Source organism: Halalkalibacter oceani (assembly GCF_023715705.1).
Taxonomy (GTDB): domain Bacteria; phylum Bacillota; class Bacilli; order Bacillales; family Bacillaceae_D; genus Halalkalibacter; species Halalkalibacter oceani_A.
The window spans coordinates 1-115,343 of sequence record NZ_JAMBOS010000005.1 but is presented as its reverse complement, the minus strand read 5'-3'; the positions used below and the strand labels follow the sequence as shown (position 1 = coordinate 115,343).

The window sequence follows — 115,343 nt, the reverse complement described above, 5'->3', positions numbered from 1 at the left end:
CTCACGCCGTTCTTGATGGTGAGGTTGGACAAGATCTTCTTGCTCAATTAGAAGGTATCGATCTTAAAGGTCTGGCTTGGTGGGAAAACGGCTTCCGTAACGTAACGAATAACACTCGTCCTGTTGAAAAGCCGGAAGATTTACAAGGATTAAAGCTTCGTACAATGGAAAATGACATTCACATGGCTGCTTTCCGTGAGCTTGGAGCAGATCCGACACCAATGGCCTTCACTGAGCTTTTCACAGCGATGCAGCAAGGTGTGGTAGATGGGAACGAAAATCCGATCCCGGTTATTTACAGCTCTCGTTTCTACGAAGTACAAAATTATTTAACGATGACTCGTCATTTCTACAACCCGTCGATCTTACTTACGTCGAATAGCTTCTTTAACAATCTTGAGCCTGAACTTCAAACAGCTTTAGAAGAAGCAGCGGTAGAAGCTGGAATCTTCGAGCGTGAAGTCGTTCAACGTATGGATGAAGAATACCTTAATGAGCTAGAAGAACAAGGTATGGAAGTCATCCGTGAGATTGATATGGAACCATTTATCGAAGCAGTTCAACCAGTTTATGACCAATACAGTGAAGTGTTTGGTCAAGAGTTAATTGATTCAATCAGAAATCAGTAATTTGTAACAATGTTGAGGGTGGCTCATGAAAGAAGGCTTCTGAATTTGGTGCTTCCGCTCGGAATATGCCATGATCGGACCGGCTTTTAAGAGTCACCCTCCTCCTCATAGGAAGGGAGAACAAAAATGCTCACGTTAATCAAAAACATCGACCGTCTAAACAAAGTTATCTTTTATCTCATTGGAATCATGTTGATTGTGATGTCAGCTACGATTGCTTATCAGGTATTCTCACGCTTTGCTCTTGGTGCATCGTTGTCATGGTCAGAGGAACTCGCCCGGTATTTAATGGCTTGGGTTGTCTTTATGGGTGCTGCCCTCGCAATCCGAAAAGGTGAATTAATCGGAGTAGAGGCAATTGTCGATCTTTCATCTGACAGCATTAAAAAAGTGTTGAAATTGCTCGTATGCATCGTTTGTGTCGCGTTCAGCATTTTTTTAATTGTTAAAGGAATTGAAATGGTTCAAGTGGTAGAAAATCAACGTTCTCCCGCTATGCGCATTCCGATGACATATGTCTATGCTTCCATACCGGTAAGTGGGGTTCTAATGGCGCTAAACTCCATCGTAGTAGCTATCGAGTTATTTAGAAAGGATGGAGAAAAATGATTTGGATTTTACTTGTTACGCTTGTTATCCTTTTTCTAATCAGTACCCCGATCGCGATTGCGCTCGGTTCAGCGACGGCGCTTGCTGTTATCTGGACGGGTGAAATGCCTGTCTTGGCCATCGTCCAGCGGATGTTCAACTCGGTTGATATGTTTCCGCTCATGGCGATTCCATTCTTTATTTTAGCGGGAAGCCTCATGGAAACAGGAGGGATTTCCAGACGTCTCATTAATTTTGCCAGTGCACTCGTCGGAGAAATGAAAGGCGGTCTTGCCGCTGTGGCGGTTGTGACTTCGATGTTCTTCGCCGCTATTTCCGGTTCCAGCCCGGCGACAGTTGCTGCGATTGGTTCAATTTTGATCCCGGCAATGGTGGCGCGTGGCTATCACCGTGATTTTGCGGCCGCCGTTCAAGCGACATCAGGTGGACTGGGGGTCATTATTCCGCCAAGTATCCCGATTATTCTTTACGGTGTAACAGCCGAGGTTTCTGTCGGTGACCTTTTCATTGCCGGAATCTTACCTGGACTTCTCGTGTCCTTTTCATTATTATTGCTGGTTTATTTTATTTCTCGTATAAAAGGCTACAAAGGCACGGAATCAAGCACGCCGAAGCAAAAGCTGGTAGCTTTTAAGGAAGCCGCACTTGCCTTGTTAATGCCGGTCATTATTCTGGGCGGTATTTACGGCGGGATCTTTACACCGACCGAAGCCGCGGTTGTTGCTGTCGTCTATGCCTTTATCGTCGGAAAATTCGTTTACCGTGAAATTACGTGGAAGAGCGTGATGGGAATCTTTTCGCGTTCTGCGGTTACAACCTCGATTATCATGATTATTATCGCCAATGCCGGGGTATTCGGCTGGTTGCTCACCCGCGAACGGGTGCCGCAAATGGTCGCAGAATCATTCTTGAATTACACAGAAAGCCCGATTATTTTCTTACTGCTAATTAACCTGTTGCTTTTATTTGTCGGAATGATTTTCGAAACATCAGCGGCGATTATTATTCTTGCGCCAATTTTAGCGCCGATTGCCGTTATGGTTGGAATTGATCCAGTGCATTTCGGAATTATTATGGTCGTGAACCTGGCGATTGGGATGGTAACTCCACCGGTTGGGGTCAACTTGTTCGTTGCTGCGCCGATAGCCGGCACCTCGTTGGAAAAGATATCACGGGCGGTGCTGCCATTTATTGCGCTGTTGATTATTAACGTGTTGATGATCAGCTTTATTCCGAAAATTTCTACAGTCTTGCTTGATATCTTTAAATAGTTCAAGATGAAAGAAAAGAATGGAGTGAAAGCGAATGAGTTTACCTAAAATCGTCAAGATTAAACAGCATTTTACCGGACCTGCCGTTGCCAACATTGATGATAAAGTGGCGGAGGAGTTTGAGAAGTCGGAAATTGCTGAACGTGTAAAGCCGGGTATGAGCATTGCCATTACCGCTGGAAGCCGGGGGATCGCCAATATCGCGAAGATTATCCGCGCTGCTGCCAATGAAGTGAAAAAGCTTGGCGGTCATCCCTTTATCGTGCCGTCAATGGGTAGTCACGGTGGAGCGACGGCTGAAGGACAAATTGAAGTGCTGGAAAGCCTTGGTGTAACGGAAGAATATTGTGGTGCTGAAATCCGCTCTTCAATGGAAGTAGAGGAAATTGGCGAGACAGAAGCCGGCATTAAAGTGTACATGGACAAAATTGCCTATGAGTCTGACGGGGTGATCCTCGTTAACCGGATTAAGGCGCACACTGATTTCTCGGCAAACATTGAAAGTGGTTTGATGAAGGTCGCTTCAATTGGGCTTGGTAATCATAAGCAGGCTCAAGCGATCCACACGCTTGGTGTTGCCGGGATCCGTGATCATATGCCGCTCGTCGCCGAAGAGATTTTCAAAAGTGGCAAGATCCTGATGGGGATCGGCATCGTTGAAAATGCTTTTGAGGATACGGCTGAAATTGAAGTGATTCCGGTGGAGAAGATCAAGGAGCGTGAACAAGCGCTGTTGGAATTTTCGAAATCGCTGATGCCGAAGCTTCCGGTTGATAACATTGATATTCTTTTTGTTGATGAAATCGGTAAAAACTATAGTGGAACCGGAATGGATACAAATGTGATCGGTCGCCTTCGCATTTTACATACGAAGGAACCGGAAACGCCGCAGATTGATTATATTATCGTGTCCGATTTAAGCGAGGCTTCTCATGGGAACGCGCTCGGAATCGGTCTCGCTGACCTGACGACAAAGCGTTTCTTCGACAAGATTGATTACCAGAAGATGAATGAGAATGTTATTACGAGTACGTTTTTGAAGCGGGCGAGCGTGCCGATTGTCCTCGGAAGCGATCGCGCGGCAATTGAAACGGCCCTGCGCGGAAGCTGGGGCAAAAAAGCGGAAGAAATCCGTTTTATGAGAATTCCGAACACCCTCCATCTTGAAGAGCTGTATGTTTCAGAATCATTATTGCCTGAAATCGAGAAGCTTGATAATGTAGAAGTAATCGGGCAATTGACGGAGATGGAATTCGATGGAGAAGGGTATTTTAACGGATTTTAATTGAGTGATTTCGGGCTTACCATGTCGACCGGCAGGAGAGTTCATAAGAAAGTCTACCTTTCGGGTAGATTCGAGGAAGGGCGTCAGCTTCGCGCGTTACGCGGATGGCTGAAAAAAAGCTCGTTTTTAGCCATCCTTAAAAGATGTAACGGCTTCGCACGCCGCTTCTAAGAAAAGCCGCTACGCGGTTTTCTTAAACCAAATCATGAGGAGGACGAACAAATGAATACACAAACAGACAAGGTGGTTACGTACGGGAACCTGGTAGATGGTCAATGGATCGAAGGAACTGAGACATTTACGGTCGAAAACAAATACACTCATGAGCCTTATGCAGAAATTGCGAAGGCTGATAAAGAGCTAGTCGAAAAAGCTGTCGCGAACGCGAAAGAAACTTTTAAATCAGTTAAACTTCCTGCCACAAAGCGCTATGAAATTCTGATGAAAGCGGCACAGCTTTTCGGTGAGCGTAAAGAGGAGATCGCGCTTGCGATTACGAGAGAAGTCGGAAAGACGATTAAGGATGCACGCGGTGAAGTGGAGCGCGGAATCGCGACATTTATCGCATCTGCTGAGGAAGCAAAGCGTATCACCGGCCAAGGTATGCCAATTCACGGACAGCCTGGAAACGAAGAGAAAATGGCGTTTTCTATCCGTGTTCCTGTTGGCGTTGTATGTGCAATCACCCCATTTAATTTCCCTTTTAATTTAACTGCCCACAAAGTTGCTCCGGCGATTGCGGCCGGAAATACGGTTGTGTTGAAGCCTGCTGAAAAAACGCCGGTCTCCGCAATCAAGATGGCAGAAATCCTCCTGGAAGCCGGTTTGCCAAAAGGCTTCTTAAATGTCGTGAATGGCTTCGGTCACGAGGTAGGTCCACTTTTACTGGAAGACGAGCGCATCGCGATGTACACGTTCACAGGCAGTCCGACTGTCGGAAAAATGATTAAGAGTCAGACAGGGATTCGTAAGGTGACTCTTGAATTAGGAAATAACTCCCCGAATATTATTCATCATGATGTTGCTGATCTTGACCGGGCTGTCGAGCTTTGTGTATCACGAGGATATGTAAACTCCGGGCAAGCTTGTATTTCCGTTCAGCGTGTGTATGTTCACCGGGATATTTACGAAGAAGTGCTGGAAAAAGCGAAAAAAGTCGCAGAAGCATTTGTCGTTGGTAATCCAGAGGATGAAGCAACGAACATTGGACCGATGATCAGCATCAATGAAGCGGAGCGTGCTGAGAAATGGGTGCAGGAAGCAGCTGAGCACGGAGCGCGCATCATCACGGGCGGTAAGCGCGACGGAGCATTATTCCAGCCAACTGTATTGACCGACGTAAAAGAAGAAATGAAGGTCATGTGTGAAGAAGTGTTTGCTCCGATTGTAAGTATCATTCCTTATGATGACATTTATAAAACATTCGCGGCGGCGAACGACTCAAAATTCGGTTTGCAAGCCGGTTTCTTTACTTCAAATCTGGAGCTGGCAATGAAGGCTGCTCAAGAGCTTGAATTCGGCGGTGTCAACATCAATGATGTTTCGACTTTCCGCGTTGATATCCTGCCGTATGGCGGTGTGAAGGACAGCGGTGTCGGCAAAGAGGGTCCACGCAGCGCAGTGGAAGAAATGACCGATGAGAAGTTAATCACCATCCAGCTTTAAAACAAGATAGATTGGAGCTGTCGTTTCCTTCCTGTTCCGAAGGAGGGAAGATACCCTTCGGAGCAGGATTACATAACAGCTTCTTGGCATGGATATACAAACAAACTTGAAGGGATGAGCGAGAATGAGAAACACGTGGGAGTATTTTTCAACTGAAAATATTATTTTTGGAAATGGGGCCATTACGCGACTTGATGGCGCATTAAAGCGATTAAAGGCCAAAAATGTTTTTGTTATCACTGACAGAGGAGTTGCCCAGGCCGGCATTTTGGCTAAAGTAACTGAGCAGTTGGATTTGCATGGCTACCAGACGGTCGTTTATGATAAAGCAATTCCAGAGCCACCGATTGACAGTGTTGTCGAAGCTTATGAGTTTGCGAAGTCGCAAATGAAGACAGATGTCATCATTGGACTTGGCGGAGGAAGCAGTATCGACCTAGCGAAGGTAGTTGCCCTGTTAATGGAATACGGCGGCCACCCAACGGATTATTTCGGTGGTGAAAACCTCGTCCCTGGACCGATTGCCCCGTTAATCGCCATCCCGACAACAGCCGGTACCGGTTCAGAAGTAACATCTGTAGCGGTTGTTACCGATACAGAGAACGACATTAAAGTAGGGATTTCCGATAACTTCCTTCGTCCGGCAGTCGCATTGCTTGATCCGGAATTAACGGTCGGATTGCCTCCTTATGTAACGGCATGTTCAGGAATTGACGCGCTTTCTCACGCTGTCGAAGCGTATACAGCGAAAGATTTCCGTTATATTCAATCAAAAGAAAAGCTTCTGTTCCAGGGTGCTCTACCAATTACAGACGCGCTTGCACTGCATGCGATCGAGCTTATTGCCGGTAACCTGGCAGTTGCGGTGCAACAGGGAAGTAATTTGGAAGCGCGCGGTAATATGCTGCTTGGAAGCCTGCTCGCCGGTTTAGCATTCTCAAACGCCGGAACAGCTTTGGCGCACGCGCTTGCGTACCCGATCGGCGGTAAGGCGAAATCGCCACATGGTGAACTGACAGGCCTGCTTCTGCCATATGTAATGAAGTATAATACAGCTACAGAGCAAGATAAAATGGTCAAAATTGCGCAGGCGTTCGGTATCGAACAAGGCTCAAAAACAACAAGGGAATATGCAGAAGCTGCCTCAGAAGCGGTTCTTCAGCTTCTGAAAGATATTAACCTTCCGACGAAGCTGTCCGAGATCGGCGTAAAAGAAGAAGATCTTGAAAGCATTGCTGAAAAAGCATTGCCAATCGAGCGTTTAGTTCGTAACAACCCGCGTGTTCCGAATCAAGCAAGCCTGGTTGAATTGTTAAAGCAAGCTTATTAATAGAGATGAAGGTGGAATGGACATGAGTGAAAAACCAAGAATTGCCATTACGATGGGGGATGGAGCGGGTGTCGGCCCTGAAATCATCATGCGATCTTTAGCCGATCAATCGATCTATGAGAGCTGCGCTCCATTCGTCGTAGGAGATGCGAAGATTCTCAAACGGGCGAATGAGATCGTCAATACGAACCTGACTGTGCGTTCGATTCAATCAGTCGAAGAGGCAGCATTTGAATATGGAACGGTGGATTGCATCGATTTAGATTTGCTCCCTGCCGATCTGCCATTTGGTGAAATTTCTGCCGTTGCCGGCGACGGTTCTTTCCGTTTCCTGGAAAAGGCGATTGCGCTCGCTAACAATGGAGAGATTGAAGGAATTTGTACCGCTCCTTTAAATAAGGAGGCTCTTCATAAAGGGGGGCATATTTTCCCGGGCCATACGGAGATTTTGGCGGAGCTCACCGGAACGAAGGACTTTGCGATGATGCTTTCCTCGCCAACGTTGCGAGTGATTCATGTCACGACACATGTCGGGCTGCTCGATGCAGTGAAGCTGATCAATCCAGAACGGACATATAAAGTGATTAAGCTTGCTGATGAAACATTGAAGCGTGCCGGAATTAAAGCACCGAAGATCGCGGTCTGCGGAATTAACCCTCACGCCGGTGAAAACGGACTTTTCGGCTACGGAGAAGAGGAAGAAAAGATTGTTCCGGCAGTGACAAAAGCGCAGGAGGAAGGAATCGACGTTGTCGGTCCACTTCCGGCTGATACTTTGTTCTTCCGCGCGAACCGCGGCGACTTTGATATTGTTGTGGCGATGTATCATGATCAAGGTCACGGTCCGATCAAAGTGCTTGGCTTAGAAGCTGGCGTCAACATTACAGTCGGTCTGCCGATCATTCGGACGAGTGTCGATCACGGAACTGCCTTTGATATTGCCGGAAAAGGAATTGCGAGCGAACAAAGCTTGATTGAAGCAATGCGTCAAGCGATTGATTTAGCACCGAAACGCGGGTAAGGGACGAAGGAGGAACTGGAGCTGTGAAGATTGTATTTACGAGAAAGATTCCGACTGAATTAGTAGAGCCTTTAAAAGAAAAATACGATATTTTTATGTGGGATCGGGAAAATGAACCGATGCCTCACGAGCGCTTGCTGCAGGAGATGAAGGATGCTGATGCGGTGTTTACAAACGTTGCCGATCGTATCGATAAACAGCTTATTGAGCAGTCATCTTCGCTTAAAGTAATTAGCACAATGGCGGTCGGGTATGACAATATTGATGTGGAAGCAGCGACGGCGCGTGGCATCGCGGTCGGGCACACTCCCGGTGTGTTGACGGAAGCGACGGCGGATTTAACCTTTACCCTGCTGGTTGCGACGAGCCGTCGTGTTGTGGAAGGCATGGATTTGATCCGGCGCAATGAATGGCAGAGCTGGGGACCGTTTTTGTTAACGGGCCAAAGCCTTTACAAAGCGACAATCGGAATCATTGGCATGGGGAGAATCGGACAAGGTGTGGCAAGGCGCGCCAAAGGGTTCGAGATGAATATTCTTTACCATAACCGCTCGCGCAAGCCGGAGGCCGAAGCAGAGCTGGGCGCTGTGTATTGCTCACTTGAGGAGCTGTTGCAGCAGGCCGATTATGTCGTATTGCTGGCTCCGTCGACTCCGGAAACGAAAAACATGATTTCACATGAGCAATTTGAGATGATGAAGGAGACGGCTGTTTTTATTAATACGTCACGCGGGACGAATGTTGATGAAGAAGCATTGTATCAGGCGTTAAAAGAAGAAAAAATCTTTGCCGCCGGCCTTGATGTTTTTGAAACTGAACCGATTTCAAACGATCATCCTTTGCTGACCCTTAACAATGTGATTGCCCTTCCTCATATTGGAAGCGCCAATGTCGAAACAAGAATGAAAATGGCCACCTTGGCGATTGAAAATATTGAAAAAGGCTTAGCTGGGGAGCGGCTGACTCATATTGTTAATGCTGAGATCTATGGAAAAGGTAAATAAGCAATCTTTCAATTCCCGTTCTATCCCGTACTTATGTTAAAATAAAAATAACGTATGATAGGAGCCTCTTTGACATAAAGAGGCTCTTGCCTATACAAACATAAGAGAGTCAAAAAAGGAGAGTGTAGGATAGATGGAACAAACCCATTCAACAGCAGAAAAGCTTGCGCATCTCGATGATATTTTACGTTCCATGGAGCGCGTGCTGGTGGCCTTTTCCGGAGGCGTTGACAGTACGTTTTTACTGGCGCGGGCCAAGGAAGTATTAGGGGATCAAGTTATTGCTGTTACAGCGGCTTCAGAAACGTTCCCGACACGTGAGTTTAATGAAGCGATTGCCCTGGCGCAAGAGATGGGCGTTAAATATATGGAAACCCAGGTAAGTGAACTGGCAAACGAGAACTTTGTGAAAAATGAACCGGATCGCTGCTTCCATTGCAAGGATGGCTTGTATCAGCATTTAAATGAGCTGGCGCAAAGGGAAGGGTATCCATTTATTCTCGACGGTGCAAACCGTGATGATGTCGGTGACTATCGTCCAGGGATGAAGGCGGCCCGCTCACAGGGTGTTCGAAGCCCGTTGCTTGAAGCCGGGTTGACAAAGCAGGAGATTAGAGATCTTTCCAAGGAAATGAACCTGCGAACATGGAATAAACCATCATTCGCCTGCCTATCTTCGCGCATTCCTTACGGCAAACGAATTACTCAGGAAGCGATTGATCAGCTTGATCTGGCGGAGGACTTTTTATTAAAGCTTGGTTTTTACCAGGTGCGCGTCCGTCATCATGAGAAGCTGGCGAGAATTGAAGTAATGCCGAATGAGCTGCAAAAAGTGATTGATTATCATGAAACGATTCATAAGCGTTTTAAAGAGATCGGCTTTCAATATGTAACGCTTGACCTACAAGGGTATCGTACCGGAAGCATGAATGAAGTACTGGCAGCCGGTAGTAAGGAGCAGAATGCATGAGCAATGAAATCAAGGAATGGCTGAAAAAGGTCGAGGCTGGAGAGCTTCGGGCAGAGGAGGCCTATGAACAAATAAAAGGCTATGAGGATATTGACGGCTTTGCCAAGATCGATGTTCAACGTGTAAAGCGTAAAGGCTTTCCCGAGGTGATTTACGGGGAAGGAAAAACAGCGGAGCAAATTCAGGCGATTTTCGCCCGTTTAATGACACATCATGAAACCGTTTTAGCGACGAGAATCTCACAGGATAAGGCTGAGCAGCTAGTGCCACAGCTGCAATATGTCACCTATGATGAATGTTCACGGACATTGCTCTATGACGAGCGCAAAAGCTTTGACGCCTATGGCAAAGTCGGAGTGCTGTGCGCCGGGACGAGTGACCTCCCTGTCGCCGAGGAAGCGGCGATTACGGCGCAGGCAATGGGGCTTGAAGTCGAACGCTTTTATGATATTGGGGTAGCCGGCATTCACCGTCTGTTTGATCAGCTTGAACAAATTCGTACTTGTGATGTATTAATTGTCGTTGCCGGAATGGAAGGAGCGCTGGTCAGTGTAGTCGGCGGACTTGTCCAACAGCCGATTTTGGCTGTGCCGACAAGCATAGGCTACGGAGCGAGCTTTAATGGCGTCGCCGCCCTTCTGACAATGCTTAATTCCTGCGCGTCAGGCGTCTCAGTTGTGAACATCGATAATGGATTTGGTGCCGCTTATCAGGCAGCGCTCATTTCAAGAATAACAAAAGAATAGGAGGTTAAGCAGATGAAAACGTTATACATTGATTGCAGCCTGTCCGGCATAAGCGGGGATATGACGATGGGAGCGTTAATCGATCTTGGCGCCGATGTGGCCGAGATTGAAGCAAAGCTGTCGAGCCTGCCGATTGAGCCGTTTACGTTAAAGGCTGAGGGCGTCATCAAAAAAGGAATCTACGCCCAGCAATTTAAAGTAGTGGAAAAGGAAGACGAGCGCGCGACAAATCATCGCCACTTCTCGACGATAAAAAAAATGATCGAAGAATGTGAAGCGCTTTCTGACAATGTCAAGCAGCTGAGCCTGCAAATTTTTCAGCCAATTGCCGAGGCGGAAGCAAAGATTCACCATTCTTCTTTAGAAAAGGTTCACTTTCATGAAGTCGGTGCCGTTGACTCCATTGTTGATATTGTCGGAACGGCACTCGCGCTGGAACAGCTTGGGATTGAAAAAATTGTCGCCGCTCCTGTCGTGGTCGGCTCGGGTACGATCCATATTGATCATGGCGTATATCCAATTCCAGCTCCGGCCACATTGGAAATGCTGACGGAGATCCCGGTCGAAAGCACGACGATCCGCGGTGAACTGACGACACCGACAGGCGCGGGAATCCTAAAAGGGATTGTCTCGGAATTTGGACCGATGCCGAGCATGACCGTGGAAAAGATCGGCTATGGAGCGGGTGAGAAGGATTTCCCGCACCATCCTAATGTCCTTCGTGCCGTGTTAGGTCAATCGCGCTGATAGCGGGGTAACTCCTTCCAAACAGCCTGGAAGACATGCTTGAGTGGAATCGCCGCTTCTTCTGCCAGACGCTTGCAATCGTCATACTCCGGCGCGGCCTGAACGACCTGACCGTTATGGAGGCCTTCCTTGATCGTCACAGCGCCCCAGGGAGTCTCAATCTGACGAAAGCGCCGTTCAAGCCGGTGAACGTGGAGCGGGTAATAGCGGACGCCGAGCGTTGTCGTTTCGGCGAAAATAAGCGTCTTTAGCTCGTCCAGCTTATTCTCGGCACAAAGAAGCTGCAGCATCACACCGGGCCGGTTTTTTTTCATATAGATCGGGATGTAAAAGACATCGTTCGCTCCTTTTTCGAGCAGTTTATCAAGTAAATGGCCAAGCCATTCGGGCGACATATCATCAAGATTAACTTCAAGCTTGATCATATGCTGATCGATATGTTCATCTTTATGGGAAAAGTCTAAGCGCAATGTGTCACATTCCTTTCGTAGCGTTCATCTTTTTGCCCTTAGTATAGCATGAGCCTGGGCCAGAAAGGCTGATTTTCACCTTTCTGACCCAGGCTTTTCATCTTAGTCCTTTTCTCTACTGCTGATAAGGAAATTGGTTGCTATATCCAGAAAACTGTTGGTACTCCTGAGACAGCTTTTGCTGGTCGGCTGCTTCAAGCGCATAGAACCCTTTACGGAACATCGTAGTATAGAGCTGGCGCTGGCAGTCCTGGGTTTCCTGGAAAATGCCTGCAATATCCTGATACAGCTGTTGATGGCTGGCTTCATTTAAAAAAATGCCGTAGCCGGAAGTCATATATTTCTCAGTCGACAGTTGGTCGTTGAGAAAGTCGCGCTCTGACATTTGCGGGGTTTTTGGAACTTGCATTTCCGGATTTTGAATCTTTTGCTGTTGATTCATGGAATAGCCTCCTCACGAATAGTGAAAAATTATTGAAGCGATGCAGCTTGCTGATTTGTCGCCTGCAGATGGTTCAAGATCTTTGTGTAATGACGCTGGTGCATTTGACCTGCTTGATCAAGGACCTGCTTAATTTCCTGGTCCTGACATTGTTCAGCAAAGAAGTGGGCTTTTTTCATCGCAAGTAAGTTCCAAGACAGCATATCTGTAAGATAGAGCTGATCCTTCGTTGAAATAACAGCCGGTGGCTCAGGCATAATCGGTTGCTGCTGATTGGCTTGAAATTGATTCATTTGCTGCTGTTGCATGAGAATCCCCCTTTGTTGTAACCTGCTGATAAAAGTACGATTTTTTACTTTTTTCAGCAGTTTTTCTTGTTGTCAAAGACATATCCGTTGGACGGATACATGTTATAGTGTGAAAAAAACGAGTGACATTTATCCAGTCAGTACGAGGAGTAAGTTCCAGTTATTAGCGAGGAAACAGGAGATTACATTTTTTTCAGAATCTTCCTTGCAAAACAGGCAGCATTCCGGTATCCTAAACTAAACTGAATGAGCATTCATTCAATCCGATCTAGCCTGCTCAAAAGGAGGATATGATGATGCGTCGTATTCGTAAAGCTGCAGTGATCGGCTCTGGTGTTATGGGCTCGGGAATTGCCGCCCATTTAGCCAACATTGGAATTCCGTCGATTCTGCTCGATATTGTTCCAGAAGAACTGACACCAATGGAGAAGAAGCATGGCGCCACACTTGCTGATCAAAGCGTGCGTAATCGCTACAGCCTTGAAGCAATCAACAAACTGCAAGGACAAAAACCGGCCCCTCTTGTCAGTAAACAACGTCTATCCTACATCGAACCAGGGAACCTCGAAGATGATTTGCATAAGCTGAAAACCGTTGACTGGATTATCGAAGCCGTCGTCGAAAATATTGATGTTAAAAAAGAGATCATGCGGATGATCGAGCCGGTGCGGAAGCAAGATGCCATTGTTACCTCGAATACATCCGGAATTTCAATTGAGGAAATAGCAGCCGGCTGTTCTGACGAGTTTTCTGCCCATTTTCTTGGTGCTCATTTTTTCAATCCCCCCAGATACTTACCTTTACTAGAACTCATTCCAACATCACGCACAAATGACGAAATCACGACTTTTATGAAAGCGTTTGCTGAAACGACACTCGGAAAAGGGGTTGTGTTATGTAAAGATACGCCCAATTTTATCGCTAACCGGATCGGGACATTTTCACTGCTCAGCACCGTCAACGAGATGCTTGCCAATGGATATTCGATTGGGGAAGTCGATTCGGTTACCGGACCTCTGCTTGGCCGGCCGAAAAGCGCGACCTTTCGCACGCTTGATGTTGTCGGCCTCGATACGTTTTTGCATGTGGCGCAAAACGTTACAAAGGTCGCCAGCGGCAGAGAACGCGAAGTTATGACACCGCCCGCTTTTATCCGGGAGATGGTTGACAAGGGCTGGATCGGCGCTAAGGCTGGGCAAGGCTTTTACAAAAAACAGGACGGCATTCTTGAAATTAACCCTCATACGCTTGAATACGAACGACGAAAGAAACTGCAGGCTCCGTCTGTTGAGCAGGCAAAGAAAGCAAAAAACGCACGGGAAAAGGTAAAGATGATGGCGGCTGCCGAGGATCGCGCCGGACGGCTCGTCTGGGCCATTCTCAAGCCTTTGCTGTTATTTTCGGCGGAAAAGGTTGATGAAATCGCCAATGAGATTCAATCAATTGATCAGGCGATGAAATGGGGGTTCGGCTGGGAGCTGGGTCCTTTTGAGATTTGGGATGCCCTCGGTGTTGCCGAAACTGTGACGCGGATGGAGAAGGAAGGCGAAACGGTACCCGATTGGATCAAGGAGATGCTCGATAAAGGTTTTGATCGTTTTTATCATGAGGACAGCTTTTACAATCAGGGACAGTATGAGCTACCGGCTGTATCAGAAAAAATCATTCATCTGCCAAAAGCGGATAAGCTGATTATGAAAAATGCCGGAGCGTCGCTTCATGATATTGGCGACGGGGTCGCCTTGCTGGAATTTCACTCTGAGACCAATTCAATCGGGCTTGATGCCATTCAGATGATCCGCAAGTCGATTGTCGAGGTGGAACAGAACTATCAGGGGCTTGTGATCGGCAATTACGGCAAAAACTTTTGTGTTGGCGCGAATTTGATGCTGCTGCTGATGGAAGCACAGGATGACAACTATCCGGAAATTGATTATGTCGTCCGGCAATTTCAGCAGGCATCCGCGGCGATTCGCTATGCCGCTGTTCCAGTTGTGACGGCGCCGTACGGGATGACGCTTGGCGGTGGTGCTGAAATATGCCTTCCGTCAGCGAGCATTCAAGCCGCATTGGAAACGTATATCGGCTTAGTCGAAGTCGGTGTCGGCCTGATTCCGGGAGGCGGTGGAAATAAGGAGCTGTATCTTCGTCAGCTGGAACGGCTCCCAACAGGAGTGAAGCTCGATCTGCAGCCAATCGCCAATGCTGTTTTTGAAACGGTCGCGATGGCGAAAGTATCCACCTCGGCCGAGGAAGCAAGAGAGATCGGGTTTTTCAGCGAACGTGATGATTGGGTTGCCAACCAGGCCTTCATCATTGCCGAAGCGAAGCGGCAGGCCATTCATCTGGCTGAAAAAGGCTACCGCCCTCCGCAAAAGCGGCCGATCCCCGTCGTCGGGGAAACCGGCTACGCGACGATGCTGCTCGGTGCCAAAGCGCTGAAAACCGGCGGGAGAATTTCTGAGCATGATGTAAAAATTGCCGATAAGCTCGCCTTTGTCATCGCCGGAGGACGGGTGGCAAAAGGCGCGTATGTCGATGAACAATATTTGCTTGACCTTGAACGCGAGGCTTTCCTAAGCCTGATCGGAGAACCGAAGACACAGCAGCGGATGCAGCATATGCTACTGAAAAGAAAACCGCTTCGCAATTAAAGGAGAAAGGAAGGATGGCATATGAAAGAGGCAGTTATTGTTGCCGGTGCACGGACGCCGGTCGGAAAAGCAAAGCGCGGGAGCCTTGCCGCTGTACGGCCCGATGACTTAGGCGCCTTAACCGTCGAGGAGACGTTAAAGCGGGCAAATCATTTCGATGCCGCTGACATTGATGATCTGATCATCGGCTGTGCGATGCCTGAGGCCGAGCAGGGGATGAATGTCGCGCGCACGATCGCGATGCTGGCCGGAATGCCGCATCACGTGCCGGCGATCACCGTGAATCGTTATTGCTCATCCGGCCTGCAAAGCATTGCGTTTGCGGCGGAAAAAATTATGCTCGGTCAGGCGAATGCGATCATCGCGGGAGGAGTCGAGTCGATGAGCATGATTCCGATGGGCGGTCATGTGATTGCCGCCAACCCCCGTCTGATCAGCGAACAGCCTGAGTATTATATGACAATGGGACATACGGCGGAGGAAGTCGCGCGCCGCTTTGGTGTTTCGCGCGAGGATCAGGATGCGTTTGCTGCTGAAAGTCATAAACGCGCCGGCGCTGCCCAGGAAGCGGGGCGGTTTAACGAGGAAATCATCGCCGTTGAGGGTGTTAAACGAGCCGTTGATCAGGAGCAGCTCGTCGAGGAACCGTTTACCTTTGCGGTTGATGAAGGGGTAAGGCGGGAGACGACTGTTGAGGTGCTCAAGCAGCTCAAACCGGTATTTCATCCAAAAGGGACTGTAACAGCCGGCAATGCTTCGCAAATGAGTGATGGAGCGGCGGCGGTCCTGGTGATGGAGAAAAATCAGGCCGTTGCCAGAGGGCTGAGTCCTGTCGTAAAGTTTCGTTCCTTTGCCGTGGCGGGCGTTGCCCCGGAAATCATGGGCATTGGCCCGGTAGAGGCAATTCCGAAGGCGGTAAGAATGGCCGGTTTGCAGCTGGAGGACATTGGGCTGTTCGAGTTGAACGAGGCGTTTGCCGCTCAGGCACTTCAAGTCATTCGCGAGCTGAAGCTTGATGAAGAAAAGGTCAATGTCAACGGCGGGGCGATTGCTCTCGGCCATCCGCTCGGTTGTACGGGAACAAAGCTGACGCTGACGTTAATGCATGAGATGAAGCGGCGCGGGCAGCAGTTTGGTGTTGTGACGATGTGTATTGGCGGCGGGATGGGAGCAGCCGGCGTATTTGAATTAATCGGCTAACTGGTAGCGAAAAAAGGAGGAGAAAACGATGGGGCAAACGTCGGATCGGACCGTGAAAGGCGGCAGCTTTTTAATTGAGGATGCGGCAGCAGATAGTTTCACTCCGGAGGATTTCACTGATGAACAAAAAATGATCGCCAAGCTGACGGCTGATTTTACCGTCAATGAAGTCGTACCGCTGCTCGATAAGATTGAGCAGCATGAATTCTCGCATACCATTCAGCTCCTGAAACAGGCAGGCGAGCTTGGCCTGCTCGGCGCTGACATTCCTGAGGAATATGGCGGCCTCGGGCTTGATAAAATCAGCTCGACCTTGATCGCCGAAAAACTGGCGCGTGGAGGCTCCTTTGCCTTAAGCCATGGCGCGCATGTCGGCATCGGCTCTTTGCCGATTGTCTTTTTCGGAAATGAACAGCAAAAGAAAAAGTATCTCCCTTCCTTGGCGACAGGAGAACGGATTGCCGCTTACGCATTAACTGAACCGAGCTCGGGATCGGATGCGCTCAGTGCGAAAACGACGGCGATGTTGAATGAAGCGGGGACACATTATGTAGTAAACGGGGAAAAGCAATGGATTACCAATTCAGCTTTTGCGGATCTTTTTATCGTTTATGCGCAAATCGATGGCAAGGCATTCTCCGCCTTTATCGTTGAGCGGGATTTCGAAGGGGTGAAGACAGGGGTAGAAGAGAAGAAGATGGGCATTAAAGGCTCTTCGACTCGGACTGTTATTTTGGAAAATGCCCAGGTGCCGAAGGAGAATTTGCTTGGAGAAGCGGGGAAAGGTCATCTGATCGCCTTCAACATTTTGAACATTGGACGATTTAAGCTTGGAGTCGGCTGTGTAGGCAGCGCCAAACGGGCGATTGAGCTGGCGGCAGGCTATGCAAACGAGCGAAAGCAATTCAACACGCCGATCGGCCGATTTCGCTTAATTCAGGAGAAGCTGGCGGAAATGGCGGTCGCGACATACGCGACAGAAAGCGCGGTCTATCGGACCGGGGGATTAATCGAGCAACGCTTCGGCAGCTTAACAGAGGAGGAGCAGAAAAGCGGGCGCGCTGTCGCAGGGGCGATCGCCGAATATGCGATTGAGTGCTCACTGAATAAAATTGCCGGCTCTGAGCTGCTTGATTTTGTTGTCGATGAGGCGGTGCAAATCCATGGCGGCTATGGGTATATGGCGGAATATGAAGTGGAACGGATGTATCGCGATTCACGAATTAACCGGATTTTTGAAGGGACGAATGAAATCAACCGGCTGCTCGTCCCCGGCACATTGCTGCGCAAAGCGATGAAAGGCGAGCTTCCCCTTTTGGAAAAAGCGGGAGCGCTGCAAGAGGAGCTTGTTCAGCTGCTTCCGGCCGAGGTCGGGTCAGGGCCGCTCGAACAGGAAAAGCAGCTGCTTTCAATGGCGAAGAAGATCTTTCTTTTTGTTGCGGGCCTGGGCGTTCAAACATACGGCGAAGCATTGCAGCAGGAGCAGGAGCTGCTTGCCAATGTCGCCGATATTGTCAATGATATTTATCAGATGGAGTCAGCTATTTTACGGACGGAAAAGGCACGAAGCGGGGCGAACGACAAAGGGGACCGGAAGCTGATCATGACGCAAATCTTCTGCCAGGAAGCGTTTCAGCGGATTGAGGGGCATGCGAAGGAATCTCTGATCATGATCGAGGAGGGCGATCAGCGGCGGATGCTGCTCGGTATTTTGCGCAAGCTAACACGGCACGAAGAGATTGATGTTGTAAAGAAAAAGCGTTTAATTGCCGCAGCGGTTCTCGAGGAGGGCGGATATATAAGCTAAGAGGCTTGAAAATAGAGTGAGACAGTCCTATTGGAAATGGCTGCTCTGCAAGGGGCCGGGACATAGCTAATGTGTTCACTACACTCTTCCTTTGGTCTCGGCTCGTTATGCAGGTGAAATCCCCTCTCTTCATAAGAGAGTGGCGTCGTCACTCATTGCGTTGGGGGTGGTCAAAAGGTGACAAAGGCCTTTATCCACTCCATTTCATTTTTTAAGCGGGCTTTAAAGTATGAAAGATCAGGAAAGTGGGACAATGTAGATGTAGCGAAAAGGAGTTGTCATAAGATTGAAAGAAAATGATAGGCAAAATCATTGTGCAAAAAAAGCAGATCGGCAATAATGAAAGCAGGCGTATCGAAAGGAGGGGTATGATGACGATTAGCTTCTACCACTATCCAAAATGTGGTACTTGCCGAAAAGCCAAAAAGTGGCTGGACGAGCATGGGATTGCCGTGAAAGACATACATATTGTCGATCATCCACCGACAAAAGATGAACTGGAAACAATGTGGAAGAAGAGTGGATTGGAATTAAAAAAGTTCTTTAACACAAGCGGACAAAAGTATCGCGAATTAGGTTTAAAGGACAAGCTTGCGGGAATGTCAGAGGATGAGGCGCTGGAACTTCTGGCCTCTGACGGGATGCTGATCAAGCGTCCGCTCACAACCGACGGAGAGAACGTAACCGTTGGATTCAAGGAAGAGCAATTTGAACAGGTTTGGCAATAATTCATTTTGTTTTATTGAAAAAGTAGGTATAATTAGAAAAAACAGTGGATCATGATGGAGGGATTTTTTTATGAGTAATTTACCGAACGAGTTAAAGTATTCCGAAGAGCATGAGTGGGTAAAAGTTGAAGGAGATAAAGTCCGTATCGGGATTACGGACTTCGCTCAGTCTGAGCTTGGTGACATCGTATTTGTCGAGCTTCCGGAAGTTGGAGACGAAATTGAAGCGGACGAGCCATTCGGCAGCGTTGAATCTGTCAAAACGGTGTCCGAGCTTTATGCTCCGGTAAGCGGCAAGGTTGTTGAGGTGAATGAAGAGCTTGATGATTCTCCTGAATTTGTCAATGAATCACCTTATGAAAAGGCGTGGATGATCGTTGTCGAGCCAAGCGATTCTTCAGAAATTGACAAGCTGATGTCAGCGGAGCAATACAAGGAAATGATTTCCGAGGACTAAAAGCGAGTTGTGCGGAGCTGGGATAAGCAGGTTGATGTTACCTGATGTCCCAGCTCTTTTTTCTTGTGCAGCGGCATCGAAAAATGAGGAAAGGGAATCATAACAGTAACTTCTGATAAGGAGGTTATGAACATGGGATTTGTCCGGGTCGATGTAACAGGGCAGGTAAAGGGAAAGTATGAAGCTGGAACGCTGAATCTTTACATTGGTGACACACAGATTGGAAAAGTGTTGGAGACAAGCCAAGGACTGGAACATGACATGTTCCGGGGCTATGAATTTGAGCAGGATAAAATTTATCGCTACGAGCAAGAAAACCCCGACCAGATTACTTCCTATGTCGACAACTGCGAAGAAGGCTGGTGTTAAAGGGTTGTATCAAAAGATCGCTTTACTTTTGACACAGCCCCAAGCAGTAAGCGAAGTCTGCGCAGAACGAAGCCACTGCCATGTTTTTTATCTGCAGTACGGCATCGCTATCCACTAAGGTATTTCCACCTGCCTGACTGGCGCCTACCATGATCTCTCCCTCTCTTAAATAGTTCCATTTTTCAGATAATATCTTCCATATCTTCCTTTTACATTGGAAAAAGCAAAAAGATTGACAAGTATTTTTTCTCCGTGCTATTATTTCATCATGCTAAAAGGAAGTATAATTTAGCTCTTATCGAGAGCGGTGGAGGGACTGGCCCTGTGAAACCCGGCAACCATACCAATGGTGCTAAATCCTGCAAAGCGGAATGCTTTGAAAGATGAGAGAGAGGCTCGTATTCACAACCTTTCTGTTCATTTGCTGATGCACAGGAGGGTTTTTCTTATGAGGAACGTTCTGCCATCCAGGAAACAAGTACTGTGCAAAAAGGAAGTTAAGTGATCGGAAAGGTGTGATTTGATGATTACGTTGCGCGATATTTATAAAGTTTTTCAGACGAAGGATGGTCCGGTCCGTGCGGTGGACGGGATTGATTTACAAATTAATGAAGGCGAGATATTTGGCGTCATCGGCTATAGCGGCGCCGGGAAAAGTACCTTGATCAGAATGGTCAATATGCTTGAGCGGCCGACTCAAGGGGAAGTGACAGTAGCCGGGCGAAATCTCTCACAGATGAGTAAGAAGGATTTACGGAAAGCGAGACAGGAAATCGGGATGATTTTTCAGCATTTTAATTTGCTCTGGTCTCGCACCGTGCGGGAAAACATCGCATTCCCGCTTGAAATCGCCGGAGTAAAAAAGCCGGAACGTGATCAGCGCGTTGATGAATTAATTAAACTTGTCGGGCTGGCTGGCAGAGAAGAAAGCTATCCTTCCCAGCTTAGTGGCGGTCAGAAGCAGCGGGTCGGGATCGCCAGGGCACTGGCCAATAATCCGAAGGTTCTTCTCTGTGATGAAGCGACATCCGCTTTAGATCCGAAAACAACTGATGCGATTCTCGATTTACTCGTTGACATTAATGAAAAGCTTGGATTGACGATTATTTTAATTACACATGAAATGCATGTTATCCGCAAAATCTGTCATCAGGTCGCCGTAATGGAGGCCGGCAAGGTGGTTGAGCAAGGACCAGTGCGTGACGTGTTTAGGAAGCCGAAAGAGGAAATGACAAAGGAATTTGTCAAACAAATAACCGAGCCGGAAGAAACAGCCGAAGCGATTTCGCATATGCTGGCGGATTCTCCTGAAGGGAAAGTTGTCCAGCTTACCTTTGTCGGTGAAGAAACGGAGCGCCCGCTTATTAGCCAGTTGATCCGTCAATTTGATATCGAGGTCAATATTGTTCAAGGGAAAATAACAAAAATCCAGGCGGGTTCATATGGAACTCTGTTTATTGCTCTTGACGGGAAACCCGAGCAAATTGAGGCGGCAATTGCCTTTATCAGCAGTAAGCAGGTTGAGGTGGAGGTGATATCGCATGTTGAATGAAGTGAAATGGGACGGGTTGTGGAACGCGACTGTTGAAACGGTTTATATGACCGGCATCTCAGTAGTGGCGACCTTCTTTCTCGGTATTATTCTCGGGTTGACTTTGTATTTAACAAGCAAAGGGAATCTGTGGGAAAACAGGTTCATCAATCAGCTGTTCAGCTTGTTTGTTAACGTTTTTCGCTCTATTCCATTCATTATATTGATTATTTTACTGATCCCGTTTACGCGTGCCCTGGTCGGTTCGATGCTTGGGGCAAACGCTGCCCTGCCGGCTTTAATCATTGGAGCGGCTCCTTTTTACGCACGGATGGTGGAAATTGCCCTGCGCGAAATCGATAAGGGAGTCATTGAAGCCTCGAAGGCAATGGGGGCTGGGAATTGGACGATTATCCGCAAGGTCCTGATCCCGGAAGCGATGCCGGCGTTAATCTCCGGTATTACTGTGACGGCGATCGCGCTCGTCAGTTATACGGCGATGGCCGGTGTGATCGGCGCCGGAGGGCTTGGACATTTTGCCTATTTGGAAGGGTTCCAGCGATCGAACAGTCAGATTACATTCGTGGCAACAATAGTCATCGTGATCATTGTCTTTATTATTCAATGGATCGGCGACTATTTTACCAATAAAACAGACAAACGATAACGAAGGGGGAAACAAAGATGAAAAAGTTTTTACACTTGATTGGAGCAGCAACATTGGCATTTTCCTTGGCAGCGTGCGGCAGCACCGATGAGGAAGCACCTGATACGGGAGCAGATGAGGCGGGCGAGCCTCAGGAGGAAGCTGTTACATTAAGCGTTGGGGCATCAGCCGTGCCGCATGCTGAAATTCTTGAAGCGGCGAAGCCGTTATTAGCAGAGGAAGGAATTGATCTTGAGATTGTGACCTTCCAGGACTATATTTTGCCAAACCACGCATTGCGTGACGGAGATATTGATGCAAACTATTTCCAGACACCGGGTTATTTAGACATGCAAATCGAAGAAAATGATTATGATTTTGTTAGTATCGGAGAGGTACACGCTGAACCGATCGGAATTTATTCGCAGGAGTACAGCAGCCTTGAGGAGCTTCCGGAAGGTGCGAACATTATTATGAGTGATTCAATTAGCGACCATGGCCGTATTTTGCCGATTTTTGAACGTGCCGGCTTAATTGAGCTTGATGTAGCGGAAGGTGAACTTGCTACAGTCGATAATATTGTCTTCAATCCGAAAAATCTTCGTTTCGGTGACACTCAGGTTGAAGCAAGAATGCTTGCTCCATCGTTTGAAAGCGGCGAAGGGGATGCCGTGGCAATTAATACGAATTATGCGCTGGAAGGCGGCATCGACATTGAACAGTACGGAATTGCTTTCGAAGGAGAAGATGTCCTTCAGCCGAACTTAATTGTTGTCCGGGCTGAGGATGAACAGCGTCCAGAAGTGCTGAAGCTCCTGGAGGTTCTACAATCCGAGGAAATCGCCCAGTTTATTTTAGAAACGTATAACGGGGCTGTTATTCCGGTTTCTCAATAACGTTAAATAAGAAGAAAGTGGGAGTGTGTCAAAAAAGGTGTTTCCTTTTTGTCACACTCCTTTCTTTGCTATACTACATTTCTAATTCTATGGGAATTTAATATGAGCGTTTATGCTTTAACGATCTGCATCAATCCGTCCCATCGCCGCGAATATTTAATGGCAATATACAAATAATAATGCCATTACAAAAGGAGGCTGAAAAGGATGGAGCAGCAACAGGAGAACAGTCCAATCGAAATGGCGCTACAGGATTATAAAGAAGGAATCGGTTTTTTTACCGAAAAAATGCCGCAAATCGCCAAGAAATACAATGCTTTCACTGAGGCCTGTTTTGCCAAGGGGAAGCTTTCCCAAAAGGAAAAACAGCTGATCGCGCTCGGCATCAGTATTTTTTCTCAGGATGAGTACTGCATTATTTACCATACAAAAGGCTGTCTCGATCAAGGCTGTGAAGAGGAAGAAATTCTTGAGGCTGTTGGCGTGACGGCTGCCTTTGGCGGAGGAGCGGCCTTAAGCCAGGCGGTGACGCTCGTGCAGGAGACGATTCGCGATCTTTCCGGGAAGGACAAGCAGGTTCAGTAAGCTAAAAAGAATTAAACCGCCTAAACTAAGATAGTAAGAGAAAACTGAGCGTGCGCAGGCTGCTCAGTTTTTTACATGAAGACTTATCTGTTTTTTGCCCACTATCTTAGTTGCAAAATGATGTCGGGGAATGTAAGGTAGAATCATTCACTTACCTTGAACTTATAATGGATTTGTTATAAGATTAGAATGAGAATAGATTGAGAATAAAACAAAAAAGATTCATCCTATCTTGAAGATAGATGAAGGAAAATACATTGGAGGTTATTGGTATGTCTGCACCATTTTTGAAGATTGAAGATTTACATGTAGCTGTTGAAGGCACTGAAATTTTGAAGGGGTTCAACCTTGAAATAAAAGGTGGAGAAATCCACGCAATTATGGGACCTAACGGAACCGGTAAATCAACATTGGCGTCGGCGATTATGGGTCATCCGAAGTATGAGATTACTTCCGGGTCTATTACCATGGACGGCGAGGATGTACTTGAAATGGAAGTTGATGAGCGGGCAAAGGCTGGTTTGTTTTTAGCGATGCAATACCCAAGTGAAATTAGTGGAATTACAAACGCGGACTTTTTACGCTCTGCGATCAATTCAAAGCGTGAAGAAGGCGACGAAATTTCGTTGATGAAATTTATCCGTCAGCTTGACGAGAAGATGGGTCTTCTTGAAATTGATGAATCATTCTCGCATCGTTATTTGAATGAAGGCTTCTCAGGCGGTGAGAAGAAGCGTAATGAAATTCTTCAGCTCTTAATGCTTGAGCCGAAAATTGCCATTCTTGATGAGATTGATTCAGGTTTGGATATCGATGCTCTTAAAGTCGTTTCTCAAGGCGTTAACGCGATGCGCGGTTCAGAATTCGGCTGTCTTATTATTACTCACTATCAACGCCTCCTTAACTATATTACACCTGATAAAGTACACGTTATGATGCAGGGACGCATTGTCAAGTCCGGCGGATCAGAGCTTGCGACACGCCTTGAAGCTGAAGGATATGACTGGATTAAAGAAGAGCTTGGCATTGAAGATGAACGTGTCAATCAGGAAGCGTAAGGATTCTTAAGTTTTAAAAGAAAACAGCAGAAACAATAGTAAAGGGTGGTATGTATGACAGTCGAGACGAACACTTTGTTCGCAAAGGAGCGGATTCAAGCATTCTCGGATGAACGCAAAGAGCCGGAGTGGTTCCGCGCGATCCGGTTAAACGGCTTGGAGCAGATGGAAACTGCGGAGCTGCCAAAGCCGGACAAAACAAAAATTGATAAATGGAATTTTACTCAACCGAATACAGAAGTAGCAAAAAAAGCGAGGCTGGACGCTGTTGAAACGTTGGCACCGGAGATCCAGCTGTTGATTGGTGAAAAGCATTCAGGAGACAATCTCCTTGTTCAACAGGATGCGGAAACCGTGTATCAGCAGTTGTCGGGTGATTTACAGGCGAAGGGCGTCATCTTTACTGACTTCCGGACAGCTCTTGCTGAGCATGGCGATAAAGTGAAGCCGTACTTCGGTGAAGCTGTGAAGGTTAACGAGAACCGTCTGCTTGCTGAGCATGCTGCTTTAGTGAACGGAGGCGTTTTCCTTTATGTGCCGCGCAACGTTCAGGTGGAAGTACCTCTACAGGCAGTATTCACTATTGATACGGTAGAAACAGGGCTCTACAATCATGTCATTGTCGTAGCCGAGGAAAACAGCTCCGTAACTTATGTGGAAAACTACACGTCTTTGACGGACGGTACAGGTTCGGCGAACCTTGTGGCAGAAGTATATGCCGCTGCCGGCGCGAAGATCGCATTCGGAGCCGTCGATACGCTTTCGTCCGGGGTGACAACATATGTTGTACGTCGTGCTCATGTTGAACGTGATGCCCGGGTGGATTGGGCGCTTGGTCAAATGAATGATGGTGACACAGTATCGGAAAATACAACGCATCTGATTGGCGACGGTTCGTGGGCAGATACAAAAACCGTTTCTATCGGACGCGGAACACAGAAGCAAAATTTCACGACGACAATTTTTCACCATGGTAAGCATTCAGAGGGTCACATCCTTAAGCATGGTGTCTTGAACGGCGAAGCGACGTCTATCTTTAATGGTATTTCAAAAATTGAGCACGGTGCGACTAAGTCGAACGGTGTACAGACAGAGCGGGTGCTGATGCTCAGTGAAAAAGCGCGCGGAGACGCCAATCCAATCTTATTGATTGACGAGGATGACGTAACTGCTGGACATGCTGCTTCAGTTGGGCAAGTGGATCCACTGCAGATGTTCTATCTAATGAGTCGCGGAATTTCTCGGAAGGAAGCCGAGCGTCTCGTCATTCACGGGTTCCTGGCCCCTGTCGTGAACCAGCTTCCAATTGAATCTGTGAAGGAGAGTTTGCGCGAGGCTATCGAAAGGAAAGTGCGCTAATGAATGAAAAAGAGATTAAGCAGCATTTCCCCATTTTAGATCAGCAGGTCAACGGAAATCAGCTTGTCTATTTAGATAGTGCCGCTACTTCACAGAAGCCGACAGCCGTGATTGAGGCGATTGATGATTATTATCGCCGCTATAATTCGAATGTTCACCGTGGTGTGCATACGCTCGGAACATTGGCGACGGATGGCTATGAAGGAGCACGTGATAAGGTGCGGGCGTTTATCGGCGCCAAGCAAAGAGAAGAGATCGTGTTCACCCGCGGTACGACAACGGCATTGAATCTCGTCGCCTCGAGTTATGCCCGTGACAACCTGACAGCCGGAGATGAGATTGTGATTACGCCGATGGAGCATCACAGTAACATTATCCCGTGGCAGCAGGTGGCACGCTTAACTGGAGCGACGTTAAAGTATATTCCGCTTCAGCCGGATGGGACAATTGATCTGGCTGATGTTGAGGAAACGATCACTGATAAGACGAAGATTGTCTCTGTCATGCAGGTTTCCAACGTGCTCGGAACGATCAATCCGGTTAAAGAGATCGGTGAGATTGCTCACCGTGCCGGGGCGATTATGGTCGTTGACGGCGCGCAGAGCACACCGCATATGAAAGTCGATGTTCAAGAGCTTAATTGCGATTTCTTTGCTTTTTCCGCTCATAAAATGTGCGGTCCGACCGGGATCGGCGTTCTATACGGAAAAAAAGAGCTGCTTGAAAAGATGGAGCCAATTGAATTTGGCGGCGAAATGATTGATTTTGTCGGCTTACAGGAGTCTACATGGAAAGAGCTGCCGTGGAAATTTGAAGGTGGAACCCCGATTATTGCCGGGGCGATCGGCCTCGGAGCAGCGATCGATTTTCTGGAGCAAATCGGCCGTGACGAAATCGAGAAGCATGAGACAGAGCTGGCAGACTATGCAATGGAAAAGCTTGCAGAGGTGGAAGGGATCACGATTTACGGCCCGCACCACCCGAAAAAGCGGGCGGGTCTTGTCACATTCAACGTTAGTGACGTGCATCCGCACGATGTCGCCACCGTATTGGATAGCCAAGGAATCGCAGTCAGAGCCGGCCATCATTGTGCGCAGCCATTGATGAAATGGCTTGACGTAACGGCAACGGCGCGGGCGAGCTTCTATTTGTATAATACAAAAGAGGATGTCGACGCGCTTGTGGCGGGCTTAGTAAAAACAAAGGAGTACTTTGGTGATGTCTTCTAATAACCTTGATACACTGTACAGACAGGTCATCATGGATCATTACAAAAATCCACGTAACCGCGGTGAATTTGAAGGTGAGACACTGACTGTGAACATGAATAACCCGACATGCGGGGATCGGATTCAGTTGCAAATGAAAGTGGAGGATGGAAAAATAGCGGGAGCCAAGTTTGTTGGGGAAGGCTGCTCCATTAGTCTTGCTTCTGCGTCGATGATGACGCAGGCTGTAAAGGGACTTGAGCCGGAAGAGGCATTGGAGATGTCCGCCATCTTTTCAGATATGATGCTTGGAAAGGATTATGATGAAGATCGTTTTGATTTAGGCGATATTGAAGCGCTGCAAGGAGTAGCGAAGTTTCCAGCCCGGATTAAATGTGCGACTTTGGCTTGGAAAGCGATGGAAAAAGGGCTTCATGATCATCATGATTCGTAGGTTTTGGTTAAGATAATTATAAGGAGGGTTTCAAATGGCGAAGAAAATGCCTGAAATCGGGGAATATCAATATGGGTTCTCAGACCGTGACGTATCGATTTTCCGTTCGAAGCGCGGCTTAACACGTGAAATCGTGGAAGAAATTTCACGGATGAAGGAAGAACCGCAGTGGATGCTTGATTTCCGCTTAAAATCATTAGAATTGTTTTACAGCATGCCGATGCCGCAATGGGGCGGAGATTTATCGGAATTAAACTTTGATGATATCACATACTATGTAAAGCCATCAGAGAAGTCCGAGAAATCATGGGATGAAGTGCCGGAAGAAATTAAAAATACGTTCGATAAGCTTGGTATCCCAGAAGCGGAGCAAAAGTATTTAGCCGGTGTTTCTGCGCAATATGAATCAGAAGTTGTTTATCACAACATGAAGGAAGAATTGTCTGAACAAGGTATTCTGTTTACCGATACAGATACCGCTCTTAAAGAGCATGAGGAAATTTTCAGAGAGCACTTCGGTAAAACGATTCCGCCATCCGACAACAAGTTTGCCGCATTGAATTCAGCGGTTTGGTCCGGCGGTTCATTCATTTACGTGCCAAAAGGAGTCAAGTCGGATACGCCATTACAAGCGTATTTCCGGATTAACTCAGAAAACATGGGTCAATTTGAGCGGACGTTGATTATCGCTGACGAAGAAAGCTCTGTCCACTATGTGGAAGGCTGTACGGCACCGGTTTATTCAACGAATTCCTTACACAGTGCAGTCGTTGAAATCATCGTTAAGAAAAATGCCTATTGCCGTTATACGACAATCCAAAACTGGGCGCCAAACATCTACAACCTCGTGACAAAGCGTGCCGTTGCAGATGCCGGAGCGACAATGGAGTGGGTTGACGGTAACATCGGCTCGAAGCTGACAATGAAGTATCCTGCTGTTATTATGCGCGGTGAAGGAGCGAAAGGAACAGTGCTTTCGATCGCGATTGCCGGTAAAGGTCAGCATCAGGATGCTGGTGCGAAGGTGAGTCACCTTGCTCCAAATTGTTCTTCAACGATTGTATCGAAGTCGATTTCTAAGCATGGCGGGAAAGTAACCTACCGTGGAATATGCCACTTCGGCCGCCGTTCGGAAGGATCGAAGTCAAAGATTGAATGTGATACGTTGATTATGGATAACGAATCAACATCAGATACAATTCCATACAACGAAATTTTAAATAACAACATCACCCTGGAGCACGAAGCAACCGTTTCGAAAGTATCGGAAGACCAATTGTTCTACTTGATGAGCCGCGGTATCTCTGAGCAGGAAGCAACAGAAATGATCGTCATGGGCTTCATCGAGCCGTTCACAAAAGAACTTCCAATGGAATACGCGGTCGAAATGAACCGTTTGATCAAGTTCGAAATGGAAGGTTCTATTGGATAATGAAGATTAACCCTTGTTTATCAAGGGTTTTTCTTTTTTTGCGCATGCAGCTTTAACATGATTTTATGATGTATAAGCAGTAAATTTTGTAAATGCATCTGTTGTAGTGTGACAAGGCAGGGGAAATCCTTGCTTTTTATGTTGTATTAAAAACATATATTGGATAAAAATAAGATTTGTCTCTATGATGAGACAAATTTAATCAGTGTGAATATTTTTATTATTTAAAATAACTATTATTGAACTAGCGAGCAGATTAGTAGAAATAGAATTGTTTGTGTCTGGCCATTCATAAACAATTATTCGAACTCTTCCTGGTAGCTTATTTTAAAGAACTTAACCTCAACCTTGTAGCTTTTCTCTAAAAAAGTAATAAAACTATAATAAAGAGGCTATCGAGAAAGTTTCGAAAGCCTTCTTGTCTTAATCAAAGTGGCAAATATTCCTTTTCATATACAGTTTTTACTTGTAATAAAACGTTGGGTGCGTGCTGTTTAAATTTGAACTCAGTTGGCTTTCCTTTTGAGATATATAATCCAGCTTCATTTGAAGATCTCTCCAAACCGGCGAACAACCGGCTTGCCCCTACACTAGGATGGGGACCAAATAGACGGATGAACGGCCGTATAATCAGTGGCAAACCTCCATTTCTGCCCTTTCGCATTGTATTGTTATTGCCTGGATCGATACTGATCATGTTCACCCCCTCTCGCTTTAGCTCTGGTGCCAATGCATGTGTCCACAAAGTGATTGCCAACTTCGACGATGCATAGGGGCCAATCAGTTTATGAAATTTTGGTGGGTTCGCCAGTTCTTCCGGTACGAAAATTCTTTTAAAATGAAACGCGTCCGAACTAGTTTGGATCACGATAGCAGGATTTCCCTTTTTTAAGAGATCAAGCAGTTCCATCGTAATGATGAAGGGAACAACTGTCTGAATTTCATAATGCAGCTCACGTCCTTGTGGTGAAAAGCTTAGATTCGGGAAACTGCCCCCAGCATTATTGAATAGCGCATCAAGCTTTGTCTCTTTCTCCTTTATTTGCATCAAAGCAGATTTGAGTTGCGTAAAATCAGATAAATCGGCATGATAAATTCGGATATCTCCTTGACGGATTTTTTGTTGGAACTCTGGATCTTCCTTTGGAAATTCCGAGCGAATTAAAGCAACTACCATCCAACCGTTCTCAATTAATTTTTTTGTAAGCTCCAGTCCTATTCCGCTGTTCGCTCCCGTAACTAGTGCTGTTTTTCTTTCTGACTTTAACACTTTAGTTTACCTCCTATTAGTAAATGACTGTAGTATAAAACATGGAGCTAACTTCAGGTCAATAATAAATAATCAGCTTGACCTGGAGTTGACTTCATATTTTATAATTTACCTATAAAAAGGAGGAAGTTGTATGTATACCATCAAACAGGCTAGCACTCTTACCAAGTTGAGTATTGATACAATCAGATACTATGAAAAAGCTGGATTGCTACCAAAGATTAAACGGCTTCCAAATGGACATCGGGTTTTTTCACAATGCGATATTCAAAGGTTGCAACTGATTGTCTGTATGAAAAAGGCAAGTCTTAGTTTAGAAGAAGTGAAATTATATCTTGATATTGCTGAAACAAGTAAGATGACTTCTGAAATGAAAGCAGGTATGCTCTAACATAAGGAAAAAGTAAAAAGTCAGATGGATCAATTGCAGACTGTGTTAGATTTTATCGATGAAAAATTAGCTGAAGGAACATGGCTAAAGAAGAAAACCTAAAAAAGATTAAACCAACAATCGAAAAAGATAAAATAAGTTGTTGAACATCAATTCCCCTGGCCACAAACAATGTGACACTTGCATAGGCATGCGGATCAAACCCGTTCATGTGTCGTGGGAGCTGTTATGCCTTTACTTATTAATAAACTGAAACTTGATCCTGCATTAGCTTCGGGTCCTTTTGTTACGGCGATTGGTGATATACTCAGCTTATCGATTTACTTTACAATCGCTACCTCTCTTTTGGAGTATTTATAAGTGAAGGATAAACTTCTTACTGCTTTATTCAGCCTTGAATTTGGTATACTTTAGGTAGAAAATTGGGAAAATGATGAGGGAAAGAAACTTTGAAGGGAGCGAGCGCATTTATGGTTGGAGTAGAAATTGATATGGTCGTAAAGGATAGCATAAAGGCATTGGAGTTATATGAAAAGATATTTGAGATTGAGCGGGTGGAGGTTTCCAATTTTCCCCGTGGTGAAAATGAGGCCGTATTTACGTTGTATGGCGTTCGCTTTCATCTGTTAGATGAAAACCCGGAGTTCCATTTGATCGCCCCAACGGCTGAGGATCCAAAAACGAGCTGGATTAATGTATCAGTACCGGATATTAAAGGGACGTATGACAAGGCGATGGAATTAGGCTGCACGGAGGTGCAACCGGTGACAGAGCTTCCTGATCACGGCGTATCAAATGCCATCTTTATGGATACCTATGGCTACATATGGATGCTGCACCAAATACATAAAGAGGTTAGTCACGAAGAACGTCTAAAGCTTTGGGAAGAAAAAAAGAAGAACCAGTAGATGTGATGAACGTTTCTCATCGGTTTAATCCTCACTAGAGATCGCAGGTACACGTTTCTTTCGGTCTGGATTTCTCTAGGACAGTACAAAGCGGTCTATAAGAAGCGGGCAGGATCCTTCCTGGCCGCTTTTTTCGGACGTATCAACAGTTTCGAGCCTGAAACGTTGACAAACTGGGAGACAGTATGTAAAATAAATAAATTGTCTTACAAATTAAAAAGAATACAAAGGAGGGGACATAGTGGGGACAAACAAAGAAGTCGATATTAAATCATTGAATAAAAAATCTCTTTCAAAGCAGGTCATTGATGAAATTATTGGCCTTTTGATGACGGGTCAGCTGAGGCCGGGTGATCGGATTCCTTCAGAGCTTGAATTGATGGAAATTTGTAATGTGAGCCGGCCTGTGATTCGCGAAGCGTTAACGTCATTGGAAGTATTGGGGATTGTCAATCGAAAAACGAGACAAGGTACTTTCTTTTCTGACCGAATTGGCAGTAAACCGTTTGCGATGATGCTGGCGCTTTCTGCCTGGGACATCCCATCCATCATTGAGACAAGAGTAGCGTTGGAGCTTGGGTTGGTGACATTAGCGGCGGAAAAGATTACGGAAGAAGAGCTTGCTAAATTAGAAGAAACGATAGAAGAGATGAAGAAGCTGCCGACGGAGGATTCATCGGAGCTGGATATGATCTTCCATAAGGTCATCGCCCACAGTGCCAATAATCCTTTATTTGAGGGGATGATTGATCCGTTGCAAACCTTTCATCAAAAAGTGCTGGAACAAATCCCGTTGGAAGCCCGGAATTTGGAGCAAACGTTGCAATATCATATCGATATTTTTGATGCGTTAAAAAAGCACGATCCGGTTGAAGCCTATATCAGCATGTACCGCCATCTTGATTTTGTCAGAAAAAAGGCGTTAAGGGGTATGCAGCAAAAAGAAAGCAGCGAATAAACCGGACAAAGCAAACTGGTAGATGCAGCAATGGGCTTCCTGCAGAATGTTGGGGTAAGACATTCCTAACAGGCTAAAAAATCGCGGCGGTACCGCTCATTGCGAGGGGCCGGGCAAAAGGTAAAACACTTTTGTCCCGGCCCTTTTTTGGGTTTGATTCGATTGGCAGCATATTCTTACTGATTTATAAAATTTTGTATTGATTTATAATTTTATTTGTCTTACAATTATATTATCAAACAAAGGCTTTATTCTAATGTTTTTTTTGATTTTAAATGTAAGCGTATTCTTTTTAGGAATAATGGAGGGATTTCTAATGATGAAAGTATCAGTAACGACGACAAGCTTTGAGCTGAGTGACGGCGATTTAAGACAGCTGTGTCAATTGGGAGTGGATTGTATCGATTTTGGCAAAGGGTCCTCATTTCCTGGCGTGAAGGAGCAGGGTTACCCGGATTTGGATGCCGTTTTAAAAATGAAAAAAAGAGTGCGCTCGTTTGGGCTTGATGTCAATCGTGTGACGTTGCCTGATTTATCGGAGACATTTATGAAAAATGAAGAAGGAAGCGAAAAGGAGCTTGAGAACTCGGTCAATGCAGTCAAGGTATTTGGCGAAGCAGGGATTAAAATCGTCAGACAGCGGTTTGCCGGCGATACATTCAACTATATGACAAAAAGCTATCAAGCGCGGCAAAGAGGAGGAGCGATTGCTCGAGGAGAAAGCCTCGGATTTCAAAAGGAACCATATGAAACGCCGACGCTTGAACAACACGAGCAATGGTGGAGCCGGTTCCGTGACGCTTATGCCAAGCTTGTACCGACGTGTGAGGATTATGATGTGAAATTGGCGATGCATCCGTCCGATTCCCCTAATCATGATACCCCGTTTGGCGGATTGGGTTACCGGCGGATTATTGATGAATTTCCGAGTAAACATGTTGGCTACGTTTATTGTGTCGGAACAAGAGCCGAGGAGGGAGGAAGCCCGCTTGTCCTTAATGAAATCAATCAATACGGACGAAAGGATCGGATCTTTCTTGTCCATTTCCGCAATGTAAGAGGGTCGTTGCCGACGGCAGGCGCCTTTGAAGAAGCTCTGCTTGATGATGGTGATATGAACATGTTCAAAATATTGCTTGAGCTTAGAAAGGTCGGCTACAATGGCTGTTTAAATCCGGATCATGTACCGATGATGGAAGGGGACCGCCCTGACCTTGACGGTAACTGGGCGCATTCTAACATCGGCTGGAGCTACGGAAGCGTAGGATTTGCTTATTCGATCGGCTACATTAAAGCCCTTCTTGCCGCATTGGTAGAATTTGAAGGGTAGACGCATTCAGAAACAAGAGGGGGGATTTGATGAGTAAGCAATATAGAGACATTTACGCCAGTGTTTTTCTGCTTCTAGTCTCAATTGTGATGTTTATTGCTTCCTACTATATTCAGCAGATGACGGTGACGGCCATTGGTGCAGATTTTGCCCCGAAGCTCGTCGCGGGCGGCATCTTTGTTCTTAGTCTTATTCTTCTCGCCACTTCGGTACGAAAAGCAAAACAGCCGGCAGAAGCAGTTGAAGGGCCGGAAGAGGAAGAAGAGGCCGGCGAACAGGGTCCTGTCAAGCCCTTATCAGTTGCCGTCACCGCCCTGCTGTTAATCGGCTATATCGCCTTGATGCCTGTCTTCGGCTTTCTGATCATGACAGCTGTTTATCTCTTTTTCCAAATGTATGTGCTTGCTGAAAAAGCCCAGAGAAAAGTGACGTTGTTTATTATCATTTCGGTTGTTTCCTCGGGGACGATTTACTATTGCTTTAAATCAATTTTTTACTTAAGGCTGCCTTCAGGCATTTTAGGATAAGGAGGTGTTGGAATGTTTGAGCTGTTTATGGACGGGGTTGCCGCAGTGATGAGTGTTAAGACCATTTTATTTATCGTGATCGGAGTAATGGTCGGGCTTGTATTTGGCTCGATTCCAGGCCTGACCGCGACGATGGCAATTGCGATCACCCTGCCGATGACATTTGGCATGAGCGCGATGGACGGGATGGCGATTTTAATGGGTCTTTATATCGGAGGGGTTTCCGGCGGACTTGTCCCAGCAATTCTGTTGAAGCTGCCCGGGACGCCATCTTCCATCGCCACGACGTTCGATGGTTATCCGATGGCCCAAAAGGGTGAAGCGGGAAAAGCTTTTGGTTACGCTATTTTATTTTCTTTCTTAGGTGGGTTGCTTAGTATTTTTATCTTAATGCTGCTGGCTCCCCCATTGGCCAATATTGCGTTGAAGTTCGGTCCATTTGAGTATTTTGCGATTACAGTTTTTGCATTAACGATGATTTCAAGTTTAGCAGGAGACTCGTTAGTAAAAGGACTGCTGGCCGGGCTGGTCGGTATTGCGCTAGCAATGGTCGGGTCGGCGCCAATTGATGCCTTTCCCCGTTTTACTTTTGGATACAGCGCATTAGATGCTGGCTTTAATTTATTACCGGTGCTAATTGGACTTTTTGCGGTTGCTGAAATCATTAAAGCTTCTGAAAGAAAGATTGGTAAAGGCCAGTCGGTCCGCTATAAGATGAAAGGGTTTGGCTTTTCGCTAAAGGAGTTTTTTAGTCAGGGGTGGAACGGATTTCGTTCAAGCCTGATCGGGGTCGGGATTGGTATCCTTCCGGGAATTGGAGGAGGAACCGCGAATATTATTGCGTATGTGACGGCCAAAAACCGCTCGAAAACTCCGCAGGAATTTGGCAAGGGCACGCCATCCGGTGTTGTCGCTTCTGAATCTGCTAATAATGCCGCTGTTGGCGGAGCATTGGTACCGTTAATCTCACTCGGTATACCCGGGGATACGGTTACGGCCCTTCTTCTTGGTGGACTGGTTATTCACGGTTTAACACCAGGGCCGCTGCTCTTTCAAAATAACGGGGATGTCGTATACGGCATCTTTATTGCCTTGATTATTGCCAATATTGCGATGATCGCCCTGCTCTATTTTGGAATGAGAGTGTTCACAAAGGTTTTGAGCATTCCGAAGTATATCTTAATGCCGCTTATTCTTGTCTTATGTGTCGTTGGTGCCATCGGTGTTAACAACAGAATGTTTGATGCTGGTGCTCTGTTATTTTTCGGCTTCTTAGGCTATCTGATGCTGAAGTTCAAGTTTCCTGTTGCGCCGGTTATATTAGGATTCATCTTAGGTCCGCTCGTGGAAACCAATTTACGAAGAGGTCTTATGCATACTCAAGGTGATTTTCTACCATTTTTAACGCAGCCTATCGCAGCCGTGTTTCTGGGACTGACCGTGGTTTCTATTTTATTAAAGGTGCGCGCTACAATTAAAAAGAAAAAAGAGACATTCTCTGGAGGAATTAACAGTGGAATGTAGGATTACCGTTTTTAACAGGGATTTTCCTGGTTAGATAAATATACATTAATGGAGGGGTAAAGATGAAAAGAATGAGAAAATCACTAAGCACATTGTTTTTGCTGCTGCTGTTGGCGATCGTCGCCGCGGGATGTTCAAGCGATGAAGGAGCCGGTGGGGGCGGCGAGGAGCCGAATGAAGCAGAAAATGCCGAAACGACAGAAGGCGATGGAGGAGGGGAAGGAAGCGCCGCCGATTACCCGCAGGAGCCAATTACGATAGTCGTGCCTGCCGGAGCTGGAGGAGATACAGATTTAAATGCAAGAACGCTTGGGAAATATTTGGAGGAAGAACTGGGACAGCCGGTTGTAATCTCGAACGTTGGCGGAGCTGGAGGGACAGTTGGTGCCAGGGAAGTACTGGAGGCGGACCCGGATGGCTATACGGGCTTGTTCTTTCACAATTCATTGCTGTTAAACAAAATTCTCGGTCTGGTCGATTTCAGTTATGATGACTTTAAGTTGGCCGGAATCGCGATCCTGGATCATGGGAACACCTTTATGGTCAATGGGGAATCGCAGTTTGAGGATTTGCAGGATATGATTGAGTATGCGAGAGAAAATCCCGGACAGGTATCAATTGCGACAGAGGTTGGCGGTTTTACTCATTTGCAGCTGTTGGCGCTCGAACAGGACCAAGGGATTGAACTGAATATTGTAGATGTTGGCGGTGCCGCTGATAAAGTGGCCGCGCTTCTGGGCGGACATGTCGATATCGTCCCGACATCATTAGGGCTTGTAAATGAATATGTGGAATCAGGAGATATGAGAACGCTCGGCATCATGGCGAGTGAACGCGTTGATTTAATGCCTGATGTCCCGACTTTTCTTGAACAAGGAGTAGAGAGCAGCTTTGAGAAGTTCTTCTTCTTTGGGTTTCCTAGAGAAACACCTGATGAAGTGGTAAGTGCTTTCTCCAGTGCGCTGGAAGCAGTGATTAACAATGAAGCATATGTTGAAGAAGCAAGCGGATATTTAGTGACTCCAACTTATATGGGGCCTGAAGAAGCAAATAAGTACATTGAGGAAACGGAAGCTTATTATGCGGAACTTTATGAAAGCCAGGAGCAATAAGCGGGGAACATAGTTACCTTTTGCCTAGTGGCAGGGCTGTCTCACAAAGATCAAGGCGATCTTATGAGGCAGCCTCTTCTATAAACGTTAAAGAAAGAAGAGGATCGGATGCGTATCGTTAAAATTGAGACGTTTCGCACTAAAGAGCACCCGCGGGAGCTTTTAGTTCGAATCCATACTGATGAAGGAGTTACTGGTTTAGGAGAAACGAACGCGAAGCCGGCTCCGGTTGAAGAGATGATTCATACGATCTTTGCCGATCATCTGTTAGGAAAAAATCCTTTGAAAAAGTTTGACAATATATTTTAATTGTCTTACAATTAAAATATAAACAATTTGTAAGACAATTAAACAATTATTCTATGAAGGGATGGAAGAGTAATGACAAATGCAGGAAAAGTACCGACGGGAATTCTTGGCTTCCCGACAGCGCCACTTACTAAGGAGGGCACTATTGATGCAAAAGCCCTGGCGGAAAACATTGATTTTTTGATTAATGAGGGTCTTTCTTCTATTTTTATTGCGTGCGGGTCTGGTGAATTCCATGCTATCAGCAGAGCCGAGTATCAAAAAATGGTCGAAACAGCGCTGGAAACAGCCAATAAAAGAGTACCTGTGTATACCGGCGTCGGCGGCAATATCACAGATGCCGTGGAACTGGTTAAGCTTTCTGAGGAGCTCGGCGCGGACGGATATTTGATTTTGCCTCCTTATTTAATTAATGGAGAACAGGAAGGGCTTTATCACTATTACAAAACAATTGTCGAATCTAGTAATCTCAATGCGATCTTATATAACCGCGATAATGCCATTATTCAATTAGAGACGTTACAGCGTTTAGTTGACGAGTTTCCGCAAATTGTCGGTTTAAAAGACGGCTACGGAAATATGGAGCTAAATCTGGAGCTGGTTCAGACGATTGGCGACCGGCTTGAATGGTTAAACGGGATGCCTTTTGCTGAAATCACAATGCCAGCCTATGCGGCAATCGGTTTCAATTCATATTCTTCGGCGATGTCAAATTACATGCCGCATATTTCGAGGCTGTATTACGACGCGTTATTGGAAGGGAATCATAAGCTAGTTAGAGAAATATATGTTGACGTTTTGCTGCCGATCAATCGAATTCGAAAGGCGCGTAACGGGTATGCGGTTTCGTTAATTAAAGCAGGTATGGAAATTCAAGGATTTCCGGTTGCCAATGCCGTCCGCCCTCCTTGTATTGCCGTCGAGAAGGAACATTATGAAGAACTTAAAGCGATCATCGCTGACACGCTGGAAAAATACCCCGCTCCACATAAGGAGCATAGCAAATAGGAAAAAGAGTGGAGGGAGAATTCGTTGCTAACTGAACCGACCATCAATGGAAGCAAAATGAAAACACCGATTGTGAAAGAAGTAAAGGTGATTCCGGTCGCGGGTCATGATAGTATGCTGCTTAATCTGAGCGGAGCGCACAGCCCTTTTTTCACACGGAATATTGTCATTTTAACGGACAATGCCGGGAATGTCGGAGTGGGAGAAGTGCCCGGAGGAGAAGGGATTCGTCAAACGCTTGAAGATGCTGTCTCACTTGTCGTTGGTCAGCCGATCGGCGAATATCAACAGATTCTTAACAACGTGCGGCAGCAATTTGCGAGTCGTGATCAGGCGGGTCGCGGCTTGCAAACATTTGATTTACGGATTACGGTTCATGCAGTGACCGCTCTTGAGGCCGCTTTATTGGATCTTGTCGGCCAGTATCTTGGCGTACCTGTCTGCTCCTTGCTGGGCGAGGGGAAGCAGCGTGATCATGTCGAGATGCTCGGGTATCTGTTTTATATTGGTGACCGCCGGCAAACCGAGCTTGCATACCGGAGTGAAGCGGATGGCGAGGATACCTGGTTACAATTGCGCAACGAGAAAGCGCTTACTCCTGAGGCAATTGTCCGTTTAGCAGAAGCAGCCTATGAACGGTACGGGTTTAGTGACTTCAAGCTAAAGGGCGGCGTCCTGGGCGGAGAAGAGGAAATCGAAGCGGTCACCGCTCTCGCTGAACGGTTTCCTGAAGCAAGAATAACATTGGATCCAAACGGAGCCTGGTCATTAGAGGAAGCAATTAAGCTTTGCCGGGATATGCATGATGTACTGGCCTATTCCGAGGACCCATGTGGAGCGGAAAACGGCTACTCCGCACGCGAAATCATGGCGGAATTCCGCCGGGCGACAGGATTGAAAACAGCAACCAATATGGTTGCTACTGACTGGCGGCAAATGGGGCATTCCATTCTGCTGCAATCAGTTGATATTCCTCTGGCGGATCCTCACTTTTGGACGATGCGCGGTTCCGTCCGTGTTGCGCAAATGTGTCATGACTGGGGCCTGACCTGGGGATCGCATTCGAATAACCATTTTGACATCTCACTGGCAATGTTTACTCATGTCGCTGCGGCGGCGCCTGGGACGATAACAGCGATTGATACCCATTGGATCTGGCAGGATGGTCAGCGATTAACAAAGGAGCCTTACCGAATTACGAACGGGATGATAGAGGTTCCAGACAAGCCGGGTTTGGGCATTGAGCTGGATATGGAACGGATCGAGAGCGCTCACCGGCTTTATCTTCAAGAGGGGACCGAAGGGCGTAATGATGCGGCTGCGATGCAATACCTTATTCCCGGCTGGAAGTTTGATCCTAAGCGACCGTGTCTCATCAGATGAGCCGATAAATGAGGCAGAAACAAGAAATATTGAAGACAAAGGGGAAGAGCGGTTCCGGCATGTTGCAATTAATAGGCGGCATGTGATCTTCACCAGAGCTTAAGCCGGAGATGTGCCGAAGGACATCCAATCCTGGGGCACCCTCTCCTTCACTACACCGCGAAAAACATGCCAGGGCTTTATTTACCGTTCTTTCAATCTCATTGAAAAAGGAGAGTTTCGTATGACGACACAGGCGAAAAGAAACGATGTTCCTCTCTATATCAAAGTACATGAACATGACAATGTCGCAATTATTGTCAATGCCGGCGGGCTAAAGGAAGGGGCCGGTTTTTCCTGTGGCTTGGAGCTGATCGAATTTATCCCCCAGGGACATAAGGTCGCATTAAGAGATTTAGAGCAGGATCAGCCGATTATTCGTTATGGAGAAACGATCGGTTACGCGAAAACGGTGATCAAAAAAGGGAGCTGGGTCAAAGAATCGCTGATCAGCATGCCTACCCCGCCGGAGCTCGATCAACTTCCTTTAGCCGGGCAGACTATTGAGCCTTTTCCTCCTTTAGAAGGGTATACATTCGAGGGCTACCGCAATCAGGATGGAACTGTCGGGATTAAGAACGTCCTCGGCATTACGACAAGTGTCCAATGTGTCACTGGAGTATTAGACTATGCTGTAAAAAAAATAAAGCAGGAATTGCTGCCGAAGTACCCAAATGTTCATGACGTGGTCGCGCTTAATCATAACTACGGCTGCGGCGTGGCGATTCAAGCTCCGGACGCCGTCATTCCAATCCGGACGATTCAAAATATCGCGACACATCCGAATTTCGGGGGAGAGGTAATGGTCGTCGGCTTAGGCTGTGAAAAGCTGCAGCCGGACCGCCTGGCTGATCAGGATGATATTCTTTCTCTTCAAGATCAACAAGGTTTTACGGCGATGGTGGCGACAATTATCGAGATGGCCGAGGAGCGCCTGGAGAGATTGAACAAGAGAGAGCGTGAAACCTTCCCTGCCTCAGAGCTCGTCGTTGGTCTTCAGTGCGGAGGGAGCGACGCCTTTTCGGGAGTGACGGCAAACCCGGCAATTGGATATGCTGCTGATTTGCTTGTTCGTGCCGGAGCGACGGTGATGTTCTCCGAGGTGACGGAGGTTCGCGATGCCGTTCACCTGTTGACGCCGCGCGCTGTTAACGAAGAGGTGGGGCGCTCTCTAATAAAGGAAATGAAATGGTATGATCACTATTTGCAAAAAGGCGAGGCCGATCGCAGCGCCAACCCGTCACCGGGAAATAAAAAAGGGGGACTGGCAAATGTGGTTGAGAAATCCCTTGGTTCAGTGGCCAAATCAGGCACAAGCCCGATAGCAGGCGTTGTACCGCCGGGGGAAAAGGCCACACAAAAAGGCCTGTTGTTTGCGGCAACGCCGGCAAGTGATTTCGTCTGTGGAACGTTGCAATTGGCGGCCGGAATGCACCTCCAAGTATTTGCTACGGGAAGAGGAACACCGTATGGCCTGGCGATGGCTCCTGTAGTCAAGGTTTCGACGAGAAATGCCTTACTGGAGCAGTGGAATGATTTAATTGATATTAATGCCGGGACGATTGCAACTGGCGAAGCGACGATTGAAGAGGTTGGCTGGGAATTGTTTCATTTTATTCTCGACGTCGCGAGTGGACGCAAACAAACATGGGCCGATCGCTGGGGAATCAGCAATGAATTGAGTTTATTTAATCCTGCTCCAATTACATGAGCATTGTTTTTGCTCGCATTCAGGCTGGCAGGAACGAAGGTCTGGCTTTTTAGAAAGGAGATGAGAGCTGCATGCGCAGCTATCTCATTTTATCAATGTGCTGCTTGTTTCTGGTTCAATATTTTGCCGGCATCACATGGCTGGGCTATGTCATTGTAGCATTGGCCTTTTTGTCTTTTTGCGCAAGTGTGGCAAATGCCGGCGGCTTTCCAAGAGTGATCGGCCTGGTTATGATGGGAACCGGGGGTGCGGTGGAAGTGAGCAAAGGGACAGGGCTGGAAGGAATCAGTGAAGGGATTTTGCTGATCCTTCCGCTGCTTTGTTTAGTGACGCTTGCCCCTTTGCTATCGATCCCTTTGAAGGCAGGAGGCTATTTTGAATCAGTGGACTCTTTGTTGAAAAAATTACTGCACCACCCGAAACAACTGTTTGCCGGCATTACCTCGATACTGTTTATTCTCAGTCCGATCCTGAGCTTGGGGTCTGTCCGGATTGTCAGTGAATTTCTTTCCGAGTTGAAATTGCCGGCGCGCGTGTCAGCTAAAAGCTATCTGGTTGGGTTCTCGACGGCTGTACTTTGGTCGCCATATTTCGCCTCTGTTTCCCTCGTTCTCTATTATCTCGGTATGCCGGTAGGCTCCTATATCCTGTATGGAATTGGTTTATCCTGTCTTTCTTTGTTTATCGGCAATATCTTGTTTATGATTTGGGAAAAAAAGCATCCGCTTGCTGAGGCGGCTATTCCGGAAAGACCGTTGGAATTCAAGCACCGAAGACAGTTGCTGCTCCTCACCATTTTTGTCCTCCTTTTACTCACTGCGTCCTTACTCCTTGAGTATGTGACGAAATGGTCAATGATCGTGATCGTCAGTTTAATTTCGGTCTTTCTCCCCCTTCTGTGGGGGCTTGTCACAAACAGCTGGAAAAACTCATTCCGTTCCTGCGCAGCTTTCGGGATCAATCCGTACCGTCGATGAGCAATGAAATTATGCTGTTTACAAGTGCCAGGCTGCTGGCTCACGCGATTCAAGGAACCAGTTTTGCCAACAAAATAAGCGGTTTTTTGACGGTCATCGCCGGTCGGTCATTTTTACTTTTTGCGATCGCGGTGCTGGTCATTGTCCTCGCTGTGACGTATATCGGGATTCATCAAATTGCGGTGATTGCCGCACTGGCGATGCAATTGCAGGCTGATGAACTCGGTACAAGCAACCTTGCCCTGGCATTATTGCTGTTGTTGGCCTGGTCCATTTCTACAGCGCTCAGCCCGTTTTCGGGATTGAACCTTATGGTCAGCCGTTTAATCGGCATCTCAGGTGTGGAAACGGGGCTGCGGGCAAATGGCTTACATTTATCGATCTTTGCTCTTCTTGGTGTTGGAATTATTTTACTGATCCATTAAAATCATAACTGGTTTATTTATCTCCCGGATAACGGCACTACTGAAAAAGTGTCCGTGTCCGGGATTTTCTTTGTTTTTGCGAGCGTTCATTTTGTCCTCCGTAAAAGCTTTTCATGATTTATCAGGCACTAGCGGTGATATGGCGGGTCAGGGCCCATTAGAACGACGATGGCAAATAAGCTGGAGTTGAAGGGTGAGGAACGGACTGAATTCCGTTATAATAGAGTGAACGTTGTTTAACGGGTTATCTTTACGCAGATCAGGGAAAAGGAACGATACATTGTATTTGCTGGACAAAGGAGAGGATCAGATGATCTACATCGGAGTAACGGGCTGGACCGATCATGATTCCCTTTATGACGGCAGAGGAAAGGGACTGGATGCCTATGCCGGTCATTTTCCGATAGTTGAACTGGACTCATCATTTTATGCCGTACAGCCGCGCCGCAACATTGAGAAGTGGCTGAAGGAAACACCGAAAAGCTTTCAGTTTATTGTCAAAGCCTATCAGGGGATGACGGGCCATCAGCGGGGCATTCAGCCGTATGAAACAAAGGAGGAGATGTTTGAAGCGTTCCGCCTGTCGGTTCGCCCGGTTGCTGATGCAAACAAGCTCGGAATGGTTCTTTGTCAGTTTCCGCCATGGTTTGATTGCAAAAAGGAAAATGTCCAATGGCTGCGCTATGTGAAGCAGGAGCTGCAGGAATTTCCTCTGGCGCTTGAGTTTCGCCACCAATCGTGGTTTTCAGCGGGAATGAAGGAGAGAACGTTAGCCTTTATGCAGGAGGAGGGCTGGATTCACAGCATCTGTGACGAGCCCCAGGCCGGAGCCGGGTCAATCCCGACGGTGCTGGAGGCGACGCATCCGGAAAAAACGCTGATCCGCTTGCACGGCAGAAATATTCACGGCTGGAACGATCCCGGTAATGGCCGTTGGCGTGAGGTCCGCTATTTATATCGTTACAATGAAGCCGAGCTTTTGGAATGGAAAGAACATATTATGAAACTGGACGAACAAACAAAAGATATATACGTTCTATTTAATAATAACTCCGGGGGGGATGCCGCTGATAACGCCAAGCAAATGATTAATCTGCTTGGAATTGACTACGAGGATCTTGCCCCGCGGCAGCTTAATCTCTTCTTTGATGAAGGGCAAACATAAGAAAGTTTCGGGTAGAAGGGGGGCAGCGAGCGAGTGGCTGTAAAACGTCTTACGCTATTTCATACAAATGATATCCACAGCTGCTTTGATCACTGGGCACAGGTGGTCGCCCATATTAAAAATCAGCGGGATGAGAACACGCTTTATTTTGATTTAGGCGATCATGCCGATCGGAGCAACCCAGTGACAGAAGCCTCGATTGGTCAAGGAAATACGCGCCTGCTGAATGAAGCGCAAGTTGATTATGTCACGATTGGCAACAACGAAGGGATCACCTTTGCGAAGGAGCAGCTGGAGCACCTTTATGACGATGCTGCGTTTCCGGTTGTGTTAGCTAATCTGTTTGAGCAAAACGGCCGGCGGCCTGACTGGGTAAGACCGACGGCTTTACATAGATTGGATAACGGGCTGACGGTCGGACTGATTGGCGTGACGGCTCCATTTACAAAGTTTTATCAGCAGTTGGGCTGGAGAATTGCTCCGCCGAAGCCTGTGCTAAAAGAGCAGCTCGTCGCGCTGAGGCAAGAAGCGGATATCGTCATTTTGCTTTCTCATCTCGGCTTGTTTCGCGATGAGGAGATTGCGGCTGAATTTGAAGAGATTGATGTGATCATCGGCGCCCATACTCATCATGTGCTGCCGGCAGGTAAACGGGTCGTCGGCACATTGATCGCCCAGGCCGGCAAGTTTGGGGCGTATCTCGGCCAAGTTCAAATTGAATACGATACGGAAAGCCAGCAGGTAGTAGAAAGCGAAGCGACGTTAGTAGACATCAGCAAGAGCCCGGAGGATGAGCGGACGAAGACGCTGTTAGCTGATATGAAGGCCGAAACGGAGCGGCTGTTAGCGGAACAAGTTGCTGTTTTGCCGGAAAGGTTGCCTGTTGACTGGCAGGCAAGAACGAAGGGGACTCAGTTTCTTTGTGATGCGTTGACAGAGTGGTGTGGGCAAAAGCTCGGGATGATGCACGCCGGGGTGCTGCTTGAAGCGCTGGAAGCGGGAACGATAACGAAAGCGGATGTTCACCGTGTTTGCCCGCATCCGATTAACCCGTGTGTCGTGGAATTGACCGGCCGTCAGCTCGAGGAAACAGTGAAACGGGCATACTCGCAGGAATTGCGCTATCTCGAGCTGAAAGGATTTGGCTTTCGCGGCAAGGTGCTTGGCCGGATGGTTTTTACGGGCATTGAAGTAGACGGGACGGCTGAGACCGTTCACAGCATCACTGTTCTCGGGGAGAAGCTCCATGCTGATCACGTTTATTCGATTGCCACACTTGATATGTATACGTTCGGTCATTTGCTCCCGGCAATGGCGGATTCGACGTCGAAGCGTTATTTTATGCCTGAATTTTTACGTGATATTCTGGCGTGGAAGCTAAATCAACTGTGGGGAGACGTTTAAAACCGCTCACCTTTTTCGGCCATGGTCATATACTGCTTATATAATGACAATGACCAGATGGGGAGTGGGACAGTTGATTGAAATGAACCCAATTCAAATTGAGGAGCAAACTTTTATCGCTGTGACCCTGAAGCTGCCGAAAACGAATTTCATGGCAGTCATGAATGATACAGGCTATATAATGTGCGGAGCATTGGACGTCGCCTTGTTAAATGAAAAGCTGAAAGAACGTAAAATCGTGGCTGCCCGTGCAGTTGGAGTGAGAACAATCGAGCAGCTGCTTGATGCTCCATTGGAATCAGTGACGCTCGCCGCCGAGGAGCTTGGAATTACGCCGGGAATGCGCGGCAAGGATGCTCTTTTGCGGATGAAGGGATAAAGCAGGCAGGCTTGCCTTCAACCCTTTTCGTGACTCGAAGAAGAGTAATGGCTCCGCGTGTTGCGCGCCTTGCTTCGAGAAACTCACTCGTAGCAAGGCTTTCAAAATCAGGCAACGGCTACGCTCATTACGAAAAAGCTGCTAAAAAAAAATGAAAATCGTACTTTTTCAGCAGCTTCTTTGAAGGCAGCTCTTTAAAAAAATGGATTGAGTGGGAGCGCTGGGTGTGATGCAGGCTTCAATCATGTAAACGAAAGAAGAGACAAGCCTATAGAGTGGTAACCGCTCCGCAGCTGTTTCAAAGAAAAGACGCCTGACGTTTTTCTTTATAAAGCCGGTGACTGATTTAAGGCCAAGTGAGCGGGCTGTAATAGATTGATGAATAGAAGGGACAGAGTAAAATGAAACAATATTTAGAGCTGTGTAACTATGTGCTGGAGCATGGCGTGCGCAAGGAAGATCGGACAGGCACCGGCACGATTAGTGTGTTCGGTTATCAAATGCGGATGAATCTCCAGGACGGCTTTCCGTTATTGACGACAAAACGTGTTCCGTTTCGCTTAGTGGCGACCGAGCTGATCTGGTTTTTGAAAGGAGATACGAATCTCCGCTATCTGCTTGAGCAAAATAACCATATTTGGGATGAGTGGGGCTTTCAAAAGTGGGTGGAATCAAAAGACTATACCGGGCCGGATATGACGAACTTTGGCCTGAGAAGCCAGAACGATTCCGAGTTTGAACAGCTGTATAAGCAGCAGCTGGCGATTTATCAGCAGCGTGTGTTGGAGGACGACCGCTTTGCTAAACAGTTCGGTGATTTGGGAAATGTGTACGGCAAGCAGTGGAGGAGCTGGGAAGGCGCAGATGGTCAGGTGTATGACCAGATTCAATATATTATTGATGAAATAAAGCGCAATCCCGATTCAAGGCGTCTGCTATGTAACGCGTGGAGCGCTTCGGAATTGAAGAATCAACAGCTGCCCCCTTGTCATTATGCTTTCCAATTTTATGTTCATGACGGGAAGCTCAGCTGCATGTTTCATATGCGATCAAACGATGTGTTTCTCGGACTACCATTTAATATCGCTTCCTACGCCCTGTTAACCCATTTGATCGCTCATGAATGCAATCTTGAAGTGGGGGAACTGATTTATACCGGGGCCGATGTTCATATTTACGCCAATCACATTGAACAGGTTCAAACAATGCTGGGACGGGAGCCGAGAGCTTTGCCAACCTTGAAGCTGAACCCTGATCTGAAAAGTATTTTTGATGTTGAATGGGAGGATCTTGAACTGATTGGCTATGATCCGCATCCGGCGATTAAAGCGCATGTTGCGGTATAGGCGATGTCAAAGTTGCAATGTCTCAAAAGGGTAAAAACAACCTTTTTGTGGCATTGCTTTTTTTATTGTGAAGCAGCTTTTTATTTCTGATGTTAACGAATTGTAAAAAATTTACGCTGTCTTAATATCTGAAAATTAAGTCTGTTTTGTTTTTATTTGATCTTATCAGCCTTTTTCAATTTTGTTGTTTTCCTTTACAAGAGGTTAAAACAGTCTGACTTTATGATTTTTTTACAAATCTCATAAGTGGGCTTTATAGTACGTTGAAATTTTTCCTGTAGTGTAGGGGATGTATAAGAAAGCGAGGCGACCACAGATGATCGATTTACATATGCACAGCACGCATTCAGATGGGGAGCTTTCTCCGGAAAAGCTCGTTGAAGAGGCTGCCTCTCTTGGTGTTTCCGTGCTTTCTATTACAGATCATGACGAAGTGTCCGCCTATTTCAAGGCTGAAAGAACAGCTGAGAAGCTGGGGATTGATCTGATCCCGGGGATAGAGTTCAACACGGACGGTGACCAGGGAGAGCTTCACATTTTAGGGTACGGCTTTGATCCCGCGTACCAGCGGATGGCTGATTATGTATCGTGGAGACAGGGCGAGAGAATGAAGTGGAGCAAAGCGATTGTTCAAGTATTACAGAAGCTTGGCTACCGGATTGATTGGGAGAATTGCCGGGAAAGAGCGGGAAACGCTGTTATCGTTCGTACTCATATCGCCGATGAGTTAGTGGCGCGCGGTTATTTCACCAAGTCTGGACAAGCTTATCAAGCTTTGCTGACCAAAGGGGCTCCTGCCTTTATCGAGCGAGAAGGGCTGACGGCGGCCGAAGCGATCGCGCTTATTCATGAAGCTGGGGGAAAAGCTTTTTTAGCCCATCCTGGAATTTATCGGTGGGAATGGTCGCTGGCGGCGCTGGTGGAGCAGGGGCTTGATGGCATCGAAGTTTATTATTCGCAGCATGATGAGGCAGCGACCGTCTATTGGAATGACATGGCCGATCACTACAGGCTGTTTAAAAGCTGCGGCAGTGATTTTCACGGATATAGCTCCAGAAGCCCATTTCCTCCTGGGTCGGTTGCCTGTCAAAAGGAAGAACTGATGCCTTGGCTTGAAAAGGTGAAAACAAAGGAGGGAGTACGTTGAAGCTGTTGGCCTCATCGACGCTACTATGGGGAAAGGACATTGAGGAAATTGGCGCGGTCGTTTACAACCATAACCTGCGCGGGCTTGAGCTGTGGGCCGAGCAAGTCTGGTTCAGTCAGATGCGGGTCAGAGATATTCGCCGCGTTGCCAGGCGGTTTGACCTGGAGATCACCTTTCATGCGGCAAGCTGGGATTTAAATATTTGTTCGTTAAATGAAGGAATCCGGCGCCAGTCAGTTGAGGAAATTGTCCGCTCGTTCGCGCTTGCCGCTTCGATCGAAGCGACGAATGTCACCGTCCATCCAGGGAGAAGAACGTTGACGGAGGAATGGACAGCGTGGCATGAGGAGGCGCTTCAGAAAAGCCTCGATTATTTAGAAGAGGCCGCCAAAACATATGGCGTCACGCTTTCGCTGGAATTAATGGAGGAAATCAAAAAGGAGTTTGTCACGAGCCCGCTGCAAATCAATCGTTTAGTTGATGGCCGGTCATCCGCTGTACAAACGACGTTTGATGCGGCGCATATTGCACCCGGGAAGGATATACTCGCTACGTTCGCCGAGATGTCGCGAATTAATAAAATTCATCTTAGCGATTCAACAAAAGCGAACTATCATGTCGCCCTCGGGGAAGGGGAACTGTTGCTCGAACGCTTTATCGGACATCTCCAGAGCGGGACATATCCCGTCGTTTTGGAAGGCTATGATACGAGCACGGAAGCGATTCTTCTACAAAAGCATTTGCGTTATTTGAACGCATGTGCACAACCGACTGCAAAGGAGATGAAAAGTTGAAATTTCTTGTCACAAATGATGATGGTATTTTTGCGCCGGGAGTAGAGGCTTTGGTTGAAGTGCTCCAGCATTTCGGCGATATCTATGTCGTATGTCCAGATCAGGAACGAAGCGCGATCAGCCATTCGATAACATTGCGTCAGCCGCTGAAAGCGACGACGGTCACCCTTTTTGGAGCAGGGGTGAAAGCCTGGGCCGTAAACGGAACACCGGCCGATTGTGTCAAACTCGGAGTGGAAGTGCTGGTAAAGGAAAAGCCGGATTTGGTCATATCCGGGATTAATATCGGCCCGAACCTGGGCAGGGATGTCTATTATTCCGGCACGATGGCTGCGGCGGCGGAAGCTTCCCTGTTGCAAATTCCGGCGATCGCCGTTTCGCTCGACAGGCTGCAAACAAAAGATACGAGCTTTCAAATGCCGAAACGGCTGCTCTACGAGGTGATCGAACCTTTGCTTTCCAACCGGATTCCGCCGGGCGTCTTCGTTAATGTTAACCTTCCATATTTGGAAAAACACGCCTGCTCCGGCATTAAGGTCGTCCCGTTGGATTTGTCGGTCAGCCGTTATAAATATGTCGGCTTAAATGACCCGTATGGCCAGGTGTATTACTGGCTGAAAGATCATATCGGTCAGCTTACTGAATTTGAAGAGGAAGGCGATTTTGCGAAATTAAAAGCAGGCTATGTCACCGTTACCCCATTAGAAGGCAAAGTTAGTCAAAAAAAGCATGTGCGCAGATTTGAAAAATGGTTCTCGAATCATAAACTACACTTTTCTAAGGAGGAAACATTCTCATGAAACGCTTTATTTATTCAGTCGCAGCTTTTTCAATCCTAGTGCTTGGAGCGTGTGGAGGGGCGGATACGCCGGAGACAACAGAAGACCTATCTACTGAAGAAACGCAGGCTGCCACTGAGGCAGAGGGCGCCATCTCAGGGACATTGGAGTTTTATACGTCTCAGCCGGACAGCGATGCCACAGCGCTTGTCGCAGCATTTAATGAGGCCTATCCTGAAGTCGAAGTAAACGTCTTTCGCTCAGGAACGGAAGAGGTGATGAGTAAAATCGCCGCAGAAAGTCAGGCGGGAGATATTCAGGCGGATGTCCTTCTTGTCGCTGATGCCGTCACATTTGAAACATTGAAGGAGCAGGATCTGCTTTTAGCGTATCAATCACCGGAAGCCGAGTTTATTCCGGCTGATTTGCTTGATCCCGATGGAATGTATGCGGGGACAAAGGTAATGGCGACGGTGCTGGCGGCGAACACAGCCAATGACGGCGAGCTGCCGGCTTCATGGAGCGTGCTGACGGAAGAGGAAGCAAAAGGGCAGGCGATTATGCCAAGTCCGCTTTATTCAGGAGCAGCAGCCTATAATGTTGGCGTGTTGAGCCGGCAGGATCAATTCGGCTGGTCGTTTTTTGAAGGACTTCACGAAAATGAAATGACGGTCGTGCAAGGAAACGGCGCCGTCCTGCAAGCTGTCGCCAGCGGCGAAAAATCATATGGCGTCGTCGTTGACTTCATGGTTGCCCGCGCCAAGGCGGAAGGGTCTCCGGTTGATCTTGTTTATCCGGAAGAAGGTGTGCCGGTTATTACAGAACCGATTGGCATTATGAGCAACACTGAAAATGAAGAGGCGGCGAAAGCCTTTGTCGATTTCGTTCTGTCAGAAGAAGGACAACTTGTCGCTGCTGAACTTGGCTATACGCCGATCCGTGAAGGAGTGGACGCTCCGGAAGGATTGAAGCCGATTAGTGAGATGAACGTCATTTCCCATGATATTCGTGAACTGCTTGAAACACGTGAAGCAGACAAGCAAGCGTTTATCGACATATTCGGCGAGTAAGACGAGAGAGGTGTACTATGGCTGAACAACATGTGCAAGGAAGATGGTCTGTTCGATCTTCCTTCTTTTTTCCTTTGGATATCCGCAAAACCATTTGGTTGATTGTCTGCCTTAGTCTTATTTTCTTCCTGTTTGTCTGGCCGGTGTTCCGTCTGGTCGCTCTGAGCTTTGTGACGGATGGAAGCGCCTTTGCCAACTATTCAACGATCTTTCAGGAAGCGAGAACGTGGAAAATAGTATCGAATACCGGCCTGGTCGTCGCGGGATCAACGATCATCGCGCTAGTGATGGGAGTCGCTTCCGCCTGGCTTGTCGCCTACAGCGACATTCGCGCGAAAAAGTGGCTGCACGTCCTTGTCCTGCTCCCGTTTATCATTCCTTCGTACATCATCACGCTTTCCTGGACGCAGTTCTTAAGCAGCAACAGCCTGGCGGCGCGCCTGCTGGCGTTATTGCCCGGACAGCTTGAGCCGTTGAATCTGTACAGCCATACAGGCATCATTCTTGTTCTCGGATTGTCGCATTATCCCCTTGTTTTCCTATTGACGATGAGCGTGTTAAAACGGATTCCCCGCGAGCTGGAATGGGCGGTGCGTTCATCCGGAGGAAACAGCTGGACCGTTTTTCGCAAAGTGACGTTTCCGCTTGCGCTGCCCGGTGTGGCCAGCGGCGGACTGCTTGCCTTTCTCGCCAATTTGGACAACTTCGGAATCCCGGCATTTCTCGGAATTCCGGCGAATATTACCGTCTTGAGCACAGCAATTTATCAGGAAATCGCCGGCTTCGGCCCGAGCGCCTTTTCCCGGGCGGCGACGTTTTCAGTTCTGTTGGGAATCATCGCCCTAGTAGCGACGGCCGGTCAATGGCTGCTGCTGCGCAAAGCGAAAACAGGGGAGAACAGTGAAATTGACGATAAGCCCCGCTTTTCGTTGGGGGCCTGGCGACTGGTAGTGGAGGTGCTGCTGTGGGGCTTTCTCCTGTTGATTAGTATCGTTCCGCTTTTTTCGATGTTCGGATCGTCGCTGATCCGCGCGTACGGGCTGCCGTTTTCATTCGAAAATCTAACCTTGCAGCATTATCAGTTTGTCCTGTTTGATCATGAAAAAGTGCGCGGGGCGTTGCTGAACAGTGTTAAGCTTGCTGTTAGTACAGGCGTGATTTGTTTAGTCATTGGCACGGCGATTGCTTATTACCGCTTGCGGAAAAGAAATGTCGTCAGCAAAATTGTCGAATTGGCGGTCGGCTTACCATACGCATTACCGGGCATGGTCCTTGCTTTAGCGATGATTCTGGCATGGATGCAGCCAATTCCGGGCTGGAATCCGGGGATTTACGGCAGTATCTGGATTTTGTTCATTGCTTACGTAACGCGTTTTATGATTCTTCAGGTAAGAGGCAGTATGACGGCGATGTCGCAAATTGCACCGGCGATGGAGGAAGCGGCTCATATGGCCGGAGCCGGAACGTTTGTGAAATGGCGCTCGATCATGCTTCCGCTGCTTCTGCCGGGATTGTTGAGCGGAGCTTTTCTGGTCGTGCTGACGACGCTGACCGAACTGACTGTATCAGCTCTTTTATGGTCGAGCGGCTCTGAAACGATTGGACTGATGATCTTCAATTTTGAGCAGGCGGGCTATACGACACATTCAACGGCGTTTTCAAGCTTAATTGTCGTGATGATGCTGGTCGTAACCGGCTTGCTCGCGGGAATGCAAAAGCTTTACGAAAAAAGGGTGAGAAAAGCATGAGTACAATCTTGGCAAATGTATCGAAAAAATTTGGTGATGTCTCCGCCTTGTCGCCAATTGATTTGGCCATTGAAGAGGGGAAATTTATTGCGATCTTAGGTCCATCCGGCTGCGGGAAAACAACGCTGCTGCGCCTGTTGGCTGGATTTGAAGCGCCGACGACAGGTGAAATAAGAATGAATGGGCAGCAGGTCGCCCATCCAGCGCGGGTGACTCCGCCGGAAAAGCGCAACATCGGGATGGTTTTTCAATCGTTTGCCCTTTGGCCGCATTTAAAGGTTAAAGAGCAGATCCAGTTTCCTTTAAAGCATCACCGGTTCACTCCCGCGCATTTGAAGAAACGAGCGAGGGAACGAGTCGAGGAAATGCTCGAGATTGTCGGCTTGCAGGAGTATGGAGAGCGGATGCCTAATGAGCTGTCAGGCGGGCAGAAGCAGCGGGTGGCGATCGCTCGTGCTTTGGCGCCGCAGCCGGCCCTGCTGTTGATGGATGAGCCGTTGAGCAGCCTTGATGCCGAGCTGCGCATGGATTTGCGTCAGGAGATTCAAACGATTCACCGGTTAGTGAAAACGTCAATCGTCTATGTGACTCATGACCAGGCCGAAGCCTTGGCGATGGCCGACGAAATTGTCGTGATGCGCGCCGGCCGGATTGAACAGGTTGGTACACCGGAACAAATCTATACCCAGCCCGCTACTCCGTTTGTGGCGACTTTTGTCGGAAAAGCGAATTTGATTAAAGGAAGCTGGTATGGCGATCAATTCAAGCCGTTCGGTGACGAGGCGGTCATCTGGCAGTCAAGTACGATTTCTCCGCAGATTCGGAAGCAGGGGTACTTTCCGGTACGGCCGGAGCAATTTGCGCTTGATAAGACAGGCTCCGGGATAACAGGCATTGTTCGGAATGTGATGTTTCAAGGCAAAGAATTTCATTATTCAGTCGAGCTGAATGGTGAACTGATCACGGTTCATACCGACCAGTTGCAGCGCTATTCGCCCGGTGATGAGGTCGTTGTTAAGCTGAACCAGGCCGTCTCATTGGAGAAGCATGTCAGCCTCGTTTAAGCGAGGGACTTCTACTCATTTTCCAGCCAATATGATACGATATGTGAAAATGAAGGAGTGGTAACGATGCTGTCTTATATTGTTGCGATGGATCAGAACCGGGCGATCGGAAAAGAAAATCAGCTGCCGTGGCATTTACCGGCTGATTTGCAATACTTTAAGCGAGTAACGACCGGCCACCCGATTGTTATGGGGAGGAAAACGTACCAATCGATTGGCCGGCCATTGCCAAAGCGCCGGAATGTAGTGATGACGCGTGACCGCGGCTTTGTGGCGGAAGGGTGCGAAGTCGTTCATGAACGTGAGCAGGTGATGGCGCTCAGCCGGGAGAGAGAGGAGTTTTTTGTGATTGGCGGAAGTGAGCTCTTCCAGCTTTTTTGGCATGATGTTGACCGGCTGTATGTCACGCTTATTCATGAGACTTTTGCGGCCGATACATTTTTTCCTCCGATTGATGAAGAGGAGTGGCGTCTGATCTCCTCGGTTGCCGGACAGCGTGATGAAAAAAATCGCTACGACCATGATTTTCTTGTTTATGAGCGGATGAGTAAGCGGTAAACTGAAAAAGAATCTTATCAAACTCTCTTTGCTTCGTGCATATACTTGTCAGCAAAGGGGGTTTTTTAGCATGAGAGCACCCAAAAGAAGCAGACCCCAATCTAGAAAAGGTCCGCTCCCGTTTCGCTATGTATTACTGCTTTCATTTATTATTTTTGTTCTTTTAACTGTACTAGGGTTGTGGGTTATTGAAAAAGGAATTCGACCAACGCTTGTACATATAGCGACGACGGAAGCGCGGGTGATTGCGACAAAAGCGATTAATGACGCTGTCAATAAAAAGATCAGCACCGATCTGAATCAGGAAGAGTTATTTATTATTCAGTACGATGCTGATGGAATGGTGACAAGTGTCCAGCCGAATACTCAAATTTATAATCGTGTTGTGTCAGAGGCGACAGGCAGGGTGCAACGGCACTTGAAGGCAATTGAGCGCGGAGAAGCCTTTGATATTTCATTTGATGAGGGGGAGAGTAAGGACGATCTTTTAAGTTCAGCCGAAGGTGGGATTATTTATAGCATTCCATTGGGGCAGGCGACAAATAATGCATTGCTTGCTCAGTTAGGGCCACAAGTTCCAGTGCGGTTTTCAGCTATTGGTGACGTAAAAACGGATTTGAACTTGCAGGTGGAAAATATCGGTATTAACAATACGAAAATTACCCTTGCGTTTGATATGATCGTTGATGCAAAGATTGTCATTCCTTTTGCGACAAATACCGAAGCGGTGAAAACAACGATTCCGATTGGCGTCATGACAACGTCAGGGAAAGTGCCGGATGTGTATTCAGAAGGTGGAATGATTATTCCGTCTGATACACCGACATCGGGCAGCGGTCAATAGTCTTGTCAACCTTTGGGGCAATATGTTAATATGTTAAATTGGTTGTATATGATATGTGACTGACATCGTATATTCTTGCGGTTTGCTAACCATGATAAGAATAGAAGATTCTCCGGCAGGGAAGGCAGACGTACTGGATGTCGTTGCCGGAGAGGAGACAGCATTTGATGTCCTTTTATCGTTGGAAAGAAAGCTGATGTAATGGAAAATTACACTTGCATGTTAAACAGCAGGAGTGGGTGACCATTGCTGCTTTTTTTGTGGAAAAAAGAAGTGGAGGTAGATGTGAGATGGAAGTAACGGTATGGTCCCTCGTGCCGCCCGTTCTGGCTCTTGTTATGGTCATTCTGACCAGGCGAGTGCTACTCTCTTTAGGAATGGGAATTGTGGTCGGTGCGTTAATGCTGCACCAATTTAATCCGATGCAAGCGCTCACGAACATTTATGCGATTGTGATGGGGATTATTTTTGATTATGGCGAGGTGGAGCCGCTGACGATCGTCGGGATTACCCAGGCTGTTTTCCAAAGCGGCTTTGAACTGAACACATGGGAGTTTTTTATTATTTTGTTTTTGCTGCTGCTCGGCATGATGGCGGCGCTGGTTACACGGTCCGGAGGAAGCAGAGCCTTTGGGGAATGGGCGATGAAGCATGTAAAGACAAGAATGGGCGCGCAAGTATTGACGGTCTTTTTAGGCATTTTAATTTTTATTGATGACTATTTTAACAGCTTGACCGTTGGAAATGTGAGTCGCCCATTGACGGATCGGCATCGAATTTCCAGGGCCAAGCTGGCTTACCTCGTCGATTCGACCGCTGCGCCGATGTGTGTCATTGCGCCAATTTCGAGCTGGGGAGCTTATATTATTACAATTATCGCCGGGATTCTGGCAACTCATGGGGTGACGGAGTATGAGGCGCTCCAGGCTTTTCTTATCATGATTCCGATGAATATTTATGCGTGGATCGCGATATGCCTGGTGATTGCCGTTGCCTGGTTTAATTTAAATATTGGTTCGATGCGGACCCATGAGGAACGGGCGTTGAAAACGGGGGAACTGGTCGATCCGACAGCCGGCCCGATACCGGGAGCACAGGATGAAATTACAGCAAACGAGAAGGGGACGGTTGGTGATTTGATCTGGCCGATCGTCGGCCTCGTCGCGGCGACGGTTTTCTTCATGGTGATGACAGGCGTCCAGGCAACAGAGGGAGCTTTGACGATACTGGCTGTATTTGAAAATACAGATGTGGCCGCTTCGCTTGTTTATGGTGGTCTTGTCGGACTACTTATTGCGTTGCTCTTAAATATGAGAAATCCAAGTGGAGGGACAAGCCTGGCAAAGGCCCTGCTGCTTGGCATCCAGTCGATGCTGCCGGCGATTTACATTCTATTCTTCGCCTGGACGATTATTTCGATTATTGATGATTTAGGCACAGGCCAATATTTGGCTTCGATTGTCGATGGGACGATCTCACCTGTATTTTTGCCGCTCTTGTTATTCCTAATAGCAGGATTTGCCGCTTTTTCAACCGGAACATCGTGGGGAACGTTCAGTCTGTTATTGCCGATTGCCGGAGAAATGGTGGCTGTCATCGACATCACCATGATGCTGCCGATGCTAGCGGCCGTATTGGCGGGAGCTATTTTCGGTGACCATTGTTCGCCGATATCGGATACGACCATTTTGTCGTCGACCGGAGCTGGAAGCCATCATATCGACCATGTGATGACCCAGCTGCCTTATGCGCTCATTGCCGCTGCGATTTCGTTATTGGCTTATTTCGTGCTCGGCCTGACAGGCAGCGTATGGCTTTGTACGGCAACAGCAGCATTGCTCCTTATCATTAGTATCGTCATCCTGAGTAAAATGTCACAAGGGGTGGCTAAAGGCTAATTTGAAAGGCTGAAGGAATCTGGGGAGAAGGCGCTTTTCCTCCAGATTCCTTTTATTTTGTAGAAGAAAGAAAAAATTTCAGACCGTAGACAAAATGCCTTTGCGAAGGAACGCTCAAAGGCATTTTACGTGAATTCGTTTATCGTCTGTTGGAGATACGGAATGGGTGAGCATAGTTCTTTCCGAATGTGGAAAAGGGAAGGGGCTAGCTATCCTCGAATCCAAGCCTTTAATAACCAGCGATACGCCAGCTCAAAGCGGATGGGATGGGAGGCCGACTCCTGCAGGAGGAAAGGGCTGGTGGAAATCCACCGGCGGAGCCGGTTAGTTCCACGCCCGCCTGCGGAAAGCGTGCCCCCATCCCGGGAGCGGATTCAAAGCAACTTATCACCGCAACTTTCTTTACCTGCAATCAGCCAGTCGACAGGCTGATATGTCTATATTTCGTCATTTCCCTGAAAAAATTTTGACAAATTTCGCAAGAATTATTATAATGGAATAACTAATTGTCTGAATATTGTCGAAGTGAGTTAGGGGATATCTACTGTTAATGCGCTTCTTTACAGCAAAGTAGCAAAGTGTTAAAGAAAGCAAATAATTTTCAAATAATTTTGACAAAAAGTATTCAAGCACTTATACTAATGTTGTAATTTTTTGAATATTTATGGAAAGAAAGACGAAAAAAATGTGAAAGGAGAATGAACAATGAATGCAAGAGAGCAGTGGGGAACACGTGCCGGGTTCATTTTAGCCGCGATTGGATCGGCTGTCGGACTAGGTAACATTTGGCGGTTCCCATATGTAGCGTATGAGAATGGAGGGGGGGCTTTTTTCTTACCGTATTTATTTGCACTTCTTACTGCCGGTATTCCGCTCTTAATTATGGAATTTACGCTCGGCCATAAATATCGTGGCTCCGCTCCGTTGTCGTATGCGCGTTTTACTAAAAAAGCTGAATGGATCGGCTGGTGGCAGGTCGCGATTTCCTTTGTCATCGCAACGTATTATGCGGTTATTATTGCTTGGGCGATCTCGTATACGTTTTTCGCGTTTAATCAAAGCTGGGGAGAGGACACGGGCGGCTTCCTGATGGGCGAATATTTACAGCGCGTTGATATCGTTTCGGGAGGAGCGCCTGGGGATTTCGGCTCGCTTGTTCCGGGAGTACTTATTCCGCTCATTGTCGTCTGGATTATTACCCTCGGTGTGTTATTTAAAGGGGTTAAGCGCGGGATTGAAGTCGCGAACCGGATTTTCATTCCGTTGCTGGTGGCGATGTTCTTATTAATCGTTATTCGTGCGGTCACGCTTGAAGGGGCCCTTGACGGCCTAAACGCATTCTTCAGACCGGACTGGGCGGAAATTATGTCGCCGGGAGTCTGGGTGGCTGCTTATGGCCAAATTTTCTTTAGTTTGTCAATTGCGTTTGCGATTATGATTACTTATTCAAGTTATTTGCCGAAGAAAGCCGATATTAACAACAATGCCTTTATTACGGGCTTCAGTAATTCAAGCTTTGAGCTATTAGCAGGGATCGGGGTTTTTGCCGCGCTCGGCTTTATGGCAAGTGCCTCTGGTACAACAGTTGCTGATGTGGCGGATGCCGGTATCGGACTTGCGTTTGTCGTCTTTCCGGAGATCATTAATACGTTCCCGGGGTTTAACGGGTTCTTCGGTGTTCTCTTCTTCGGGTCACTCGTCTTGGCGGGCTTATCCTCGCTTATTTCAATCGTCGAAACGTTTATTTCCGGTCTTCAGGATAAGTTCCAGATTTCTCGGGCGAAAGCGGTCGCTTTCGGTGGCGGTCTCTCTGCTTTAATTTCTTTACTGTATGCGACACAGGGAGGTCTGTTCTTCTTAGATGCGGCGGACTACTTTATTAATCAGTTCGGCGTCGCCCTGGCCGGTCTCGTCTCTGTCATTGCCGTAGCATGGTTTGTGAAAGGCTTGCCGACATTACAAAATCATGCCAATGGCGTTTCCGATTTCCGCACAGGGGCGTGGTGGAAAGTATGTCTTGGTGTCATTACCCCGATTGTATTAGGGTATATGTTTATTCAAAACACGGTTATCAACCTGACATCGAATTATGAAGATTACCCGACTTCATTCCTGCTTGTTTCCGGCTGGGGCGTTGCGCTCGGAGCGATTATTGTCGGCTTTATTTTAGCGGCGTTTAAATGGAAAAAATCAGCTCTTGAGCTTCCGGCAGAGCAATCTGAAAAAGGGGTGGATCAATAATGAGCGGAAGTGCAATCGTGATGATGATTATCGGGATGGTTGTCATATGGGGCGGATTGGGTCTAAGCATTGCCAACGCCGTCAAAGTAGCGAAAGAGAAAAAACAATAAAAGCTTTAGGCGAAAGGTTGATTTTCACCTTTTGCCCAGCCTGTCGACAAAGTCTCGCAAAGCAAGACGGTCGACAGGCTTTTTGGGTATAAAGGATTTGTCACGATCCAGAGCTTCGAATCCGCTCCCGCGGAAAGCGAAGACTATTTCAGGAGCGGCGGATTCCCCTCTTTTCATTTGTTCGGATAGTCAGATAGAAAATACGTTTGACCAAGCAGCGTTATGTCTACGGTCTGGGATGACTCGACGAGCGAGTCATCCTCTTTTTAATTTTCGGTAATCCTGTCTTTCCCATGCCTTTAAATAAGGGTACGGGTCAAACGACCATTCGGTATAGCCGTTATCGCGGTACATGCCGTAATGGAGATGCGGCGGGAATTTCCCTTGAGTTCCGGGCTTTCCATAGCCGGAGCTTCCGCAATAGCCAATCACATCGCCGGGAGAGACGATGCTGCCGACCTCGACCCCTTTTTCAAAACCGCTTAAATGAGCGAAGTAATGATAAATATTATCTAAGTCACGGATTCCGATGCGCCAGCCTCCGTATTTATTCCAGCCTAAAATTTCAACTCGGCCATAAGCCGTCGCCCGAATTGGCACATTGTAGCCGGCAAAAATGTCGGTTCCCTCGTGAATCCGTCTACCTCCCCAGCCCCGCTTATCTCCCCATGTGTTGCGGTAGCTGTAAGTGGAACGGATCGGCATTGGGAAGGAGTGATCATCAAGGTCTAGTGTTTCAAAATGCTTGTACACGCGGGAATGACCATCAATGATGTTGACAGATTGCTCGCGCTGATACTTTTCCCATAAGGCGATGCGGAAGTCTTCCTCGGCAAAACCGTATTGCTCAAGGAAGTGAGCGAGTGTATATAACACATCCTCGTCATTTGTCCGCTCCGCCCGTCCATCGCCGTCCCCATCAAGCCCGACCCCGCCGAACAGCTGAATGGAGAGTGGGTTCGTATCCGCTGGATCAGGATTGAGCGGTCCTGCCCATTCTTCTTCTGTATAAAATATCGAGATGACCCCTTCCTCGCGCGGCCGGTTTTTCAAGGTCCGGCGCAGCCCGCGTTCAAACGTATCGACCGCGGCCAAATAATGCCAGGGAATGCTCGTCAGCGCTTCTGCCTTCTGATACAGCTCCATTCTTTTCTCATATTTTTGTTCAACTGTTAATTCATCCTTCGTCTCGGCTGAAACAGGAGAAGAAAGCATGAGACAAGAGACAATCAGGGATAATAAGACAAACTGCTTCATGCTGGTGTCTGCTCCTTTCCTGGAATAAGTATAACGATCAGATTTTTTCTGTCACCTTGTAGTGTGAGGTAAATAGGAGAAAAAGATTGATGTGAATCACTGGAAATTGAAGCGGCTGTTTGGTCATTTTGTTTGAATCATGATAAAGTAGAGAAAGAATACAAGCAATGCTGGATGGAGTGAACGAAATGGCAAAAAAAGAAGAACATCTTCGCAAGCCGGATTGGCTTAAAATTAAACTAAATACAAATGAATCGTATACAGGCTTGAAAAAAATGATGCGAGAGAAAAATTTACATACAGTCTGTGAAGAAGCGCGTTGCCCGAACATTCATGAATGCTGGGCTGTCCGCAAAACAGCCACTTTCATGATTTTAGGCGATGTATGTACGAGAGCCTGCCGCTTTTGCGCGGTGAAAACGGGCTTGCCAAATGAGCTTGATTTGCAGGAACCGGAACGCGTTGCCGATTCCGTGGAGACAATGGGCTTGAAGCATGTCGTCATCACAGCGGTCGCCAGAGACGATTTAAAGGATGGCGGGGCCGGGGTTTTCGCCGAAACAGTCCGGGCGATCCGGAGACGTAATCCTTTCTGTACTATTGAAGTACTCCCATCCGATATGCTTGGGGGCTATGAGAATTTAAAAACATTGATGGATGCCCGCCCTAATATCATGAACCATAATATTGAGACGGTGAAACGGCTGACTCCAAGAGTGAGGGCACGTGCGACATATGAACGCTCTTTAGAATTTCTGCGCCGGGCGAAAGAAATGCATCCTGACATTCCGACTAAGTCAAGCCTCATGATCGGTTTGGGGGAAACGAAGGAAGAAATTATTGAAACGATGGATGATCTAAGAGCGGTTGATGTGGACATTATGACAATTGGTCAATACCTTCAGCCGACAAAGAAACATTTGAAGGTGCAAAAGTATTATCATCCGGATGAGTTTGCCGAGCTGAAGGAAATCGCCTTAAGCAAAGGCTTCAGTCATTGTGAAGCAGGACCACTCGTACGTTCATCCTACCATGCGGATGAGCAGGTAAATGAAGCACAGGTCCGCGCGGAAGCGGTCAAGGCAGCGCAAAAAGAAGACGTGGCAAGTCAATAAGAATAATGGTAGAGACTGAGCTAAAGGGAAAATCAACCTTTTTGCTCAGCCTCTTTTCATTTTATTACTGTGAACGGTTGTCGTGGTTTAGGAGACGCTGTTGCTTTTGCTCCATTATTTCAAGGTTTTCATCATCCTGCTCATCATAGGCTCCCTGCGGCGATTGCTTCATTTCCTCAATCGTTTCGCGTAAAGTTTCGGCGTCAGGCAGCGCAGCGGTTCGATTTTGAAAGCGCTCAATCTCTTGGAAGTGTTCATGATTGTCTGAAATAAAGACGTCATAATAGCGTGGTACGACGGATACCGCGCTCCGCTTGACTTGATCCGCCACATATTCACGATTGTCATCATCCTGAAGATTATAAGTGACAAGCACATATTTATCGGTGACCAAGGTCGCCGCTTCATCAACGGCTTGATTTGTCAGGACGATGCGGGTGACAGCATCGGCCAGTTGATTGCGATCAAACGTCGGAATGACGTGCTGTGCCGAGTTATGTGTTTGCACCTGCTGGCGCTGAAAGCGCGTATAGCCATACTGCGTCTCGTCTGGTGTCTGATGCCGGTTTTGATTCAAAGCAAACGGGCCGTTCGCCTGCTGGTTGGACTGGATCATTTGTCCGGTTTGGCCCTGTTGGTCGGTTTGGCAGCCTGACATGAGCATCAAGCCGGCCAGTCCGCATAGATACAATGATTTTTTTATCATCTTCCCACCTCCTTTACCTTCAGATTGACCAGAAGTGAATCATTTTAGAGCTAGTAAATGATGGAGAAGGAGAAGCTGTTGGGAAGTAAAACATGTGTTATAATAAGGCGAAGCTAAAAGAACGAGGTGAGCCCAATGGTTCGCATTCACGGGATGCAATATGAAGTGATGGAAGATGTAAAAAATGGCTGGGACGAAGAGGCGTTTAAAGCACGCTTTAGTGAGGTGCTGAATAAATATGATTATATCGTCGGCGATTGGGGGTATAATCAGCTGAGGTTGCGCGGCTTCTTTGAGGACAGGCATAAGAAGTCTACTTATGATACAAAAATAAGCACGCTGCCCGATTATTTGTACGAGTACTGTAACTTCGGCTGCGCGTATTTCGTCCTTAAACGGATCAAGGAAAAATAGAAAGAGGACATCTCAAAGGCTGTATTTCCCTTTGAGATGTCCTCTTTAAGCAATGAGCGGAACCGCCACGGGTCTGTTAAAGTTGCGGCCTTTTTATACGACTTCTCGAAGAAAGTCGCGCAGCTCTTCAGCTTCTTCCGCAGACAGGCGGTAGGCATGCTCCAGATAGCCTTCTTCGTCCAAATCATCCTGTCCGATGATCGCAAAGCGGTTGGACTGTACATCAAGCACTAATTGCTTTCCATAATAGCGTGACGAAGAAATAATCGCTAAATCAAAACGCTGATGATCGCCCATAAAGCTGACAAATCTTGTTTTCGTATCTTCGGTCTCATCATACAGATAAAAACGTTCAGCCATGCGAGGCAGCTCCTTTCGAGGTGCTTATTTATTCATGGAAAGATGAGGCTTATGGTCAAGGTGATGGTGGGTTTTAATGTAGCGGACGGTTCTCGTCTTCGCTCGCATTACAATCGAATCTGTTTCCGCCAGATCGCCGCCAAGAAAACGAACCCCCTCGACAAGCTCGCCGGAAGAGACACCGGTTGCCGCAAAAATCGCATCATCGCCGCGCACCATGTCGTTCAGGGTCAGCACTTTTAACGGATCTTCAAGACCCATCTTTTTACAGCGGGCAAGCTCCTCGTCATTCATTGGGACAAGACGGGCCTGCATATCACCGCCGAGCGCTTTGATCGCCGCTGCTGAAATAACTCCTTCGGGCGCTCCGCCCGTACCGACGAAAAGGTCAACTCCGGTTTGTGGCAATGCTGTTGCAATCGCCGCGCCGACATCACCGTCGCCAAACAATTTCACGCGGGCGCCCTTTTCTCTAACACGCTCAATCAACTGCTGGTGGCGTTCCCGTTCCTGAATAATGACCGTGACATCCTGGACGCGCTTCCGTGTCATCTTCGCGACGATATCGATCGTTTTTTCAATCGGGTCATCGAGTCTGATTAATCCAGCCGCTTCCGGACCGACGGCGATCTTTTCCATGTACATATCCGGTGCGTGAAGCAGGGTATCTTTATCGGCGACGGCGATTACGGCCATCGCATTTGGATGTCCTTTGGCAACGATGTTCGTGCCTTCAAGCGGATCGACGGCAATATCGACTTCAGGTCCATGTCCGCTTCCGACTTCTTCTCCTATGTAAAGCATTGGAGCTTCATCTAATTCTCCTTCTCCAATGACAACTGTCCCTTTGCAGTTAACAGAGTCAAACATGGTTCTCATTGCTGTTGTGGCAGCATCATCTGCTTCATTTTTCTTACCGCGTCCCATCCACTGCGAAGAAGCAAGCGCTGCTGCTTCCGTAACGCGGACGATTTCCAATGCAAGTTCTCGATCCATTTGAATGTCCCCCAATGTTGTATACTATCGCTGTACTCTGTAAAATGAACTAAGGTACATCCTTTATCATAGCAAAAGCCAGGCCGAGAAGAAACCATTCTCGTGCAATTAAGGTCACACTTTTTAATTGATGACCCTTGAATATGACATACTAATGAAAGGTGGAAACGTGAGTGTATTTTGTTGATCGCGAAAAGATTGAACGGACCCTTGCTTATATGGAAACAATATCTGAAAGCTATGTACCACCGATGATGCCGCAAAATGAGCTGGAACGATTAGCGCTTGAGCGGGTAGCCTCAGTTCTGATTGAAGCTATTATCGATGTCGGCAACAGCATGATTGACGGTTTTATTATGAGAGACCCGGGAGGTTATACGGACATCATTGATATTCTTGAGGATGAAAAGGTGATTGGAGCTGAGCAAGCAGCCTCGTTAAAAGAACTGATTCAGCTGCGGAAACAGCTCGTGCAGGAGTACGTCTCTGTCAATATTGCCGAAGTAATCGAGGTCATGACGAAAAGCCAGGCGGCGCTTCGTGATTTTCCGAAGGATGTCCGGCGCTATTTAATCGAAGAGCTCGGACCTGTCTCTGCGTTTTTGCCTGATAAGCAGACAGAGTCGTAAATTTTACAATCATGTGATCATCGCCTACAATAGAAGCTGAGCCCCTTTTGCTTTGGATAAAGGAAGGATTGGTCTTCTAGACTGTAAATAACAAAGGTGGTGGTTGTCTTGGGGAAAGAGACGAGCTCACGTCAAATCATCTTAACGATGTTAAAACGAAACCAAGAACAAACCGTAGCAGACTTAGCCGCTGAATTAGGTGTAACCGAAATGGCGGTGCGAAGACATCTGCAAGGACTGGAAAAGGAAGGTTTGATCCAGGCCCGCATTGAACGGCAGGCGATGGGTAGACCAACTAATAAATATTCGTTGACAAAAGCAGGAGATGAATGCTTTCCACGGAATTACGGTGAGCTTTCGCTCGGCATTTTGCAGGATCTTGAGAAGATAAGCGGAGTGGAAATGATCGACCAATTGTTTGAGCAGCGTCGGCACCGGCTTGAGCAGCAGTATGGTCCGGAAATATCCGGCTCGTTTGCTGAACGGGTGGCTGCGTTGGCGCGAATTCAGACTGAAAATGGCTATATGGTGGACTATCAGGAGCTCGAGGATGGCTCTTATGAATTCAAGGAATACAATTGCCCGATTGCCAAAGTAGCGAAAGAATACCCGGTTGCCTGCAAATGTGAACATCAATTGTTTCAGAAACTGCTTGGAACGGAGCATGTTGAACAAAAAACATGCATTGCCAAAGGCAAGACGAGCTGTTGCACGTATAAGCTGAAGGAACGCTCGTGAAAATCGGCAGGCGTTGCCGTACAAAATAAACGGCACATTGATTCAAGTCTGGGAAAGAAGGTCGAAGCGAACCTTTTGCCCCAGGCTCTATTTCTGTTAAAGGGGAGAAGGGTATGAAACATTATAAAGGCTATTTAATTGATCTCGACGGCACGATTTACCGCGGCAGGGAAGCGATTCCGGAAGCGGTCTCCTTTGTAAAGGAGTTGGAGAAACAGCAGCTGCCTTATTTATTTGTTACGAACAATTCGACAAAGCGTCCTGAGCAGGTGGCAGAGCTTCTGCGAACAATGGACGTTCCGGCAACGACGGAGCATGTGTTTACGACGAGCATGGCAACAGCGAGCTATCTTTCCGAACTGAAGCCGGAGGCGAGAATCTATATGATCGGTGAAGAGGGCTTACGCTCTGCTTTGAAGGAGGAAGGGCATCTTCTTGTGGACGAGGAGCCTGACTATGTCGTGATTGGCCTTGACCGTAACATTACATACGAAAAATTAGCAAAGGCCGCCCTGCACGTCCGCGGCGGTGCGACGTTGATTGCGACAAACGGTGATCTTGCCTTACCGACGGAACGGGGGCTGGTGCCGGGGAATGGTTCGCTTGTATCCGTCGTCTCTCTGTCAACAGGGGTGAATCCGATTTTTATCGGCAAGCCGGAAGCGATCATCATCGAGCAGGCTTTAGAAGTCCTGGGTACGAGCAAGGCTGAAACAGTGATGGTCGGCGATAATTATCATACTGATATTCTCGCCGGCATTCGGGCCGGTATGGATACGCTGCTCGTTTACACCGGAGTGTCGACGAAAGAAGAAATTGCCCAAGTGAAAGAAAAACCGACAACCGCCATCGGCTCTCTCGCTGAATGGACGATTAAGTAAACGCTTTTGGAAGGACCCGGGGCAAAAGGTGAAAGCTTGCTGTTCACCCTTTTGCATGGCGCGGCTTCTGGCCGTTTTACCGCTCTTTTACACGCCCCGGTCTGACTGGGTTTTCTGTTATTCCGTGTTTTCCGCGCGGTGGGCGAGCCGGCTTGAAGCGGCGGCGGCAATCGCGCCGACAATATCGTCGAGAAAGGTGTGGCACTCACCGCTGGATTTATCATTCAGCCGTTCCAGAATACCGGGCTTTTGCTTGTCGATATAGCCATAATTGGTGAAGCCGATTGAGCCGTATACATTGACGATTGATAAGGCGATAATTTCATCGACGCCATATAGACCTTCGTCTCTATCAATAATTCCCTGCAAAGGCTGTTCCAGCATGCCTTTTTCAGCTAGGACATCCAACTGAATCCCGGTAATAATCGCATTTTGCACCTCGCGTTTACTCACAACGCGATCAACATTTTCTAAACAATCAGCGAGCTGAAGATCAGGATGGTATTTGACCTGTAAAAAGTAAACAAGCTCCGCGATTTCCTCTAATGTCACACCACGCTCCTGCATCCAGGAGCGTGCTTTTTTTTCCACTGCATCCATATTCGATTTGCTCATTTCTTTCCCTCCAACATGGTAGATAGTTACAGTGTACGGGACAACTGGTGATTTTATACTTCCGATGGAAAATAGCTGTAAAGCTGTTCCCTTTATACGTATTGGAAAAAGCGTTAATTGGGAAGGGCGGACTAACGCAAAATTTCTCCTGAAGAAAAAAATCCTAAATGACAATGAAAATCTTTATCATTTATATTGACAATATTTTGTTTTTGTTTATAATTTTACACAAATGATGATAATGATAATTGTTTTCAATTGGAGGAGTTGTTAGTGAGAGACATAGGACTATCTAGACTGAGGCTTGCTCTCTTTTTTCTGCTGCTTATCCCGCTGGCAGCCTGTACGACAAGCGGGGAAACGGCGGCGTTACCGGTATCGGAGGATAGCGGGGAAGGGGAAACGGTGACCGATTTCGCCGGCCGGGAAGTGAGGCTTGGGCAGACGCCGGACCTGCTCGTTTCTCTTGTGCAGGCAGATGCTGAAATCGTCCATGCGCTTGGCGGAGAAATCGTCGGCAGGCCGACCGTGCAAAACCAGCAAGTTTCGGAGGGATTACAAGGAGCGGAAGAGATAGGTACCGCCCATGATATCGATTTTGAAAAAGTTGTCAGTCTTCAGCCGGATCTGGTGATCGGTCATGCTGAACTGAACCTTAAGGATGTCGATATGTTTGCCTCGCTCGGAATTCCGGTCGTACTGACGAGCGGCAACAGCTATGACGATGTTTTAAAGTCGATCGAACTGTACGGTCAACTGCTCGACAAGGAGGAACAGGCGGGTGAGCTGCTTGCTTCGCTTGATGTCGGACAGCTTGAACTGGCACCGCTTGCTGAGGAGGTGAAGGCTCTCATTATTTTTGGCAGTGCGGATACGATGATGGCAGCCTTACCTTCTTCGCTCTCCGGAGATTTGCTCGCTATGGCCGGAGGGCTCAATATTGCCGAAGGGCTGCCGCAAATTGAACATTATCCGCAATATGCGCAGCTCAGCATGGAGCGCGTCCTTGAAGCAGACCCGGACATTATTTACTTTATTGCCCATGGCGATGTGGAGGCTGTCAAGGCGCAATTTGAAGCGGAAGTAAAAAGTAATTCTTCATGGCAGCATTTGCAGGCTGTGGAGCAGGAGCGTCTCGTCATCCTTCCGCCGGAGCTCTTCAGCTCCAATCCCGGTCCGCGTATCGGAGAAGCGCTGCAATTTATCCATGAAAGCTTAACGGCGGTCGCGGAGAAGGGGAGATAGTATGAACGATACTGCTCGCAGAAAGGTTCAGTTATGAAGGAAGCAAAGGAAATAATGGAGTTCGACGATTCAGTATTAAAAGCGGCAGAGGATGATCAGCGGACAAAGCGGCGCTGGCTGACATTGGTGATTGTCGCTGCTCTTTGTGTCGGTGCCGTCCTGTACAGCTTAATGACCGGCTCGGTCACGATACGGGTGTCGGAGGTCTGGACCGCTTTGCTTTCGCCTGCCGATTCACTGCAGCGGCAAATTGTCTGGGATTTGCGTCTGCCGCGTATTGTGACGGGCTTGCTCGTCGGCGCCTGTCTGGCGATCGCCGGCGCGTTGCTCCAAGGGGTAATGAGAAATCCGCTCGCCGATCCGGGGATTATCGGGGTTTCCGCCGGAGCCGGCTTAATGGCGGTGACGATGATGCTCGTCCTGCCGCACTATCTTTCCCTGTTGCCGTTCGGCGCCTTTCTCGGGGCGCTGGCCGCGACGTTTCTCATTTATTTCATCGCCTGGGAAAATGGCGTCTCTCCGTTAAGAATGATTCTTGCCGGTGTGGCGATCAACTCCTTGCTCGGGGCGCTGATGTCGGCGGTGATGATTCTTTACAGCGACAATGTTCAAGCGGTGCTGCCATGGCTTGTCGGCGGTTTAAGCGGAAGAGGCTGGTCCCATGTCGCAATTATCCTGCCATATGCGCTAATCGGCATGATCTTGTCGGTTTTCGCTGTCAAGCATGCCAATTTGCTCCTGCTTGGCGATGAAGTGGCGAAGCTATTAGGATCACAGGTAGAAAGGAGTCGGCTGTTTCTTATTTTGCTGGCGACTTTTCTGGCAGGGGCGGGAGTGAGTGTCGCCGGCTTAATCGGGTTTGTCGGGCTGGTCGTTCCTCACATGATGCGGATGATTGTCGGGAACGATTATCGCTTCTTGCTGCCGACCTCGGCGCTCGGTGGCGCCTGTCTCGTCGTGCTCGCTGATACGGCAGCACGAAGCTGGTTCGATCCTATTGAACTGCCGGTCGGCATTTTACTTGCGGCGTTGGGCGCTCCGTTCTTCTTGTATTTGCTGAGAGGAGGAATGAAAGGATGGAGGATGTCTTAACAGCGGATCAGCTAAGCTTCGGGTTTTCTGATTCGTATTACATAAAGGAGCTGTCGCTGCGCTTTAAAAAGCGGGAAGTGGTCAGCATTATCGGTCCGAACGGCTCCGGGAAATCAACGGTCCTTCGGTTGTTAACCAGGCTGCTTAAGCCGGCCCATGGGGCTGTTTACCTGGAAGGGAAGCCCCTTCATACACTTTCTAGTAAGAATATTGCCAAAAAACTGACGATGCTGCCGCAAATTTATGATCATCGCTCGGAAATGACGGTGCGCGATTTAGTGAAATTCGGCCGTCAGCCGCATTTGAAATGGTATGAGGATTATCACCAAAGCCATGACACATATATTGATTGGGCGCTGGAGGCTACCAGACTGACCGCGCTTCAGCACCGTCCGCTTTCCTCCTTGTCCGGCGGGGAGCGACAGCGCGCCTGGATTGCGATGGCGCTCGCCCAGAAAACACCGATCCTGTTTCTCGATGAACCGACCACCTTTTTAGATATGTACTTTCAATTTGAAATTTTGGAGCTTGTCAAAAGCTTAAACGAGCGCTACGGACTGACGATTGTCATGGTGCTGCATGACGTTAATCAGGCGATTCGCTACAGCGACCGTTTAATCGTGATGAAAGCAGGGGAGATCATCCTTGAAGGAACGCCGGAGGAGATGCTGACGGCTGAGATGTTTAAAGCGGTTTATGGGGTTGACGTATTGATTAAAGAAGACGAAGAAATGGGTCTGTTTGTCGTGCCGAAAGGAATTTAGGGGGAGCGTATGAAGAAGCTGGCCGGGATATATCAACGTATTGGTATCAGTCTTTGTGTAACGGTAAGCGGATTTTCTCTGTTTCACGTAACGGATGTTTATGTGGAGGGGAAGCAGAACGAGGTAACGCTGGAAGAAGCGCGACAGCTTTATGAATCGGCGCCGGTACTCCCAGCGGCTGCTCAATCTGAACAAAAGCAGGTTGAGGAGCCACGTTTTGAAAAGCTGCGGCGCTTGAATGAAGATATCATCGGCTGGATTCAGATTGACGGGACACCGGTCGACTATCCCCTTCTTCAGCCAGCCGACAATGAAACGTATTTGTCATTGGACTATAAAGGGGAGAAGCAGCGGGCAGGAAGCATTTTCGTTGATTATCGCAACGCAGCGCCATTGCAGGAGCGCCATACGATTATTTACGGCCATCATATGCGCGATGGCTCGATGTTTGCCGGCTTGCAAAAGTTTGTCGGGCCTGACTTTCTGAAACGACATAAAATGTTTACGATTGAGACGCTGACAGACAGCTATCAGATCGAGATCTTCGCTGTGTACCGGACGACGACCGATTTTTATTATTTAGAGACTGATTTTCACAGCGATGAAGCATTCCTGTCTTTCATCGAAGAGATCAAGGCGCGCTCTTTGCATCAAGCTGAAGTTGACATAACTGCTGACGATAAAATCGTCACCTTGTCCACATGCGATTATGTCGCCGATCCAGCGGACGGGCGTCTTGTCATTCACGGCAAAGTACGGGCTAATTAAACCTTATGTCAGAAATAAGAACGATTATACACATTCTCCCTTTTAGGCACATAGACTAAAAAAGGGAAATGTGCTTTTGGAGCGGTAAGGAGGAGAGCCAATGTTTGAGCGGAATGTGTATGACGTATACGGACTCTACTGTGAAGAAAGGTTTCATGTCGGCATGTACGATGCCTTTGAGGCTGGCGGACAATCCTATATTTTATTGCCGAAAGAAGAGTCGATGCTCAGAGAAGAAGAAATGATTGCTTTTACTGATTATATGAAATCAATCGGAGATACGACGATCCTTACTCCGTTGCCGACGTTGCGGGGACAGAGAGCGGGTCTGATTGATGGCCAGCTCGTTTATCTGTGTGCGTTGCCGCCGTTGCTGGAGGAAAGTCAGATGAGGGTGCGCAGCGAGGCCGATCAAGGAGCGCATTTGGCCGCGATTCACTATTACGGCCGGCAGATGCCCTACGAAGCACGGCAGTACGAGTTTTTCGGTCAATGGCATAAGCTGTGGGAAACGAGGCTTGATCAATTAGAGGGCTGGTATCAGCAGCTTCTGTATCAAGGACCTCAATCGTATGTGGATGAAGCTTTTTTATTTTCTTTTCCTTATTATATGGGACTGACAGAAAATGCAATTCAATTTGTTGTCGATGCGATGCTCGACGATCCGAGCAAAGAACAAGAACGGCCGACGATTTGCCATCGGCGCTACACCGACCATACATGGCTCGTCCTTTCAGAACATGGAGCGATTGTCAAACGGCCGACCGAGTTTGTGTATGATCACCCGTGCCGTGATCTCGCTGAATGGATTCGGGATCAGCGGCGTGACCAGCGTTCTTTCTCGTGGAATCAAATTGAGAGCTTCCTGACGACCTATGAGCAATATGAGACATTAAGTTCGTATTCGTGGCGGCTTCTATATGCGCGCCTCGTTTTTCCATTGCATTATTTTGAAGCTGTCGAAGACTATTATAGCAGTCAGATTCGCGAAGAGCAGATCAGTGCGGGGCAGCATCTCTTTCAATTGCTTGATACGGAAGGGGAAAACGAGAAATTCCTTAAAGAATTCGCGGCGTTCATCTTGCCGGCAAAAGCCGGTGGACAGCTGCCGGTCATCGAATGGCTCGCCCAATGAACTGTCCCATTGGAAGCTGGAGTCAAAAGCAACAAAACGGATAACGCGCAGTGCTTCTTACAAAAGACGCTGGGCGTTTTTTAGTGGAGGAAAGCGCAGGAAAACGGGACGGCTTTCGTTCTGCACAGCTGCGCCCCTGTTTTTGAAAACAGGAGAGCCGCTTCGCCCGTTGCGTGCGTTTTTTTATAGGGATTTGTGTATTATGAAAAAAACAGAAAATTCCTCTTGTGCTATTAAGAGAACAGGTCTATAATGTCCTTTATAGATAAACATATGTTCACTTTAGGTATACATGGTGGAAAAGGAGTGGAGAGCATGTCAGCGGAGGTTCGAGTTGGTTTACTAGGTCTGGGGACAGTAGGTACGGGTGTTGTATCAATCATTAGCCGTCATCAGGAGGAGTTGCGTCATCAAGTTGGCTGTCCTGTCACGGTAACCAAAGTATTAGTTCGTGATAAACAGAAGCATCGCCCCGTTGATTTTGAGGGAGCGGTCATAACTGATGAGATAAATGATGTAGTAACAGATCCGGAAATTGATATTATTATTGAAGTAATGGGTGGAGTGGAATCCACTAGAGAGCACTTATTGACAGCGTTGAAAAACGGGAAGCATGTTGTAACGGCAAACAAGGATTTAATGGCTCTTTATGGCTCTGAATTGTTGAAAGTGGCCGCGGAAAACGGCTGTGATCTTTATTATGAAGCAAGCGTTGCAGGAGGAATTCCGATCATCCGCAGCTTGTGCGAGGGTCTGGCTGCCGATCGTATTACGAAGATGATGGGAATTGTCAATGGAACAACGAATTACATTTTGACGAAAATGGTCCAGGAAGGCAGCTCTTACGATGATGTGCTTAAGCAGGCCCAGGAGCTTGGATTTGCTGAAAGCGACCCGACCGCGGACGTCGAAGGTCTCGATGCGGCCCGCAAGATGGCGATTTTGGCATCATTAGGATTCTCAATGCCGGTCGGCTTGGATGATGTATCGGTACGCGGCATTTCCTCTGTTACCAAGTCTGATCTTGAATATTGTGATCAGCTCGGCTATACGATGAAGCTGATCGGCTTAGCGAAACGGGACGACGGCCGTGTCGAGGTCAGCGTCGAACCAACGTTATTGCCAAAGACGCATCCACTTGCCTCTGTTCATAATGAGTACAATGCGGTTTATGTGTACGGTGAGGCCGTCGGTGAAACGATGTTCTACGGTCCGGGCGCCGGTTCATTGCCGACAGCCACGGCTGTTGTGTCCGATCTTGTGACCGTGATGAAAAATATGCGGCTCGGCGTCAGCGGGCGAACGGTTCAGGGTCCGCTGCACGAACGTGTGTTAAAGCAGGATAATGAGATCGAATCGAAATATTTCCTGCGTCTCCGGGTGCTTGATCAGGCCGGCACTTTCCAGGCAGTTACGAGCCTGTTTGCCAGCCATGAAGTAAGCTTTGAAAAGCTGCTGCAGCTCCCGATTGAAGGGGAAGAAGTGGCGGAAGTGATTGTCATTACCCACCATACAAGCAAGCAAAACTATGAAGCGCTTTACAAAAAATTATCCGAGCTGGATGTCATTGAGTCGATTGAAAGCTGTTACCGTGTCGAAGGAGGACATTAAGATGAGTAGTTGGAAAGGGTTAATACAGGAATATAAGGAATTGCTGCCGGTTACAGAGGAGACACCTCTATTGACACTGCGTGAAGGAAACACACCGCTTGTTCCGCTCGAGCATTTATCAAAGGAGTGGGGTGTGAACGTGTATGTGAAGTATGAAGGAGCAAATCCAACTGGTTCCTTTAAAGACCGTGGTATGGTAATGGCTGTTGCCAAAGCGAAGGAAGAGGGAAGCAAGGCGATTATTTGCGCATCAACGGGGAACACATCCGCCGCTGCTGCTGCTTATGGCGCGCGGGCCGGTCTGCGTTGTATCGTCGTTATTCCGGAAGGGAAAATCGCGCTCGGCAAGCTGGCTCAGGCTGTTATGTACGGTGCGGAGGTTCTGGAAGTGAAAGGGAACTTTGATAATGCGCTCGATATTGTCCGTGAGATCAGCAAGCAGGAGCCGATTACGCTTGTTAACTCTGTCAATCCGTACCGGATTGAAGGGCAGAAGACCGCTGCATTTGAAATCTGCGACGCATTGGGCCAAGCTCCCGATGTGCTGGCGATCCCTGTAGGGAATGCCGGTAATATTACAGCCTACTGGAAAGGGTTTAAAGAATATAACGAGAAAAAAGGAACCGGCCTTCCACAAATGCGTGGGTTTGAAGCAGAAGGAGCAGCGGCGATTGTTCGTGATGAGGTGATCGACGAGCCTGAAACGATTGCGACGGCGATCCGTATCGGGAATCCGGCGAGCTGGAAGCAGGCGGTAGCCGCGGCTGAAGAATCAAATGGAAAAATTGATTTTGTAACAGATGAAGAAATTCTTGAAGCCTATCAGCTCTTAGCCAAACGTGAAGGTGTGTTCGCCGAGCCGGCTTCCGCTGCTTCGATTGCCGGCTTGAAAAAGCAGATTGAATCGGGAGAAATTAAAAAAGGCTCGAAGGTTGTTTGTGTCTTAACAGGAAACGGATTGAAGGACCCGAATACAGCAATGGGGACGGTAGATGTCAAGCCGGCTGTTCTTCCTAATGATAAGGAGGCATTCCTTGCTCATATTAAAGGAGGGGTCCGGTCATGAGTTCCAGCGGTGAACCGTTTATGATTAAGGTTCCCGGCAGCTCAGCCAATCTAGGACCAGGCTTTGACTCCGTCGGTCTCGCCGTCAACCGTTATTTGACACTAACTGTCAAGCCGGCGGATCAGTGGCATTTTCAATCAGCTTCCGACGAACTCAAGGATGTACCAGTCGGAGCTGACAATTTGATTTGTCAGGTGGCGCTGCACGTCGCTGCTAAGCTTGGTAAAGAGCTTCCGCCATGTGAGGTTGTCATGGAAAGCGATATTCCGCTGGCCCGGGGGCTGGGCAGCAGTGCAGCGGCGATTGTCGCCGGAATTGAATTGGCGAACCAGCTGTTGGGCGAACCGTTAACAGCTGAAGAGAAAGTGCGCTTTGCCTCCCTGTGGGAAGGGCATCCGGACAATGTCGCCGCCTCTGTTTATGGTGGACTGGTAATTGGAACCCATACGGAAGAAAAGACAGAGGTGCTGTTTGGCGGAGTTCCGGAGCTTGATCTGATCCTGCTTGTCCCAAGCGAAGAGCTAAAGACAAAAAAGGCAAGGGGCGTACTTCCGGATACATTATCTTATCAACAGGCGGTGCGTGGAAGCTCCGTAGCTAACGTACTTGTTGCCGCCATGCTTCAGGGGGACTGGGAAAAAGCGGGAGCGATGATGACAGAGGATGTTTTTCACCATCCTTACCGTAAGGAGCTTGTGCCCCATCTCGAAGAAGTGATGACAGTTGCGGTTAAGGAAACAGAAGCCTACGGCGCGGCTTTAAGTGGGGCCGGGCCGACGATGCTCTGTATCGCCCCTTACCAGCGCGGTCAAGGCGTACAGGACGTTCTCCAGCGCCGCTTTCCGGACTTTCAGGTTGAACTGCTGAAGCCGGCGAGCGAGGGGATTACCGTACAAAAGAATGTTGAGAAAGAAACAATCATTCGCTGAATAAAGGAAAGCATGGGTGGGCAAACCAATGAAAAAGGGGGTCCGCCCATGCTTGATTTATACGAGCTCGAAGAAGGTCAGAGCGTCTACATTATTTACCGTGATCCACAGACGCCGGCCGTTTCGTCTATTCAGCAAGCAACAGTCACACGAGATCCTGGCGGAACAGAACAGCTTGCGTTGTTTTTGTTTGACGATTACCATCTGCTTGAAGAGGATCACGCGATTTTTACCTCTTATGAAGAAGCGGAAACGATATACGACCAGTTTATTTTTTAGAGGCTGTGTCAAAGAGTTTTACTCTTTGACACAGCCTCTAAGCAGCGCGCGAAGCCATTGCCTCCCCGAACAAAAAAAAAGAAACGTCCGCTTTGCAGCCGGACGTTTTTTTCAGTTTTAAAAAACTTGTTCAATCTCAACGACGCCAGGTACTTCTTCAAGAAGAGCGCGCTCAATACCTGCTTTCAACGTAATTGTGGAACTTGGGCAAGATCCGCACGCACCAAGAAGCCTTACACGGACGATCCCATCTTCTACTTCAACGAGCTCAACATCCCCGCCATCACGTAGTAAGAAAGGACGAAGCTTATCTAATACTTCACTGACTTGTTCATACATTTCAGTACTTGTTGCTGACATATTAAACAACTCCTTTCTATTGTTTATTATAAGGGTGTTGAGAAAAAAAATCCATCATTCTGCTTTATTTTTCGCTGTTAATCATTATATCCTATGACAGAAAAAAGCGGTTGTGCGGTTTTCTTAAAAGATAACATTTAAGAGGAGGCGATACACACTTTTCTGAAAACAGCCAGTTTTTTCAGATACCAGGTTGCTTCTAAGGAAAAGTTCAAGAGTATGACATGCAAACAAATGGAAAGGATCCTCTTTTATAACAGTTGCGTAATGAAAAGCAAAGGGCTATGCTAAAAAAAGGAATGGACTTTATAACTAATGGAATGAAATGAGGAGAAATATGGATAATCAAGCATTGACGCTAACAGTGTTTGGGGCGGAAGAGAAGTGTGCCAGCTGTGTCCATCTGCCGAGTGCAAAGGAAACATTTGAATGGCTCGAAGCGGCGATTTCACGCAAGTTCCCCGACATCCCTTTTACAGCAGTTTATGTAGATATTGAAACATCGGCGATGAACGCCTGGCAGAAAAAAATGGCGGAGGCGATTCAGGACGAGGAGTATTTTTATCCGCTCGTGACCGTGAACGAGCATATCGTCGCTGAAGGCAACCCAAATTTAAAGCTCGTTTTCGCGGAAATTGAAAAATGGAAAAAGAGTTAATCCTAAAAGGGCAGGTTCCTTTTGGGATTAACTCTTTCCTTTCGTTGCGCGGACTTCCGTTTATGATCCGGAGTGATACTTGTACATCCAGAGGACGCCGCTTTTTAATACGCGAGGAACGCGGCCAAGCAGGGTGCGCTCTCCCATTAAGCCGAAGCCGTGCTTCTTCCCAAGCGACCCAAGCACGCCTTTTAATTTGATTTTAGGCAGCTCTTCCGGCAGTGGCTCACCTTTCCACTGCTTCTTAAGAATTGTTACGATTTGCTCCGCCTGACCTTCAGCAAGCTGAGCGCTTGGTGCATGTGGAAGACTTGCGCAGTCCCCGACGACGAAAACATTTTCGTCACTAGGCAGAAAATGCTGCGGCGTCAGCTTGATGCGTCCCTGGTTATCCTTTTCGACGTCCAGGTTGCGAACGACTTCCACCGGTTGAACTCCGGCCGTCCAAATAATCGCGTCACAGGCAATTCGCTCGTCATGATTATAGAGGGCGTCTTCTTCAACCTTCGTAATGTTTGATTTATTAATAACATCGACACCGTGGTCAATGAACCAGTTTTGAACATAGGTGCTCAGCTTGCGCGGAAACATCGATAAAATAATTTCGCCACGGTCAAAGAGCTTTATTGTGAGGTCAGGGCGGCTTTCCCGCAGCTCACTTGCCAATTCGACGCCGCTTAATCCGGCTCCGACGATCGAGACGACTCCGTTCGGGCGCACATTATTGAGCGTTTCATATGTTTTTCTTGTCGCTCCCATCGTCTGGATGCTATGTGTATACTCTTGCGCCCCGGGAACATTATGATATTTATCCTCACAGCCTAAGCCAATAATCAGCGTATCATAAGATAATTCTTCCTCATGATCGAGTTCGACTGTTTTGTCGCTCAAATTAATATTTGTGATCGTTCCGTATTTAACGTTTAATCTCGGGTCTTCAGGAAACTCAACACGCAAATGATGATCAGCGGCTGTACCTGCTGCCAGTGCATAATATTCCGTTTTCAAACAGTGATAAGGTAAGCGATCGACGAGGGTCACTTCCACATCCTCAGGTAACTCGTTAGGGAGCAGGCGCTGCAGAACACGCATTCCTCCATAACCACCGCCTAAAATCAAAAGTTTTTTCATAAATGAATGACTCCTTTTTTCAATGATTGCATCTAAACTGGCTTCGACCAAAGTCATCACATTTGCAAGCAGCCGTTTCTTAGATGGTTCAGTTGCGAAGGTGTGGATGCCATGAGAAATCAAACTGTGAATAATATGGCTCCAGGTGTCGATGGGGACAGACAGCGCAATTTCGCCTTGCGCTTTTGCCGTTTGAAGCAGTTCCTCCCAATGGGAAAAGAGTAAGGACTCTTCCTTAAGAACATGATTCCACATTTCAATTGTTAACGCAGGATACTGATCGTAATCATCCAAAATATACTGTAAATAGGAGCGTAAGCGAACAGATAAAGGTCTGTTCCTCAGGTGAGGCTGTCTCACATAAGGGATTACCGAGTGGAGCCGTTCGGTAGCCAGTGACTGCATAATGGAATCCTTTGTCGGGAAGTAGTTAAAGAACGTCCCTTTTGCTACTTTTGCGGCATTGGTAATCTCCTGCACAGTCGTGCGAGAATAGCCCTTCTCCTGAAATAATGCCAACGCAGCCGTCTCAATCCTTTTTTTCGTCTGTTCTTTTTTCGCTCGTTCGGTCATAAAAAGTAGCTCCTTAATAAAAATGACCTTGGTCAGTTCCGATTATAACGAGGAATGTCTAAAACCACAACAATTTTGTGAATTTTTTTTGGAGGAACGCGACGATTGACTTCTCCCGGACACGCGGGTAGCATAAAGGGGAGAGTAACGAGGTGAAACGATGAGACCAATTATCGAATTTTGTTTAAGTAACTTAGCCAGTGGCACACAAAAGGTAATGGAAGAACTTGAAAAAGATCCCAATCTGGATATTATCGAGTACGGCTGTTTAAGCAATTGCGGAAATTGTGCCTTTGAACCATTTGCTCTCGTCAATGGAGAGTATGTATCTGGTGAAACAAACGAGGAATTGCTGGAAAATATATATACGTTTTTGGAAGAAAATCCAATGTTTTAAGGAATGAAACAGAAGGGGGGTTCCAGCGGTATGGATGTCATCCCGTTTAGCCATACGTGGCCATATGAGCGGCAATTCGACGATATTTATTTTCAGTCCTGTCCATTTTGTGGACAAGAGAATGTCCTGCTCAATATGAAAAAAACTGAATTGAATCAGGCGCTGGAAGGAATTAAAACCTCTGTCAACCTTCCTTGCTGCCGTGGCAGATTAACAATCCTTGAAGCAGATCAGGATTATTTCTGGACAAATAAGCCGTTACGGAAGGATGAAAGATAAGTGCAGTTCACGAAGATGCATGGTTTGGGGAATAGCTATATTTATGTCGATATGTTTAAGGAACAATTAAACGAGGAAGACCTGCCGGAGCTCGCGGTTCAAGTAGCGGACCAGCATAAGGGAATCGGCTCGGACGGCTTAATTTTAGTTTGTCCATCAGAACAAGCTCCTGTTAAAATGCGGATCTTCAATAATGACGGCTCAGAAGCGAAAAACTGTGGCAACGGGCTGCGCTGTGTCGCCAAATTTGCCTATGAGCATGGCTATGTCAAGGAGAAAACGTTCCAGATTGAAACGTTGGCGGGCTTTGTCGAAGCGACTGTAGAATTGAGCGGAGAACAGGTCGAGCGCGTCACTGTCGATATGGGGGAGCCGATTTTAGCAAGAGAGGCGATCCCGATGCTCGGAGGAGCTGCGGATCAAGTCGTCGCCGAGCCTTTTGCTCTTGATGGCGCTGAATGGAATGTAACAGCTGTTTCGATGGGAAATCCACATGCTGTAATGTTCGTTGACAAGATAGACAAGGCGCCTGTTGAGACGGTAGGACCAAAAATGGAAAAGGACCCCAGGTTTCCGGAATGGGTCAATGTTGAATTTGTTGAAGTCATTTCCCCGACCGAGCTGCATTTTCGCGTCTGGGAACGCGGATCGGGAATTACACAAGCATGTGGCACAGGCGCCTGCGCCGCTGTCGTGGCTTCCGTATTAAACGGCTTTTCTAACAAAGGGGAAGACGTGACAGTTCATCTGCTTGGCGGCGATTTAATTATTAATTGGCGCGAAGACGGCCACGTCCTGATGACAGGCGGAGCCGAAGTGATTTGCGAAGGAGTTTACAACAGATAGAGGGGCTGGGAAAAGGCGAAAAGACCTTTTTTCCAGTCCTCTTCTTTTGCTTAGTCAAGTATTTTTCTCTACATTCCACCATAATTCAAATCGTCTTATTATGGATTGAAAAATGAGCTTGAGACAAAATTAGCTTTGGATCTACTGGCAATGGCTTCACACGCCACAAGCCCGTTGTGAGTGGGTTTCTCACAACGGGCTTTAAAAGATCGTGGCGGTTCCGCTCATTGCTTAGGGGCTGGGCAAAAGGGTAAAAAAACAACCTTTTGTCCCAGCCCCATTCGCTGTAAATGTTTATTGATAAACTTTTACAACGTTGTAGAACGTGTCGCGTTCGACCGGAATTTTACCGGCACTTTTAATTAAGTGGATCAGCTCATCACGGGTAATCCCTTGAGAGGTGAGGGCACCGACTGAGTGGGAAATCCGTTCTTCAATCAATGTTCCATGAATGTCGCTTGAGCCGAAAGTTAAGGCCATTTGTGTCAGCTGAACGCCGATATTAATCCAATAGGCTTTAATATGATCAAAGTTATCAAGCATCAGACGGCTGATAGCCAGTGTTCTCATATCATCATAGGCTGATGTCCGACGCTTAATGCCCGCCTCAACCTTTCTTGGCTGCATCGCAAGCGGAATAAAGACCATAAACCCGTTCGTCCGGTCCTGGAGCTGACGCAAACGATCCATATGGATCAGGCGCTCTTCCTTCGATTCGATCGACCCGTAAAGCATCGTCGCATGCGTTTTTAAGCCAAGACCGTGGGCAATTTCATGGGCTTCCAGCCACTGATCGGTTGATGCTTTGTCCGGGCTCATCTTTGCCCGATAACGCTCCGTTAAAATTTCCGCCCCGCCACCAGGCAGTGTATCAAGTCCGGCTTTGATCAGTTCCTGCAGAACTTCCTTCATTGTCAAACCGGAAAGACGGGAGAAAAACTCGATTTCCGCCCCGGTGTATGCTTTAACGGTTACTTGCGGATAGTGCTTCTTTAACGTCCGGATCGTATCTAAATAATAATCAAATGGGACTTCTGTGTTATGCCCTCCGACAATATGGAATTCACGAATATTATCATTCCATCTTTTCTCGACATATTCAAGAAGGGCTGTTTCGTCCATTGTGTAAGCTCCCTCTTGTCCCGGCTTGCGCTTAAAGCCGCAGAAGCCACAGTTCGCTTCACAAACATTTGTCGGGTTAATATACATATTTTGAATAAAATAAACGTGGTTGCCATTCTTTTTTAGGTTGACCTGGTTCGCCAGCTGGGCGACTCCTAAAAGGTCAGGCGTCTCGTAAAGGTATAAGCCATCCTCGATCGTCAGACGTTCTCCATCGGCAATTTTAGTGGCAATGGCGGCAAGTCCTCTATCGGTTAAAATCGTTTCCATCTGTTTGCTCCTCCGTTTCGTCATTACAGAGAGTACATTCTCCCCCATTTGTTGAAACTGAATGATTTTTCTTTCGTGTGACCCTCCTATTATACTATTATACTATCAGAATAAAGCAGGAAAAAGAAAGGGAGTATACTTGGAAATGCCAGTCACTGTAAAAAAAGAAGTGAAAATATAAAAAAACCTTTAAAACCGCCTGTTTTTTGCGTTTGTCAGTTGCGTTCTATATGGTTATTTTGTAAACTTAAGTAAATCATTTGAAATTATTTGCAGTGACTGATTAATCTTTCTGATAATTTTGACTATTGGATGGAGAGGTGATTTGGATGAACCATGCTTTAGCCGAGGAGGTTTGTAAGGAAAGAATCGAAGAACTACGAGGTAAAATGGTTAGCGCTGCCAAGCAATATGGCATGTCTCATCCTCTCGTACTACGATATAGTCAGGAATTAGATCGTGCTCATAATAAAATGCTGAAATTAAATCAACCCCAGCCCTTTATATGGTCGCAACCTGTTTATGAAAGGCTGTAAGGCGGAAAAAAAGCAGCATCCTTGAGCTTGGATGCACGAAGGAGTATACTTAGACGTAAGAATGATAACAGGAGGGATGATGTCATGATTACGTTAACTGATGCGGCCGTCAGCCAGATTAAGGATATGATGGAAGCGGAAGAAGAGCAAGGCTTGATGCTGCGCGTCGGTGTCAAAGGTGGCGGATGTTCCGGGCTTTCCTATGGAATGGGCTTTGACACAGAACAGAACGAAGATGATACTAAGCTGGACATCAATGGGCTGACTGTGCTGATTGATAAGGAAAGCGCACCGATTGTTAAAGATATCGTGATTGATTATAAACAAAACATGATGGGCGGAGGCTTTACGATTGATAACCCTAACGCGATCGCTTCATGCGGCTGCGGTTCATCATTCCGCACAGCGGCTCACGCCGGAACACCGGAAGAATGTTAAAAAAGAGAAAAGTCTTAAAAGGCTGCAACAGACCTTTTGAGACTTTTTTTTGTAAAAAGAAAATGATCGGGATCAAAGCAGCTTTACCTACATGAATTCCGTACAAACGACAGCGTTGTACCTGCCACCACTCCTGAAATAAACTTCGCTTTCCGCGGGAAGCTGGTGAGCCTCCTCCCGCAGGAGTCTACGTCTAGTTCATCCGCTACGTCGGTGCTTTGTTCTGTATTGCAGTTTCCACTTTCGTTATGTCCACCCTGCCGGAAAGTTACAGTGAGGCATTAAAAACTCAGTGTATCTGTGCCACAGAACTGAAGGTAATCTTGGATGTTTCCATTTTTAAAATGGTAAGCTAAACTTAACTTAGAAATGTTGTTGTAGTAGCCGTTAACCGTACATTAACTGAACGAACCGTTACAGCTCCTGAAGAATTTGTAAAAGAACATCAAATAAACCTGTAGGTCCTATTTGATACTGAGGATGAAGTTTCAACTTTATATAAAGTCATTGATATGCCTGAAACATTCATAATAGATGAAGTGAAGGAAAGATTTTTGGGTGAACTCAATGCTGATATGTTAGTTAATATTATTGAGGAATGAGGACTTAAAAGATCGTGGCGGTTCCGCCCATTGCTTAGGGGTATGGACAAAAAAAGGTAAAAAACCTTTTTTTGTCCATATCTTTTAAAACAAACTTGTGCTGTGACCGGGAAAGACTTTGGCGTTTGGATCGACGTACGCTTTGGCGTTGTTAACGGCGGTTGGGGCTTCCCCGAAGCCGGTCGCAATTAATTTCACCTTGCCGTCGTACGTACAGACATCGCCGGCGGCGTACACACCCTTGAGGTTTGTTTCCATTTTTGTATTGACGATAATCGAGTTCCGTTCGATTTCAAGCCCCCACTGCTTGATTGGCCCGAGTGAGGAAACAAAGCCGAAATTGACGATGACATCATCGACTTCGATCGTTTTTGCTGTATCACCTTTAATTTCCTGGATGACGACTTGCTCAATCGCCTCGTCGCTGCCGTGTAACTCTTTAATTTCAAATGGGGTAAGAATGTTGACGCTTGATTGCTTTAACAGCTCCACACTATGTTCGTGAGCACGGAATTTGTCACGGCGGTGGATCAGGGTCACTTCTTTTGCAATCGGTTCAAGCATCAGCGACCAGTCGACCGCGGAATCACCGCCACCGGAAATCAGTACTTTTTTTCCAGTAAAGATACTGAGGTCCTTGACGAAATAGTGCAGGTTCTTCCCTTCGTAGTGGTCGGCCTTTTCGACTTCAAGACGGCGTGGCTGAAAGGCACCGGCACCGGCGGTGATAATCACGGCCTTCGTGTAATGCGCTTCCTTGTCTGTCGTAATTATGTAACTGTCGTCCTCCTGCTGACTCAATTCCTGTACCGACTGTTCAAGCACAATTGTTGGTGAGAATTGCTGAGCCTGGGCTTCGAGATTATTTACCAAATCCTGGGCTTTCACTTTCGGAAAACCGGCAACGTCATAGATGTATTTTTCTGGATAAAGGGCGGAAAGCTGTCCACCAAGCTGAGGCATACTTTCAATGATTTTGACTTTCGCCTGGCGCATTCCCGCATAGAAAGCGGCAAACAGTCCAGTCGGACCGCCACCAATAATCGTAATGTCATACATATTCTCGGTATTCGTCATCTGACAATCACTCCCGGAAAAGAATAAGAAGGCGACAGGGTCGCTTTTCTTATTGACAATTATACGCATATTTAAACGGAAAAGAAAGGAAAGGGCTTTTTTAAAAGCGGTTTCAGGAAAGTAAAAGCTTTGCTGTTGATTGCGGTTACATTATGATAAAATAAAGAGAAACGGGAATACTGCTGTTTGCAAAGGAAGTCGATAAGATTTTAAAAATATAGTTGAAAAAAGCCGAGAAAAGTCATATTATAAAAGATGTATTTTGTGACTAGTTTACGATCTTATGTCATTATTGTCTCTTTTTCTGTATTAGTTCGTGAAAATGATCACAATGTTGTTCGAGCATGGAAAAAATTAGAAACGGAAGTGATTAGTTTGAAAAAGCCAAATATTGTTATTCTTGGCGCTGGGTATGGCGGAATGATTACAGCGACTCGCCTGTCTAAGCTTCTGGGGCATAACGAAGCAAACATTACGTTAGTGAACAAGCATGATTATCATTACCAGACAACATGGCTGCATGAGCCGGCTGCCGGTACTTTGTCACCGGAAAGAACACGGATGCCGATTGCCAGTGTGCTTGACCTTAATAAAATTAAGTTTGTTCAAGACATCGTGGTCGAAATTAAAGCCGCTGATAAAAAAGTTGTGCTTGAAAACGGCGAGCTTGAATATGACTATCTGGTTGTCGGCTTAGGTTCTGAAGCGGAAACCTTCGGAGTTCCAGGTGTTCACGAATATGCTTTCAGCAAATGGACCGTGAACGGCGCCCGTGAAGTGAAAGAGCATATTGAGTACATGTTTGCGAAGTATAATAATACTGCAGAGAAGAAGGACGAGCTGCTGACATTTGTTGTCGCAGGGGCAGGATTTACAGGAATTGAATTTATCGGAGAGCTTTCTGAGCGTGTACCGGAACTGTGTGAGCACTATGATATTCCACGTGAAAAGGTGAAGCTCTATGTGATTGAAGCTGCGCCTACAGCCTTACCAGGCTTCGATCCGGAGCTTGTGGAGTATGCGATGAACCTTCTTGAAAGCCGCGGGGTTGAATTCAAAATCAACTGCCCGATCAAGGAAGTGACGGAAACAGGTGTCAGCCTGGCCAACGGAGATGAAATCAAAGCGGAAACAGTCGTTTGGGCGACTGGAGTGCGCGGCAGCTCCATTATTGAAAAATCAGGGTTTGAAGCGATGCGTGGCCGGATTAAGGTTGAGCCTGACCTACGCGCGCCTGGCTATGAGGATGTTTTTGTTATCGGTGACTGTGCGCTGCTAATCAACGAAGAAATCAACCGTCCGTACCCGCCGACAGCACAAATTGCGATGCAGATGGCAGAGGTGTGCGCGCATAACATTAAAGCACTGATCAAAAATGATCCGTTGAAAACGTTTAAGCCGGACATTAAAGGTACGGTTGCGTCCCTTGGCGGAAAAGAAGCGATCGGTGTCGTCGGCACACGTAAGCTGTTCGGTTCTTCTGCGAACTTCATGAAGAAGATGATCGATAATCGTTATCTCTTCCTTTTAGGCGGACCTGGTCTTGTCTTGAAAAAAGGAAAGAGTCCTTTCTAAAAACGGTCACGGAATAAAGGAGGATGCCTCCCGGCTGTCAGTAGCCAGAGAGGCATCCTTTTCTGTTAAGTGAACGTTGGCCCTCCCGCCAGCTGTAAACCGCCACAAAGATGTCAAGACATTAAGTTGACTTGCCGGCAGCTCGTTCAGTAAACTAATAAAGGACACGGGGGTGGAGCAAATGTTTTTGCCGCAATTATTAATTTCAATGGTCCTTTTTCTCATTTTGTTTTTTGGAATTGGATTTCTTTTAAATATGGTTTTACGGTCTACGTGGATTATGGCGTTTATTTATCCAATTATTGTGATTCTGATTGTCGATAATGTGGGTATCATGGAGTATTTCACTGCACCGGGAGCGGCGTTTCCGAGGCTTGGAGCTGACCTGGCCGCTTTGCAGATCGTTGATATTCTCATCTTATCAAGCGGCTTTGTTGGCGCAATCATTGCTGGAATTGTGATTAAAATGCTGCGCGTGCGCGGCTATCAAATGTTTTAATATGATGAAAAAAGGTTATTTGAACGGGGAGACAGCGTTCAAATAACCTTTTTTTATGAAGGCGACCGGGCGTCGCTTTTTTAATTTTGTGTATAATTTACGCTTTCTCTGGGGAGGATGAATCCAAGAGAGGAGTGAAAAGTAGTGGTTTATTTGAAAAGTTTAGGCAAAAGAATGGGTATGCTCGGATTATTCGTGCTGGCCTTCATGTCAACATTTCAAACATTCTCAGGCGTGAAAGCGGCCGAGATTCAAGAATGGTTTTTTCAGGACAAACTCAATGAAGCCGAGGTGCTACATACAGCTAGAGATACGATGCACAAAGTCGTGACGTTGCAGGCGAAATCACTTCCATTTTTGAACACAGCAGAGGAATCAATGTCTTATGAAGTTGTCGAAGCGGAAGATGTGACGCTGGAGGAAGCGATTGACTGGTCAAAATATCCGAGCGAGCGAGTTGTGGCAACCGGATATACAGCAGGCTATGAATCAACGGGAAAGCATCCTGGTCACCCGAGCTACGGGATTACATTCTCAGGTGTACAGGTAAAGCGTGACCTTTATTCGACGATTGCTGCTGATCCGAGCGTCTATCCGATCGGTACGGTCTTGTTTATTCCGGGCTATGGCTATGGCGTAGTCGCCGATACTGGTTCGGCGATTAAGGGGAATAAAATAGACTTATATTATCCTTCGGTGAAAGATGTTTATGAAAAATGGGGTAAGCGGGAAGTTGAAGTGTATGTTGTGAAAAAAGGGGACGGCACATTGACGGAGGAAGAGTTGCTTGCTCTGAATGAAAACGAAGCTGTCCAGGTGTTTCGAAATCAATTGAATTAAGCAATCAGAATCGCCCGCCAGTAGCAGAATGCTTTCTGGAGGCGATTCTTTTTTGTGCCGGCTCCGCCCTTCAATGAATCATTTTGCTTATCGTAACGGATCAAGCTCATCATTTTCTGGAAAGATATGCGGGTGAAGAATGGCGGCAAGTTTTTTTAAGCCGAACAGTAGCCGCGGCGAAGGCCGGCAAAATAATGCTTCTTCGAGAAGGTGGATGCGGTTCAGGCGCACGGCCTCAAGCTCAGGCCAGTTCGGCCGCTTCGAAAGAAGTTCGGGCTTCATTTTATCGGTCGCTACACCGACCCACGCCAGACAAATATGGTCGGGCTGTTGGTTGTACACATCGTCCCAGTCCGTCTGCACGCTAGCTACGTCAACATGCTGATAAACATTGCTTCCTCCGGCCAGGGAGCTGATTTCCGTTAACCAATTAAGTCCCCCGGGGGTGAAGACAGGCTTCGGCCACCATTCCCAGTAGAGGCGGACAGGCTGGACGTTTTTGGCATATTCCTCATAGAGCTGGATAAATGACTGGAATTTTTCACCGACGGCTTTCGCTTCCGCTTCTTTGCCGGTCAGGGAACCGAGATGCAGTAAATTATCATGAATGTCTGCCAAGGAATTTGGCTGGTAAACGACATGGGGGATATTTCGTTTTTGAAGCTCCTCAATATTGCGTTCCATTCCGGGTACGCTCAGTGAGGCCAGCACGAGGTCCGGTTTTAACGCCTCCACTTCATCGATGCGAATCGATAAATCAGGTCCGAGACGGGGGAGATGCTCCAGTGGGGGCCAATCTGAATAGTCATCAATTCCGACCAAATGAGAGGTTAAATCCAAATAAGCCAGCAATTCGGTATTACTCGGGCAAATTGATATCAGTCTCATGCCGACGCTCCTTTAATGAATGGTAATATGAAGAATAATGGCTATTACAATTCCAAGCAACCCTCCGAAAAACACTTCAATCGGTTGGTGACCGAGAAGTTCTTTCAGCTCTTTTCTTTTTTCGACATCTTCCTTTTTAGGCCATGATTTTACTTCTTCGACGAGCTTGTTAAAATCAGTAACCAATTGATTAATAACAGTTGCGTGGTAGCCGGCGTGACGTCTGACGCCTGTCGCATCAAACATGACAATAATGCCGAAAACAGCCGAAATCGCAAAAAGAGTTGAATCAAGTCCTGCCTCAATCGCAACAGCGGTGGAAAGAGCTGTTACCGCAGCAGAATGTGAACTCGGCATTCCGCCGGTGCTCGTCAGTAATGACCATTCAAATTTTCTGGTGGCGATGAAGGCTAGCGGGACTTTCACAAATTGGGCAAACCCGATTGCGATAAGAGCCGCCCATAGAGGGAAGTTGTGGAGTATCTCCATTGTCGTTATTACGTCCTTTCTGTTTGGCGTCAGGTATAGTAAAGGGATGTCAAAGGATAGTTCCTTCGATCTAACCCCACATAACATTTGACATAGTCCCCTTGATATCCTACTAAGAAATAAAGATAAATTCTTAGGGGAAGAGTGACATTCATTATATCATAAAGTAAGTGGAGATTCTTAGCGCTTAAAGCAGTTTTTTGAGCTGAATGAAAAGAAAGGATGGGAAGGGAACTTGTTCTATATAAACGAAACGTATGAGTCAAGTAGCAGCGAGGAAGTTTTGGTCATTGGTTTGTTCGAAAAAGAGGGATTCGTCCCGGCCGTCAATGAAATCGGACCTCAGTTGTATGAACAGCTGACCGGGCTAAAGAGAAAAGGACGAATAACGGCAAAGCAGGGAGCCTGCACGGTGCTTTACCCCTCCGCACGGCAGCCGGCCGAGGTAGTATATATCATCGGCTTAGGAGCTCGTGACGATTATCCCGCATCGTCGTTTCAGGAAGCTGTCGCGATAGCCGTGAAAAAAGCCCGCACCGATAAGCTCAAGCGTTTGGCATTGGTAGCTGAGAGCTTCTGTCCTTCCACGGTGACGATGGAGCGGGCGGCTTATCTTGTAGGGGAAGCGGTAGCCTTAAGTGCTTACGAACGGATTGATTATAAAGCGAAAACAAATGAACGGGACATCCATCTTGAAGCAATCACGCTTATTACGGCTGAGACTTCGTTGCAGCAGGAGCTGGAGCGGGGCTTTCGTTTCGGTGAAGGTGTCAATTTGGCGAGGCGGATTGCCAATGCGCCAGGCAATTTGCTGACGATTGATGATTTCATCGAGGAGGCGCAGCGGATTGCGGAACGGCACCGGTATCAATATGATCTGCTCGGACGGTCCGAATTGGAAAAGCTGGCGCTCGGAGCGATGGTTGCCACGGCCGGAGCGGGTGACGAAGCGGTGAAGCTGCTCACGCTTTCCTATCAAGGAAACCCGTCATCAGCGGAGACAGTCGCTTTGATTGGCGGCGGACTCGTTGACGGCTCTAGCGTGGAGCGGGCAGGCGCAGCAGCGGTGCTGGCAGCGTTGGAGATGATTGGCTCGGTGCGGCCGGCGGCTAATATTCTGGCGGTTCTGCCGCTGGCTGAACGGAGATTGGGCAGTCCGGCGATCAGGCAGGGCAATGTGATTCGCACATTAAGCGAGAAAACAATTGAAATCGCAAATGAAGGAGCGGAAGAGGGCTTGCTGCTGGCCGACGGTATCACCTACGCCAAGCAGCTTGGGGCGACGGCTCTGATTGATGTTGCTTCCTTCGGCGGAACAATCCGCTCATTTACAGGCGAGGTGATGACCGGGGCGATGACGAATCACCCGGTATTGCTGGAGCGCGTACAAGCGGCTGCTGAACACACGGGGGAAAAAATGTGGTGTCTGCCGAATGAGAAGCAATACCGGCAGCTGTTGGCGGCAAGTGATCTGGCAGATCTGAGCTATCCTTGCCGGCAGGCGGAAAGTATTGGCAACGGACTCTTTCTGGGTGAATTCGCCGGCAGCACGCCGTGGGTCCATCTTGATATTGGCGGGACAGCCCTACAATCGTGTCCGAGCCCGCTTCAGCCAAAGGGGGCAACCGGGGTGAGCGCCCGTACGTTAGCTTACAGCATCATCCTGCATTGAAAAACACATTTCCACTAACTCAATTTTTTAGCCATCTTTCTGTTTATAACGATCACGGTCAATAATAATTTTAGTAATGTTGCTTGGGCTTGTACGGAGGGTTATCCCTTCTTCAGTTAACTACGGCGCCCCTAGCTTCATATTATTGGTGACGTATCTACTCGTCTCCCAGACGGCGGTTTCAAAACCGCCGTTTGCAATATCCAATAATATCCATTATAACAGGTTTTTGAATTGACTTAGCAGAGTTACAATCGCAACAAGCGTTCATTCTCAAGGTTTTTCTAACCCACTTTAGTTAGATGTGCTATCATACCACATTTTCTCAATAAATATGCTCCAATATTTATCATTACCTCCTTCAAGTGTTTCAGGACTCAAAAGTAGAGAGTATAGTTAATATTTTAGTCTAATCGCATGCTTTTTTGTTGCCGACATTACCAGGAAGCGTACTATATTAAATATTATTTATCGACACTGCCGAAAAGCTGACAGATAATCTCTCGTTTTTATAGAAAGAGAAAGAAAAGCTAAGTAGTATAGATGTTATCCTAAAGATCCTAATCAATTCTGAAAAATGTTTTTTTTGAAAATATTATTGATTTTCAGATATCTATCCGCTATTATGAACTTACCTACTCATCAATGATGAGGTGATGAGGTGTGAAGAGAGTATTTTTTTGTGCTAGCCTACTCATCAGTGAGGAGGTGAATGAAAATGATTAAATAATGAATTGGTTTTAGAAAAGCGAGGGTTTAAAATGGTTAATTTTAATGACGAAGTAAATTTATTAGAAATGAATGTCTTTTCAAAAAAAGAAGAGGCCGCACAATACTTATTACTTAAATATTTACTTCATTCAGAAGAGCCTGTGGGTTCCTGGGTTTTAAAGGTGATGCTGGAGCTGAAAGGAATAGAAGTTAGCGTAGCAACGGTAGGAAGGTATCTAAAGAACTTAGATAGCAAAAAATTCACCACATTAGAGGGAAGTCAAGGGAGAGTGATCACTTCACAAGGAGCTGCTTATGTGAAAGAGCTCGCTAGAGAAGTCGAACGTGAACATTTACAAAAGCAATTAATGGAGGCTGCTCAGCCTCAAAACTTTGAGGAGTTGCTTGATTTATTACGAACAAGAAAGGTGTTGGAATGTGAATCGGCTCGCTTGGCAGCTGAAAGGGCGGATGAAAATGATCTGAAAGCGATTGAGCTTTCGATGCAGAAGCATGAAAGCTGCGTAGGAGCAAATAATGATCCTACTTCTCCTGCTTTAGACTTTCATAGAAAAGTAACATTGGCTTCTAAGAATCGTTTCTTAATTGCCTCCTTAGATATATTAATTTATGAAGAATTGAAGCTCGAATCGCAAATTGTTGATTTAATTTCAAGAGAAAGGGGTGAAGAATATGGTTATCAGCATCGTGAAATCGCAAAGGCAATAATAAATAAAGATCCTGAAAAAGCAGGGGAATTAATGAATTTACATCTTAGTGAAATCATCCATGCAATTGAAGAACAATATCGCAGTAAGAAAATCGTAGAAGATAAAGGAGCTTACAATAAGTGACAGAAGGAGAGGCCGATAGATGAATAAGCAAGAAGAACAAGTACTTAATCAGATTAATGAGGACGAAGTGGTGGCTTTCTTACAAAAATTAATCCAATGTAAGAGCAGTTATCCACCTGGTGACACTAGAGAAGTTGCTGATGCATGTTACAAGAAATTAAAAGAAGAAGGAATAGAAACTGAACTTCTCTATCCAGGAGATGAGGTGAAATCTATTTGGGATGACGGTGTCGACAATAGCCATATTCCCAGTGTGTTAGGAAAGTTGGAAGGGAAAGAGAGACCTGTTCTATTGTTAAATGCCCACATCGATACAGTGAGTGTGGAGGATCCAGATAAATGGGAGTTTGATCCTTTTTCTGGCGCTGTGAAGGACGGTTACATTTATGGAAGGGGCGCGGGCGATGACAAAAGCTCTGTGGTTGCCCAGATAATGGCTACAATTGCCATTGCAAGAGCCGGTGTGCAGTTGAATGGAACATTAATGGTGAATCCGGTGGCGGACGAAGAGGCGTCTGCCTTTAGAGGAACTCATTGGTTAAGAGACGCTGGCTATTTAAATCCAGATTATCTTCTCATCGGTGAACAAACAGATAACAAAGTTGCGGTAGCTGAAAGGGCTATGCTGTGGCTGGATGTCACAATTAAAGGTAAAGCTGCTCATGGAGCTATGCCATGGGAGGGTGATAATGCGATTGTAAGAGCAAGTCAGTTTGTAAATTTAGTAGAAACACAGCTAGTACCACTTTTAAAAGAGCGTACACATCCATACTTACCTCACTCCACTATTAACATTTCAAAAATAAATGCAGGTTTAAACAGTAATGCGGTTCCGGAAATTTGCACATTACTTATTGATCGGCGGTATGTTCCAGGAGAGACAAAGGATACAGTTATCAAGGAAATAGAAGATTTACTAAAAAAGTTAGCTATTGAAACAGGGGAATTTGAATGGGAAGTATCAATTAATTGGGATGCAGGAGCGCCTGTAGACACAGATATTAATGAACCGTTAGTGCAAACGTTACTAGGCTCAGCTAAAGAAATAACGGGCAATAAAACAGAACTCACAGGATATCGTCAAGGAAGTGACGGCAGACTTTTTTCAGGAAAGGGTATTCCAATCGCTCATTTTGGACCAAGTGATCCGGCTGTTGGGCATTCTACTAATGAACGAGTATCTATTAAGCAATTAGTGGAGGCGACAAAGATCTATGCTTTAACAGCGTTAAGGATGTTAAGCTAGTCCATTATTGGAAAAATTCAAATGAAGGAGGCTGGTTTTATATGGAGCATGACCAAGTTTTTGACCTTGTGATTACCGGGGGAAATGTTGTTTTCGAAGAGGGCATACTTGAAGCCAGCATTGGAATAAAAGAAGGGAAGATCAAAGCGATCGTTGATCCCGAAGTGGATTTATCCTCTCAAGAAACGATCTACTGTGAGGGAAAGACTATTTTTCCGGGTTTGATTGATCCCCATGTTCATCTCTGGGAGCCTGGTTTTTTTGAATACAGAGAAGGGTTCAAAGAAGGAAGCGCGGCAGCTGCGGCTGGTGGAGTGACTACGCTAATTGAAATGCCGCTTAGTGTCCCACCTGTAGTAGATGAAGAATCATTCAATTTAAAGTATGCAATTGCTAGTGATCATTCCGTTGTGGATTTCGCCCTTTGGGGTGGACTGATTCCATCTTCGATTGATGACTTAGAAGAACTGCACCGATTAGGCGTTGTTGGACATAAAGCTTTTATGTCCTATGCTTCCAAAAGCTATCCGCATGCTCCTGATTTCGAATTATGGAAAGCTATGACAAAGATTTCTGAATTTAATGGTTTAGTCGGTGTTCATGCGGAAAACGCTGATATCACATTTAAAATGTCAAAAGAATATAAAGAGGCTAATCTAACAGATCCTCTGCATCATGCAGACGCAAGACCTGAAGTTGCTGAGTTGGAATCAGTTCAGAAGGCGATTCTATTTGCTGAAAAAACTGGATGCCGGCTATATGTGGTACATATGTCTTTACCAGAAGGGATTGAGATGGTAAATCAAGCAAAAAGAAGAAAAAATGTACAGGTTTATAGTGAAACCTGTCATCATTATTTGTTATTTGACCAGTCCTATTTATCAAAGCACGGGGCATTTATCAAATGTAATCCTCCCTTACGGTCAAAAGAGGCCGTTGAAGGTTTGTGGAACAACATTAGGGAAGAGGAAATTGATTGCATAGGCTCTGATCATGGTCCTTATACGGACGAAGAAAAAACAAAAGGACACTCTAATTTTTGGGATGCTCCATCTGGATTCGGTGGGATTGAACTTATTCTTCCTGTAATGATAAGCGAGGGATATCACAAACGTAATATTAAGCTTGAAACAATTGCGAAGCTCACTTCTACAAATGCCGCCAAAATATTTGGTTTATATCCAAAAAAAGGAACGATTCGCATTGGTTCAGATGCTGATTTAACAATTGTTGATTTGAATCATGAGTGGGTCTATGATGCAACGAACTCCTTGTCAAAAGTGAAATCAGAATTTTCCCCTTACCATAAAAGAAAATTTCGTGGAAAAGTGATGAAGACAATTGTACGAGGATCTGTTGTTTATAGTAATCATTCAATTGAAGTGAAACCTGGATACGGAAAGTTTGTATCCTATAACCAATAATATGCACGTAAATATATTAATAAAAAAGTGAGGGAACATTCAGATGAACTACGAAAAGAAATTAGCAGATTTAAATATTCAATTACCAACGCTAGCAAAATCAAACCTTCCTTTTGCAAATGGTGTCATAGTAGACAATCTATTATATTTATCAGGCCAGACTCCAATGGTAGATGGAGAAATGAAATATTTAGGAACGGTAGGATCAACAATCTCTATTGAGGAAGCAGAGGAAGCGGCAAGAATTTGTACGCTGAACTTGTTGGCTGTCATGAAAGAGATGCTTGGAAACTTAGAACGTGTGAAAAGAGTTGTAAAAATGAATGGATATGTCGCTTCATTGCCTGATTTCACAGAGCAGCCACGTGTGATCAATGCTGCTTCAAACTTATTAAATGATATTTTCGGTGAAGATAAGCCTCATGCAAGAGCAGCGTTAGGAGTTGCTTCATTGCCGGGTGGCACATCTGTAGAAATTGAAATGGTTGTAGAAATAACTGCTTGATGTCTACCCCCGCCCATCATTCAATCAAGGTGATAAATACAGTTCAGTAAGGGAGGTTCTGTGATGAGAGCGTTTGTGAAGTGGGTGGACTGGATCAATAAAGTTTTAGATGGCTTGCTTGGCTTAGCTTTAGCTGTCATGACACTGGTAGTGTTTTATCAAGTTCTGGTTCGTTTTTTATTTACCGCTTTTGATGTGTATACTAGCGCTCCTTGGACAGAGGAGTTGGCCCGATACTTAATGATTTGGATCGTTTTTATTGGGGGAGCAGTAGCTACTAGGTATGCAAGACTGCTGGCAGTAGATGCACTAATATTTGCCATTCCTCAGGCTCCTGGAAAAATCATAAAAGTAGTTGCCCATATTGTTTCTTTATCTTTCTATGCCTGTGTGTTTGTCATTGGACTTGAATGGGCAAGGCAGGGGCTTACAGAAAGAGCGCCGGTAATGAGGATATCAATGTTCTATCTCTATGTATCAATGTCAATTAGTGGAGTGCTAATGATGGTTAATACAATCACGTTATTAATTGATACGGTTATCAATAATAAGGATATTCGGGAGCCTGAAGTTGAAAAAAGTTAACGGGTCCTCTCAATAGATGAATAGCCGATAAGGAGGAAGTGGCCGTGATAATCTTGTTCGTCTCATTAGCTATATTTTTTACCATCAGTGTACCCATTGCTGTTGCATTAGGTTTTTCTTCCTTAATCGTCATGAACATAAATGGAATGCCGATGCTTATGTTGCCGTTAAAAGCATATGAAAGTTTAAATTCGTTTACATTATTAGCCATTCCATTTTTTATATTAGCAGGTCATATTATGCAGTCTGGGGGTATTTCAAAACGTTTAATAAATCTAGCCAATGTTTTGGTGGGGTGGATTAGAGGTGGTCTTGGTGCGGTAGCAGTTTTAACTTCGATGATCTTTGCTACCATGTCTGGCTCCTCTTCTGCCACAACAGCTGCAATTGGTTCGACATTAATACCAGCTATGGAGAAAAAAGGCTATCCTAAGAGATTTGCAGCTGCGACATGTGCTTCTTCAGGGGAGTTAGGAGCGATTATTCCCCCTTCTATAAATATGATTATGTATGGATTAGTTGCGAATGTGTCTATTGGGAATTTATTTTTAGCGGGGTTTATTCCAGGAATATTAGTAGGGTTGAGTTTAATCGTGACCATCATAGTAATAGCTAGGGTGAGAGATTTTGACGCTGTTACGAAGATTAGTAAGAGCGAGTGGCTGAAAGAATTTGTCAAAGCGCTTGCAGACTCCTTCTTAGCTTTATTAATGCCACTTATTATTTTAGGAGGAATCTTTTTAGGGTGGTTCACGCCAACCGAAGCTTCTGTTATTGCGGTTGTGTACGGGTTTATTGTATCTTTTGTTTTTTATAAAGAATTGAAATTCAAAGACATTCTTCCGATCCTCTCTAAATCAGCCCGTTCGAGCGCAATTATTCTAATTATTGTCGCGTTCGCATCTATTTTTGGGTATATCTTAACGACTGCCCAAGTGCCGCATTTATTAGGAGAAACTATTACTAATTTCACGACTAATCCAATTGTATTTCTGTTGCTTGCAAACTTGTTGTTATTAGTGACGGGAATGTTTATTGAAGGCATTGCTGCAATTGTTATACTCGTCCCAATTTTAGCCCCTATGGCGAGCACATTTGGGATAGATCCGATTCATTTCGGAATTGTTATGATCGTTAATTTAGCAATTGGGATGGTAACTCCTCCAGTAGGAGTGAACTTATATGTAGCATGTCAAATTGCAAATTTACGAATAGATCAAATTATTCGTCCAGTCTTGCTTTTTTTGGGTGTGTTAATTGTAGACTTGCTCATTATTACCTACATCCCTTTTCTTTCTACATGGTTGCCCTCTTTAGCAAACTAAATTAAGTAGAGGAATGATTTTCTAATTTTGAAGGGGGGTGGTCGTTATAACTGGTGGTTCTAAAATAAGCCAATCGCAAAACTTTTAGCGCATCGACGAAGTTGCCCCACAACTCCAACATTGCTAAAAGTTTTGTCATGGCTCCTTATCAGCTTAACGTAGAAAAGCCATTCTTGCATTAAATAGTAAGAAATTAGTTGAAAATTTTAGTATCTATAATTATTAAGGGGGAAGATTTGATGAAGTCGAAATTTGTTCATCTACTCATGTTAATTGTAGTAAGTGTTTTTTTGGCAAGCTGTGGTGCTCAATCAACTGATAGCTCAGGAGATGAGCAAAATGAAGGTATTGAAGAAGCAAATGAGGGTATGAGCGAAGAAGTAGGATCTGATGAAGCGGTGCATTTACGATTTGGACATGTGCTAAGTGAAGAAAGTGATTACCATGTCATTGCTACCACTTTTGCTGAAGAAGTAGCGGAAAGATCAGCAGGCTCTCTCGTAATAGATGTTTTTGGACAAGGACAATTGGGAGATGAAGCGCAAATGGTAGGGAGCGCGCAGGCGGGAGATACCGCATTAGTGCTAACAGCCTTTGCTCCTGTTAGTAATATTGTGGAAGAGTTTGCAATCTTTGATCTCCCCTACTTATTTAATGGATTTGAACATGCTAATGAAGTTCTAGCAGGTGAGGTTGGAGATAGTTACTTTAGTCTGTTGGAAGATCATAATCTTATTTCTTTAGGTCATGCAGGAGCTGTGGAATTTAATGTGTATGGAAAAGAGGCAGTGCATGAAGTTTCAGATATGAATGGATTAAGGGTCCGCGTTCCTCCATCTCAGGGGTATGTATTGAGCTTTGAAGCTTTAGGTTCTCAGCCAACGCCTACTGCCTATTCTGAAGTCTATGTAGGGTTGCAACAAGGAACGCTTGACGCGGGCGTTACTTCTCCTGATCAATATATTCAAGATAACTTTGTAGAGGTAACTGATTACTACAGTCTTACAAAGACTCATCAGCAACAGCGTTTATTAGTGATGTCTAAGGCAATAATGGATTCGTTAACTGATGAACAGCAAGATATCCTCTTTGAAGCGGCAGAAATCGCAATAGAAGCCGGCAAAGCATACTATAAAAATAGTTATTTTGAATCTTTAGAAGAAGCAGAAAATAGGGGGACAGAAATTATTGAACCGGATATCGACGGGTTTAGAGAAGCGATACAAGACGTTTATGACAAAGCATTAGAAGATATTCCTAATGGCCAAGTGTTATTCGAAGAACTTAAAGAGGCAGCGTCCTAATGACTAAGGATACGAGGCTTTTCCATAATACGACAGCTCTGCAACTATAAACTAACCCTGATAAAAAAATATAGAGCATAGAGATTCTTCTTAGGAGGAGGGTAACATGACAACTACTTGGAATATGAATGACTATATAAAAATAGAAGAGGTTTTACAAATTATTCGCGATTTAATTAGAATTCCAAGTCATTGGGCTGACCAGAAAAGAGAAATACCTATAGCTAATCATTTAAAGGAGCTATTTGAATCTGAAGGGATTGATGTTTATTTACAGGAAGTAGTGGATGGGAGAGCAAATGTCATTGCTACATTAAAAGGGACGGGAGAAGGACCGAGTTTAATGTTTAATGGTCACATTGATACAGTGCCTCCTTTTGGAATGGAAAACCCGTTTGACGCAAAACTAAAAGGCAATAAGTTGTACGGACGCGGCTCTGCTGATATGAAATCAGGAATTGGCACAATGGCTTATGCCCTTATTGTTCTGAAGCGACTGGGTGTCTCATTAAAAGGAGACGCAATATTTACTGGAGTAATTGACGAAGATGCTGCTGGAAGCGCAGGAGCTAGATATATTGCTAAGAATGGCCCTATAACAGATTATGCTATTGTAACAGAACCGACGAAATGTCTCCCTGTTACAGCACATAAAGGAATGGATGATTTTGAAATTATCTTCAAAGGAAAATCTGTTCATTCGAGTGTGCCGGGTAATGGAATAAATGCAATTTACCCGGCGGCAGATTTCATCGGTCAAATAGAGCATAAATTAATTCCACAGTATAACGAGATAACCCATCCGTTAGTAGGATCTCCTACAATTAATGTAGGCTTAATACAAGGAAGCGCCAAAGCAAATAAACCTTTTTTATTAGGGCAAACTGAAACATTTTCGGGGATCGTACCTGATATATGTAACGTTTATTTAGATGTTAGATGGACGCCTAACCAAACGATCGAACAAGTGAAACAGGATATTGAAATGCTTGCTCGGGAAGTAAGTCTACGTCACGATGGGGTGGATGTGCAAGTGAATTATATCCCTCGTCCTCGTCCCGCCATGGAAATAAATAAAGAAGACAGGCTTGTGCTTGCTGTTCAAGAAAATGTTCAAAAAATTACCGGAAAAAGACCTGAAGTTTCAGGAGAAACCTTCTGGGCAGATTCGGGAATATTAAATGGAATAGCGGGCATTCCTACATTGATGTTTGGGCCGGGAGATATTGGTGTAGCCCATTCGGATAATGAATTTATAGAAATTGATGATTTAACCTTGGCTACGGAAGTTTATATTCGCACGGCTTTAGAAATTTGTGGAGTAGTTAAATAAGCATATACAATGAGAGGACAGCATTGGTCCAAAGGGCTGATGCTGTTTTCTTCTTTATATTGGAAAGCGAATGTTTTTCTTTCTATGGAGTAATACGAAATTTACTTACAAGCAAGTGGAAAAAGAGTGTGTTGTATTTAGCCTTACATTATATTGGCCATTTGCCTTAGAGGACGCTTTATTTATATGTAAAAACACCACTCATTTCAGCTGTGACATAGTGGATCACATCGATTGAATTTGAAGAACTGATGAGAGTAAGCAAGGAAGGGGCTTTTTCCTTTTTTTAGAAATTTATATTTGAGCTTTATCCTTTTTATACGTGACTTATTTCCGAGCAGATCTCTATGCGAAATAGCAAAGTAAACCAACATGAAAAAATGAAGCAGCAGGAAGAGGACAGCTGATGGAAGTTTATCTTACATGGACAGAGTATTTGCTATTATTTTTGCGTTGGATGGAGAATATAAAGAGCTGAGCCTTATGAACTGGGCTCAGCTCTTTATATTCAGGCTCAGTCAGAATTAAGACAAAATCTGGAGATTGTGGGAACTGGAGCAATTCAAGTAAGATTGTTAATAGCTCTTGATTGAAATTCATTTTTTTACATAATTTCATAGGAGGGAGGTTATGAATCTTTGAAAGTTGTTAAGATGTTAGACCGAGTGCTTATGAAAATTGAAGAATATATTTTGAGCTACGCGATTATTGTGATTGCGATCATGATTGTTGGCAATGTATTAAGCAGGTCGATTACAGGCGACGGGTGGTCATTCTCTCAAGAAGTCAGTTTATTTGCTGTGACCGTAGCGACATTCATGGGTATCAGCTATGCTGCCAGAAAGGGAAGGCACATCAGTATGTCTGCTTTTTTTGATATCGCCCCGTTTCCCATCAGAAAAGCTCTTTCCATTATTATTCCAGCTATTACTTCTATTCTTCTGTTTATTTTAGCTAAGTATGGATTTGATTATTTTATGTCGCTGTATGAAAGCGGCCGTGTGACGACGGCGATGCGGATGCCGGTGTACTTTATGGCCTTTTTTGTGCCGCTTGGCCTCGGGTTGGGCGCGCTTCAGTTTTTACGGAACATGTGGGTGAATATTAAGGAAAAAGAAGTGTATTTAGCTCAGGAGAAAAAGGATTATTCATAAAAAAACGACTGTGAGGAACCAAGAATGTTAGCAACGATGCTCGTAATTATGATTGTGCTCTTATTACTGGGGTTCCCGATGATGATTCCGATGCTGGCAGCAGCGATGGCCGTCATTGTCTTTTTTATGCCGAACGTCGACCCCATGCTGCTCGTCCAGCAGATGATGCAGGGAATTTCCTCGTATGTTTTACTCGCTGTGCCGTTGTTTATTTTTGCGGCGGACATTATGGCGACAGGGAAAACGTCAAAACGGCTGCTCGATTTTGTCGGCGCCTTTGTCGGACATTTGCGGGGTGGCTACGCGATTACGACTGCCGCCGCATGTACGTTATTCGGCTCGATTTCCGGTTCGACGCAGGCGACCGTGGTGGCAATCGGCGGACCGATGCGAAAGCGGCTGCTTTCAGTTGGATATAAAGACTCAAGTGCGATTGCTCTCATTATCAACTCCAGTGATATTGCTTTACTCATTCCGCCAAGTATCGGGATGATCATTTATGCGCTGGCGGCACCGCGCGTTTCGGTTGGTGATCTGTTTATCGCCGGAATCGGACCAGGTGTGATGGTCTTCGTGATGTTTGCGCTGTACAGCTATATTCACGCCCGGATTTATAATATCCCAAAGGTCGAAAAGCTTAGCTGGGCCAAGCGCGGCAGGGTCACGGCCAAAGCGTTGTTTCCATTAGGATTTCCGGTCATCATTGTCGGCGGGATTTATTTTGGACATTTTACCCCGACTGAAGCCGCTGGTATTTCCGTCTTATATGCTCTGATTCTGGAATTGCTTGTTTTCCGGACGATCAAGATTACTCAAGTGCCGAAAATCGCCCTTTCAACCGGTTTGGTTACGTCTGCTGTCTTTATTCTTGTGGCGGCGGGACAGGCATTTTCGTGGCTGATTTCACGGGCGCGCATTCCACAAATGGCGGCCGATGCGATTCTCAGTTTCGAGCCGTCAGCTTTACAGATTCTCTTTATTGTTTCCTTGTTTTTCTTTATCGGCTGTATGTTTGTCGATCCAATTGTCGTTATTTTAGTTTTGACGCCTATCTTTTATCCGATTGCAATGGCAGCAGATATTGATCCGATTCACCTTGGTGTCGTAATAGTATTTCAAGCTGCTGTGGGTTCAGCAACCCCGCCATTTGGCGTCGATATTTTTACGGCGAGTGCAGTATTTAACAAGTCTTATTTAGATGTCATTCGTGGAACACCGCCGTACATTCTCATTCTTTTATTTTGCTCGGTACTGATCATAGTATTTGAGGAGATTTCACTGTTTTTACTATAGTGATTTGTTCTTCAATAGATACAAAAATAAACAGGGGGTATTTGATGACGTTTAAATTGCGAAACTGGAAAACTATTTTTCTAGCCGGAGCTTTGACAGTAACACTTGCTGCATGTGGAGGGGCTGATGATTCGGCTAGTGATGAAGGAACAGACAATGGCGATGGTGCTGCCGGCGGAGAAGAAACGTACCACTGGCAATTTGTAACAGAGGAAGTGCAGGGTCAGGTTCAATATGAATATGCGGCTGAATTTGCCGACCACCTTTATGAGAAATCAGATGGCCGGATTACGATGGATCCGTTCGAGTTTGGTGCGTTAGGCAGTGAGGTTGACCAGGTTGAGCAGCTGCAGAGCGGGGCTGTCGAATTTGCGATTGTATCCCCGGGATTTACTGGTGGAATGGTTGCCGAAGGGCAAGTGTTTGCGCTGCAATTTCTCTTTCCTGATGACCAGGCTGTCACGCAGGAGATTTTAAATTCGAGCGAGGCGCTGAATACTCAGCTGGCCGCCATGTATGAAGAACAAAATATTAAGCCGCTTGCTTTCTGGACGGAAGGGGCAATGGCTTGGACTGGTAATCGTGAGCTGCGAACTCCGGCGGACTTTGAAGGCTTTCAAATGCGTACACAGGCTTCCCCTTTAATTCAGGAATCCTATCGCGCGTACGGAGCTTCACCGATTGATTTAAGCTGGGGCGAGCTTTACACGTCACTTGATTCTGGCGTAGTTGATGGACAAGAGAACCCGATCTTCTTTATCGAAGATGCTTCTTTCCATGAGGTGCAAAGCCATCTGACGATTTCCAATCATAACAACTATGTCGCGATGACGACGGTCAACCCTGATTTCTATAATGGGCTCCCGGAAGACATTCGCGCGATGATCGATGAAACGGTCGAAGAAATGCAGCCAATCGTCTTCGACATGCAGACGGAAATGAATGAAGAACTGCTTCAGGCGATCATCGATGATACAGATAACCCAACTGAAATCATTGAATTAACGGAAGAAGAGCGCGAAGCCTTTAGAGAGCTGGCGATGCCGTTACGCGACTATTTCCGTGAACAGATCAGCGAAGCAGGTGTGGAAATGTTTGATTTGCTCGAGCAGGAGATTGCCGAGGCAGAATAAGGGAGGGAGGCTGGGACAAAAGGTTGTTTTTTACCTTTTTCCCAGCCTCTCTAAGCAATGAGCGGAACCGCCACGATCTTTTAAAGCCCGTTGTGAGTGGGTTTCTCACAACGGGCTTGTGGCGTGTGAAGCCATTGCCAGTAGGTCCAAAGCTAGTTTTGTCTCAAGCTCTTTATCTATTTTATGTTGGTAAAAAAAATTTCAGGAGCGGTGGATTACCCTCTTTTAATCCACATCCGGACTTCGTACATTCCCATCATCAACTCCAAAAATAGTATTTGACAATAACTTAACAGGTTTGATAACGTAGAAGATGCTTTTTCTCATTAGCGATTTAATAAGATAAAGGATTTGGGGTTGAGAGAGATGAATGCTGTATTAATCGCGGTTATCGTGATGCTCGTCTTAAGTTTGGCGCGGGTTCATGTGGTGATAGCGCTGGCCCTTGGGGCGCTTATTGGCGGGTTGTTAGGCGGTTTGGGCTTCGAGCAGACCGTCAACGTGTTTAGTGACGGACTTGGAGGAAGTGCGCCGGTTGCCTTGAGCTATGCTTTATTAGGGGCTTTTGCTGTTGCGATTGCGCGTACCGGCTTGCCGGAGGTGATGGTTTCTGCAGTGATTAAGCTTGTCGGAAAAAGCCAGGACTCCCGCAGACAGGCGTTGTCGAAAGCGTTGATTTTCTTTTTATTAGTCATTGTTGCGTGTTTCTCGCAAAATGTAGTACCGATTCATATTGCTTTTATTCCAATTTTGATTCCACCGATTTTAAAAATTCTTAATGAACTTAAGGTTGACCGCAGAGCGATCGCGACGATTCTGACCTTTGGGTTAACGGCGCCGTATATCTTTTTGCCATATGGCTTTGGATTGATGTTTCATGAAATTATTGCTGAAAACATGAACGAAAATGGCTTGACGATTCAGCTTGCGGAAATTCCAACAGCGATGGCGATCCCGACTGCCGGTCTTGTCGTCGGGCTGCTGGTCGCGATTTTTCTGACATATCGCAAGCGACGGACGTATGAGAACCGTGCTCTAATCGGAGTGAAACAGGAAAAGCAGGACTATACGAGAGCGTCGATTATTGTTGCAGTGATCGCGATTTTACTCACATTAGTCGTCCAGACGATTTCAGATTCAATGATTATCGCGGCATTAGCGGGGATTATTGTCCTTCTGGCAGGCGGTACGTTGAAATGGAAGGAAGCTGATGGGGTTGTAACGGACGGGATGCGAATGATGGCCTTTATTTCATTTGTCATGCTCGCAGCATCAGGGTTTGCCGCTGTGATCAGGGAAACCGGTCATGTTGATCTGCTTGTTGATCAGGTGGCAAACATCGTCGGGGATAGCCAGGCGGCTGCCGCTTTTTTAATGCTCGTCGTCGGGTTGTTTGTGACGATGGGAATCGGTTCGTCCTTTGCGACCATCCCGATTATTGCCACGCTGTTTGTTCCATTAGGAATGGCGGCCGGTTTTTCGCCATTGGCGATCATCGCGTTAATCGGCACGGCGGGAGCTTTAGGTGATGCCGGAGCGCCGGCGTCCGACAGCACGCTCGGTCCGACAGCCGGACTTAATGCCGATGGGCAGCACAATCATATTTGGGACACATGCGTACCGACCTTTATCCATTTTAATATTACACTCTTTTTATTCGGCTGGTTTGCAGCGATGGTGCTGTGAACGATTCGATTTGCTGCGAGGTTGGATCAGAAGTCGAAGGTGAGAGGGAAAAACATGGCAGTGGCTCCGTTCTGCGCAAATCCGCTATCGAAGTAACTCGCTTCGGTAGCGGATTTTTTTAAAGCAGGCGCAGACTTCGCACACTGCTTAAGCTTGAGAGGGAGAAGCCTCCCATTGTCTCAAGCTCGGTTGCGGATCAGGCTATACATTCGCTGGGAAAGAAGCGCGGCAAAAATAGTCAGAATCGTATCCTTTACGAACGGGGCGGCCATCCATGCCCAGGCGAGCTGATAGCTGATCGCTTCCAGGCCTGCAAGAAATTGAAAAGCATAATACATATAATGAGTGCCGAATACATAGTTTATTACGAGTCCGGTAAAGCAGGCGATCAGAAAAGTTGGCAACGCTTTTGTCCGGCTTTTTTCAATAATGAGGCCGGTGATCAGAGCTACGAAAACAAAGGAAAGCAAAAAGCCGAAATTGGGACTGAGCAAGGTAGAAAGCCCGCCGCGAAATTGAGCGAACACCGGGAAGCCCGCCAGTCCGACGAAAAGATAAACCGTCATCGCCAAAGCGCCCAGCCTGCTGCCGAGCAATGCCCCGGCAAGAATCGAAAAAAGCGTCTGCAACGTAATCGGCACAGAGCCAATCACGAGAAACGATGTCAGGTTGGCGCCGATCGCCATTAAAGCGGCAAACATCGCGACAAGTACCATGTCTCCTGTCGCAATAAAACGTTTACGGGTTGACATTATTGTTCACTACTTTCTTTAATTGGTTAACAATAGAATAGTCATATTTTCGATGATTGTCAACTTCCTAATTTAGTTGATTAACGATTGTTTTCATTGGAGTGAAATCAAGGTATAATGGGTAATTGACTCAAATATAGAGATACATAGGAGTGATGGAAGTGGTCGAACAACCAGCCGGTTTTTGGATTCGTTTAGGAGCACTTATTATTGATGGGTTATTAATTTTTGTTGCGGTGTTGATTGTTGGTTCTTTGATCGGAATCGATGTCAGTTTAGAATCGGATACGTTTGAGAACTTTCAAGGCGCAGTGAATCTCTTGTACACGTTGCTGCTGCCTGTTTTCTGGCACGGCTATACAGTCGGCAAACGGATTTGCGGCATCCGCATTGTGAAGCTGGACGGAAGTGATGTCGGAATTGGTGCGATGCTGCTGCGGACGATCGTCGCGGGCTTTGTCTATGTCATTACACTGGGAATTGCCTTCATTGTGAGTATTTTTATGGTGGTCTTCCGCAAGGATAAACGCTCGATCCATGACATGCTGGCCCAAACATATGTCACCTATCAAAAGCCGAAAGACATCAATCCCTATCAAGAAGAAAGCTAACAAAAACGCCAAATCAGCTGGATTGTGGTCCGTTTGATTTGGCGTTTGGTCCATTAGACTTTTTTATCAAAGAAAGGTTGCTCCTTACTTGATAGTCGGAGATGACTATAGTCAGGGAAATGATTTAATAAGTGATTCCATGCTGTCCGTAGGTCATCCTGCATTGCTTCCACAGCGCGGGCTGTGGAAGCGTTCCAGTTGTAACTGCTAGAATAAAGTGAACAGTTTTTGCTCACTTCTAATGAACACTTTTCGCCTAATAAATTCTTTCCTGTAAACTGATTCTATCAGCTTATAGGAGGAACATAATGGAGGAAAAGTTAATGGTGTATTTAGAAATTCATCAATTGAGAAAGCAAAGATTAAGAGTTTCTCAGATTGCTAAAAGGTTAAGGATTTCACGCACTACAGTGTATAAATATTTGGAGATGACGTTTGAAGAGGCCGTAGAAGAATTTGAACCAGGTGATCGGAAGAAGAAGTTAGATCCCTATCGGGATTGGATCGTCAATTGGCTGCGGGAGTTTCCTTCTCTGAGTGGAGCTCAGGTATATGATTGGCTCCAAGAACGGTTTCCGAATATTAATGTTGGGGAAAGCACAGTGCGACGTTATGTCAATGAGGTAAGAGATCTGTATCAAATTGAGAAGAAGGAAGAGTCACGTGAATATGAGTCTGTCGAGGAACTGCCGCCGGGAAAACAGCTTCAAGTAGACTGGGGACAGACTATTCAAAAGGATACACACGGCAAGGAGGTGCGCCTCTACTTCATCGCGTTTGTGCTAGCACATTCACGTCAGAAATACATGTGGTGGTTAAACAGACCCTTTACCACCAATGATACCATCCGTTGCCATGACTTAGCCTTTCAATATTTTGAGGGGATTCCTGAAGAGGTGGTGTATGATCAAGATAATTTGATCGCGGTGAGTGAGAATGCAGGAGACCTGATCTTGACCAAATCATTCCAAGACTATATCCACCAAAGAAAGTTTCGAGTGTATCTATGTAGGAAGGCCGACCCTGAATCGAAAGGAAAAATTGAAAATGTCGTGAAATACGTAAAGAACAACTTCGCTAAAAACCGGATATATTCGACCCTAGAAGATTGGAACGGCTGCAGCCTAAAATGGCTAGAGAGAACTGGAAACTATAAGGTACACAATACAACTAAAAAGAGACCTTACGAAGTGTTCCGCCTGGAAAAGCAACACTTCCGAAAGATCTCTGATCCGCTTTCTTACGAAAGCAACAATATTATTTCCTTAGTTAAGTAATTCCTACTTCATAGATTTATCTTTAGTAACTTCCTGTTTTTACGATAGTGTCAATAAGTTGTGTAAAAATCAATAGGGTACTTCCTCAGGTCTTAGGGGAGGGAGTTTCTGGTATGGCCCCCGAGGGGGCCATACCAGAAAAAATTTCCACATCCCTATTCGCGTTCGGTTCCGTATCGCTGTTTGAACATCTCCTGCAAAGTAGAGTAGGCATTACTAAAGCCTCTTAATTTTCTTTCTGCCCAACGTTGATTATAGTCCATCGATTGAAGGTAAACGATTTTTTCAGCCGCTTTTTCAGTGGGGAGACTGTTCATGGTTTTGGTGCGTTTCTTGATCTCCTTGATCGTTCGCTCGATGATATTCGTCGTGTAAATCATCGGTTGAATAGAGGAGGGATAGGTTAAAAAGGTCAGCAGAACATCAAGGTCTTGTTCCCAGCTTTTAACGACTTTTGGATATTTCTTTTGCCATGTGTCCTTGAAAGCACGGAACTTTTCCTTGGCTTCCTCTTGAGTATTGGCTTTATAAATAGGTTTAAGATCTTCAGCTACAGCGGACTGATCCTTCTTTCTGACGGCATTGAGAGCATTACGAACCTTATGAACAACACAGCGCTGGACATCCGCTTTTGGATAAACGGCTTTCATAGCTTCCTCAAGACCTGGAAGCCCGTCGAATACACCTAGAAGAACTTCTTCAAGGCCACGGTGATAAAGGTCGTTAAGAATCGTCTTCCAACCTAGCGCACTTTCTTGGCCACCAACATAGAAACCCAGAATTTCTCTGAAGCCATCTTCCGTGACGCCGACAACGAGATAGACGACTTCATTAGCAACATCATCACGACGCAGCTTGAGATAAGTACCATCTAAATAAAGGACAGAGTAGCGCTTTTTCAGTGGACGTTGTTGCCAAGACTCAATATCCTCTGCCACGACGTCGGTGATTTGACTAATCGTTGCAGCCGAGTAAGAATGACCTAAAATACGCTCAATAAACTGACCAATTTCACGGGTGCTTACACCTTTTTGATACATTGTGATAATGGTTTCACCAAGCCACTGCTCACGTCGTTGATAAGGAGAAAAGATCTCTGTTTGAAAGGCATTTTCACGATCACGAGGCACTTGTAGATCTTCCAATCTTCCATACTTGGTATCTAGTTGCCTTTGATAGAAGCCGTTCTTCTGGTTTTTTAACTCTGGGTGTTCATGTTCAAAAAAACTATTCATTTCTTCTTTCATCATAGTCTCAAGTTTTTCTTTCACAAACTCACGAACCATAGAATCTAATTGATTTTCAAGTGTGTTTTGTCCTATACTAGTACTCATAGGTAGGGCATCTCCTCTCAGTTGGTTTAGCGGTTAACTAGAGGGTACCCTACCTCTTTTTTTGTTTCAAATCATTTACACAAACTATTGTACGTCATCAAACTAAGCAGTTAATTGGCTGGTGTGAAGGCAGTATTGAACCAGACTCATCCCACGACTTTTTGGTTTATATGTTTGTTGTTTTAGAAATCTATATTAGGTTATATGGTCTTGCTTTAGAAGTTTCTAGTGAAACTAAAGGGAGCTTCTATTAAAGAAGCACCTCGTTTGCTGCGCAATGAAATGATACTGGTAAATGATAAAACATATAAGAGGCGATCACTTTTATGAGTGGTCGTCTTTCGTATTTGAATCTTACAGTGTTATTTTTTTACCGACTTTGTTTAAAGCATTACAGAAAGTAACGAGGATAGTTTTACAGACGACTAATAATTTATTTATAATTGACCATTAACTTTGCATAAAGTTCTTCAAGATTTGTCAAGTAGTTTCGAAGTAGAAATTTATGGTTCAAAAGCACAAAAAAACTCCTTATAATTAGGTTTGGTAGTTCTGTCCAAATCCTAAATACAAGGAGATACACATGGACAAGAATACCATAAAATCTACAATTAATAAACTGCTAAAAGTCATAGATGAACAGACTTTTTCCAACCTAATTAACGTGATCGACCTTGATAAGTACGTGAAAAAGTTAACTGCCTATAAATTTCTTCAACTGTTGATTATTTCGCAATTGAATGAAACCAAAAGCTTAACGGCGATGTCCAAGCAGCTTAAAGACAAGGAAGAACTTCATGTTCAACTTGCTTTTGATGCCATCAGCACGTCCCAACTTTCAAGAAAACTGGGCGATTTATCGCCTGAGTTATTTGAAAAAATCTCTCATTACTTAGTGTTGAGCATTCAAGCGAACATGAAGACTTCTCCTATCATTCGCGACATCGGTCGCTTGCATGTCATTGATTCCACGACGATGAGCATGAGTTTGAGCCAGTATCCATGGGTGACTTTTCGCAAAACCAAAGCGGGAGTTCGGCTCCATTTACGAGTCGTGGTCACAGATGAAGTCGTTCTTCCTGATAAAGGGATTATTTTACCGGCTAGACATGCGGATCACACCCAATTGACGGAACTTATTGACATCGATTCCGATGCAATTCACTTGTTTGATCGAGGATATGTCGACTATAAAAAATTTGATAAACTTTGCTTACACGACGTTCGCTTTATCACACGTTTAAAGAAAAATGCCAAAATTGATGTGCTTTCCGAACAGGTTCCCAAAGCCAATTCTCCTATTATCCAAGACCAAGAAGTATTTCTAGGAAGCATGGAAAATGGAACTCAAATGGAGCATCTTGTGCGATTGTTCAAACGCACGATGGGCAAGGAAACAAAGTCATCCTTGTCACCAATTGTTTCGAATTGTCTGCCGAAGAAATCGGAGACCTGTATCACTACCGCTGGAAAATTGAAACCTTTTTCAAGTGGATGAAACAACATTTGACGTTTAAAACGTTCTATGGCAAGAGTGAGAATGCCGTGTGTAATCAAATCTGGGTCGCTCTGATCACGTACTGCTTGCAAGTTTTATTACAGCAACAGGTGCACCATGAAGGTCCTTTGCTTGAAATGAAGCAAACCCTTCAGATCCTCTTATTTAACGAATTTGATGTCTTCCTTCGTGCTCTTTTCAGACAACCTACACGTTCCTCTAAGGGGAGAGGAAAGCTGAACTGGGAAGAAGAATTTCGAAACATTGAGCATCAATTCGAGGAAGGAGAGGTGAGTCATTTAGACGACTTGACGTACGACCCTCTATTTAACTAGGAAAAAGATAACTGTAAAATTGTGGATAAGGACTACCATTTGTTTACCTGTTGTCCTTTTTTCCATTGAACTAAGTTGAATCATAATCTGAATGTTCAGATTATGATTCAGCAGCTACATTTACTTGTTTGACAACTGAACTTTTTGTTTATGCAATGCTAATGATTATGGTTAAAATATCAACATTAAAATTTAACATAGAACCAGGCAACTTCTTGCGAAATCGCACAAGAAGTTGTCTGGTTTTTTGAAGTAACTCACGATTTGTGACAAATCCTATGTTTTTAATGCCCTATCTAAGACTCTGTTTTATGCAGCACTAGAGCATTAGTGATCGACACTTAAAGATTCTTTTTCATATAAGTCTTCGAGTAATAACTGGTGCTGGATCCATTGAATGATTTCATTAATTCCAATATTTTTTTTCTGGTTCGCGAAGATGAAAGGACGACCTTCGCGTGCTTTAGTTGTATCTGTTTTCATCATCTCTAAATCGACATCTACATAAGGAGCTAAATCAATTTTATTTATAACCAAAAGGTCTGAACGAGTAACTCCTGGTCCGCCTTTACGGGGAATATCTTGTCCTTCTGCTACGTCTATGACATAAATGAAGCCATCCACTAGTTCAGGACTAAATGTGGCAGATAAGTTATCTCCACCGCTTTCAATAAAGATAATATCTAGTTCTTCAAACCGATCATTTAAATCATCAATCGCTTCAAAATTCATAGAAGCGTCTTCTCTAATGGCAGTATGTGGGCACCCTCCCGTTTCAACACCAATAATTCGATCTGGAGGTAGTACACCATTCTTTGTTAGAAACTCGGCATCCTCTTTTGTATAAATATCGTTCGTAATAACTGCCAGGCTATAATCGTTGTACATCGCTCGTGTCAACCTCTCCGTTAAAGCCGTTTTTCCAGATCCAACAGGACCACCAATACCAATTCTTACAGGTTTTTTCATTTGAAAACTCCTTTTCTGTAAATAATTTTGCCTTAAAGTTGCTTTGAATCCATAAGATATTAATGATGATGTCCTTTATACTTAAATGGAGTTTCGAAACGACGTTCCGTTTTTTCATAAGCTACTCCAGCGTCTATAAAAATCGATTCTAATGTTTCATCAAATCGGACAATAATTTCTGTTTCTGTGATAAGGGAGGGGGTGTGGCGGTTACCTAATTCAAATCCGACTTTTCCCATTTCAGTCATAGATTTAGGCGTAATTACATAGGCAGGTTCTAGCTTTGTTCGAACAGCAATAATCGTATCATCATTTTTGAAGATAATGTCACCATAGTGAAGATGGGAATCTCCGTCTAGAGAGATAGCGACTTCCGTACCTCTATTCGTTTGCTTTCTTAAAATCCGCTTATTCAACTCCTCCCAATCTAGTTCTAGCCATTCTACCGTTTCTACATTAATTTCTTGATTTTTAACATTACCGATTACCGTTTTGACCAACATAGCTTCTTCCTCCTTATGATTGAAATAAGATTTCGTAAACGATCAGAGCAGAGACAATAAATTATCACCTAATAAAGGGGAATGTGATCTGGACAACTTCACTCCGATGTAGAAAAAAAGGTAAAATTCCTCAGTGAGTTTTTATAATTTTCTAATTTTTATAAACACTCTACTATAAAAGTATAGTTCTAATAGATTCGAAGCAATGAGTATGTTATATTATTTAACTAATTTTATAGGAAATAATTTCATGAGTAGGTTTTTTGTACATATAAGGTAAGGAGCAATTGCTAGATCATTCTTTTTTAATGATGATGCCCTTCCATATGTCGTTCTATTTGCTCCAAATGAATTTGATCTAAATCACCAGACTCAAGTATTGTAGAAAACAAAAGGATGAGTAAGGAGAGAGTGGTTGTGATTATTTTTGAATAAGGAATGCTATTTTTAGGTTGAGGACTTTGTGAGCTCAATTCTTGATCAATAAGATAAAAGATCACTAGGACTGACAAAATAAAAATCAGCACCATAAAACTGACCATTAAAATAAAGTTTGTGGTTGGGAGCATATCACCGAGCATTGCTCCCATCATCCCACCCATAATTCCAGCACCAGCACCCTCAAGCATTGTTAAGAAACTGATTGGTAGTCCAATAGCCATTGCAATCACGATCCCAAATGAGACACTTATTATAGTAGAGAACGTTAAGTCTCGTATGATGACACCTAGTATGACACCCAATGTCACACTAGCCATCATACTAATGATCATTGCAGATATTAGGCCTTTCATATTTTCAAGGTTTTTACGATTACGATAAACTTTTCTAATACATACAAGAGTATAGATGATGACTATAGAAATCATGATCCCAAAAAACATAGATGCCCCTCCTAAACGATTAGAGATTAATCAAAATGCCTGCCCATCATTAGATTAGGACAGGCATTTCATTTGTCATTTAACCTTCATTACGATGAACATGAGGTATGACAACTTGAACCGTGTTTTGGTACAGAAGGGGGGACATCTAAAGCTGGATTACGGTCAAAGAAACCTACAGGCTTTAACATAAAGCCCATATATGCAGTCGGCATAACAGGCCAATCTTCAGGACGGGTAATATGATGGTGGCCCATCGTATACCAAACCACGATATCTGTGTTATCAATCGAGCGGTTAGCTTTCGTATAAGAAGGTAAGCCATCGCCGCCAGCATATTGGTTAGGGTATCTACCAGATGCATATTTTTCTTCAGAATCATACGGTGTACAGACGAAATGATTTTTGAGAAAACCTGCACGTTTTAGTAAGCTAGAGTCTTCATGGGCAAAAGGTAGGCAATTTTCTCCTGTAAATAATTTATAGCCGACTGGCTCATTGACAAGATTTTTACTCGATTCATTGACAATCTTCCAATACCGAGCCGATTCAATACTTAAATTTCTTATGGATTCTTGTTCCGTTTTAAATTTAGTAGATACTGGATAAAATGCATTTTTAAACGGATTATCAGGACCTGGTGGTGCGCTTTCTGTATTGACCTCGTATACGGAGTTATTTACACCATCCACCATCATATCAAGACGAACATTAAAGAAATGTTGATGGTGAGGTGCATATAATTGTGGAGCGATGAGGTTACCGTATTTTGATGTTTCTTCTGGATGCATTGCACCTGTATGCAAAACACCAGTAAGTTTCACTTCATACTCGATAGAACCATCTTGGTAGAAATTCCAGAAAAATCCATACTCATAATTTCCAACGGTTGAAATGCTAGAAAGAACTAATCTTCTGGAGCGACGCAATTCCACTTTGTCTGTACGCCAGTCAGTATGCTTCCAGCCAATACCATAATCTTCTTCATGCAAACAAATCGCATTAGGGATTGTTACAACATTTCCGCTAGTATCCACTAAATGGGCATCAAAATATTTTATTTCACCAAGGCAGTCACAACCTAAAGTTAATGGATTGGCAACCATTCCGATTCCGTATTCTCCTGCGTCAAAGGCATTATTGCGGTTATAAGGTTCATTCGGGTCTCCATAAGGAACGACCATCTCTGAGAGGGAAGCACGGTATAGTATTGGACGTTCTTCGCCTTTATCTTGGTATGTAACCGTATGAAGAACAAGCCCTTCGCGTGAAGTAAAACCAAAGCGAATGTTCCATTTCTGCCACTCAATTTGATGTCCTTTGATTACAAAACTTGGACCCTCTGGCTGAATAATATCTAGAGGTTTAATATCCGTTCGTAATTCCCCGACTAAATCTGGAGTGTAATTTCCGTCTAAAGGCGGAAGAGGTACAACTCCATTGTCAATTATTTTTACAACTTCCATTTTGCCTAAATCGACAAGAGCATATAAGCCTGAGATAGGTCTTGCATATCCATTATCATCGGCAAATGATCTTAACCAACAAATGGCACGAGCGAGTCTCAAGCCATCTTCTTCTTCTATTCCAAAATTCCCTGCAGACCAAGGGTCGACCATCACTAAATCAAAATCTTTAATCCCGCGTTTTAGTAGAGCTGATTGAAATTCGGGGTTTCTTTTAACCGTTTGCTCACATTCTAAAAATTCATCGAGCATAATGGACGGTTGCACATCAGGGATATATGTCCATGAACTGATCGTTTTATCATTTAATGAAACGACAGCTTCATAGGTTTTGCCTTCTGAACAATCTAATAAAATACAAAATGCTTCTCGGTTAATTTCATCGCCTTCCTTAAAATTTAAGACTACTTCTTTTGGAGGTTCTAGTAGAGTAACGGATACAAAACGAAAAGCTGAAGTTGTTTTTTCTTTTTTTAGGATATCAGTAGTTAGAGATAATTCCTCTGGAGTTAATGGTTCAAGGGGATGATTAACAATTACACTTTCTTTAACATGTTTTGACATTTAAAAACCTCCTATGTTTGATAGTTTAAGAATATAAGATTGAGTTTAACGGGTATTGTAAAAATTGGAACTTTGTCATTATATATGACAATGAATTTCCAATGTCTTGATCCAGTTTCTGATGCAGCTCCTAGGCAAACGATGGACAGGTCTAATCCTTTACCAACTACTTTTTTGGAGCTCAACCGTTTTGCCGTACAATTTGATTCTGAACCGAAACTTGTTTCGAGTATTACATTAATGACGACATTAATTAGTATAGTAACAATTACTTTATTATTAACATTACTGCAATGAAGTTTATTTTGAGTTAACAATTGATTACAGCCATCCGATTGAACCAGTTGTGCCATCTTTTTGATCCGCCTCGGACATGAATTTGATCCAATTAAGACATGACTGACCCACCCTCCTATATAATGAAGGAGCACATTTGTGCAAATTT

The 115,343-nt window shown here is 45.9% G+C and carries 114 protein-coding genes, 4 pseudogenes and 1 riboswitch (1 of these 119 running past the window's edge); of the genes and pseudogenes, 95 read left to right on the top strand and 23 right to left on the bottom strand.

Annotated features, from left to right (window positions below; all coding sequences use genetic code 11):
* From M3212_RS07000 to M3212_RS06950, 11 genes are all read left to right on the top strand, one after another.
* On the top strand, window positions 1-629 hold the 3' portion of the coding sequence (locus M3212_RS07000; RefSeq protein ID WP_251193244.1) for a TRAP transporter substrate-binding protein. The gene continues 391 nt to the left of window position 1, outside the view; 629 of the gene's 1,020 nt are visible here — the last part of the coding sequence; its start codon lies beyond the left edge, outside the window; its stop codon occupies window positions 627-629.
* Between the two features lie 126 nt (window positions 630-755).
* Complete coding sequence (locus M3212_RS06995; RefSeq protein WP_251193243.1) at window positions 756-1,238, top strand: TRAP transporter small permease; 483 nt, start codon at window positions 756-758, stop codon at window positions 1,236-1,238.
* Complete coding sequence (locus tag M3212_RS06990) at window positions 1,235-2,509, top strand: TRAP transporter large permease (protein ID WP_251193242.1); 1,275 nt, start codon at window positions 1,235-1,237, stop codon at window positions 2,507-2,509. Before M3212_RS06995 ends, M3212_RS06990 begins: the two co-directional genes overlap by 4 nt.
* Window positions 2,510-2,543: 34 nt before the next feature.
* A complete protein-coding gene (locus M3212_RS06985; protein WP_251193241.1) occupies window positions 2,544-3,794 on the top strand; it encodes a lactate racemase domain-containing protein in 1,251 nt (416 codons plus the stop codon).
* Between the two features lie 222 nt (window positions 3,795-4,016).
* On the top strand, window positions 4,017-5,459 hold the full coding sequence (locus tag M3212_RS06980; protein ID WP_251193240.1) for an aldehyde dehydrogenase family protein: 1,443 nt from the start codon (window positions 4,017-4,019) through the stop codon (window positions 5,457-5,459).
* A 124-nt stretch (window positions 5,460-5,583) separates the two neighbouring features.
* Entirely contained in the window at window positions 5,584-6,789 is a 1,206-nt protein-coding gene (locus M3212_RS06975) for a hydroxyacid-oxoacid transhydrogenase (protein WP_251193239.1), read from the top strand.
* Window positions 6,790-6,811: 22 nt separating this feature from the next.
* Complete coding sequence (gene pdxA, locus M3212_RS06970; protein WP_251193238.1) at window positions 6,812-7,810, top strand: 4-hydroxythreonine-4-phosphate dehydrogenase PdxA; 999 nt, start codon at window positions 6,812-6,814, stop codon at window positions 7,808-7,810.
* Between the two features lie 23 nt (window positions 7,811-7,833).
* Window positions 7,834-8,814: a 2-hydroxyacid dehydrogenase gene (locus M3212_RS06965; protein ID WP_251193237.1), complete on the top strand. Its 981-nt coding sequence runs from the start codon at window positions 7,834-7,836 to the stop codon at window positions 8,812-8,814.
* Window positions 8,815-8,947: 133 nt separating this feature from the next.
* Window positions 8,948-9,784, top strand: a complete 837-nt coding sequence (larE, locus tag M3212_RS06960) for an ATP-dependent sacrificial sulfur transferase LarE (protein WP_251193236.1) — start codon at window positions 8,948-8,950, stop codon at window positions 9,782-9,784.
* Entirely contained in the window at window positions 9,781-10,530 is a 750-nt protein-coding gene (gene larB, locus M3212_RS06955) for a nickel pincer cofactor biosynthesis protein LarB (protein ID WP_251193235.1), read from the top strand. Before larE ends, larB begins: the two co-directional genes overlap by 4 nt.
* Before the next feature lie 12 nt (window positions 10,531-10,542).
* Window positions 10,543-11,277: a LarC family nickel insertion protein gene (locus M3212_RS06950; RefSeq protein WP_251193234.1), complete on the top strand. Its 735-nt coding sequence runs from the start codon at window positions 10,543-10,545 to the stop codon at window positions 11,275-11,277.
* Here M3212_RS06950 and larC read toward each other — a convergent pair.
* From larC to M3212_RS06935, 3 genes are all read right to left on the bottom strand, one after another.
* A complete protein-coding gene (larC, locus tag M3212_RS06945; RefSeq protein ID WP_285874125.1) occupies window positions 11,265-11,747 on the bottom strand; it encodes a nickel insertion protein in 483 nt (160 codons plus the stop codon). The genes M3212_RS06950 and larC overlap by 13 nt on opposite strands.
* A 115-nt stretch (window positions 11,748-11,862) precedes the next feature.
* On the bottom strand, window positions 11,863-12,189 hold the full coding sequence (locus M3212_RS06940; RefSeq protein WP_251193233.1) for a spore coat protein: 327 nt from the start codon (window positions 12,187-12,189) through the stop codon (window positions 11,863-11,865).
* A 29-nt stretch (window positions 12,190-12,218) separates the two neighbouring features.
* Window positions 12,219-12,497 carry a hypothetical protein gene (locus M3212_RS06935; RefSeq protein ID WP_251193232.1) on the bottom strand — a complete coding sequence of 93 codons (279 nt, stop codon included), beginning with the start codon at window positions 12,495-12,497 and terminating at the stop codon, window positions 12,219-12,221.
* Between the two features lie 293 nt (window positions 12,498-12,790).
* Here M3212_RS06935 and M3212_RS06930 point away from each other — a divergent pair, with 293 nt between their 5' ends.
* From M3212_RS06930 to sufB, 15 genes are all read left to right on the top strand, one after another.
* The gene (locus tag M3212_RS06930) at window positions 12,791-15,151 is read left to right on the top strand and encodes a 3-hydroxyacyl-CoA dehydrogenase/enoyl-CoA hydratase family protein (protein WP_251193231.1); all 2,361 of its coding nucleotides are present in this window, start codon (window positions 12,791-12,793) and stop codon (window positions 15,149-15,151) included.
* A gap of 21 nt (window positions 15,152-15,172) precedes the next feature.
* Window positions 15,173-16,351 (top strand): acetyl-CoA C-acetyltransferase, encoded by a 1,179-nt coding sequence (locus M3212_RS06925; protein ID WP_251193230.1) that lies wholly within the window; start codon window positions 15,173-15,175, stop codon window positions 16,349-16,351.
* A 28-nt stretch (window positions 16,352-16,379) separates the two neighbouring features.
* Window positions 16,380-18,158, top strand: a complete 1,779-nt coding sequence (locus M3212_RS06920) for an acyl-CoA dehydrogenase family protein (RefSeq protein WP_251193229.1) — start codon at window positions 16,380-16,382, stop codon at window positions 18,156-18,158.
* Between the two features lie 371 nt (window positions 18,159-18,529).
* Window positions 18,530-18,886 (top strand): arsenate reductase family protein, encoded by a 357-nt coding sequence (locus tag M3212_RS06915; RefSeq protein ID WP_251193228.1) that lies wholly within the window; start codon window positions 18,530-18,532, stop codon window positions 18,884-18,886.
* Between the two features lie 70 nt (window positions 18,887-18,956).
* Entirely contained in the window at window positions 18,957-19,343 is a 387-nt protein-coding gene (gcvH, locus tag M3212_RS06910; protein ID WP_251193227.1) for a glycine cleavage system protein GcvH, read from the top strand.
* Window positions 19,344-19,475: 132 nt separating this feature from the next.
* A complete protein-coding gene (locus M3212_RS06905) occupies window positions 19,476-19,712 on the top strand; it encodes a YusG family protein (RefSeq protein WP_251193226.1) in 237 nt (78 codons plus the stop codon).
* Window positions 19,713-20,004: 292 nt separating this feature from the next.
* Window positions 20,005-20,102: riboswitch (SAM riboswitch) on the top strand.
* Between the two features lie 133 nt (window positions 20,103-20,235).
* Window positions 20,236-21,264: a methionine ABC transporter ATP-binding protein gene (locus tag M3212_RS06900; protein WP_251193225.1), complete on the top strand. Its 1,029-nt coding sequence runs from the start codon at window positions 20,236-20,238 to the stop codon at window positions 21,262-21,264.
* Window positions 21,254-21,910 carry a methionine ABC transporter permease gene (locus tag M3212_RS06895; protein ID WP_251193224.1) on the top strand — a complete coding sequence of 219 codons (657 nt, stop codon included), beginning with the start codon at window positions 21,254-21,256 and terminating at the stop codon, window positions 21,908-21,910. The genes M3212_RS06900 and M3212_RS06895 overlap by 11 nt, the downstream gene beginning before the upstream one ends.
* Before the next feature lie 17 nt (window positions 21,911-21,927).
* The gene (locus M3212_RS06890) at window positions 21,928-22,785 is read left to right on the top strand and encodes a MetQ/NlpA family ABC transporter substrate-binding protein (protein ID WP_251193223.1); all 858 of its coding nucleotides are present in this window, start codon (window positions 21,928-21,930) and stop codon (window positions 22,783-22,785) included.
* A 207-nt stretch (window positions 22,786-22,992) separates the two neighbouring features.
* Window positions 22,993-23,370, top strand: a complete 378-nt coding sequence (locus M3212_RS06885) for a carboxymuconolactone decarboxylase family protein (RefSeq protein WP_251193222.1) — start codon at window positions 22,993-22,995, stop codon at window positions 23,368-23,370.
* Between the two features lie 272 nt (window positions 23,371-23,642).
* Entirely contained in the window at window positions 23,643-24,428 is a 786-nt protein-coding gene (sufC, locus tag M3212_RS06880) for a Fe-S cluster assembly ATPase SufC (RefSeq protein ID WP_251193221.1), read from the top strand.
* 54 nt (window positions 24,429-24,482) lie between these two features.
* A complete protein-coding gene (gene sufD / locus M3212_RS06875; protein ID WP_251193220.1) occupies window positions 24,483-25,787 on the top strand; it encodes a Fe-S cluster assembly protein SufD in 1,305 nt (434 codons plus the stop codon).
* Window positions 25,787-27,016, top strand: coding sequence for a cysteine desulfurase (locus tag M3212_RS06870; protein ID WP_251193219.1), 1,230 nt, complete (start codon window positions 25,787-25,789; stop codon window positions 27,014-27,016). Before sufD ends, M3212_RS06870 begins: the two co-directional genes overlap by 1 nt.
* Complete coding sequence (gene sufU, locus M3212_RS06865; RefSeq protein WP_251193218.1) at window positions 27,006-27,449, top strand: Fe-S cluster assembly sulfur transfer protein SufU; 444 nt, start codon at window positions 27,006-27,008, stop codon at window positions 27,447-27,449. Before M3212_RS06870 ends, sufU begins: the two co-directional genes overlap by 11 nt.
* Before the next feature lie 34 nt (window positions 27,450-27,483).
* Window positions 27,484-28,881 carry a Fe-S cluster assembly protein SufB gene (sufB, locus tag M3212_RS06860; RefSeq protein ID WP_251193217.1) on the top strand — a complete coding sequence of 466 codons (1,398 nt, stop codon included), beginning with the start codon at window positions 27,484-27,486 and terminating at the stop codon, window positions 28,879-28,881.
* Window positions 28,882-29,308: 427 nt separating this feature from the next.
* On the opposite strand, the gene M3212_RS06855 is transcribed toward sufB, so the two are convergent.
* Entirely contained in the window at window positions 29,309-30,151 is an 843-nt protein-coding gene (locus M3212_RS06855) for an SDR family NAD(P)-dependent oxidoreductase (protein ID WP_251193216.1), read from the bottom strand.
* A gap of 133 nt (window positions 30,152-30,284) precedes the next feature.
* Here M3212_RS06855 and M3212_RS06850 point away from each other — a divergent pair, with 133 nt between their 5' ends.
* The 29 genes and pseudogenes from M3212_RS06850 (at window position 30,285) to M3212_RS06710 (ending at window position 59,300) form a co-directional block, all read left to right on the top strand.
* On the top strand, window positions 30,285-30,542 hold the full coding sequence (locus M3212_RS06850; RefSeq protein WP_251193215.1) for a MerR family transcriptional regulator: 258 nt from the start codon (window positions 30,285-30,287) through the stop codon (window positions 30,540-30,542).
* Window positions 30,543-30,755: 213 nt separating this feature from the next.
* Window positions 30,756-30,902: pseudogene (locus M3212_RS06845) on the top strand (magnesium transporter); the annotation flags it as partial.
* Between the two features lie 110 nt (window positions 30,903-31,012).
* On the top strand, window positions 31,013-31,450 hold the full coding sequence (locus tag M3212_RS06840; RefSeq protein WP_251193214.1) for a VOC family protein: 438 nt from the start codon (window positions 31,013-31,015) through the stop codon (window positions 31,448-31,450).
* Window positions 31,451-31,691: 241 nt separating this feature from the next.
* Entirely contained in the window at window positions 31,692-32,408 is a 717-nt protein-coding gene (locus M3212_RS06835; RefSeq protein ID WP_251193213.1) for a FadR/GntR family transcriptional regulator, read from the top strand.
* A gap of 316 nt (window positions 32,409-32,724) precedes the next feature.
* Window positions 32,725-33,738: a mannonate dehydratase gene (locus M3212_RS06830; RefSeq protein ID WP_251193212.1), complete on the top strand. Its 1,014-nt coding sequence runs from the start codon at window positions 32,725-32,727 to the stop codon at window positions 33,736-33,738.
* Window positions 33,739-33,767: 29 nt separating this feature from the next.
* Window positions 33,768-34,265 (top strand): tripartite tricarboxylate transporter TctB family protein, encoded by a 498-nt coding sequence (locus M3212_RS06825; RefSeq protein WP_251193211.1) that lies wholly within the window; start codon window positions 33,768-33,770, stop codon window positions 34,263-34,265.
* 12 nt (window positions 34,266-34,277) lie between these two features.
* Window positions 34,278-35,789 carry a tripartite tricarboxylate transporter permease gene (locus tag M3212_RS06820; protein WP_251193210.1) on the top strand — a complete coding sequence of 504 codons (1,512 nt, stop codon included), beginning with the start codon at window positions 34,278-34,280 and terminating at the stop codon, window positions 35,787-35,789.
* Between the two features lie 62 nt (window positions 35,790-35,851).
* Window positions 35,852-36,901: a tripartite tricarboxylate transporter substrate binding protein gene (locus M3212_RS06815; RefSeq protein ID WP_251193209.1), complete on the top strand. Its 1,050-nt coding sequence runs from the start codon at window positions 35,852-35,854 to the stop codon at window positions 36,899-36,901.
* Between the two features lie 108 nt (window positions 36,902-37,009).
* A complete protein-coding gene (locus tag M3212_RS06810) occupies window positions 37,010-37,210 on the top strand; it encodes a hypothetical protein (RefSeq protein WP_251193208.1) in 201 nt (66 codons plus the stop codon).
* A gap of 72 nt (window positions 37,211-37,282) precedes the next feature.
* The gene (gene kdgD, locus M3212_RS06805) at window positions 37,283-38,218 is read left to right on the top strand and encodes a 5-dehydro-4-deoxyglucarate dehydratase (RefSeq protein ID WP_251193207.1); all 936 of its coding nucleotides are present in this window, start codon (window positions 37,283-37,285) and stop codon (window positions 38,216-38,218) included.
* 57 nt (window positions 38,219-38,275) lie between these two features.
* Complete coding sequence (gudD, locus tag M3212_RS06800) at window positions 38,276-39,601, top strand: glucarate dehydratase (protein ID WP_251193384.1); 1,326 nt, start codon at window positions 38,276-38,278, stop codon at window positions 39,599-39,601.
* 223 nt (window positions 39,602-39,824) lie between these two features.
* Window positions 39,825-41,351, top strand: a complete 1,527-nt coding sequence (gene garD / locus M3212_RS06795; RefSeq protein WP_251193206.1) for a galactarate dehydratase — start codon at window positions 39,825-39,827, stop codon at window positions 41,349-41,351.
* Window positions 41,352-41,422: 71 nt separating this feature from the next.
* Entirely contained in the window at window positions 41,423-42,328 is a 906-nt protein-coding gene (locus tag M3212_RS06790) for a hypothetical protein (RefSeq protein ID WP_251193205.1), read from the top strand.
* Entirely contained in the window at window positions 42,325-42,753 is a 429-nt protein-coding gene (locus M3212_RS06785) for a hypothetical protein (RefSeq protein WP_251193204.1), read from the top strand. Before M3212_RS06790 ends, M3212_RS06785 begins: the two co-directional genes overlap by 4 nt.
* 310 nt (window positions 42,754-43,063) lie before the next feature.
* Window positions 43,064-43,918 carry a DUF72 domain-containing protein gene (locus tag M3212_RS06780; RefSeq protein ID WP_251193203.1) on the top strand — a complete coding sequence of 285 codons (855 nt, stop codon included), beginning with the start codon at window positions 43,064-43,066 and terminating at the stop codon, window positions 43,916-43,918.
* Window positions 43,919-43,951: 33 nt separating this feature from the next.
* Window positions 43,952-45,322 carry a bifunctional metallophosphatase/5'-nucleotidase gene (locus M3212_RS22250; RefSeq protein WP_251193202.1) on the top strand — a complete coding sequence of 457 codons (1,371 nt, stop codon included), beginning with the start codon at window positions 43,952-43,954 and terminating at the stop codon, window positions 45,320-45,322.
* Window positions 45,323-45,404: 82 nt separating this feature from the next.
* Window positions 45,405-45,701 carry a YunC family protein gene (locus M3212_RS06770; protein WP_434084037.1) on the top strand — a complete coding sequence of 99 codons (297 nt, stop codon included), beginning with the start codon at window positions 45,405-45,407 and terminating at the stop codon, window positions 45,699-45,701.
* 401 nt (window positions 45,702-46,102) lie between these two features.
* A complete protein-coding gene (locus tag M3212_RS06765; protein ID WP_251193200.1) occupies window positions 46,103-47,047 on the top strand; it encodes a thymidylate synthase in 945 nt (314 codons plus the stop codon).
* Window positions 47,048-47,363: 316 nt separating this feature from the next.
* Complete coding sequence (locus M3212_RS06760) at window positions 47,364-48,194, top strand: PHP domain-containing protein (RefSeq protein WP_285874124.1); 831 nt, start codon at window positions 47,364-47,366, stop codon at window positions 48,192-48,194.
* The gene (locus M3212_RS06755) at window positions 48,191-48,988 is read left to right on the top strand and encodes a sugar phosphate isomerase/epimerase family protein (protein WP_251193199.1); all 798 of its coding nucleotides are present in this window, start codon (window positions 48,191-48,193) and stop codon (window positions 48,986-48,988) included. The genes M3212_RS06760 and M3212_RS06755 overlap by 4 nt, the downstream gene beginning before the upstream one ends.
* On the top strand, window positions 48,985-49,788 hold the full coding sequence (gene surE, locus M3212_RS06750; RefSeq protein WP_251193198.1) for a 5'/3'-nucleotidase SurE: 804 nt from the start codon (window positions 48,985-48,987) through the stop codon (window positions 49,786-49,788). The genes M3212_RS06755 and surE overlap by 4 nt, the downstream gene beginning before the upstream one ends.
* Entirely contained in the window at window positions 49,785-50,837 is a 1,053-nt protein-coding gene (locus M3212_RS06745; protein WP_251193197.1) for an ABC transporter substrate-binding protein, read from the top strand. The genes surE and M3212_RS06745 overlap by 4 nt, the downstream gene beginning before the upstream one ends.
* A 17-nt stretch (window positions 50,838-50,854) precedes the next feature.
* On the top strand, window positions 50,855-52,585 hold the full coding sequence (locus M3212_RS06740) for an ABC transporter permease (RefSeq protein ID WP_251193196.1): 1,731 nt from the start codon (window positions 50,855-50,857) through the stop codon (window positions 52,583-52,585).
* Complete coding sequence (locus M3212_RS06735; protein ID WP_251193195.1) at window positions 52,582-53,649, top strand: ABC transporter ATP-binding protein; 1,068 nt, start codon at window positions 52,582-52,584, stop codon at window positions 53,647-53,649. Before M3212_RS06740 ends, M3212_RS06735 begins: the two co-directional genes overlap by 4 nt.
* A 66-nt stretch (window positions 53,650-53,715) precedes the next feature.
* Window positions 53,716-54,207, top strand: coding sequence for a dihydrofolate reductase (locus tag M3212_RS06730; RefSeq protein WP_251193194.1), 492 nt, complete (start codon window positions 53,716-53,718; stop codon window positions 54,205-54,207).
* Window positions 54,208-54,277: 70 nt separating this feature from the next.
* On the top strand, window positions 54,278-55,051 hold the full coding sequence (gene yunB / locus M3212_RS06725; RefSeq protein ID WP_251193193.1) for a sporulation protein YunB: 774 nt from the start codon (window positions 54,278-54,280) through the stop codon (window positions 55,049-55,051).
* 290 nt (window positions 55,052-55,341) lie between these two features.
* Window positions 55,342-56,949, top strand: coding sequence for a Na+/H+ antiporter NhaC family protein (locus M3212_RS06720; protein WP_251193192.1), 1,608 nt, complete (start codon window positions 55,342-55,344; stop codon window positions 56,947-56,949).
* A gap of 705 nt (window positions 56,950-57,654) precedes the next feature.
* The gene (locus tag M3212_RS06715) at window positions 57,655-59,190 is read left to right on the top strand and encodes a sodium-dependent transporter (protein ID WP_251193191.1); all 1,536 of its coding nucleotides are present in this window, start codon (window positions 57,655-57,657) and stop codon (window positions 59,188-59,190) included.
* A complete protein-coding gene (locus M3212_RS06710; RefSeq protein ID WP_251193190.1) occupies window positions 59,190-59,300 on the top strand; it encodes a methionine/alanine import family NSS transporter small subunit in 111 nt (36 codons plus the stop codon). The genes M3212_RS06715 and M3212_RS06710 overlap by 1 nt, the downstream gene beginning before the upstream one ends.
* A 255-nt stretch (window positions 59,301-59,555) precedes the next feature.
* Here M3212_RS06710 and M3212_RS06705 read toward each other — a convergent pair whose 3' ends face one another.
* Entirely contained in the window at window positions 59,556-60,557 is a 1,002-nt protein-coding gene (locus M3212_RS06705; protein WP_251193189.1) for a M23 family metallopeptidase, read from the bottom strand.
* Between the two features lie 188 nt (window positions 60,558-60,745).
* Here M3212_RS06705 and lipA point away from each other — a divergent pair, with 188 nt between their 5' ends.
* Complete coding sequence (gene lipA, locus M3212_RS06700) at window positions 60,746-61,672, top strand: lipoyl synthase (RefSeq protein ID WP_251193188.1); 927 nt, start codon at window positions 60,746-60,748, stop codon at window positions 61,670-61,672.
* A 64-nt stretch (window positions 61,673-61,736) separates the two neighbouring features.
* Here the strand turns inward: lipA and M3212_RS06695 are convergent, their stop codons facing one another.
* Entirely contained in the window at window positions 61,737-62,378 is a 642-nt protein-coding gene (locus M3212_RS06695; protein ID WP_251193187.1) for a YhcN/YlaJ family sporulation lipoprotein, read from the bottom strand.
* Between the two features lie 135 nt (window positions 62,379-62,513).
* On the opposite strand from M3212_RS06695, the gene M3212_RS06690 reads away from it, so the two are divergent.
* Window positions 62,514-62,792: a YutD family protein gene (locus M3212_RS06690; protein ID WP_251193186.1), complete on the top strand. Its 279-nt coding sequence runs from the start codon at window positions 62,514-62,516 to the stop codon at window positions 62,790-62,792.
* A gap of 93 nt (window positions 62,793-62,885) precedes the next feature.
* Here M3212_RS06690 and M3212_RS06685 read toward each other — a convergent pair whose 3' ends face one another.
* Complete coding sequence (locus M3212_RS06685; RefSeq protein ID WP_251193185.1) at window positions 62,886-63,152, bottom strand: DUF3055 domain-containing protein; 267 nt, start codon at window positions 63,150-63,152, stop codon at window positions 62,886-62,888.
* Window positions 63,153-63,176: 24 nt separating this feature from the next.
* A complete protein-coding gene (gene glpX, locus M3212_RS06680) occupies window positions 63,177-64,148 on the bottom strand; it encodes a class II fructose-bisphosphatase (RefSeq protein ID WP_251193184.1) in 972 nt (323 codons plus the stop codon).
* Between the two features lie 173 nt (window positions 64,149-64,321).
* On the opposite strand from glpX, the gene M3212_RS06675 reads away from it, so the two are divergent.
* The 3 genes from M3212_RS06675 (at window position 64,322) to M3212_RS06665 (ending at window position 66,396) form a co-directional block, all read left to right on the top strand.
* Window positions 64,322-64,777, top strand: a complete 456-nt coding sequence (locus M3212_RS06675; RefSeq protein WP_251193183.1) for a DUF86 domain-containing protein — start codon at window positions 64,322-64,324, stop codon at window positions 64,775-64,777.
* A 99-nt stretch (window positions 64,778-64,876) separates the two neighbouring features.
* Window positions 64,877-65,515: a helix-turn-helix transcriptional regulator gene (locus M3212_RS06670; protein ID WP_349774177.1), complete on the top strand. Its 639-nt coding sequence runs from the start codon at window positions 64,877-64,879 to the stop codon at window positions 65,513-65,515.
* 113 nt (window positions 65,516-65,628) lie between these two features.
* Window positions 65,629-66,396 (top strand): TIGR01457 family HAD-type hydrolase, encoded by a 768-nt coding sequence (locus M3212_RS06665; RefSeq protein ID WP_251193181.1) that lies wholly within the window; start codon window positions 65,629-65,631, stop codon window positions 66,394-66,396.
* A gap of 117 nt (window positions 66,397-66,513) precedes the next feature.
* On the opposite strand, the gene M3212_RS06660 is transcribed toward M3212_RS06665, so the two are convergent.
* Window positions 66,514-67,011: a phosphatidylglycerophosphatase A family protein gene (locus M3212_RS06660; RefSeq protein WP_251193180.1), complete on the bottom strand. Its 498-nt coding sequence runs from the start codon at window positions 67,009-67,011 to the stop codon at window positions 66,514-66,516.
* 273 nt (window positions 67,012-67,284) lie between these two features.
* Between M3212_RS06660 and M3212_RS06655 the strand changes: the two genes are divergently transcribed.
* The 9 genes from M3212_RS06655 (at window position 67,285) to M3212_RS06615 (ending at window position 75,900) form a co-directional block, all read left to right on the top strand.
* A complete protein-coding gene (locus M3212_RS06655; protein ID WP_251193179.1) occupies window positions 67,285-68,256 on the top strand; it encodes an ABC transporter substrate-binding protein in 972 nt (323 codons plus the stop codon).
* Between the two features lie 54 nt (window positions 68,257-68,310).
* The gene (locus M3212_RS06650) at window positions 68,311-69,348 is read left to right on the top strand and encodes an iron chelate uptake ABC transporter family permease subunit (RefSeq protein ID WP_434084036.1); all 1,038 of its coding nucleotides are present in this window, start codon (window positions 68,311-68,313) and stop codon (window positions 69,346-69,348) included.
* Window positions 69,333-70,112 carry an ABC transporter ATP-binding protein gene (locus M3212_RS06645; protein ID WP_251193177.1) on the top strand — a complete coding sequence of 260 codons (780 nt, stop codon included), beginning with the start codon at window positions 69,333-69,335 and terminating at the stop codon, window positions 70,110-70,112. Before M3212_RS06650 ends, M3212_RS06645 begins: the two co-directional genes overlap by 16 nt.
* A gap of 9 nt (window positions 70,113-70,121) precedes the next feature.
* Entirely contained in the window at window positions 70,122-70,880 is a 759-nt protein-coding gene (srtB, locus tag M3212_RS06640; protein WP_251193176.1) for a class B sortase, read from the top strand.
* 100 nt (window positions 70,881-70,980) lie between these two features.
* Complete coding sequence (gene yutH / locus M3212_RS06635) at window positions 70,981-72,015, top strand: spore coat putative kinase YutH (protein WP_251193175.1); 1,035 nt, start codon at window positions 70,981-70,983, stop codon at window positions 72,013-72,015.
* Between the two features lie 315 nt (window positions 72,016-72,330).
* Window positions 72,331-73,626: a homoserine dehydrogenase gene (locus M3212_RS06630; protein ID WP_251193174.1), complete on the top strand. Its 1,296-nt coding sequence runs from the start codon at window positions 72,331-72,333 to the stop codon at window positions 73,624-73,626.
* A 1-nt stretch (window position 73,627) separates the two neighbouring features.
* Complete coding sequence (gene thrC, locus M3212_RS06625) at window positions 73,628-74,692, top strand: threonine synthase (RefSeq protein WP_251193173.1); 1,065 nt, start codon at window positions 73,628-73,630, stop codon at window positions 74,690-74,692.
* Complete coding sequence (gene thrB, locus M3212_RS06620; RefSeq protein WP_251193172.1) at window positions 74,689-75,621, top strand: homoserine kinase; 933 nt, start codon at window positions 74,689-74,691, stop codon at window positions 75,619-75,621. The genes thrC and thrB overlap by 4 nt, the downstream gene beginning before the upstream one ends.
* A 48-nt stretch (window positions 75,622-75,669) precedes the next feature.
* Window positions 75,670-75,900, top strand: a complete 231-nt coding sequence (locus M3212_RS06615) for a transcriptional regulator SplA domain-containing protein (protein ID WP_251193171.1) — start codon at window positions 75,670-75,672, stop codon at window positions 75,898-75,900.
* Window positions 75,901-76,017: 117 nt separating this feature from the next.
* Here the strand turns inward: M3212_RS06615 and M3212_RS06610 are convergent, their stop codons facing one another.
* A complete protein-coding gene (locus tag M3212_RS06610; RefSeq protein ID WP_251193170.1) occupies window positions 76,018-76,260 on the bottom strand; it encodes a NifU family protein in 243 nt (80 codons plus the stop codon).
* 337 nt (window positions 76,261-76,597) lie between these two features.
* Between M3212_RS06610 and M3212_RS06605 the strand changes: the two genes are divergently transcribed.
* Window positions 76,598-76,918 (top strand): YuzD family protein, encoded by a 321-nt coding sequence (locus M3212_RS06605; protein WP_251193169.1) that lies wholly within the window; start codon window positions 76,598-76,600, stop codon window positions 76,916-76,918.
* A 60-nt stretch (window positions 76,919-76,978) separates the two neighbouring features.
* Here M3212_RS06605 and M3212_RS06600 read toward each other — a convergent pair whose 3' ends face one another.
* On the bottom strand, window positions 76,979-78,049 hold the full coding sequence (locus M3212_RS06600; protein WP_349774176.1) for an NAD(P)/FAD-dependent oxidoreductase: 1,071 nt from the start codon (window positions 78,047-78,049) through the stop codon (window positions 76,979-76,981).
* Between the two features lie 411 nt (window positions 78,050-78,460).
* Window positions 78,461-78,622 (bottom strand): annotated as a pseudogene (locus M3212_RS22245) (TetR/AcrR family transcriptional regulator); the annotation flags it as partial.
* Window positions 78,623-78,782: 160 nt separating this feature from the next.
* Here M3212_RS22245 and M3212_RS06595 point away from each other — a divergent pair.
* Genes M3212_RS06595 through dapF form a run of 3 tightly spaced genes read left to right on the top strand, consistent with a single transcriptional unit; the run spans window position 78,783 to window position 80,144 of the window.
* Window positions 78,783-79,019, top strand: a complete 237-nt coding sequence (locus M3212_RS06595) for a YuzB family protein (RefSeq protein ID WP_251193167.1) — start codon at window positions 78,783-78,785, stop codon at window positions 79,017-79,019.
* Window positions 79,020-79,049: 30 nt separating this feature from the next.
* A complete protein-coding gene (locus tag M3212_RS06590) occupies window positions 79,050-79,298 on the top strand; it encodes a hypothetical protein (RefSeq protein ID WP_251193166.1) in 249 nt (82 codons plus the stop codon).
* Between the two features lie 15 nt (window positions 79,299-79,313).
* Window positions 79,314-80,144 carry a diaminopimelate epimerase gene (dapF, locus tag M3212_RS06585; RefSeq protein WP_251193383.1) on the top strand — a complete coding sequence of 277 codons (831 nt, stop codon included), beginning with the start codon at window positions 79,314-79,316 and terminating at the stop codon, window positions 80,142-80,144.
* A gap of 294 nt (window positions 80,145-80,438) precedes the next feature.
* Here the strand turns inward: dapF and mqnE are convergent, their stop codons facing one another.
* Window positions 80,439-81,536, bottom strand: a complete 1,098-nt coding sequence (gene mqnE / locus M3212_RS06580; protein WP_251193165.1) for an aminofutalosine synthase MqnE — start codon at window positions 81,534-81,536, stop codon at window positions 80,439-80,441.
* 329 nt (window positions 81,537-81,865) lie between these two features.
* Here mqnE and M3212_RS06575 point away from each other — a divergent pair, with 329 nt between their 5' ends.
* Window positions 81,866-82,072, top strand: a complete 207-nt coding sequence (locus M3212_RS06575) for an aspartyl-phosphate phosphatase Spo0E family protein (RefSeq protein ID WP_251193164.1) — start codon at window positions 81,866-81,868, stop codon at window positions 82,070-82,072.
* Window positions 82,073-82,156: 84 nt separating this feature from the next.
* Window positions 82,157-82,510: a HesB/IscA family protein gene (locus M3212_RS06570; protein ID WP_251193163.1), complete on the top strand. Its 354-nt coding sequence runs from the start codon at window positions 82,157-82,159 to the stop codon at window positions 82,508-82,510.
* A gap of 686 nt (window positions 82,511-83,196) precedes the next feature.
* Here M3212_RS06570 and M3212_RS06565 read toward each other — a convergent pair.
* Window positions 83,197-84,189 (bottom strand): NAD(P)/FAD-dependent oxidoreductase, encoded by a 993-nt coding sequence (locus M3212_RS06565; protein WP_251193162.1) that lies wholly within the window; start codon window positions 84,187-84,189, stop codon window positions 83,197-83,199.
* Window positions 84,190-84,564: 375 nt separating this feature from the next.
* Between M3212_RS06565 and M3212_RS06560 the strand changes: the two genes are divergently transcribed.
* The 3 genes from M3212_RS06560 to M3212_RS06550 all read left to right on the top strand — a co-directional run bounded on the left by M3212_RS06560 (window position 84,565) and on the right by M3212_RS06550 (window position 87,103).
* A complete protein-coding gene (locus M3212_RS06560; RefSeq protein ID WP_251193382.1) occupies window positions 84,565-85,764 on the top strand; it encodes an NAD(P)/FAD-dependent oxidoreductase in 1,200 nt (399 codons plus the stop codon).
* A 181-nt stretch (window positions 85,765-85,945) separates the two neighbouring features.
* Window positions 85,946-86,263 (top strand): YuiB family protein, encoded by a 318-nt coding sequence (locus tag M3212_RS06555; protein WP_251193381.1) that lies wholly within the window; start codon window positions 85,946-85,948, stop codon window positions 86,261-86,263.
* Window positions 86,264-86,437: 174 nt separating this feature from the next.
* Window positions 86,438-87,103 carry a 3D domain-containing protein gene (locus tag M3212_RS06550; protein WP_251193380.1) on the top strand — a complete coding sequence of 222 codons (666 nt, stop codon included), beginning with the start codon at window positions 86,438-86,440 and terminating at the stop codon, window positions 87,101-87,103.
* 87 nt (window positions 87,104-87,190) lie between these two features.
* Here the strand turns inward: M3212_RS06550 and M3212_RS06545 are convergent, their stop codons facing one another.
* Window positions 87,191-87,991 (bottom strand): cobalamin-binding protein, encoded by an 801-nt coding sequence (locus M3212_RS06545; RefSeq protein ID WP_251193161.1) that lies wholly within the window; start codon window positions 87,989-87,991, stop codon window positions 87,191-87,193.
* 12 nt (window positions 87,992-88,003) lie between these two features.
* A complete protein-coding gene (locus tag M3212_RS06540; protein WP_251193160.1) occupies window positions 88,004-88,480 on the bottom strand; it encodes a divergent PAP2 family protein in 477 nt (158 codons plus the stop codon).
* A gap of 235 nt (window positions 88,481-88,715) precedes the next feature.
* Here M3212_RS06540 and M3212_RS06535 point away from each other — a divergent pair, with 235 nt between their 5' ends.
* From M3212_RS06535 to M3212_RS06475, 13 genes are all read left to right on the top strand, one after another.
* On the top strand, window positions 88,716-90,152 hold the full coding sequence (locus M3212_RS06535) for a leucyl aminopeptidase family protein (protein ID WP_251193159.1): 1,437 nt from the start codon (window positions 88,716-88,718) through the stop codon (window positions 90,150-90,152).
* A 761-nt stretch (window positions 90,153-90,913) separates the two neighbouring features.
* Complete coding sequence (locus tag M3212_RS06530; RefSeq protein WP_251193158.1) at window positions 90,914-91,717, top strand: FCD domain-containing protein; 804 nt, start codon at window positions 90,914-90,916, stop codon at window positions 91,715-91,717.
* A 19-nt stretch (window positions 91,718-91,736) separates the two neighbouring features.
* Complete coding sequence (locus M3212_RS06525; protein WP_251193157.1) at window positions 91,737-92,963, top strand: M20 family metallopeptidase; 1,227 nt, start codon at window positions 91,737-91,739, stop codon at window positions 92,961-92,963.
* Between the two features lie 41 nt (window positions 92,964-93,004).
* On the top strand, window positions 93,005-94,387 hold the full coding sequence (gene allB / locus M3212_RS06520) for an allantoinase AllB (protein ID WP_251193156.1): 1,383 nt from the start codon (window positions 93,005-93,007) through the stop codon (window positions 94,385-94,387).
* A gap of 43 nt (window positions 94,388-94,430) precedes the next feature.
* On the top strand, window positions 94,431-94,892 hold the full coding sequence (locus M3212_RS06515) for a RidA family protein (protein WP_251193155.1): 462 nt from the start codon (window positions 94,431-94,433) through the stop codon (window positions 94,890-94,892).
* 63 nt (window positions 94,893-94,955) lie between these two features.
* Window positions 94,956-95,477 carry a TRAP transporter small permease gene (locus M3212_RS06510; RefSeq protein WP_251193154.1) on the top strand — a complete coding sequence of 174 codons (522 nt, stop codon included), beginning with the start codon at window positions 94,956-94,958 and terminating at the stop codon, window positions 95,475-95,477.
* A gap of 44 nt (window positions 95,478-95,521) precedes the next feature.
* On the top strand, window positions 95,522-96,802 hold the full coding sequence (locus M3212_RS06505; protein ID WP_251193153.1) for a TRAP transporter large permease: 1,281 nt from the start codon (window positions 95,522-95,524) through the stop codon (window positions 96,800-96,802).
* Window positions 96,803-97,041: 239 nt separating this feature from the next.
* Complete coding sequence (locus tag M3212_RS06500; protein ID WP_251193152.1) at window positions 97,042-98,106, top strand: TRAP transporter substrate-binding protein; 1,065 nt, start codon at window positions 97,042-97,044, stop codon at window positions 98,104-98,106.
* A 106-nt stretch (window positions 98,107-98,212) separates the two neighbouring features.
* Entirely contained in the window at window positions 98,213-99,439 is a 1,227-nt protein-coding gene (locus M3212_RS06495; RefSeq protein WP_251193151.1) for a M20 family metallopeptidase, read from the top strand.
* A gap of 638 nt (window positions 99,440-100,077) precedes the next feature.
* Complete coding sequence (locus M3212_RS06490) at window positions 100,078-100,593, top strand: TRAP transporter small permease (RefSeq protein WP_251193150.1); 516 nt, start codon at window positions 100,078-100,080, stop codon at window positions 100,591-100,593.
* A 24-nt stretch (window positions 100,594-100,617) separates the two neighbouring features.
* A complete protein-coding gene (locus M3212_RS06485) occupies window positions 100,618-101,886 on the top strand; it encodes a TRAP transporter large permease (protein WP_251193149.1) in 1,269 nt (422 codons plus the stop codon).
* A 44-nt stretch (window positions 101,887-101,930) separates the two neighbouring features.
* Window positions 101,931-103,019, top strand: a complete 1,089-nt coding sequence (gene dctP / locus M3212_RS06480; protein ID WP_251193148.1) for a TRAP transporter substrate-binding protein DctP — start codon at window positions 101,931-101,933, stop codon at window positions 103,017-103,019.
* A gap of 366 nt (window positions 103,020-103,385) precedes the next feature.
* Window positions 103,386-104,705, top strand: a complete 1,320-nt coding sequence (locus tag M3212_RS06475) for a Na+/H+ antiporter family protein (protein ID WP_251193147.1) — start codon at window positions 103,386-103,388, stop codon at window positions 104,703-104,705.
* 179 nt (window positions 104,706-104,884) lie between these two features.
* Here the strand turns inward: M3212_RS06475 and M3212_RS06470 are convergent, their stop codons facing one another.
* Window positions 104,885-105,457 carry a biotin transporter BioY gene (locus M3212_RS06470; protein WP_251193146.1) on the bottom strand — a complete coding sequence of 191 codons (573 nt, stop codon included), beginning with the start codon at window positions 105,455-105,457 and terminating at the stop codon, window positions 104,885-104,887.
* 155 nt (window positions 105,458-105,612) lie between these two features.
* Between M3212_RS06470 and M3212_RS06465 the strand changes: the two genes are divergently transcribed.
* The gene (locus M3212_RS06465; protein WP_251193145.1) at window positions 105,613-106,068 is read left to right on the top strand and encodes an RDD family protein; all 456 of its coding nucleotides are present in this window, start codon (window positions 105,613-105,615) and stop codon (window positions 106,066-106,068) included.
* Between the two features lie 323 nt (window positions 106,069-106,391).
* Window positions 106,392-107,342 (top strand): annotated as a pseudogene (istA, locus tag M3212_RS06460) (IS21 family transposase); the annotation flags it as partial.
* A 158-nt stretch (window positions 107,343-107,500) separates the two neighbouring features.
* Here istA and M3212_RS06455 read toward each other — a convergent pair.
* The gene (locus tag M3212_RS06455; protein ID WP_251193144.1) at window positions 107,501-108,679 is read right to left on the bottom strand and encodes an IS256 family transposase; all 1,179 of its coding nucleotides are present in this window, start codon (window positions 108,677-108,679) and stop codon (window positions 107,501-107,503) included.
* Between the two features lie 583 nt (window positions 108,680-109,262).
* Here M3212_RS06455 and M3212_RS06450 point away from each other — a divergent pair.
* Window positions 109,263-110,003, top strand: a pseudogene (locus tag M3212_RS06450) (IS4 family transposase); the annotation flags it as partial.
* Window positions 110,000-110,512, top strand: a complete 513-nt coding sequence (locus M3212_RS06445) for a transposase (protein ID WP_251193379.1) — start codon at window positions 110,000-110,002, stop codon at window positions 110,510-110,512. The pseudogene M3212_RS06450 and the gene M3212_RS06445, both read left to right, overlap by 4 nt.
* A 327-nt stretch (window positions 110,513-110,839) precedes the next feature.
* On the opposite strand, the gene ureG is transcribed toward M3212_RS06445, so the two are convergent.
* From ureG to M3212_RS22020, 5 genes are all read right to left on the bottom strand, one after another.
* Window positions 110,840-111,481, bottom strand: a complete 642-nt coding sequence (ureG, locus tag M3212_RS06440; protein WP_251193143.1) for an urease accessory protein UreG — start codon at window positions 111,479-111,481, stop codon at window positions 110,840-110,842.
* Window positions 111,482-111,540: 59 nt separating this feature from the next.
* Window positions 111,541-111,984 carry an urease accessory protein UreE gene (locus tag M3212_RS06435; protein ID WP_251193142.1) on the bottom strand — a complete coding sequence of 148 codons (444 nt, stop codon included), beginning with the start codon at window positions 111,982-111,984 and terminating at the stop codon, window positions 111,541-111,543.
* A 305-nt stretch (window positions 111,985-112,289) separates the two neighbouring features.
* Complete coding sequence (locus tag M3212_RS06430; RefSeq protein ID WP_251193141.1) at window positions 112,290-112,868, bottom strand: hypothetical protein; 579 nt, start codon at window positions 112,866-112,868, stop codon at window positions 112,290-112,292.
* 89 nt (window positions 112,869-112,957) lie between these two features.
* Window positions 112,958-114,898 carry a primary-amine oxidase gene (locus tag M3212_RS06425; protein ID WP_251193140.1) on the bottom strand — a complete coding sequence of 647 codons (1,941 nt, stop codon included), beginning with the start codon at window positions 114,896-114,898 and terminating at the stop codon, window positions 112,958-112,960.
* An 11-nt stretch (window positions 114,899-114,909) separates the two neighbouring features.
* Entirely contained in the window at window positions 114,910-115,251 is a 342-nt protein-coding gene (locus tag M3212_RS22020) for a hypothetical protein (RefSeq protein WP_285874122.1), read from the bottom strand.
* Window positions 115,252-115,343: the final 92 nt, after the last annotated feature.

What these genes read in the sequence shown, in the direction of transcription:
- lipA (WP_251193188.1), top strand. Translation starts at nt 60,746, where the DNA reads ATGGCAAAAAAAGAAGAACATCTTCGCAAGCCGGATTGGCTTAAAATT.
- sufD (WP_251193220.1), top strand. Translation starts at nt 24,483, where the DNA reads ATGACAGTCGAGACGAACACTTTGTTCGCAAAGGAGCGGATTCAAGCA.
- yunB (WP_251193193.1), top strand. Translation starts at nt 54,278, where the DNA reads ATGAGAGCACCCAAAAGAAGCAGACCCCAATCTAGAAAAGGTCCGCTC.
- M3212_RS06705 (WP_251193189.1), bottom strand. Translation starts at nt 60,557, where the DNA reads ATGAAGCAGTTTGTCTTATTATCCCTGATTGTCTCTTGTCTCATGCTT.
- M3212_RS06515 (WP_251193155.1), top strand. Translation starts at nt 94,431, where the DNA reads ATGAACTACGAAAAGAAATTAGCAGATTTAAATATTCAATTACCAACG.
- M3212_RS06930 (WP_251193231.1), top strand. Translation starts at nt 12,791, where the DNA reads ATGATGCGTCGTATTCGTAAAGCTGCAGTGATCGGCTCTGGTGTTATG.
- M3212_RS06710 (WP_251193190.1), top strand. Translation starts at nt 59,190, where the DNA reads ATGAGCGGAAGTGCAATCGTGATGATGATTATCGGGATGGTTGTCATA.
- M3212_RS06425 (WP_251193140.1), bottom strand. Translation starts at nt 114,898, where the DNA reads ATGTCAAAACATGTTAAAGAAAGTGTAATTGTTAATCATCCCCTTGAA.
- M3212_RS22020 (WP_285874122.1), bottom strand. Translation starts at nt 115,251, where the DNA reads ATGGCACAACTGGTTCAATCGGATGGCTGTAATCAATTGTTAACTCAA.
- M3212_RS06760 (WP_285874124.1), top strand. Translation starts at nt 47,364, where the DNA reads ATGATCGATTTACATATGCACAGCACGCATTCAGATGGGGAGCTTTCT.
- M3212_RS06975 (WP_251193239.1), top strand. Translation starts at nt 5,584, where the DNA reads ATGAGAAACACGTGGGAGTATTTTTCAACTGAAAATATTATTTTTGGA.
- M3212_RS06905 (WP_251193226.1), top strand. Translation starts at nt 19,476, where the DNA reads ATGGGATTTGTCCGGGTCGATGTAACAGGGCAGGTAAAGGGAAAGTAT.
- glpX (WP_251193184.1), bottom strand. Translation starts at nt 64,148, where the DNA reads ATGGATCGAGAACTTGCATTGGAAATCGTCCGCGTTACGGAAGCAGCA.
- M3212_RS06785 (WP_251193204.1), top strand. Translation starts at nt 42,325, where the DNA reads ATGAGCAATGAAATTATGCTGTTTACAAGTGCCAGGCTGCTGGCTCAC.
- thrC (WP_251193173.1), top strand. Translation starts at nt 73,628, where the DNA reads ATGAGTAGTTGGAAAGGGTTAATACAGGAATATAAGGAATTGCTGCCG.
- M3212_RS06650 (WP_434084036.1), top strand. Translation starts at nt 68,311, where the DNA reads ATGGAGTTCGACGATTCAGTATTAAAAGCGGCAGAGGATGATCAGCGG.
- M3212_RS06935 (WP_251193232.1), bottom strand. Translation starts at nt 12,497, where the DNA reads ATGCAACAGCAGCAAATGAATCAATTTCAAGCCAATCAGCAGCAACCG.
- sufB (WP_251193217.1), top strand. Translation starts at nt 27,484, where the DNA reads ATGGCGAAGAAAATGCCTGAAATCGGGGAATATCAATATGGGTTCTCA.
- M3212_RS06660 (WP_251193180.1), bottom strand. Translation starts at nt 67,011, where the DNA reads ATGAGCAAATCGAATATGGATGCAGTGGAAAAAAAAGCACGCTCCTGG.
- M3212_RS06565 (WP_251193162.1), bottom strand. Translation starts at nt 84,189, where the DNA reads ATGACGAATACCGAGAATATGTATGACATTACGATTATTGGTGGCGGT.
- M3212_RS06695 (WP_251193187.1), bottom strand. Translation starts at nt 62,378, where the DNA reads ATGATAAAAAAATCATTGTATCTATGCGGACTGGCCGGCTTGATGCTC.
- M3212_RS06555 (WP_251193381.1), top strand. Translation starts at nt 85,946, where the DNA reads ATGTTTTTGCCGCAATTATTAATTTCAATGGTCCTTTTTCTCATTTTG.
- M3212_RS06925 (WP_251193230.1), top strand. Translation starts at nt 15,173, where the DNA reads ATGAAAGAGGCAGTTATTGTTGCCGGTGCACGGACGCCGGTCGGAAAA.
- M3212_RS06940 (WP_251193233.1), bottom strand. Translation starts at nt 12,189, where the DNA reads ATGAATCAACAGCAAAAGATTCAAAATCCGGAAATGCAAGTTCCAAAA.
- M3212_RS06590 (WP_251193166.1), top strand. Translation starts at nt 79,050, where the DNA reads ATGGATGTCATCCCGTTTAGCCATACGTGGCCATATGAGCGGCAATTC.
- garD (WP_251193206.1), top strand. Translation starts at nt 39,825, where the DNA reads ATGACGACACAGGCGAAAAGAAACGATGTTCCTCTCTATATCAAAGTA.
- M3212_RS06790 (WP_251193205.1), top strand. Translation starts at nt 41,423, where the DNA reads ATGCGCAGCTATCTCATTTTATCAATGTGCTGCTTGTTTCTGGTTCAA.
- M3212_RS06745 (WP_251193197.1), top strand. Translation starts at nt 49,785, where the DNA reads ATGAAACGCTTTATTTATTCAGTCGCAGCTTTTTCAATCCTAGTGCTT.
- M3212_RS06990 (WP_251193242.1), top strand. Translation starts at nt 1,235, where the DNA reads ATGATTTGGATTTTACTTGTTACGCTTGTTATCCTTTTTCTAATCAGT.
- M3212_RS06500 (WP_251193152.1), top strand. Translation starts at nt 97,042, where the DNA reads ATGAAGTCGAAATTTGTTCATCTACTCATGTTAATTGTAGTAAGTGTT.
- M3212_RS06995 (WP_251193243.1), top strand. Translation starts at nt 756, where the DNA reads ATGCTCACGTTAATCAAAAACATCGACCGTCTAAACAAAGTTATCTTT.
- gudD (WP_251193384.1), top strand. Translation starts at nt 38,276, where the DNA reads ATGAAAACACCGATTGTGAAAGAAGTAAAGGTGATTCCGGTCGCGGGT.
- M3212_RS06475 (WP_251193147.1), top strand. Translation starts at nt 103,386, where the DNA reads ATGAATGCTGTATTAATCGCGGTTATCGTGATGCTCGTCTTAAGTTTG.
- M3212_RS06510 (WP_251193154.1), top strand. Translation starts at nt 94,956, where the DNA reads ATGAGAGCGTTTGTGAAGTGGGTGGACTGGATCAATAAAGTTTTAGAT.
- M3212_RS06605 (WP_251193169.1), top strand. Translation starts at nt 76,598, where the DNA reads ATGGATAATCAAGCATTGACGCTAACAGTGTTTGGGGCGGAAGAGAAG.
- M3212_RS06740 (WP_251193196.1), top strand. Translation starts at nt 50,855, where the DNA reads ATGGCTGAACAACATGTGCAAGGAAGATGGTCTGTTCGATCTTCCTTC.
- M3212_RS06430 (WP_251193141.1), bottom strand. Translation starts at nt 112,868, where the DNA reads ATGTTTTTTGGGATCATGATTTCTATAGTCATCATCTATACTCTTGTA.
- M3212_RS06540 (WP_251193160.1), bottom strand. Translation starts at nt 88,480, where the DNA reads ATGGAGATACTCCACAACTTCCCTCTATGGGCGGCTCTTATCGCAATC.
- kdgD (WP_251193207.1), top strand. Translation starts at nt 37,283, where the DNA reads ATGACAAATGCAGGAAAAGTACCGACGGGAATTCTTGGCTTCCCGACA.
- M3212_RS06485 (WP_251193149.1), top strand. Translation starts at nt 100,618, where the DNA reads ATGTTAGCAACGATGCTCGTAATTATGATTGTGCTCTTATTACTGGGG.
- M3212_RS06690 (WP_251193186.1), top strand. Translation starts at nt 62,514, where the DNA reads ATGGTTCGCATTCACGGGATGCAATATGAAGTGATGGAAGATGTAAAA.
- dapF (WP_251193383.1), top strand. Translation starts at nt 79,314, where the DNA reads ATGCATGGTTTGGGGAATAGCTATATTTATGTCGATATGTTTAAGGAA.
- mqnE (WP_251193165.1), bottom strand. Translation starts at nt 81,536, where the DNA reads ATGGAAACGATTTTAACCGATAGAGGACTTGCCGCCATTGCCACTAAA.
- pdxA (WP_251193238.1), top strand. Translation starts at nt 6,812, where the DNA reads ATGAGTGAAAAACCAAGAATTGCCATTACGATGGGGGATGGAGCGGGT.
- yutH (WP_251193175.1), top strand. Translation starts at nt 70,981, where the DNA reads ATGTTTGAGCGGAATGTGTATGACGTATACGGACTCTACTGTGAAGAA.
- M3212_RS06530 (WP_251193158.1), top strand. Translation starts at nt 90,914, where the DNA reads ATGGTTAATTTTAATGACGAAGTAAATTTATTAGAAATGAATGTCTTT.
- allB (WP_251193156.1), top strand. Translation starts at nt 93,005, where the DNA reads ATGGAGCATGACCAAGTTTTTGACCTTGTGATTACCGGGGGAAATGTT.
- M3212_RS06435 (WP_251193142.1), bottom strand. Translation starts at nt 111,984, where the DNA reads ATGTTGGTCAAAACGGTAATCGGTAATGTTAAAAATCAAGAAATTAAT.
- ureG (WP_251193143.1), bottom strand. Translation starts at nt 111,481, where the DNA reads ATGAAAAAACCTGTAAGAATTGGTATTGGTGGTCCTGTTGGATCTGGA.
- M3212_RS06600 (WP_349774176.1), bottom strand. Translation starts at nt 78,049, where the DNA reads ATGAAAAAACTTTTGATTTTAGGCGGTGGTTATGGAGGAATGCGTGTT.
- M3212_RS06610 (WP_251193170.1), bottom strand. Translation starts at nt 76,260, where the DNA reads ATGTCAGCAACAAGTACTGAAATGTATGAACAAGTCAGTGAAGTATTA.
- M3212_RS06730 (WP_251193194.1), top strand. Translation starts at nt 53,716, where the DNA reads ATGCTGTCTTATATTGTTGCGATGGATCAGAACCGGGCGATCGGAAAA.
- sufC (WP_251193221.1), top strand. Translation starts at nt 23,643, where the DNA reads ATGTCTGCACCATTTTTGAAGATTGAAGATTTACATGTAGCTGTTGAA.
- larE (WP_251193236.1), top strand. Translation starts at nt 8,948, where the DNA reads ATGGAACAAACCCATTCAACAGCAGAAAAGCTTGCGCATCTCGATGAT.
- gcvH (WP_251193227.1), top strand. Translation starts at nt 18,957, where the DNA reads ATGAGTAATTTACCGAACGAGTTAAAGTATTCCGAAGAGCATGAGTGG.
- thrB (WP_251193172.1), top strand. Translation starts at nt 74,689, where the DNA reads ATGAGTTCCAGCGGTGAACCGTTTATGATTAAGGTTCCCGGCAGCTCA.
- M3212_RS06890 (WP_251193223.1), top strand. Translation starts at nt 21,928, where the DNA reads ATGAAAAAGTTTTTACACTTGATTGGAGCAGCAACATTGGCATTTTCC.
- M3212_RS06525 (WP_251193157.1), top strand. Translation starts at nt 91,737, where the DNA reads ATGAATAAGCAAGAAGAACAAGTACTTAATCAGATTAATGAGGACGAA.
- M3212_RS06570 (WP_251193163.1), top strand. Translation starts at nt 82,157, where the DNA reads ATGATTACGTTAACTGATGCGGCCGTCAGCCAGATTAAGGATATGATG.
- M3212_RS06950 (WP_251193234.1), top strand. Translation starts at nt 10,543, where the DNA reads ATGAAAACGTTATACATTGATTGCAGCCTGTCCGGCATAAGCGGGGAT.
- M3212_RS06685 (WP_251193185.1), bottom strand. Translation starts at nt 63,152, where the DNA reads ATGGCTGAACGTTTTTATCTGTATGATGAGACCGAAGATACGAAAACA.
- M3212_RS06735 (WP_251193195.1), top strand. Translation starts at nt 52,582, where the DNA reads ATGAGTACAATCTTGGCAAATGTATCGAAAAAATTTGGTGATGTCTCC.
- M3212_RS06615 (WP_251193171.1), top strand. Translation starts at nt 75,670, where the DNA reads ATGCTTGATTTATACGAGCTCGAAGAAGGTCAGAGCGTCTACATTATT.
- M3212_RS06665 (WP_251193181.1), top strand. Translation starts at nt 65,629, where the DNA reads ATGAAACATTATAAAGGCTATTTAATTGATCTCGACGGCACGATTTAC.
- M3212_RS06900 (WP_251193225.1), top strand. Translation starts at nt 20,236, where the DNA reads ATGATTACGTTGCGCGATATTTATAAAGTTTTTCAGACGAAGGATGGT.
- M3212_RS06810 (WP_251193208.1), top strand. Translation starts at nt 37,010, where the DNA reads ATGCGTATCGTTAAAATTGAGACGTTTCGCACTAAAGAGCACCCGCGG.
- M3212_RS06850 (WP_251193215.1), top strand. Translation starts at nt 30,285, where the DNA reads ATGTATACCATCAAACAGGCTAGCACTCTTACCAAGTTGAGTATTGAT.
- M3212_RS06885 (WP_251193222.1), top strand. Translation starts at nt 22,993, where the DNA reads ATGGAGCAGCAACAGGAGAACAGTCCAATCGAAATGGCGCTACAGGAT.
- M3212_RS06825 (WP_251193211.1), top strand. Translation starts at nt 33,768, where the DNA reads ATGAGTAAGCAATATAGAGACATTTACGCCAGTGTTTTTCTGCTTCTA.
- dctP (WP_251193148.1), top strand. Translation starts at nt 101,931, where the DNA reads ATGACGTTTAAATTGCGAAACTGGAAAACTATTTTTCTAGCCGGAGCT.
- M3212_RS06870 (WP_251193219.1), top strand. Translation starts at nt 25,787, where the DNA reads ATGAATGAAAAAGAGATTAAGCAGCATTTCCCCATTTTAGATCAGCAG.
- M3212_RS06630 (WP_251193174.1), top strand. Translation starts at nt 72,331, where the DNA reads ATGTCAGCGGAGGTTCGAGTTGGTTTACTAGGTCTGGGGACAGTAGGT.
- M3212_RS06820 (WP_251193210.1), top strand. Translation starts at nt 34,278, where the DNA reads ATGTTTGAGCTGTTTATGGACGGGGTTGCCGCAGTGATGAGTGTTAAG.
- M3212_RS06575 (WP_251193164.1), top strand. Translation starts at nt 81,866, where the DNA reads ATGAACCATGCTTTAGCCGAGGAGGTTTGTAAGGAAAGAATCGAAGAA.
- M3212_RS06830 (WP_251193212.1), top strand. Translation starts at nt 32,725, where the DNA reads ATGATGAAAGTATCAGTAACGACGACAAGCTTTGAGCTGAGTGACGGC.
- M3212_RS06770 (WP_434084037.1), top strand. Translation starts at nt 45,405, where the DNA reads ATGAACCCAATTCAAATTGAGGAGCAAACTTTTATCGCTGTGACCCTG.
- M3212_RS06455 (WP_251193144.1), bottom strand. Translation starts at nt 108,679, where the DNA reads ATGAGTACTAGTATAGGACAAAACACACTTGAAAATCAATTAGATTCT.
- srtB (WP_251193176.1), top strand. Translation starts at nt 70,122, where the DNA reads ATGAAGAAGCTGGCCGGGATATATCAACGTATTGGTATCAGTCTTTGT.
- M3212_RS06985 (WP_251193241.1), top strand. Translation starts at nt 2,544, where the DNA reads ATGAGTTTACCTAAAATCGTCAAGATTAAACAGCATTTTACCGGACCT.
- M3212_RS06495 (WP_251193151.1), top strand. Translation starts at nt 98,213, where the DNA reads ATGACAACTACTTGGAATATGAATGACTATATAAAAATAGAAGAGGTT.
- M3212_RS06840 (WP_251193214.1), top strand. Translation starts at nt 31,013, where the DNA reads ATGGTTGGAGTAGAAATTGATATGGTCGTAAAGGATAGCATAAAGGCA.
- M3212_RS06915 (WP_251193228.1), top strand. Translation starts at nt 18,530, where the DNA reads ATGACGATTAGCTTCTACCACTATCCAAAATGTGGTACTTGCCGAAAA.
- M3212_RS06545 (WP_251193161.1), bottom strand. Translation starts at nt 87,991, where the DNA reads ATGAGACTGATATCAATTTGCCCGAGTAATACCGAATTGCTGGCTTAT.
- larB (WP_251193235.1), top strand. Translation starts at nt 9,781, where the DNA reads ATGAGCAATGAAATCAAGGAATGGCTGAAAAAGGTCGAGGCTGGAGAG.
- M3212_RS06765 (WP_251193200.1), top strand. Translation starts at nt 46,103, where the DNA reads ATGAAACAATATTTAGAGCTGTGTAACTATGTGCTGGAGCATGGCGTG.
- M3212_RS06980 (WP_251193240.1), top strand. Translation starts at nt 4,017, where the DNA reads ATGAATACACAAACAGACAAGGTGGTTACGTACGGGAACCTGGTAGAT.
- M3212_RS06780 (WP_251193203.1), top strand. Translation starts at nt 43,064, where the DNA reads ATGATCTACATCGGAGTAACGGGCTGGACCGATCATGATTCCCTTTAT.
- sufU (WP_251193218.1), top strand. Translation starts at nt 27,006, where the DNA reads ATGTCTTCTAATAACCTTGATACACTGTACAGACAGGTCATCATGGAT.
- M3212_RS06920 (WP_251193229.1), top strand. Translation starts at nt 16,380, where the DNA reads ATGGGGCAAACGTCGGATCGGACCGTGAAAGGCGGCAGCTTTTTAATT.
- M3212_RS06645 (WP_251193177.1), top strand. Translation starts at nt 69,333, where the DNA reads ATGGAGGATGTCTTAACAGCGGATCAGCTAAGCTTCGGGTTTTCTGAT.
- M3212_RS06895 (WP_251193224.1), top strand. Translation starts at nt 21,254, where the DNA reads ATGTTGAATGAAGTGAAATGGGACGGGTTGTGGAACGCGACTGTTGAA.
- M3212_RS06595 (WP_251193167.1), top strand. Translation starts at nt 78,783, where the DNA reads ATGAGACCAATTATCGAATTTTGTTTAAGTAACTTAGCCAGTGGCACA.
- M3212_RS06550 (WP_251193380.1), top strand. Translation starts at nt 86,438, where the DNA reads ATGGGTATGCTCGGATTATTCGTGCTGGCCTTCATGTCAACATTTCAA.
- M3212_RS06720 (WP_251193192.1), top strand. Translation starts at nt 55,342, where the DNA reads ATGGAAGTAACGGTATGGTCCCTCGTGCCGCCCGTTCTGGCTCTTGTT.
- M3212_RS06470 (WP_251193146.1), bottom strand. Translation starts at nt 105,457, where the DNA reads ATGTCAACCCGTAAACGTTTTATTGCGACAGGAGACATGGTACTTGTC.
- M3212_RS06815 (WP_251193209.1), top strand. Translation starts at nt 35,852, where the DNA reads ATGAAAAGAATGAGAAAATCACTAAGCACATTGTTTTTGCTGCTGCTG.
- M3212_RS06715 (WP_251193191.1), top strand. Translation starts at nt 57,655, where the DNA reads ATGAATGCAAGAGAGCAGTGGGGAACACGTGCCGGGTTCATTTTAGCC.
- M3212_RS06465 (WP_251193145.1), top strand. Translation starts at nt 105,613, where the DNA reads ATGGAAGTGGTCGAACAACCAGCCGGTTTTTGGATTCGTTTAGGAGCA.